General features: G+C 53.2%; 97 protein-coding genes and 1 riboswitch (1 of these 98 cut by a window edge). Of the genes, 54 read left to right on the forward strand and 43 right to left on the reverse strand.

The genetic code is table 11. The features are described 5' to 3' along the window. Both H0248_RS05370 and H0248_RS05375 read left to right on the forward strand, forming a co-directional pair. Positions 1–2,526: type I secretion C-terminal target domain-containing protein (locus tag H0248_RS05370; RefSeq protein ID WP_257981538.1), on the forward strand; the 2,526-nt coding region annotated here is incomplete at its 5' end. Between the two features lie 59 nt (positions 2,527–2,585). After that, a complete protein-coding gene (locus tag H0248_RS05375) occupies positions 2,586–2,930 on the forward strand; it encodes a tryptophan synthase subunit beta (protein ID WP_180785044.1) in 345 nt (114 codons plus the stop codon). Positions 2,931–3,081: 151 nt separating this feature from the next. Here the strand turns inward: H0248_RS05375 and lapD are convergent, their stop codons facing one another. Both lapD and lapG read right to left on the reverse strand, forming a co-directional pair. After that, positions 3,082–5,034, reverse strand: coding sequence for a cyclic di-GMP receptor LapD (gene lapD, locus H0248_RS05380; protein WP_180785045.1), 1,953 nt, complete (start codon positions 5,032–5,034; stop codon positions 3,082–3,084). 9 nt (positions 5,035–5,043) lie between these two features. Then, complete coding sequence (lapG, locus tag H0248_RS05385; protein WP_180785046.1) at positions 5,044–5,733, reverse strand: cysteine protease LapG; 690 nt, start codon at positions 5,731–5,733, stop codon at positions 5,044–5,046. A gap of 346 nt (positions 5,734–6,079) precedes the next feature. Between lapG and murQ the strand changes: the two genes are divergently transcribed. The 3 genes from murQ (at position 6,080) to tadA (ending at position 8,274) form a co-directional block, all read left to right on the forward strand. Further along, positions 6,080–7,006 (forward strand): N-acetylmuramic acid 6-phosphate etherase, encoded by a 927-nt coding sequence (gene murQ / locus H0248_RS05390; RefSeq protein WP_180785047.1) that lies wholly within the window; start codon positions 6,080–6,082, stop codon positions 7,004–7,006. 31 nt (positions 7,007–7,037) lie between these two features. Next, complete coding sequence (yfhb, locus tag H0248_RS05395) at positions 7,038–7,676, forward strand: phosphatidylglycerophosphatase C (RefSeq protein ID WP_180785048.1); 639 nt, start codon at positions 7,038–7,040, stop codon at positions 7,674–7,676. Positions 7,677–7,752: 76 nt separating this feature from the next. Then, positions 7,753–8,274: a tRNA adenosine(34) deaminase TadA gene (gene tadA / locus H0248_RS05400; RefSeq protein ID WP_219608964.1), complete on the forward strand. Its 522-nt coding sequence runs from the start codon at positions 7,753–7,755 to the stop codon at positions 8,272–8,274. 153 nt (positions 8,275–8,427) lie between these two features. Here the strand turns inward: tadA and mltF are convergent, their stop codons facing one another. Continuing rightward, positions 8,428–9,936: a membrane-bound lytic murein transglycosylase MltF gene (gene mltF / locus H0248_RS05405; protein WP_180785050.1), complete on the reverse strand. Its 1,509-nt coding sequence runs from the start codon at positions 9,934–9,936 to the stop codon at positions 8,428–8,430. A 216-nt stretch (positions 9,937–10,152) separates the two neighbouring features. On the opposite strand from mltF, the gene purL reads away from it, so the two are divergent. From purL to glnB, 5 genes are all read left to right on the forward strand, one after another. Beyond that, entirely contained in the window at positions 10,153–14,040 is a 3,888-nt protein-coding gene (gene purL / locus H0248_RS05410) for a phosphoribosylformylglycinamidine synthase (protein WP_180785051.1), read from the forward strand. A 704-nt stretch (positions 14,041–14,744) separates the two neighbouring features. Further along, positions 14,745–16,181 (forward strand): sensor histidine kinase, encoded by a 1,437-nt coding sequence (locus tag H0248_RS05415; protein WP_180785052.1) that lies wholly within the window; start codon positions 14,745–14,747, stop codon positions 16,179–16,181. Between the two features lie 33 nt (positions 16,182–16,214). After that, the gene (gene qseG / locus H0248_RS05420; RefSeq protein WP_180785053.1) at positions 16,215–16,985 is read left to right on the forward strand and encodes a two-component system QseEF-associated lipoprotein QseG; all 771 of its coding nucleotides are present in this window, start codon (positions 16,215–16,217) and stop codon (positions 16,983–16,985) included. Continuing rightward, positions 16,982–18,319: a two-component system response regulator GlrR gene (gene glrR, locus H0248_RS05425; RefSeq protein ID WP_180785054.1), complete on the forward strand. Its 1,338-nt coding sequence runs from the start codon at positions 16,982–16,984 to the stop codon at positions 18,317–18,319. The genes qseG and glrR overlap by 4 nt, the downstream gene beginning before the upstream one ends. 107 nt (positions 18,320–18,426) lie before the next feature. After that, positions 18,427–18,765 carry a nitrogen regulatory protein P-II gene (glnB, locus tag H0248_RS05430; RefSeq protein WP_005970202.1) on the forward strand — a complete coding sequence of 113 codons (339 nt, stop codon included), beginning with the start codon at positions 18,427–18,429 and terminating at the stop codon, positions 18,763–18,765. 178 nt (positions 18,766–18,943) lie between these two features. Here glnB and pemA read toward each other — a convergent pair whose 3' ends face one another. From pemA to hmpA, 3 genes are all read right to left on the reverse strand, one after another. Next, positions 18,944–20,050 (reverse strand): pectinesterase PemA, encoded by a 1,107-nt coding sequence (gene pemA / locus H0248_RS05435; RefSeq protein WP_180785055.1) that lies wholly within the window; start codon positions 20,048–20,050, stop codon positions 18,944–18,946. A 102-nt stretch (positions 20,051–20,152) separates the two neighbouring features. Next, a complete protein-coding gene (paeY, locus tag H0248_RS05440; RefSeq protein WP_180785056.1) occupies positions 20,153–21,811 on the reverse strand; it encodes a pectin acetylesterase PaeY in 1,659 nt (552 codons plus the stop codon). Between the two features lie 369 nt (positions 21,812–22,180). Next, on the reverse strand, positions 22,181–23,371 hold the full coding sequence (gene hmpA, locus H0248_RS05445) for an NO-inducible flavohemoprotein (RefSeq protein WP_180785057.1): 1,191 nt from the start codon (positions 23,369–23,371) through the stop codon (positions 22,181–22,183). A gap of 359 nt (positions 23,372–23,730) precedes the next feature. On the opposite strand from hmpA, the gene glyA reads away from it, so the two are divergent. The 6 genes from glyA (at position 23,731) to H0248_RS05475 (ending at position 31,508) form a co-directional block, all read left to right on the forward strand. After that, positions 23,731–24,984: a serine hydroxymethyltransferase gene (gene glyA, locus H0248_RS05450; protein ID WP_180785058.1), complete on the forward strand. Its 1,254-nt coding sequence runs from the start codon at positions 23,731–23,733 to the stop codon at positions 24,982–24,984. A gap of 227 nt (positions 24,985–25,211) precedes the next feature. Then, positions 25,212–26,372 (forward strand): 3-phenylpropionate MFS transporter, encoded by a 1,161-nt coding sequence (locus H0248_RS05455; RefSeq protein WP_180785059.1) that lies wholly within the window; start codon positions 25,212–25,214, stop codon positions 26,370–26,372. A gap of 43 nt (positions 26,373–26,415) precedes the next feature. Continuing rightward, complete coding sequence (locus H0248_RS05460) at positions 26,416–27,075, forward strand: DUF1007 family protein (protein WP_039316505.1); 660 nt, start codon at positions 26,416–26,418, stop codon at positions 27,073–27,075. Continuing rightward, positions 27,066–28,169 carry a nickel/cobalt transporter gene (locus H0248_RS05465; protein WP_180785060.1) on the forward strand — a complete coding sequence of 368 codons (1,104 nt, stop codon included), beginning with the start codon at positions 27,066–27,068 and terminating at the stop codon, positions 28,167–28,169. The genes H0248_RS05460 and H0248_RS05465 overlap by 10 nt, the downstream gene beginning before the upstream one ends. Before the next feature lie 118 nt (positions 28,170–28,287). Next, on the forward strand, positions 28,288–29,415 hold the full coding sequence (locus H0248_RS05470) for an ABC transporter substrate-binding protein (protein ID WP_110162070.1): 1,128 nt from the start codon (positions 28,288–28,290) through the stop codon (positions 29,413–29,415). A gap of 431 nt (positions 29,416–29,846) precedes the next feature. After that, positions 29,847–31,508 carry a methyl-accepting chemotaxis protein gene (locus tag H0248_RS05475; RefSeq protein ID WP_180785061.1) on the forward strand — a complete coding sequence of 554 codons (1,662 nt, stop codon included), beginning with the start codon at positions 29,847–29,849 and terminating at the stop codon, positions 31,506–31,508. A gap of 129 nt (positions 31,509–31,637) precedes the next feature. Here H0248_RS05475 and H0248_RS05480 read toward each other — a convergent pair whose 3' ends face one another. From H0248_RS05480 to suhB, 4 genes are all read right to left on the reverse strand, one after another. Further along, positions 31,638–32,438: an ABC transporter ATP-binding protein gene (locus H0248_RS05480; RefSeq protein WP_180785062.1), complete on the reverse strand. Its 801-nt coding sequence runs from the start codon at positions 32,436–32,438 to the stop codon at positions 31,638–31,640. Next, positions 32,435–33,517 carry a FecCD family ABC transporter permease gene (locus tag H0248_RS05485; RefSeq protein WP_014916221.1) on the reverse strand — a complete coding sequence of 361 codons (1,083 nt, stop codon included), beginning with the start codon at positions 33,515–33,517 and terminating at the stop codon, positions 32,435–32,437. The genes H0248_RS05480 and H0248_RS05485 overlap by 4 nt, the downstream gene beginning before the upstream one ends. 6 nt (positions 33,518–33,523) lie before the next feature. Continuing rightward, complete coding sequence (locus tag H0248_RS05490; protein ID WP_180785063.1) at positions 33,524–34,642, reverse strand: ABC transporter substrate-binding protein; 1,119 nt, start codon at positions 34,640–34,642, stop codon at positions 33,524–33,526. Positions 34,643–34,814: 172 nt separating this feature from the next. Further along, complete coding sequence (gene suhB / locus H0248_RS05495; RefSeq protein ID WP_014916219.1) at positions 34,815–35,618, reverse strand: inositol-1-monophosphatase; 804 nt, start codon at positions 35,616–35,618, stop codon at positions 34,815–34,817. A gap of 142 nt (positions 35,619–35,760) precedes the next feature. Between suhB and trmJ the strand changes: the two genes are divergently transcribed. The 11 genes from trmJ (at position 35,761) to sseB (ending at position 44,846) form a co-directional block, all read left to right on the forward strand. Further along, positions 35,761–36,486 (forward strand): tRNA (cytosine(32)/uridine(32)-2'-O)-methyltransferase TrmJ, encoded by a 726-nt coding sequence (gene trmJ / locus H0248_RS05500; protein ID WP_180785064.1) that lies wholly within the window; start codon positions 35,761–35,763, stop codon positions 36,484–36,486. A 119-nt stretch (positions 36,487–36,605) separates the two neighbouring features. Beyond that, positions 36,606–37,100: a Fe-S cluster assembly transcriptional regulator IscR gene (gene iscR, locus H0248_RS05505; RefSeq protein WP_010280087.1), complete on the forward strand. Its 495-nt coding sequence runs from the start codon at positions 36,606–36,608 to the stop codon at positions 37,098–37,100. A gap of 267 nt (positions 37,101–37,367) precedes the next feature. Next, positions 37,368–38,582, forward strand: a complete 1,215-nt coding sequence (locus H0248_RS05510) for an IscS subfamily cysteine desulfurase (RefSeq protein WP_039284484.1) — start codon at positions 37,368–37,370, stop codon at positions 38,580–38,582. A gap of 24 nt (positions 38,583–38,606) precedes the next feature. Beyond that, on the forward strand, positions 38,607–38,993 hold the full coding sequence (gene iscU, locus H0248_RS05515) for a Fe-S cluster assembly scaffold IscU (RefSeq protein ID WP_005970177.1): 387 nt from the start codon (positions 38,607–38,609) through the stop codon (positions 38,991–38,993). An 85-nt stretch (positions 38,994–39,078) separates the two neighbouring features. Next, complete coding sequence (gene iscA, locus H0248_RS05520) at positions 39,079–39,402, forward strand: iron-sulfur cluster assembly protein IscA (protein WP_014916217.1); 324 nt, start codon at positions 39,079–39,081, stop codon at positions 39,400–39,402. A gap of 71 nt (positions 39,403–39,473) precedes the next feature. Further along, positions 39,474–39,992, forward strand: a complete 519-nt coding sequence (gene hscB / locus H0248_RS05525) for a co-chaperone HscB (protein ID WP_180785065.1) — start codon at positions 39,474–39,476, stop codon at positions 39,990–39,992. Between the two features lie 75 nt (positions 39,993–40,067). Then, on the forward strand, positions 40,068–41,918 hold the full coding sequence (gene hscA, locus H0248_RS05530) for a Fe-S protein assembly chaperone HscA (protein ID WP_180785066.1): 1,851 nt from the start codon (positions 40,068–40,070) through the stop codon (positions 41,916–41,918). A gap of 1 nt (position 41,919) precedes the next feature. Further along, positions 41,920–42,255, forward strand: a complete 336-nt coding sequence (fdx, locus tag H0248_RS05535) for an ISC system 2Fe-2S type ferredoxin (protein WP_005970171.1) — start codon at positions 41,920–41,922, stop codon at positions 42,253–42,255. A gap of 21 nt (positions 42,256–42,276) precedes the next feature. Next, entirely contained in the window at positions 42,277–42,477 is a 201-nt protein-coding gene (iscX, locus tag H0248_RS05540; protein ID WP_010280073.1) for a Fe-S cluster assembly protein IscX, read from the forward strand. Positions 42,478–42,691: 214 nt separating this feature from the next. Then, positions 42,692–43,999, forward strand: coding sequence for an aminopeptidase PepB (gene pepB / locus H0248_RS05545; RefSeq protein WP_180785067.1), 1,308 nt, complete (start codon positions 42,692–42,694; stop codon positions 43,997–43,999). 52 nt (positions 44,000–44,051) lie between these two features. Next, on the forward strand, positions 44,052–44,846 hold the full coding sequence (sseB, locus tag H0248_RS05550; RefSeq protein ID WP_180785068.1) for an enhanced serine sensitivity protein SseB: 795 nt from the start codon (positions 44,052–44,054) through the stop codon (positions 44,844–44,846). A 36-nt stretch (positions 44,847–44,882) separates the two neighbouring features. On the opposite strand, the gene H0248_RS05555 is transcribed toward sseB, so the two are convergent. The 4 genes from H0248_RS05555 to H0248_RS05570 all read right to left on the reverse strand — a co-directional run bounded on the left by H0248_RS05555 (position 44,883) and on the right by H0248_RS05570 (position 49,640). Beyond that, positions 44,883–45,671 carry a MurR/RpiR family transcriptional regulator gene (locus tag H0248_RS05555; RefSeq protein ID WP_180785069.1) on the reverse strand — a complete coding sequence of 263 codons (789 nt, stop codon included), beginning with the start codon at positions 45,669–45,671 and terminating at the stop codon, positions 44,883–44,885. A gap of 40 nt (positions 45,672–45,711) precedes the next feature. Beyond that, complete coding sequence (gene sseA / locus H0248_RS05560; RefSeq protein ID WP_180785070.1) at positions 45,712–46,581, reverse strand: 3-mercaptopyruvate sulfurtransferase; 870 nt, start codon at positions 46,579–46,581, stop codon at positions 45,712–45,714. Positions 46,582–46,684: 103 nt separating this feature from the next. Further along, entirely contained in the window at positions 46,685–48,046 is a 1,362-nt protein-coding gene (locus tag H0248_RS05565; protein ID WP_180785071.1) for a 6-phospho-alpha-glucosidase, read from the reverse strand. Positions 48,047–48,059: 13 nt separating this feature from the next. Continuing rightward, positions 48,060–49,640: a PTS transporter subunit EIIC gene (locus H0248_RS05570; RefSeq protein WP_180785072.1), complete on the reverse strand. Its 1,581-nt coding sequence runs from the start codon at positions 49,638–49,640 to the stop codon at positions 48,060–48,062. Between the two features lie 358 nt (positions 49,641–49,998). Here H0248_RS05570 and ndk point away from each other — a divergent pair, with 358 nt between their 5' ends. The 11 genes from ndk (at position 49,999) to H0248_RS05625 (ending at position 61,272) form a co-directional block, all read left to right on the forward strand. Beyond that, positions 49,999–50,427 (forward strand): nucleoside-diphosphate kinase, encoded by a 429-nt coding sequence (gene ndk, locus H0248_RS05575; RefSeq protein ID WP_180780784.1) that lies wholly within the window; start codon positions 49,999–50,001, stop codon positions 50,425–50,427. A gap of 241 nt (positions 50,428–50,668) precedes the next feature. After that, positions 50,669–51,925 (forward strand): bifunctional tRNA (adenosine(37)-C2)-methyltransferase TrmG/ribosomal RNA large subunit methyltransferase RlmN, encoded by a 1,257-nt coding sequence (locus H0248_RS05580; protein ID WP_219608966.1) that lies wholly within the window; start codon positions 50,669–50,671, stop codon positions 51,923–51,925. A 230-nt stretch (positions 51,926–52,155) separates the two neighbouring features. Then, positions 52,156–52,911 (forward strand): type IV pilus biogenesis/stability protein PilW, encoded by a 756-nt coding sequence (gene pilW, locus H0248_RS05585; protein WP_180785073.1) that lies wholly within the window; start codon positions 52,156–52,158, stop codon positions 52,909–52,911. Then, positions 52,901–53,881 carry a cytoskeleton protein RodZ gene (rodZ, locus tag H0248_RS05590; protein WP_180785074.1) on the forward strand — a complete coding sequence of 327 codons (981 nt, stop codon included), beginning with the start codon at positions 52,901–52,903 and terminating at the stop codon, positions 53,879–53,881. The genes pilW and rodZ overlap by 11 nt, the downstream gene beginning before the upstream one ends. Positions 53,882–53,921: 40 nt before the next feature. After that, complete coding sequence (gene ispG, locus H0248_RS05595; protein WP_010280052.1) at positions 53,922–55,043, forward strand: flavodoxin-dependent (E)-4-hydroxy-3-methylbut-2-enyl-diphosphate synthase; 1,122 nt, start codon at positions 53,922–53,924, stop codon at positions 55,041–55,043. Positions 55,044–55,180: 137 nt separating this feature from the next. Beyond that, a complete protein-coding gene (hisS, locus tag H0248_RS05600; RefSeq protein ID WP_180785075.1) occupies positions 55,181–56,455 on the forward strand; it encodes a histidine--tRNA ligase in 1,275 nt (424 codons plus the stop codon). 13 nt (positions 56,456–56,468) lie between these two features. After that, positions 56,469–57,089, forward strand: coding sequence for a YfgM family protein (locus tag H0248_RS05605; RefSeq protein WP_180785076.1), 621 nt, complete (start codon positions 56,469–56,471; stop codon positions 57,087–57,089). Positions 57,090–57,099: 10 nt separating this feature from the next. Then, positions 57,100–58,281: an outer membrane protein assembly factor BamB gene (gene bamB, locus H0248_RS05610; protein ID WP_180785077.1), complete on the forward strand. Its 1,182-nt coding sequence runs from the start codon at positions 57,100–57,102 to the stop codon at positions 58,279–58,281. A 146-nt stretch (positions 58,282–58,427) separates the two neighbouring features. Further along, complete coding sequence (der, locus tag H0248_RS05615) at positions 58,428–59,915, forward strand: ribosome biogenesis GTPase Der (protein ID WP_180785078.1); 1,488 nt, start codon at positions 58,428–58,430, stop codon at positions 59,913–59,915. Positions 59,916–60,043: 128 nt separating this feature from the next. Further along, complete coding sequence (locus tag H0248_RS05620) at positions 60,044–61,003, forward strand: AEC family transporter (protein ID WP_180785079.1); 960 nt, start codon at positions 60,044–60,046, stop codon at positions 61,001–61,003. 44 nt (positions 61,004–61,047) lie between these two features. Then, on the forward strand, positions 61,048–61,272 hold the full coding sequence (locus H0248_RS05625) for a zinc ribbon domain-containing protein (protein WP_180785080.1): 225 nt from the start codon (positions 61,048–61,050) through the stop codon (positions 61,270–61,272). Positions 61,273–61,295: 23 nt separating this feature from the next. Here H0248_RS05625 and H0248_RS05630 read toward each other — a convergent pair whose 3' ends face one another. The 3 genes from H0248_RS05630 to xseA all read right to left on the reverse strand — a co-directional run bounded on the left by H0248_RS05630 (position 61,296) and on the right by xseA (position 64,304). Next, positions 61,296–61,640: a protealysin inhibitor emfourin gene (locus tag H0248_RS05630; protein ID WP_180785081.1), complete on the reverse strand. Its 345-nt coding sequence runs from the start codon at positions 61,638–61,640 to the stop codon at positions 61,296–61,298. After that, entirely contained in the window at positions 61,637–62,680 is a 1,044-nt protein-coding gene (locus H0248_RS05635) for a M4 family metallopeptidase (RefSeq protein WP_180785082.1), read from the reverse strand. Before H0248_RS05635 ends, H0248_RS05630 begins: the two co-directional genes overlap by 4 nt. 229 nt (positions 62,681–62,909) lie before the next feature. Next, positions 62,910–64,304: an exodeoxyribonuclease VII large subunit gene (xseA, locus tag H0248_RS05640; RefSeq protein WP_180785083.1), complete on the reverse strand. Its 1,395-nt coding sequence runs from the start codon at positions 64,302–64,304 to the stop codon at positions 62,910–62,912. A gap of 171 nt (positions 64,305–64,475) precedes the next feature. Here xseA and guaB point away from each other — a divergent pair, with 171 nt between their 5' ends. The 3 genes from guaB (at position 64,476) to H0248_RS05655 (ending at position 69,186) form a co-directional block, all read left to right on the forward strand. After that, positions 64,476–65,942, forward strand: a complete 1,467-nt coding sequence (gene guaB / locus H0248_RS05645; protein WP_180785084.1) for an IMP dehydrogenase — start codon at positions 64,476–64,478, stop codon at positions 65,940–65,942. A 118-nt stretch (positions 65,943–66,060) separates the two neighbouring features. Continuing rightward, positions 66,061–67,638, forward strand: a complete 1,578-nt coding sequence (gene guaA / locus H0248_RS05650; protein ID WP_014916196.1) for a glutamine-hydrolyzing GMP synthase — start codon at positions 66,061–66,063, stop codon at positions 67,636–67,638. Between the two features lie 471 nt (positions 67,639–68,109). Continuing rightward, positions 68,110–69,186 (forward strand): RES family NAD+ phosphorylase, encoded by a 1,077-nt coding sequence (locus H0248_RS05655; protein ID WP_180785085.1) that lies wholly within the window; start codon positions 68,110–68,112, stop codon positions 69,184–69,186. Here H0248_RS05655 and H0248_RS22060 read toward each other — a convergent pair. After that, complete coding sequence (locus tag H0248_RS22060; RefSeq protein ID WP_240345969.1) at positions 69,153–69,431, reverse strand: helix-turn-helix domain-containing transcriptional regulator; 279 nt, start codon at positions 69,429–69,431, stop codon at positions 69,153–69,155. The genes H0248_RS05655 and H0248_RS22060 overlap by 34 nt on opposite strands. Positions 69,432–69,541: 110 nt before the next feature. Here H0248_RS22060 and H0248_RS05660 point away from each other — a divergent pair, with 110 nt between their 5' ends. From H0248_RS05660 to H0248_RS05670, 3 genes are all read left to right on the forward strand, one after another. Beyond that, complete coding sequence (locus H0248_RS05660) at positions 69,542–69,811, forward strand: type II toxin-antitoxin system TacA family antitoxin (protein ID WP_180785086.1); 270 nt, start codon at positions 69,542–69,544, stop codon at positions 69,809–69,811. 3 nt (positions 69,812–69,814) lie between these two features. Next, on the forward strand, positions 69,815–70,198 hold the full coding sequence (locus H0248_RS05665; RefSeq protein WP_205558064.1) for a hypothetical protein: 384 nt from the start codon (positions 69,815–69,817) through the stop codon (positions 70,196–70,198). A gap of 347 nt (positions 70,199–70,545) precedes the next feature. After that, the gene (locus H0248_RS05670; RefSeq protein WP_180785087.1) at positions 70,546–70,761 is read left to right on the forward strand and encodes a helix-turn-helix domain-containing protein; all 216 of its coding nucleotides are present in this window, start codon (positions 70,546–70,548) and stop codon (positions 70,759–70,761) included. Positions 70,762–70,852: 91 nt separating this feature from the next. Here H0248_RS05670 and H0248_RS05675 read toward each other — a convergent pair whose 3' ends face one another. Further along, a complete protein-coding gene (locus tag H0248_RS05675) occupies positions 70,853–71,986 on the reverse strand; it encodes a linear amide C-N hydrolase (protein ID WP_180785088.1) in 1,134 nt (377 codons plus the stop codon). 522 nt (positions 71,987–72,508) lie between these two features. Between H0248_RS05675 and H0248_RS05680 the strand changes: the two genes are divergently transcribed. After that, positions 72,509–73,282: a DUF3750 domain-containing protein gene (locus tag H0248_RS05680; RefSeq protein ID WP_180785089.1), complete on the forward strand. Its 774-nt coding sequence runs from the start codon at positions 72,509–72,511 to the stop codon at positions 73,280–73,282. A gap of 16 nt (positions 73,283–73,298) precedes the next feature. On the opposite strand, the gene H0248_RS05685 is transcribed toward H0248_RS05680, so the two are convergent. Further along, positions 73,299–74,201, reverse strand: a complete 903-nt coding sequence (locus H0248_RS05685) for a LysR substrate-binding domain-containing protein (RefSeq protein WP_180785090.1) — start codon at positions 74,199–74,201, stop codon at positions 73,299–73,301. Positions 74,202–74,428: 227 nt separating this feature from the next. Here H0248_RS05685 and H0248_RS05690 point away from each other — a divergent pair, with 227 nt between their 5' ends. Next, positions 74,429–75,196, forward strand: a complete 768-nt coding sequence (locus H0248_RS05690) for a sulfite exporter TauE/SafE family protein (protein WP_180785091.1) — start codon at positions 74,429–74,431, stop codon at positions 75,194–75,196. Positions 75,197–75,409: 213 nt separating this feature from the next. Then, positions 75,410–76,228 carry a hypothetical protein gene (locus H0248_RS05695; RefSeq protein WP_110162096.1) on the forward strand — a complete coding sequence of 273 codons (819 nt, stop codon included), beginning with the start codon at positions 75,410–75,412 and terminating at the stop codon, positions 76,226–76,228. A 183-nt stretch (positions 76,229–76,411) separates the two neighbouring features. On the opposite strand, the gene H0248_RS05700 is transcribed toward H0248_RS05695, so the two are convergent. Both H0248_RS05700 and ahr read right to left on the reverse strand, forming a co-directional pair. Beyond that, a complete protein-coding gene (locus H0248_RS05700; protein ID WP_180785092.1) occupies positions 76,412–77,341 on the reverse strand; it encodes a GGDEF domain-containing protein in 930 nt (309 codons plus the stop codon). A gap of 143 nt (positions 77,342–77,484) precedes the next feature. Next, on the reverse strand, positions 77,485–78,504 hold the full coding sequence (gene ahr, locus H0248_RS05705) for an NADPH-dependent aldehyde reductase Ahr (protein WP_180785093.1): 1,020 nt from the start codon (positions 78,502–78,504) through the stop codon (positions 77,485–77,487). A gap of 159 nt (positions 78,505–78,663) precedes the next feature. Continuing rightward, a riboswitch (TPP riboswitch) is annotated at positions 78,664–78,760 on the forward strand. A 37-nt stretch (positions 78,761–78,797) separates the two neighbouring features. Here ahr and thiM point away from each other — a divergent pair. The 3 genes from thiM to psiE all read left to right on the forward strand — a co-directional run bounded on the left by thiM (position 78,798) and on the right by psiE (position 81,008). Continuing rightward, positions 78,798–79,592: a hydroxyethylthiazole kinase gene (gene thiM, locus H0248_RS05710; protein WP_180785094.1), complete on the forward strand. Its 795-nt coding sequence runs from the start codon at positions 78,798–78,800 to the stop codon at positions 79,590–79,592. Further along, positions 79,589–80,392 (forward strand): bifunctional hydroxymethylpyrimidine kinase/phosphomethylpyrimidine kinase, encoded by an 804-nt coding sequence (gene thiD, locus H0248_RS05715; RefSeq protein ID WP_180785095.1) that lies wholly within the window; start codon positions 79,589–79,591, stop codon positions 80,390–80,392. Before thiM ends, thiD begins: the two co-directional genes overlap by 4 nt. A 208-nt stretch (positions 80,393–80,600) precedes the next feature. Beyond that, complete coding sequence (psiE, locus tag H0248_RS05720) at positions 80,601–81,008, forward strand: phosphate-starvation-inducible protein PsiE (RefSeq protein ID WP_010279946.1); 408 nt, start codon at positions 80,601–80,603, stop codon at positions 81,006–81,008. Between the two features lie 28 nt (positions 81,009–81,036). Here the strand turns inward: psiE and yegS are convergent, their stop codons facing one another. The 11 genes from yegS to H0248_RS05775 form a co-directional block, all read right to left on the reverse strand. Continuing rightward, the gene (gene yegS, locus H0248_RS05725) at positions 81,037–81,936 is read right to left on the reverse strand and encodes a lipid kinase YegS (RefSeq protein WP_180785096.1); all 900 of its coding nucleotides are present in this window, start codon (positions 81,934–81,936) and stop codon (positions 81,037–81,039) included. Between the two features lie 415 nt (positions 81,937–82,351). Next, a complete protein-coding gene (gene trhP / locus H0248_RS05730; RefSeq protein ID WP_180785097.1) occupies positions 82,352–83,713 on the reverse strand; it encodes a prephenate-dependent tRNA uridine(34) hydroxylase TrhP in 1,362 nt (453 codons plus the stop codon). 195 nt (positions 83,714–83,908) lie between these two features. Further along, a complete protein-coding gene (locus tag H0248_RS05735; RefSeq protein WP_180785098.1) occupies positions 83,909–84,868 on the reverse strand; it encodes a glutathione S-transferase family protein in 960 nt (319 codons plus the stop codon). A 170-nt stretch (positions 84,869–85,038) separates the two neighbouring features. Beyond that, on the reverse strand, positions 85,039–85,590 hold the full coding sequence (locus tag H0248_RS05740; protein WP_180785099.1) for a GNAT family N-acetyltransferase: 552 nt from the start codon (positions 85,588–85,590) through the stop codon (positions 85,039–85,041). Positions 85,591–85,635: 45 nt separating this feature from the next. Then, positions 85,636–86,364, reverse strand: coding sequence for a two-component system response regulator BaeR (baeR, locus tag H0248_RS05745; protein WP_180785100.1), 729 nt, complete (start codon positions 86,362–86,364; stop codon positions 85,636–85,638). Positions 86,365–86,389: 25 nt separating this feature from the next. Next, entirely contained in the window at positions 86,390–87,757 is a 1,368-nt protein-coding gene (baeS, locus tag H0248_RS05750) for a two-component system sensor histidine kinase BaeS (protein ID WP_180785101.1), read from the reverse strand. Between the two features lie 7 nt (positions 87,758–87,764). After that, a complete protein-coding gene (locus tag H0248_RS05755; RefSeq protein ID WP_180785102.1) occupies positions 87,765–89,165 on the reverse strand; it encodes an MFS transporter in 1,401 nt (466 codons plus the stop codon). 689 nt (positions 89,166–89,854) lie between these two features. Then, positions 89,855–92,935 (reverse strand): multidrug efflux RND transporter permease subunit MdtC, encoded by a 3,081-nt coding sequence (gene mdtC, locus H0248_RS05760; RefSeq protein ID WP_180785103.1) that lies wholly within the window; start codon positions 92,933–92,935, stop codon positions 89,855–89,857. Beyond that, complete coding sequence (locus H0248_RS05765; protein ID WP_180785104.1) at positions 92,932–96,054, reverse strand: MdtB/MuxB family multidrug efflux RND transporter permease subunit; 3,123 nt, start codon at positions 96,052–96,054, stop codon at positions 92,932–92,934. The genes mdtC and H0248_RS05765 overlap by 4 nt, the downstream gene beginning before the upstream one ends. Continuing rightward, positions 96,054–97,292 carry an MdtA/MuxA family multidrug efflux RND transporter periplasmic adaptor subunit gene (locus H0248_RS05770; protein WP_180785105.1) on the reverse strand — a complete coding sequence of 413 codons (1,239 nt, stop codon included), beginning with the start codon at positions 97,290–97,292 and terminating at the stop codon, positions 96,054–96,056. The genes H0248_RS05765 and H0248_RS05770 overlap by 1 nt, the downstream gene beginning before the upstream one ends. A gap of 244 nt (positions 97,293–97,536) precedes the next feature. Next, positions 97,537–98,727: a NupC/NupG family nucleoside CNT transporter gene (locus tag H0248_RS05775; RefSeq protein WP_275898502.1), complete on the reverse strand. Its 1,191-nt coding sequence runs from the start codon at positions 98,725–98,727 to the stop codon at positions 97,537–97,539. 124 nt (positions 98,728–98,851) lie between these two features. Between H0248_RS05775 and H0248_RS05780 the strand changes: the two genes are divergently transcribed. Next, positions 98,852–99,004: a hypothetical protein gene (locus H0248_RS05780; RefSeq protein ID WP_180785107.1), complete on the forward strand. Its 153-nt coding sequence runs from the start codon at positions 98,852–98,854 to the stop codon at positions 99,002–99,004. 379 nt (positions 99,005–99,383) lie between these two features. On the opposite strand, the gene H0248_RS05785 is transcribed toward H0248_RS05780, so the two are convergent. From H0248_RS05785 to H0248_RS05810, 6 genes are all read right to left on the reverse strand, one after another. Further along, on the reverse strand, positions 99,384–99,725 hold the full coding sequence (locus H0248_RS05785; protein ID WP_010301002.1) for a glucose PTS transporter subunit EIIB: 342 nt from the start codon (positions 99,723–99,725) through the stop codon (positions 99,384–99,386). Positions 99,726–99,876: 151 nt separating this feature from the next. After that, a complete protein-coding gene (locus H0248_RS05790) occupies positions 99,877–101,937 on the reverse strand; it encodes a beta-galactosidase (RefSeq protein ID WP_180785108.1) in 2,061 nt (686 codons plus the stop codon). 40 nt (positions 101,938–101,977) lie between these two features. Beyond that, positions 101,978–103,192, reverse strand: coding sequence for a glycoside hydrolase family 53 protein (locus H0248_RS05795; protein WP_180785191.1), 1,215 nt, complete (start codon positions 103,190–103,192; stop codon positions 101,978–101,980). Between the two features lie 40 nt (positions 103,193–103,232). Next, positions 103,233–104,081: a sugar ABC transporter permease gene (locus tag H0248_RS05800; protein ID WP_180785109.1), complete on the reverse strand. Its 849-nt coding sequence runs from the start codon at positions 104,079–104,081 to the stop codon at positions 103,233–103,235. A 12-nt stretch (positions 104,082–104,093) separates the two neighbouring features. Beyond that, a complete protein-coding gene (locus H0248_RS05805; protein WP_180785110.1) occupies positions 104,094–105,410 on the reverse strand; it encodes a carbohydrate ABC transporter permease in 1,317 nt (438 codons plus the stop codon). An 88-nt stretch (positions 105,411–105,498) separates the two neighbouring features. Further along, positions 105,499–106,731 carry an extracellular solute-binding protein gene (locus tag H0248_RS05810; protein ID WP_180785192.1) on the reverse strand — a complete coding sequence of 411 codons (1,233 nt, stop codon included), beginning with the start codon at positions 106,729–106,731 and terminating at the stop codon, positions 105,499–105,501. A gap of 492 nt (positions 106,732–107,223) precedes the next feature. Here H0248_RS05810 and H0248_RS05815 point away from each other — a divergent pair, with 492 nt between their 5' ends. Beyond that, positions 107,224–108,306 (forward strand): ABC transporter ATP-binding protein, encoded by a 1,083-nt coding sequence (locus H0248_RS05815; protein ID WP_180785111.1) that lies wholly within the window; start codon positions 107,224–107,226, stop codon positions 108,304–108,306. A 95-nt stretch (positions 108,307–108,401) separates the two neighbouring features. Here the strand turns inward: H0248_RS05815 and H0248_RS05820 are convergent, their stop codons facing one another. From H0248_RS05820 to galR, 3 genes are all read right to left on the reverse strand, one after another. After that, complete coding sequence (locus tag H0248_RS05820) at positions 108,402–108,647, reverse strand: hypothetical protein (RefSeq protein WP_180785112.1); 246 nt, start codon at positions 108,645–108,647, stop codon at positions 108,402–108,404. 172 nt (positions 108,648–108,819) lie between these two features. Further along, positions 108,820–110,142 (reverse strand): maltoporin, encoded by a 1,323-nt coding sequence (locus H0248_RS05825; protein WP_180785113.1) that lies wholly within the window; start codon positions 110,140–110,142, stop codon positions 108,820–108,822. Between the two features lie 485 nt (positions 110,143–110,627). Then, positions 110,628–111,638 carry an HTH-type transcriptional regulator GalR gene (gene galR, locus H0248_RS05830; RefSeq protein ID WP_039274381.1) on the reverse strand — a complete coding sequence of 337 codons (1,011 nt, stop codon included), beginning with the start codon at positions 111,636–111,638 and terminating at the stop codon, positions 110,628–110,630. A gap of 464 nt (positions 111,639–112,102) precedes the next feature. On the opposite strand from galR, the gene galT reads away from it, so the two are divergent. After that, entirely contained in the window at positions 112,103–113,143 is a 1,041-nt protein-coding gene (galT, locus tag H0248_RS05835; RefSeq protein WP_180785114.1) for a galactose-1-phosphate uridylyltransferase, read from the forward strand. A 9-nt stretch (positions 113,144–113,152) separates the two neighbouring features. After that, entirely contained in the window at positions 113,153–114,316 is a 1,164-nt protein-coding gene (gene galK / locus H0248_RS05840) for a galactokinase (RefSeq protein ID WP_180785115.1), read from the forward strand. Between the two features lie 78 nt (positions 114,317–114,394). Here galK and mgtE read toward each other — a convergent pair whose 3' ends face one another. Further along, positions 114,395–115,343, reverse strand: the 3' portion of a protein-coding gene (mgtE, locus tag H0248_RS05845) for a magnesium transporter (RefSeq protein ID WP_180785116.1). The gene runs 530 nt beyond the window's last position; the window shows 949 of its 1,479 coding nt (coding positions 531–1,479); its start codon lies beyond the right edge, outside the window; its stop codon occupies positions 114,395–114,397.

The raw sequence follows: 115,343 nt of genomic DNA on the forward strand, positions 1-115,343 counted from the left end.
GGTCAGACGATTGCGGTCACCGGTAAAGTCGGTAATGAAGTCAACGCGGGCGATGCGGTTACCGTTACCGTCGGCACGGAGACCTACCAGACGACGGTGAATGCCGATGGCAAAACCTGGAACGTGAATGTTCCCGGTTCTGTGCTGGCAGCGAATAGTGATGTGAGTGCCAGCGTGACCACGCGTGATGCGGCGGGGAACGCCACCACGGCGAATACCCATCATGCATACAGCGTGGATACGACCGCACCAGAAATTGATATTACGAATTTCGCGGGTAACGATGGCTACGTTAGCCAAAGTGAGTCGAAAAACACTCTGGTCAGCGGCACGAGTAACGAGAAGAGGGTCGATCTGGTCTTTACCGATGTGAATGGTAAGTCGGTTACGCTGCATGATGTGCCCGTGACGAACGGAAAATGGCAGACGAATGTCGATCTGAGTACGTTAGCGGAAGGCAAGATTACCGCAGGAGCGACGGCAACCGATGCGGCAGGTAATCAGGCGCATGATAACAGTCAGGTTATCATGGATATTACGCCGCCAGCCGCACACAACAACACGGTGTCTGGTACGGAAGACACGCCGCTGCACATTGGCTGGAGCGATCTAGGCGTATCGAGCGATACCACAAGCATCGTGATTTCGTCTCTGCCGCCTGCTGCCGCTGGCACGCTCTATTTTAATGATAACGGGAGTTGGAAAGCGGTCACGGTTGGGCAAACCTTTACCGCTGGCAACACCGATCTGCGCTTTACGCCAGTGGGTAATGTCTCTGGTGCGTCGCTGGGTGATATTGGTTATCGGCCTGTTGATGTCGCGGGTAACACCGGCGATAAAGCTGTGCTGCATATTGGCATAACACCGGTAGCCGATGCGCCAGTCGTGAGCCTGAACACCACCGCTGGTACCACAACGCCGACCTCTTCGGAAATCATCAAGGTGAATGGAGGAAGTGGGAAGTCCGGTGGGTTTGATGTGCAAGATGGGAAAATTGTTAAGATCGGCAGTGGCGTGCGCGTTTGGTTGACTGAGGGTGACACTGCGCCTACTGCTGCTAACCCTTCGGAACAAGTTAAGTATTACGGCAAAGATAACAACAATGGTAATCCTGGGGGATCGACAAGCTATGCTGACATTTTCGTAGTTCATTCAAAAAGTGGATGGTTTTATAGGCAGGCTGACTGGAGTGAAGCACAAAAACAGTATAACCAGCTTGATTCTGTCCACGGGAATAGTCAGTCACAGTCGAGTAACCCAGGTAAAGATTATATCTTTGTCCAAAAAGAAGAAGGCTTTACCTATAAGGCTGAAAACTCAACGAATAATAGAAATAATAACTTCAACACAATGGATGGTGTGAAAGTTACTTATTCTGATGGAAAGGGGCATTCAGGGTCTTTAATCAAGCAGGTCAGTAACCAGCTTGAAGGGGTGATCTACAGCGATGGTTCGACGTATACCGCCGGAAATAGTGCGACGGTGGACAAAGTACCTGGTCAGGTGGGAAAACAAACCTATGTTCTCGATGTTTCGGCAGCATTGACCGATCGTGACGGTAGTGAAACGTTGTCAGGGATTCGGTTGACGGGGATTCCAACGGGCACGGTGCTGACTGACCAGATTAATAACGTGAAGTATACCGTGGGTGCTGATGGTACCTACCTGATTCAAAATGCGCACAATGCCCAAACGCTGGCTGGGAAGATTACGCTTGAGGTGCCAGGCGATGCCGGTAAATTGAATGTTGTTGCACAGGCGACATCGACAGAAATGGGCAACCACGATACGGCAACGGGTTATTCGGCGGAAGTCGCTGAGCAATATGGATTGAGTGTCGGTGCGGCAGGTAACGATACGATATCCGGCACATATAATGATGATGTGCTGTTTGGCGATGTCGTGTCGTTCCCTAATATCGACGGCAACGGAATCACCGCCTTGCAGAACTACATCGGCAAGCAGTTAGGTATGCAAACCGGCGTGCCGACAGCCAAAGATATGCATAGCTATATTGCCACGCACAGCGCGGAATTTGATTTGTCATCGGCGAAAGATGGTAATGACATACTCAATGGCGGCGACGGAGATGATATTCTCTTCGGCCAGGGAGGAAATGACACCCTCTATGGCGGAGCGGGGAATGACCTGCTTTACGGCGGCAGCGGAGACGACATCTTGATTGGCGGTGCGGGGGGCGATACGCTCATCGGCGGAGCGGGTGCGGATACCTTTAAGTGGCAGGCTGGCGATATCGGCAACGATGTGATCAAAGACTTCAATGCCAAAGAAGGTGACCGGATTGATTTAAGCGATCTGGTTGGCGAACTGGAGGAAGGCACCGACATCAGCCGCTATATTCGCATCACCGATAATCATGGTTCACCGACGATTGAAGTGAGCACTGCGGGGAACTTTACGGCGGATAAAGGCGGAACGGTTGCAGTGTCGATTACGTTGGAACACTATAACGGTGCATTGCCGTCGCTTGAAAGTCTGGTCAGCAAGCCAGAACCGTCTAGCTGACGAAAAGGGGGAGCCTGCACAGCTCCCTTTTTTATCAAAAACTTAAAAGGTCTCCGAACATGTTTTATATCCAGCGCGACAGTGATGGCCACCTGATTAAGGTAGAAAAGAGCCCTTTTCCTGAAATGAACGGCGAACTGTCCGATGATTCGCGTGAGGTGCAGGCCTGGTTCCGCAGTCATCAGGCCGCGATGTCCAGTCTCCAGCAACTGCGGCAAAGCGATCTGGAAATGGTGCGTGTGCTGGAGGATTTAATTCAGGTTTTGATTCAGAAAGGCGTGGTCAGCATTACCGATTTCCCTCAGGCGGCACAGCTGAAGTTGATCAACCGTGCGCAGGCGCGTGAAGCCTTGAATGGCGGGTTGAACAAGCTGATTGGCGACGATGAAGAGACCATGTTTTAAAGACTCACTGTTTTAAAAACATAACACTTTAAAGACATAATGCTTTGAAGAAGAAATCATCCCTTAACGTCCCGTTCAGCCGTTTCCGGCTTCTCACTATCGTACTGAGAAGCCGGGGTCGTTAAACGCCGTTAGCCAAAATGATGTGGTATCAGATTCTCACCGCTGGCACCGGTTCACCCAGCACCCGTCCCATCGCGCCCTGTAATCCCATCTCCTGAAGCACTTTCAGCTCACCTGCGGTTTCAACACGTTCGGCGATAAGCGGCAGGGCAATACTGTTGGTGGCGCGATACAGCGCTTCGATAAACATTTGTTTATCGTCTTCCTGATCGATGTTGCGGATGTAGCTGCCATCGACTTTCAGGTAAGCCAGACCCCATTGCGACAGGTTGCCGATCATATTAAAGCGCCCGCCAAAATGCTGTAGCCCTAGCGCACAGCCATGTTCATTCAGTAGCTTGATTAAAGCTTCCAACTGTGCACTGTCTGGCAATTGGTTCTCATCCAGCTCCAGAATCAGTCGTCTGGCGACGTCAGGCTGATGCTTTAATGGAGCAAGCAGATCGGCGAGCAGATGAAGATTCAGAACCGTGGTGCCGGACAGGCTCAGTGCCAGATTGCCGTCGTGCTGGCGAAGATAGTCCAGCACTTCGCGCAGCATGGTCTGATCCAGACGGGTATCCCAACCAAATCGTTGGATCCACGGCAGGAAGCGACCTGCGGCGATACTGTTCCCTTGCTCATCCTGAATGCGCGCCAGAACCTTATGATGCAGCACCTGGCTGGGATCGTCACAGGAGACGACCGGTTGCAGGAAAAGCTGCAAGCGTTCCTGTTCCAAAATGGGATCGAGCAGGTTAAACCATCTATGGCGATCGGTTTCGACCTGTTCGGCACTGGCGGACGGTATGTCGTGAGGCGCGGTGCTATCGGTATTGCTTTCGGCTCGCGTGAGCACCTGATCGCCCTGAATAAACAGGGATTGCGCGGTGTCTCCGGGGCGGAAAGGCACCATGCCGAATTGGGCGACAGGGGAGACATCGGTTTCGCCTGTCAGATACAACGTTTCGATGTTGCGCGTCAGCTCGCCAATCAGCGCATAGGCTTCTTTATCGACCAACCCCGGGCAAAACAGCGCAAATTCCCCGCCTCGGATACGGGCCAGAAGACTTTCTGCATGGGTATGTTGCTTTTGCATGTTACGCAGAATATGCCCGACGGAAGCTAATAGCGCATCGGTGCGCTGGCCGCCCAGCCGCTGATTCATCCCCGCCAGATCCTGAACGCGAATCATAATAAGGAAGCCGGGGGCGGTTTCTTCGTCGGCTAGCTTGTCGTTGAACTGCATGTCAAACGCGCGACGGTTATGCAATCCGGTTTGAGGATCCTGATAGGCGTCCTGACGTAAGCGTTCGCTCCGTTCCGCTTCCTCTTCAAACAGCGTTTTGAGCTTGCTGACCATCAGGTTCATCGCCTGTGCAACACGGCGAAACTCGGGCGTATTGGGCAAATCCGGCTGGCTAAGGAATTCACGACGGGTAATGGCCAGCGACTGATCGACAATATAATCAAGCGGACGCAGCTGGCGGCGCAGGAACAGCGCGCCGAGGAGTACGCCCAGCGTGCCGCAGCCAAGCAGCCACAGGAAGGTGGCCGTGCTGCTGCGCCACAAACGGGTGACTGCGAACATCGGATGGCTGACGACTTCGACTTTTGCCGCCTGTTCCCAGCCGCGCATCACGATGGCTTCGCCCGCACCGGGTTGCAGGTTCACTAACTGAACAAACCAGCGCGGTACGTCAGGGATATCCGGCGAGGCGGTGCGTTCCAGCGTGACGCTGCCGGTTTTTAAATCCCGCACGCGGATACTGGAAAAGTAGCCGCTGTCGAAAATCGAGCTGACCATCAGTTCCACCATTGCCGAGTCATCGATATTCGGCGTCAGGGAAAGCCCCAATGCGGTAGCGGCATCCTGCGCGTGAGAGTGAAGCTGGTTATTGTACTGTTCACGCGAATTTTCCAGGCTGACGAAAAAGCTCCCACTGAAAATGATTAGCACAAACAGGCAGATGGCTATCAGTAATTGTTTGTATAGAGACATAGCCTACCCTTACTCCTCAATTGAAAACCCTTCGGCACGCATTTTAGTTAATACATCCTGCCAGCGTGAAAGTCGTTTACTGTCACCGACGCGTTTGTTGCTGCCGCTGGCGCCGGGCAGCCAGAGGCCTCCGCCATTAAAGGCATACACCGGAACTAAATCAGTGCGCTCTGTCGCGGGTTGGATCTTGTCGGTCAGATTGTCCAGCACCAGCGGAATCGAGGTTGGCGTGGGATAATAGGTGACCACCATATGCGCTTTATTCAGACGCAGGGCTTTAACATAGGTAATACGTAATTTGTCCGCCGGGACGCCTAAATGACGCAGCGTAAAATACTTGGCGAGCGCATAGTCTTCGCAGTCTCCTGCACCTTTGCGCAACGCTTCAATCGGCGTAGCCCAGTAATCTTCCTGATTCCAGACGACAATATCATCGCGAAACAGCATACGGTCATTGAAAAATTGGTTCACGCTACTCAGCAGAGCCTTTTCCTCTTTGTTGAGGGAAGTAGCCAAGAGCGTCTGCCATTCATCTATTCGGCGGCGAGCGTCGGGCGTTGCCGGGCCATAAAGCTGCTCGGTTCGCTGATTAATGGTAATAAAATCCCAGTCCGCGCGCAGGGAACCCGCCAGCAGAAACAGCAGACAGCTAATCAAGAAAAGCGTGTAACTGGAGAGTCTGAACCCGAGGAGTCGCACTGAGGTTTCTCTGTTTACCTTGCGAGATGAATGTGGAGGGGTAATTCGATGCAGAATAGCGTACTTTCACAGCTCTCAAAAGCATATATACCCCAAATAATTCGAGTTTCAGGAAGGCGGCAAGAGAAGGAATCCCGATGNNAGGTAAGTGATTCGGGTGACTGACAAATTTGCCAGAGGCAGATTTGAACGCTGCTTGCAGCGACCCCAACGGGGCGAGGTCCACGTGAGTGGGCCGAGTAGCGCAGCCAACGCACATGCAACTTGAAGTATGACGGGTATAGTGGTGAAAATGGTTGTTTGTCATAGGCGTGCAAAACGCTGATATAAGGCATGAGGTAGCAGAATGCGTTCAGATGTGATGGATGGAGAGAACCTTAATTTAGGGACGCTGGTTTCCGAAACTCGGAATCCGGCGACGATGGCGCTGGATCAGCTCTCTACGCTGGAGATGATGCACGCGTTTAATCAGGAAGATCGGAAAGTGCCCGAAGCCATTGCGCAGGTTTTACCTGCGATTGCCGAGACTGTCGATCTGGCAACGGCCTCGTTTCAGGAGGGCGGGCGGCTAATCTATCTGGGCGCGGGGACCAGCGGCCGTTTGGGCGTACTGGATGCCTCCGAGTGTCCGCCGACGTTTGGCGTGCCACACGGGCTAGTTATCGGCTTGATCGCTGGCGGGCCGGGCGCGTTGCTTAAGGCGGTTGAAGGGGCGGAAGACGACCCTGCACTCGGTGAGGCGGATTTAAAAGCGCTGGATGTCACCGCGGCGGATATGGTTGTCGGCCTTGCGGCATCAGGCCGGACGCCGTATGTGATTGGCGCATTGCGCTATGCGCGTGACGTTGGCTGCCGGACGGCGGCGATCTCCTGTAATCCGCATTCACCCATCGCACTGGAAGCACAGGTGGCGATTTCTCCGGTAGTTGGCCCGGAAGCGTTAACGGGGTCGACGCGCTTGAAGTCGGGAACGGCGCAAAAACTCGTCCTGAATATGATTTCTACCGGCGTAATGGTTAAGCTGGGAAAGGTGTACCAGAATTTGATGGTCGATGTGAAGGCAACCAACGTGAAGCTGTTGGACCGGGCTTGCCGCATTGTGGTTGAAGCGACGGGTGCCGAGCGGGAAAAGGCGCGGCAGGCGTTGGTGCAGGCGGATAATGAGGTTAAGCCTGCAATTCTGATGCTTCTGGCTAATATTGACGTGGCAGCGGCGCGTGAGCGCCTGAAAAAACACAACGGTTATCTGCGTGAGGCGCTGATTGGTGGATAAAATTATCTTGGTGTAAGTCGGGAGAAATGTTTTGAGTGATAAGCGAGAGCAACGCATTGTTTTTTTTGATCTGGATGGCACGTTGCATCAGCAGGACATGTTTGGCAGCTTTTTGCGCTTTTTACTTCGTCGGCTGCCGTTAAATCTCGTTCTGGTTATCCCGCTATTACCTCTTATCGGGCTGGGGCTACTGATTCGCGGTCGCGCGGCCCGGTTGCCGATGAGCTGGCTGCTGTGGGCGATTACGTTTGGGCGTGATGAAGACGAGCTGGTTCAACTGGAAAAGCAGTTTGTCGGTGCGTTTCGTCATGATGTCATTCCATTTCCGCAGGTTCAGCAGCGGCTGAAAACCTATCTTGAAGACAGTGATGCACAGGTCTGGCTGGTGACGGGATCGCCGCAGCGGCTGGTGGAACAGGTCTATCATGATTCGCCTTTTCTGCCCGGCGTTCGCCTGATGGGAAGCCAGATTACGCGCCGCTACGGCGGCTGGGTATTAACGCTGCGTTGTCTCGGACATGAAAAAGTGGCACAGATGGAGCAGCGTCTCGGCGCGCCGCTCAAGCTCTACAGCGGTTACAGCGACAGCAAACAGGACAACCCGCTGCTCTATTTTTGCGAACACCGCTGGCGAGTCACCCCCGAAGGTAGCCTGCAACAGCTGGAATGATTTTTTCATCCTTTCATCTGATTTTTCATCTCTTCATCTAGGTATAATGCGCCGCCAAAATATGAATGTTCGGGAGATGAGCGTGGTTAACCTGCGTAACGATGAATACTGGATGCGCCATGCATTAATGCTGGCTCAGCGCGCTCAGGATGAAGGCGAAGTGCCGGTTGGTGCGGTGCTGGTGCTGGATAACGAGGCCATCGGCGAAGGGTGGAACCGGCCGATTGGACATCACGATCCTACCGCGCACGCTGAGATTATGGCGTTACGGCAGGGAGGGCAAGTGTTGCAGAATTACCGCCTGCTAGAGACAACGCTGTACGTCACGCTGGAGCCGTGCATCATGTGTGCGGGTGCGATGATACACAGCCGTATTGGCCGTCTGGTTTATGGCGCGTCAGATGAGAAAACGGGAGCGGCGGGGTCGCTGGTGGATATTCTGCGTCATCCCGGAATGAATCATCAGATCGTGATTGAGTCCGGCATTCTGGCTGATGAATGTTCCGCAACGCTCAGCACGTTCTTTCGTCTGCGTCGTGAACAGCATAAAGCCCGTCGGGCGGCAGAAAAAAACGAGAAAAACGCCGCGCAGGAATAGCGTAACGCCGATCTTTTAGAATCGAGATACACCGAGCTACCACGTGGTGAGGTGTCCCTGCGGGAACCTCATCCCCGTGTTTCTTCTAAAATGAGGCTGACGTGACCAGCCCGAGCGCAGGAGTTGCAGCGTTTTTTCTTTCTCTATGTAGGCTTATTCCGGCACCTTGCTGAGAGGCACGGCCGGATAGCCTTGGGCGATCTGGGTCTGCTGTTGCGCTTTAGCTTCTTTCTCGATCAGGTAACCTTCCAGACTCACCATATAACGTCGAATGTTTTCCACGTAGTTATAGGCTTCGTGCCCGCGCGCGTAGCCGTAGGTGGTTTGCGTGTAATAGCGCTTCTGACTCAGCATCGGCAGGCGCATTTTCACATCGACCCAGCTGTCGGGGTTACCTTTCTGTTTTTCGGTCAATTTACGCGCATCAAGCAGATGAGCGTATCCCATGTTGTAAGACGCCAGAGCAAACCAGATTTTTTCATCTTCCGGGATGGTGTCCGGCATTTTCTGCATCATGTGCGACATATATTGTGCACCGCCGCGAATACTTTGCTCAGGGTCGACGCGATCGGTGACGTTCAGGCTTTCTGCCGTGTTGCGCGTGAGCATCATCAGCCCGCGCACGCCGGTAGGGGAGGTCGCCAGCGGGTTCCAGTGTGACTCCTGATAGGAGATGGCGGCCAGCAGCTTCCAGTCGATATCGGTGGCGTATTTTTCAAACAGCGGTCGCAGATCCGGCAGCGTTTCATCAATCGCGCTCAGGAACGTGGTGGTATCGACATAGTCAAATTCGCCAACATGGCCGAGATACTTCTCCTCCAGACGCGCGAGCGTACCGTCTTCCACAATCTGGCTGAAGAAATCCAGCAGTGCGGCGGACAGGCTGTCATCGTGTGAACGGCGCATGTACCAGGTAACCGGCTCTTCGTCGCTGAGATCGAAGGCGACGGCAAGCTGCGGATGAATTCGCTGCATCAGGCCGATGGTGACCGAATCACCCAGCGTATAGTCCAGTTTGCCGTCGGCAACCTGCTTCAATAATTCCTGTGTGCTCTGATCGGAGGCCGATACCCAGCTTAGCTGCGGGTATTTCTCCGCTTTTAGATCGCGTAGGGTAGCGGCATGGGCGGAACCGGATGTGACGACGAGGCGGCCTTGCAGTTTATCCAGCGTTTTTGGACGGGGTGAGCCGAGGCGGTACACCATCTGTTGTGAAATTGAATAGTAGGTTGGGCCGGTGCGGAAACGTTCCAGACGCTCGTGGTTGTAGATCAGCCCAGCAGCCAACAGGTCGGCATCGTCACCGTCTAAATCGTCGAACAGCTCGTCAAGATTCTTGCGTGACGAGACCACCAGCTTGACGCCGAGGTAATCGGCGAACCGTTTTGCCAGTTCATAGTCTAGACCTGTAGGGGATCCGTTGCTCGTTGCATAGGTCAGTGGTGAGTTGACCGTGCTGATACGTAACTCACCGCGTGAGAGGATCTGCCTGAGCTGTACATCCTGACTACTGCGCCAGGGAATACTAGGCCATAGCGCTAACGCCAGCAGTAACGTGATAATCCCGATGAAAAAATAATTTAATTTTAACGGCTTCAAATAGTTATCTCTCGGCGGCCGTATGGCCAGGCTGTCTGTAACGGCAGTTTTTTTATACGTCATTTCCCAGAGTGGGGGCATTTTGCTTAACAAACCGCCAGTGTGCAACTTTTATTGATTTGGTCACCGATTAATCATTCGTCGGACGCGAAGTGAAATTATCGCCACGCAAACGGTTTCGTCCGAGGGAAGGATTCTCTATAATATGCGTGTTTCCCCCCTGTTGTGCCCCATGGCTGTATCGCAGCCAGTGCATCGAAGACGAGAGAACTTTAGATTATGGAAATACTGCGTGGTTCACCTGCTTTATCGGCTTTTCGTATTAATAAATTGCTGGCCCGCTGCAAAGAGCACGTTTTGCCGGTCAGCGATATCTATGCTGAATACGTACATTTCGCCGATGTCAGCGCCCCGTTGAACAACGATGAACAGGCCAAACTGACACGTTTGCTGAAGTATGGTCCTTCTCTCGCGGAGCACGAGCCGCAAGGCCATCTGTTACTGGTCACGCCGCGTCCCGGCACCATTTCACCGTGGTCTTCCAAAGCAACGGATATCGCCCATAACTGTGGGTTAAGCAAAGTACTGCGTCTGGAACGTGGTCTGGCTTTCTATATTCATGCGCCTACGCTGAGCGATGAACAGTGGCAGCAACTGGGGGCACTGCTGCATGACCGAATGATGGAAAGCGTATTTAGCGACCTGAAACAGGCCGAAGCGTTGTTCTCTCATCATCAACCAGCCCCTTTCAAGCGCATCGAAATTCTGCTGCAAGGACGTCAGGCACTGGAAGAGGCGAACGTCCGTCTGGGACTGGCATTGGCAGAAGATGAAATTGACTATCTGCTGGAAGCCTTCACCAAACTGGGCCGCAATCCTAACGATATCGAACTGTATATGTTCGCCCAGGCGAACTCTGAACACTGCCGCCACAAGATTTTCAACGCTGATTGGGTGATCGACGGCGTTACTCAGCCGAAGTCACTGTTCAAAATGATCAAAAACACCTTTGAACACACGCCCGATCACGTTCTCTCTGCCTATAAAGATAACGCCGCCGTCATGGAAGGTTCCGCCGTCGGCCGTTTCTACACCGATCCGAACGGGCAATACACTTACCATCAGGAAGACGCCCATATCCTGATGAAGGTTGAAACGCATAACCATCCAACCGCCATTTCACCGTGGCCGGGCGCAGCAACGGGATCCGGTGGTGAAATCCGTGACGAAGGCGCGACAGGCCGTGGCTCCAAGCCGAAAGCGGGTCTGGTGGGCTTCTCTGTATCGAACCTGCGCATTCCTGGCTTTGTTCAGCCGTGGGAAGAAGAAGAGTTCGGCAAGCCAGATCGTATTGTCAGCGCGTTGGATATCATGACCGAAGGCCCATTGGGCGGTGCGGCATTCAATAACGAATTCGGCCGTCCTGCACTGACGGGCTATTTCCGTACGTATGAAGAGCGTGTTGATAGCCACAATGGCACAGAGCTGCGCGGCTACCATAAACCGATCATGCTGGCGGGCGGCATTGGTAACATCCGCGCCGATCACGTCAAAAAAGGCGAAATTAGCGTCGGTGCCAAACTGATTGTACTGGGCGGACCGTCCATGAATATCGGTCTGGGCGGTGGTGCAGCCTCCTCTATGGCATCGGGTCAGTCTGATGCGGATCTGGATTTTGCTTCTGTACAGCGCGATAACCCAGAAATGGAGCGCCGCTGTCAGGAAGTGATCGATCGCTGCTGGCAATTGGGTGAAGCCAACCCGATTCTGTTCATCCACGATGTCGGCGCGGGCGGTCTGTCTAACGCGATGCCGGAACTGGTGAGCGACGGTGGTCGCGGTGGTCGCTTTGAACTGCGCGATATTCTGAACGACGAGCCGGGCATGAGCCCGCTGGAAGTCTGGTGTAACGAATCGCAGGAGCGCTATGTTCTGGCCGTTGCGCCAGAACAGCTGGCACAGTTTGATGAAATTTGTCGTCGCGAACGCGCACCTTATGCGGTGATTGGTGAGGCGACGGAAGAATTGCATCTGACGATGAACGATCGTCACTTCAACAACCAGCCTATCGATCTACCACTGGATGTGCTGCTGGGCAAAACGCCGAAGATGCTGCGTGACGTTGAACGCAAGCAGGTAGAAGGCACGCCGCTACAGCGTGATGAAATCTATTTGGCAGAAGCGGTCGAGCGCGTACTGCACTTACCTGTTGTCGCGGAAAAAACCTTCCTGATCACCATCGGTGACCGCTCTGTTACCGGTATGGTAGCCCGCGATCAGATGGTCGGTCCGTGGCAGGTGCCGGTGGCTGACTGTGCGGTGACCACCGCCAGCCTTGATAGCTATTACGGCGAGGCCATGTCTATCGGTGAACGTGCGCCAGTCGCGCTGCGTAACTTCGCCGCCTCCGCGCGTTTGGCGGTGGGTGAGGCGCTGACGAACATTGCGGCTACGCATATCGGCCCGCTGACTCGCGTGAAGTTGTCTGCGAACTGGATGGCAGCAGCAGGGCATCCGGGCGAAGATGCCGGACTGTACGAGGCGGTGAAAGCCGTGGGTGAGGAACTGTGTCCAGCGCTGGGTCTGACGATTCCGGTGGGTAAAGACTCCATGTCGATGAAAACCCGCTGGCAGGAAGAGGGCGAAGATCGTGCGGTCACCTCGCCGATGTCGCTAGTGATCTCTGCGTTTGCCCGCGTGGAAGACGTGCGTAACACGGTAACGCCACAGCTGCGTATCGGACAGGATAATGCGCTGCTGCTCATCGATTTGGGTGCAGGCAATAAAGCGCTGGGTGCGACGGCGCTGGCGCAGGTTTATCGCCAACTGGGTCGTAAGACAGCAGATGTGCATAGCCCTGAGCAGTTGGCTGGCTTCTTTAATGCCATGCAGCAACTGGTCGCGGATAAAGCGCTTCTGGCCTACCACGACCGTTCAGACGGCGGCCTGCTGGTTACGCTGGTAGAGATGGCGTTTGCTGGCCATTGCGGCGTGACTGTCGATATCGCGTCTCAGGGTGAGGATACGCTGGCGACGCTGTTTAACGAAGAGCTTGGCGCAGTAATCCAGATCCCTGCGGCACGTCGTGCGGAAGTGGAAGCGGTTCTGGCACTGCATGGTCTGGCAGATTGTGTGCATTATCTCGGTCATGCTGAAGAAGGCACCCGCTTCACCATCAATCAGGGTGCAGAAGCGATCTATCAGGAAAGCCGTTCAACGCTGCGTCGCTGGTGGGCTGAAACCAGCTGGCAGATGCAGCGCCTGCGTGATAACCCGCAGTGTGCCGATCAGGAACACATCGCCAGACAGGATGATAACGATCCCGGCCTTAACGTGTCGCTGACCTTCAATCCGCAGGAAGATATCGCCGCGCCTTACATTGCTAAGAATGTCCGGCCTAAAGTGGCAGTCCTGCGTGAGCAGGGTGTGAACTCTCATGTAGAAATGGCGGCGGCGTTCCACCGTGCGGGCTTTGATGCCATCGACATCCATATGAGTGACCTGCTGGCGAATCGCCGCAACTTGCAGGATTTCCAGGCGCTGGTTGCGTGTGGCGGCTTCTCTTATGGTGACGTGCTGGGCGCGGGTGAAGGCTGGGCTAAATCCATTCTGTTCAACTCTCGCGTACGCGATGAATTCGCTGAATTCTTCCTGCGTCCACATACGCTGGCGCTAGGCGTATGTAACGGTTGCCAGATGATGTCCAACCTGCGTGAGCTGATTCCGGGCGCCGATCTCTGGCCGCGTTTTGTCCGCAATAAATCCGATCGCTTTGAAGCGCGCTTCAGCCTGGTCGAAGTGGAGAAAAGCCCGTCGCTGTTCATGAATGACATGGCTGGATCGCGCATGCCGATTGCCGTTTCACACGGAGAAGGTCAGGTTGAAGTTCGCGACGATGCCCATCTGGCGGCGATTGAAGAACACGGTCTGGTAGCGCTGCGTTATATCAACCACTATGGTCAGGTCACTGAGAACTATCCGGCTAACCCGAATGGCTCGCCAAACGGTATTACGGCAGTCACCAGCACCAGCGGTCGGGCAACGGTCATGATGCCGCACCCTGAGCGCGTGTTCCGTACTGTCAGTAACTCCTGGCACCCGGAAGAATGGGGCGAGGATGGCCCGTGGATGCGTATGTTCCGCAATGCGCGTAGACAGCTGGGCTAAGTTTAGGTCAGTCAGAGAAAGGGGCTTCGGCCCCTTTTTTACGTCTGTTTTCTCAGCTTGTCGTTTTTTTGCGACGGACAGGCTTTTTACTGTCTCTAATTGGTGACATTTAACTGTTTGATTTATATGAGTGGTGTGATGGCATCATAAAGCTGTCTGTTTTTAGCGACATAAATCGTCTCTTTTGCGCGTATTTTCGTTATTTGTATTCTGGGTTATGTATTTCTCGACGATGTTTTAAATTAAATTGATTAATAATCAGTGGTTTATTTTTTATATTAAAGTTTGGCATGATAAGTGCTTAATAAATGGAGTTGCTCATTCAACTGGTTATGATTGCGTTGCTAACTGGCAAACATTTTCGCTCATAACATCTGGAATGATGCCAAAAGAAAGGGTGCCTATCGTCCACCAGACCGATAATCGGGCGTGAAAACGAACGTTATCAAGCATCGGGCGACACGTTGAGTGAGGCACCGCCTATTTAGTTACGCGGCCAGAGGGAGCGATTCTTCTGGCCGCGTGACGTTTTAACCCCGCCACCTCTCCCCAGAGAATCCCCCTGATTGTTTTTACGGCGTTACTTTTGCCGTCCTTACCGTGGTATTCATGCCACATTGCGAAGCGTTGCGCATGTCGTAAGGGAAAACGTTGAACTTTTATAAGACTCAGTTAGCATCAGAGCGGATTCGATAGGTAACGAGATGATTTCTTTGAAACGATGGCGTTTGTTCCCGCGTTCCCTGCGGCAATTAGTAATTATGGCGTTCTTGCTGGTTTTGCTGCCGCTGTTGGTGCTGGCCTATCAGGCTTATCAAAGCCTGAACATGCTGAGCGAACAGGCTGCGGATATTAACCGAACAACGCTGACGGATGCTCGGCGCAGCGAGGCAATGACCAGCGTCGCGCTGGCGATGGAGCGTAGCTACCGGCAATACTGCGTATTGGACGATCAGACGCTGGCGACGCTCTATCAGAACCAGCGTAAACAGTATTTGCAAATGCTGGATTCTCACGCGCAGGTTCTGCCCGATCCCCGCTATTACCAGACACTACGTCAACTCCTTACTCAGCTCGGCGAAATACGCTGCCATAACAGCGGCCCGGAACAAACGGCATCTAGCCTACTGGAAGGGTTCTCCCGCGCGAATGGACAGATGGTGCAGGTCACGCGTGATGTCGTTTTCTCCCGTGGGCAGCAGCTTCAGCAGGCTATTTCCGAACGTGGTCAGTTCTTTGGCTGGCAGGCGCTGCTCTTATTTCTGGTCAGTGTGCTGCTGGTAGCTCTCTTTACTCGGATGATTATCGGCCCCGTTAATGGTGTCGAGCGAATGATTAACCGCCTAGGGGAAGGGCGCTCGCTGGGCAACACCAGCACCTTTAAAGGGCCGCGTGAAATTCGGACGCTGGCGCAGCGCATTATCTGGTTGAGCGAGCGTCTGTCCTGGCTCGAATCACAGCGACATGAGTTTTTACGCCATATCTCCCACGAATTGAAAACACCGCTGGCTAGCCTGCGGGAAGGCACTGAATTGCTGGCCGATGAGGTGGTTGGTCCGCTGACTACCGATCAGAAAGAGGTGGTTGCTATTCTTGATAGCAGCAGTCGCCACCTGCTACAGCTGATCGATCAACTGCTGGACTACAATCGCAAGCTGGCGGATACGCCGACCGAACTGGAACGGGTGGAAATCGAAGAAATCGTCGATATTGTCGTGGCCTCTCATAGCTTGCCTGCCCGCGCCAAACTGATTCATACCGATGTGACGCTGGCCGTTGAGCACTGTTGGGCAGAGACGACGCTATTGATGCGAGTGATCGATAATCTCTATTCCAATGCGGTGCACTACGGTAAGGAATCCGGTAACATTTGGATTTATAGCCGTCAGATTGGCAATCGCGTTCAGATTGATGTCGCCAACACTGGTACGCCTATTCCCGATGCAGAACGGAGCATGATTTTTGAGCCCTTTTATCAGGGCAGCCATCAGCGCCGTGGTGCAGTAAAAGGAAGCGGGCTGGGGTTGAGCATCGCGCGTGATTGCATTCGTCGTATGCGTGGTGAGCTTAGCCTGATTACCGTGGATTATGCTGATGTGTGTTTCCGCATCGAGCTGCCGTTATTGTCTGATAACGAATAGCCCGATAACGAATAATCCGAGAATGAATAGAGAATGAATGTAGGATTTATGAAGGGATGGCTGGCGAGTAGACGATTTTCCCGTCTGTTGAAAGTGGTGATCATGTCGTCACCGCTCGTTTTGTCTGCGTGTAACAGCCATGTGAGCGGCGGCACGGCGTTGCTAGAGGCAGAGGTGATACCGCCGAAAGAGCAGGTTGCCGATTTCCGTATCGCGCAATGCGAGCATCTGTGGCAGATAGACGATCGTGAATCCATGAACAACGCACTTTACTGGTTGCGGGCGATGGACTGTGCTGGGCGTCTAACACAATTCCAAGCTCGTGAGGAAGCTGAGCACGTTGCGGGTGATAGCTGGGATAGCGTATTTAAGCAGGGCATTCTGCTGGATAATGCTGGTATTACTCAGGTCGAGCGGCGTCAGGTGTTGGAACAGATCAATTTATATCGTCTGGCTTTCCCAGCGGCGCTGCGCCCGCTGATGCAAACCTGGCGTGACAGACAAACGTTGTTCCTAGCGCTATCGGATGAGCGTCTGCGCTATAAGCGCTTGCAGGAATCCAGCGACAAGCAGCTAGACGTCCTACGTGTACAGCAAAATCACTTGCAATATCAGTTAGAAACCACCACGCAGAAACTAGAAAATCTGACAGACATTGAGCGTCAACTGTCGTCTCGTAAACAGCTGTCGGGGGAAATGCCGGATAACGACGGCGATCGTCGTGGTAGTTCCGGTGCGAATAGTGGTAGTACAAATAAAGACGCTTCGCGCAATTCGTCAACGAAGGAGTCAACAAGACAATGACAGCCCGAAAAACGGCGAATTTGTTGCTCGTAGATGATGACCCCAGCCTGCTGAAACTGTTGGGCATGCGACTGACCAGCGAAGGATTTAGCGTGATGACAGCGGAGAGCGGCCAAGAGGCGCTGCGGCTGTTAACGCGCGAGACGTTCGATCTGGTGATCAGCGATCTTCGTATGGATGAAATGGATGGCATGGCGCTGTTTGCCGAAATTCAGCGCTATCAGCCGGGGATGCCGGTGATCATTTTAACCGCTCACGGTTCCATTCCCGATGCGGTTGCGGCTACGCAGCAGGGGGTGTTCAGCTTCCTGACGAAGCCCGTTGACCGTGATGCGCTCTATAAAGCGATAGACGAAGCGTTAGCATTGTCTGCCCCAGCGGGGGATGAAAGCTGGCGTGAAACTATCGTGACGCGCAGCCCGATTATGCTGCGTCTGCTGGAGCAGGCCAGAATGGTCGCGCAGTCGGACGTCAGTGTGCTGATTAATGGTCAGAGCGGCACCGGGAAAGAGGTGCTGGCTCAGGCGATTCATGCGGCGAGCCCGCGTGCGAAGAAAGCCTTCATTGCCATTAACTGTGGTGCGCTGCCGGAGCCATTGCTGGAATCGGAGCTGTTTGGCCATGCGAAAGGGGCTTTTACCGGCGCAGTCAGCAGCCGTGAAGGGCTTTTTCAGGCGGCGGAAGGCGGCACGCTGTTTTTAGATGAAATCGGCGATATGCCGCTGTCCTTACAGGTTAAGCTGCTGCGCGTTCTGCAGGAGCGAAAAGTCCGTCCGCTGGGTAGTAACCGCGATTTGGACATTGACGTGCGGATTATTTCCGCCACTCATCGTGATTTGCCGAAGGCGATGGAGAAGAACGAATTTCGTGAGGATCTCTATTATCGGCTCAACGTGGTGAATATGAAGCTGCCCGCGCTGCATGAACGTGCTGAAGATATCCCGATGCTGGCAAACCATCTGCTGCGTGAATCTGCTAATCGCCACAAGCCTTTTGTGCGCACCTTCTCAACCGATGCGATGAAGCGCTTGATGACGGCAAGCTGGCCGGGTAACGTGCGTCAACTGGTGAATGTCATCGAACAGTGTGTCGCGCTGACCACCGCACCAGTGATCAGCGATGCGCTGGTTGAACAAGCGCTGGAAGGTGAAAATACCGCCCTGCCAACGTTTGTTGAAGCGCGTCATCAGTTTGAGCTTAACTATTTGCGGAAACTATTACAGATCGCAAAAGGTAACGTGACGCAGGCCGCGCGAATGGCCGGGCGTAACCGAACGGAATTTTATAAACTGTTGGGCCGCCATGAGCTGGATGCCAACGATTTTAAAGACTAGCGCTGAGAAAGCCGTGCGGGTGTAGATTGTCCGCCTGAGTTCTGACATGCTGTCCACTTGCTGATGCTCGGCTTTGGCCGCAACATAGATAACACAAAGGTTCCTCCATGAAGAAAATTGATGCGATTATTAAGCCGTTCAAACTGGACGATGTGCGTGAAGCGTTAGCTGAAGTGGGCATCACAGGGATGACGGTAACAGAAGTTAAAGGCTTTGGTCGTCAGAAAGGCCACACCGAACTGTATCGTGGTGCAGAATACATGGTCGATTTTCTGCCAAAAGTAAAAATCGAAATTGTCGTGTCAGATGACATCGTCGATACCTGTGTGGAAACCATCACGCAGACTGCGCAAACGGGTAAAATTGGCGACGGTAAAATCTTCGTCTTTGATGTGGCCCGCGTTGTCCGTATTCGTACCGGTGAAGAAGACGAAGAAGCGATTTAATCGTTTCGTCAATACCACGTATACTCTAAATAATTCGAGTTTCAGGAAGGCGGCAAGTGAGGGAGTCCCGATGAGCTTACTCAAGTAAGTGATTCGGGTGAGCTAACGAAGCCAACGCACATGCAACTTGAAGTATGACGAGTATAGAAGCCAGCCTATCAGGCTGGCTTCTCCACATTTACTTCCCTTTAGGCGCGGTAGGCACCCAACCCGCCAATACCTTGTCTGCAGTGTATTCTGCTGCTTCTGCCTCGCTCAACTGACGGCGCTGATCGTTTTTCTCTGCTCCTTTACCGCTGGATTTATACTCGAAAAAGCGTGAGTCCTGCGGATGGAACCAGATTTTCTCGCCTTGTTTATCTTTGCCTGACATTTTGTCCCAGCCATAGATGTGGTCATCCATGCTGGTGTTCAGGAAGACGGTCTGACCGATCGCGTTTGGGTCAGCATAGCGGCCATCCTCAAAGGTGGTTGTGGGGTGCCACGGGCGACCCAATCCATAGCTTTTCGCTGGGACGTCTTTCTCTTTGGTCACTCGGCTATTGATAATGACCAAACCATATTTTTGCTTAATATCGGTGCTGGGGGCGGTGAGGTAACCAATCGGTTGATCTTTCACGTCGGTACGGTTACGCGCGACGATGTCGCAATCGTCAAACAGTGCAGTACCGTTGCCAAAGATGAAATCAACGGTGCCGCTGATATGGCATTGCGAGAAGAAACTGCGTCCCCCTTTTACATATAACGTGTCCTGATAGCCCGTCAGACTGACATCATGGAACCACGCGCGATCGCTATTTTCAGCAACCAGCAGTGCAACGGCCTGCGAGTCTTTTAGTTTAGTTGGATCGTCGCTGGCTTTAGCCTGATTGACCGGATAATCAAAACCATTGTTGATGGTCAGTGAACGAGCGCTGAAATCGGGCGCATCGACTTTCACCGTGTTACTGCCATAGGTTCCCCACTTGCTGCCATCGGGTTTGAGCATCCCAGCGGCGGTGGTTGCGGTGATCACAGTGCCATCACGGCTTTCACCCTGTAGGTGAATGTTGGGGCGCGTAATGGTCAGACGCTCGTGGTACACGCCATTTTTCACATAGATAACAAACGGCGAGCTGTCTGCCGGAGCGCTGGCGATGGCTTCAGCGATGGTTTTGTAGGTGTTGGTGCCTGTTGCATTCGCAGAAACCAGCGCATTGTAGTCGGCAGCCTGTGCTAGCGACCAGGGCGAGGAAATTAACATGGCTAAGGTCAGCGTTTTGCAGAGGTGTGAGGCGTTGATCATGTCCAGAGTCCTGTAATCGGTAAGGGAAAGAGGAAGGTTTATAACGCGCGGCTAAATAACGCCGCGCGCGGTTCTGTCTTATCGTTTTTTCCTGACTGATAACTACTTGTGCTTGCTGGTTGTTTTTTCTGCCAGCGACGCTAAAGCGGGTTCTTGCCGAATAGCGTCAGCAACAATCCCTGCCACGGCGATAGCGCCTTTTTTCTGAAAATGGGTGGTATCCGGCTTGCTCAGGCTACCCGCCTGATCGCGATAGTAAGGGTATTGCTTAGGATCGATCACCAGCCAGTATTGTTTCCAATGGTCGCTGTTGCCCTGGTTTGCCAACGCAATAGTGGCAGACTCAACGTCCAGCAAAATGACCTTGTTATCCGCAGCCGTATTCTTGATGGTCTGGCTGTAATCGCCGACGAAAGCATAGCCATTTTCCGCGTTTTGCTTGGTGAAATGACTGTGTACCGCTGGTGTGCCGTTTTTCCCGTCAGCCGTTTTTACTCGGGTAGTCGGGGTCAACAGAACCGGTGTGAGTTTGTGCTGACGGGCGAAAGTGATGTAGCGCTCCAGCGATGTCTGGAATGACATATCGGCTTTGCCCTGTGGGGCCTGCTTTTCCCCTGCCGCATCGTTCGGGTAAGTACAGAGGTTAGCGACATCCGCCGGGCCACGTACCGCTTTTGCACTGTTGCAGTTTTGATCGTTGTGCCCCATTTGAATAAACAGGAAATCACCCTCTTTCATTAGCGGCTGCATCTGGCGGAACCAGCCTTCGTAGAAATAGTCGCGTGAGCTACGGCCTGCACGTGCGCCATTGACGACTTTCACACTGCTATTTTTACTGAACTGCTGTTCAAAAACCTGACCCCATCCCATACGCGGGAAGCGCATTTTTTCATAGGTTGCCGCGGTTGAGTCGCCGACGATGAAAATGCGGGTTTGTGCTTTCTGGATCGCGTCCAGACTCTGGCGGGCAGAACGGTAATCCAGCGGTTCATAATCGCCTTGATTATTCAGGCCGACGATGGGATGGAACGCGCTGTCGGTCAGTACCGTATGGCCAGAATAGCCCGTGTCGTTGTGATAATTGCGGGTATGGTTAATGACGTTGACGATTTTGGTGACCGCATCCTGCTGGGCTGCGGGGTAAGTCAGAGGATCGAAACGCTTGGGCGCGCTGACGCCTACCTGTTTTAACGCGTCATTAAAGCCTGCATGAAAATCGGCGTAGGCTTTTTTCCATGCTGCGGCGTCCAGTTTCGGTGATGCCGTGTCGTCCGTTAGCTGCTGTGGACCAATGTAGCCTGCTGCCACCGCAATATCTGAGGTAATGCGGTCAGTCAGCGGGTTGATATTGGCGATATTCTCTTTACCGTCATGCAATGATGGGGCGACAGCAGACAGACAGATTGCACGGGAAATATTATTCAGCAAGCAGTTATTGCCGCCGGATTCGATGGCTAACAGGCGTAACGGTGGTGTGAGGCCAGAGACATCAAGGTGATATTTTCCTTGCTCATCGGTCTGTGTCTGCCGCTTCTGACCTTGCTGGTCTCTGATAATGATGGTGGCAGGCAGATGAATATCCCGTACGGTAACATTACCGGATAAGCCGGTTTTTTCACCTAGTGTTGAATCCGACAGTAAGTTAACGTTGTCCGGTGCGGTGGTCTGGTGTGCCGCGGCGGGCGTTTTAGCGTGTACCAGTGTGAAAGGGGCGGAAAGTATCAGAGCTAAAGCTACACTTTCTGAAAAACGTTTTGCCATGGTCAGACATATCCCTTGTTGGTTAGTCGAAAACGGTTAATGAACCCAGACGTTATCAAAGGAAGGTCGCTGTTTTTTTATCGCTCTTATCACGGCCTTTAGCGAGAATGTCGGGCTTTTATTGTGCACCCAAGCCGATTCGAGGGCGATGCCTAAGCGAGGTTCCTTTGATGAAATAACTATTCATTAAAAATGAAATATTATTTTAATAAGTATTTATTTTTTGTGACCCACCTCTTTTTTGGCGGAGCACTGCCGTATTGGCATAGAGATTTGTGATCAATAAGGTGTTTTACAGACGGTGGTTTTCTGAACGATGAAAAAAGGCCGCAAAAGCGGCCTTTGGGTTTGATCCGTCACCAATGAGGGTTAGACGACTTTATGTGGACCAAAACATTCGTAATGCAGTTGCTCAGCGGGAACGCCCATAGCCAGTAACTGCTGTGCGATAAACTGCATGAAAACCACAGGGCCGCACAGGTAATAGTGCATATCTGGCGTGGTTAATTCATCTTTTAACGAGGCCAACTGCATCAGCCCGCGGTGATGATAATCTTCTCCCAAGCGATCGGCCTGCTGCGGTTCCCGATACCAGATGTGATGCTGGAACTGCGGCAGAGACTGTCCTGTTTGTTTGATTTCATCCGCAAACGCATGTGCTGTGCCGCTTTCTGCTGCGTGCAGCCATAGCACCTTCGCCTGATGACTCTGCTGCTTGAGTGTATGCAACATGCCCAACATCGGGGTTTGCCCCACGCCGCCAGAAATCAGGGCAACCGGCGTAGCAACTGGGATATCAAGGAAGAAATCGCCGTGCGGCGCCGCCAGATGAATGATATCGCCTTCACGCGCGGTATCATGCAGATAGCCGGAAACGGTGCCTTGAGCTTCACGTTTCACCGCAATCCGGTAGGATTTTCCATTTGGCGCGTGAGTCAGAGAGTATTGGCGAATCTCCTGATTGGCAAAACTGTCATGCTTGATGTAAACCGCCAGATACTGGCCCGGTTGAAAATCAGCAATAGGCTGGCCGTCGGTGGGTTCCAACGTGAAACTGGTAATCACCGAGCTTTGGGGCTGCTTGTTCACAATACAGAAAGGCCGCACGCCGCTCCAGCCGCCGTTTTGCGCTTCGGTACTGCGGTAGATATCGCCTTCGCGCTGAATGAAGACATTCGCCAGCACGCCATAGGCTTTACCCCAGGCATCCAATACTTCTTGCCCTGGGCTAAACAGTTCATCCAGCGTCGCCAATAAATGATTACCGACGATCTGATACTGATCGGCCTGAATGTTAAAGCTGGCGTGCTTCTGGGCGATACGCTCAACCGCGGGCAGCAGCGCGGCCAGGTTTTCAATATTCGTCGCATAAGCACAGATGGCATTGAACAACGCTTCACGCTGATCGCCATTGCGCTGGTTGCTCATGTTAAAAATATCTTTGAGCTCAGGGTTATGCGTAAACATGCGATCGTAAAAATGCGCGGTCAGTTTCGGGCCCGTTTCCGCCAGCAGAGGAATGGTTGATTTAACGATGGCGATAGTTTGGTTATCCAGCATGGTGACTCCTTTTTATTGGCATGATTTGTAAGTTGTATTTTATATGCATCTTATTGGGTTTATCCGCCGCTGTAAATTACCTTTTTGGTGGTAGGGGTTTTTAGGCGGAGCCAAAGGGAATAACATGAAGAAATAGCAGGTTGAGAATGAAGAAAAATCCGTTTACCACCGCGCAGCAGATAGTTGCTGAAGCCTTGCGCTGCCTGTAGCTAATCGTTTGCGTAAAAACCTCTGTCAAGACCTATCTTCATTAGGGAAAAACGGTTTACACTATAGGCCATTCCCCAAAAGGGTAGCCCAATTCCCAAATGGGTCATTAATTCCCAGTTTATTTATGTTAGCTGAGTCAGGAGATCCGGATGTTAAAGCGTGAAATGAACATTGCCGATTATGATGCCGACCTGTGGCAAGCAATGGAGCAAGAAGTGGTGCGTCAGGAAGAGCACATTGAACTGATTGCGTCAGAAAACTACACCAGCCCACGCGTTATGCAGGCTCAAGGGTCTCAGCTGACGAACAAGTATGCTGAAGGTTATCCGGGCAAGCGTTACTACGGCGGCTGTGAGTATGTGGACATCGTTGAGCAACTGGCCATCGATCGTGCGAAAGCGCTGTTCGGTGCAGATTATGCCAACGTGCAGCCACACTCCGGCTCTCAGGCTAACTTTGCCGTTTACACCGCGCTGCTGCAGCCGGGCGACACCATTCTGGGTATGAACCTGGCGCACGGTGGTCACCTGACGCACGGTTCTCCGGTTAACCTGTCAGGTAAACTGTATAATGTTATTCCTTACGGCATCGACGAAAGCGGCAAGATCGACTACGACGAAATGGCTGAACTGGCGCGTACGCACAAGCCAAAAATGATCGTCGGTGGTTTCTCTGCTTACTCTGGCGTCGTTGATTGGGCGAAGATGCGCGAAATCGCTGACAGCATCGGTGCTTACCTGTTTGTTGATATGGCGCACGTTGCTGGTCTGATTGCTGCTGATGTTTATCCTAACCCGGTTCCTCATGCTCACATCGTGACCACCACCACGCACAAAACGCTGGCTGGCCCACGCGGTGGCCTGATTCTGGCGAAAGGCGGCGACGAAGAGCTGTACAAAAAACTGAACTCTGCGGTATTCCCTGGCGGTCAGGGCGGCCCGTTGATGCACGTTATCGCCGGTAAAGCGGTTGCGCTGAAAGAAGCGATGGAGCCTGAATTCAAGGTTTATCAGCAGCAAGTCGCGAAAAACGCTAAAGCAATGGTTGAAGTCTTCCTGTCACGTGGTTTCAACGTAGTGTCTGGTGGAACCAGCAACCACCTGTTCCTGCTGGATCTGGTGAGCAAAAACCTGACTGGTAAAGAAGCTGATGCTGCGCTGGGCCGTGCCAACATCACCGTGAACAAAAACAGCGTGCCTAACGATCCGAAGAGCCCGTTTGTGACTTCCGGTATCCGTATCGGTACCCCAGCGGCAACCCGTCGCGGCTTTAAAGAAGCGGAAGTGCGTGAACTGGCTGGCTGGATCTGTGATGTGTTGGACAACATCAACGACGAAGCGACCATTGAACGCGTGAAACAGAACGTTCTTGAGATCTGCGCCCGCTTCCCGGTTTACGCATAATTCGGCATTTTCTCTGACATCACTGTCGGAACGCTTCCTCAACGCCAGCCTGAGTGCTGGCGTTTTTTATGGCGGCCATCCCTGGCCGCCACCCTACGTGCCGTCGCAAGCGACGGTGAATAACGCGTTGCACCGCTGTGTGCACTCTGACACAGTAACCGGCAAAAAAGAGTAGCGAGAAAAAAAGTGCCGAAGCTAGGGGAGTTCGTCATCGAAAGGGAGGAATCATGGTTTTGCAATCGACGCGCTGGTTGGCACTGAGCTATTTCACCTACTTTTTTTGCTATGGCGTTTTCCTGCCGTTTTGGGGCGGGTGGCTGAAAGGCGAGGGGCTGTCCGCTGAGTCGATCGGCATGCTGCTGGGCGCGGGGCTGGTGGCGCGCTTTGTCGGCAGTTTGGTCATCACGCCCAGCGTGAAAGATCCGTCCAAATTGATTACGGTGTTACGTGGGCTGGCGTTGCTGTCACTGGCGCTGGCTGTGGGTTTCTGGCTGGGGAATGCCTGGCTGTGGCTGATGGTCGTGATGATCGGGTTTAACCTGTTTTTTGCGCCGCTGGTACCGCTGACGGATGCACTAGCTGCGACGTGGCAGCGACAGGTCGTGATGGATTACGGCAAGGTGCGGGTCTGGGGTTCGATCGCGTTTGTTATCGCTTCTGCCGCAACGGGGGAACTGGTCGCAATCTGGGGACACCTCGCGATTCTGGCAATCCTCAGCGCCGGGCTGGCTGTCATGCTGTTAGGTATGCTGCTTCGCCCCAGCGTGATGCCGCAAGCCGCAACATCAACAGCGCAGTCGGTTAGCGTCACGCCGTGGAAACGATTGCTGACCGAACCCGCGGTATGGCGTTTCCTGCTTTGTGTGTCGCTGCTGCAAGGTGCACACGCGGCGTACTATGGTTTCAGCGTCATTTATTGGCAGGATTCGGGCTATTCCGCCTCGATTATTGGCTATCTCTGGTCGTTAGGCGTGGTTGCGGAGATTGTTATCTTTATCTTCAGCCAACGCCTGTTTCGACGCTGGAGTGCCAGACAGCTTTTGCTGCTCTCTGCCGTATGCGGCGTGGTGCGCTGGGGCTTGATGGGCGCGACGGTGGCTCTGCCGTGGCTGGTTGTGATACAGATATTGCATTGTGGCACCTTCACCGTCTGCCATCTGGCTGCCATGCGTTTTATCGCTGCACGTACCGGTGGTGACATTCTGCGGTTACAGGCGGTGTATTCTGCGCTGGCGATGGGCGGAAGTATTGCGGTGATGACGATGGTGTCCGGTTTCCTGTTTGAACATTTGCAGGGCGGCACGTTCTGGGTGATGGCGCTGTTGGCGGTTCCGGCCCTGTTTATTCGGCCTTCTGTCCGTCACCATACGGTGGTCGAAAAGGCTTAAGTCATGGCGCGTATTGTCAAGATAACGTAGTGTGGTAAAAATAATGTTACATTATAACGCTTTGAAACGGTGGTGCGGACAGATAACGTTGCTGATGACAGGTCTGGCGTTCGGCCAGCCCGTTTTCGCTCACCCACACAGTTTTATTGATATGCAGACGACAGTTGAGAGCCAGAACGACAACATCACCGGTTTACGTATGCTGTGGACGATGGATCCCATCACGTCTGCCGACCTGTTGTATGACGCCGGGAAGGCGAAGAAGGACTCTGAAGTCTGGAAAAAGCTGGCGGCGGAAGTCATGGCGAATGTGTTAGGACAGCATTATTTCACCGATATTTATCGTGATGGTCAGCCCGTGAAATATGCGCCGATGCCAACCGAATATCACCTTTCTCGCAAAGGCAATCAGGCAGTGCTGGAGTTTGTGTTGCCGCTGGCGCATCCACAGCCGCTGGCGGGCAAGCCTTTGCTGATTTCTACTTACGATCCTACCTACTTTGTCGATATGTCCTACCAGAACGATAAGGCCGTTACGCTGGCGCCTGCGCTGGCTTCACGTTGTAAAACCTCGCTCGTCACGCCGGAACCTAACGCTGAACTGCAATCCTATGCGCTGTCGCTGGATAAGAACGATGCGCCGGATGAAGACATGGAGCTGGGGAAACAGTTTGCACAGCGGGTGACGTTGCAATGTCAGTGAACCTCGGCTCACTGTCGCGTCAGCGCTCGTTGTTGAGCCGACTGCGCGATCTGTGGCCATTGTGGCTGTTCTTGGCGCTGCTGGCCTCGGCGCTGCATTACATCGTGGGATACTGGCCGCAAATCGTGCTGCAAAGCGCGATCTGGCAGAAATCGCTGCATCAGCAGATGTCGCACCTGTTGCAGATGGTGGAACAGCAGCCGCATCAGGCGGGGCTGAGTCTGATGATGTTCAGTCTGGTCTATGGCGTGCTTCATGCCGTCGGGCCTGGGCACGGTAAAGTCGTCATTATGACCTATCTGGCGACACACCCGTCGAAGCTGAAAAGCAGCCTGAAGTTGACGCTTGCCGCCTCGCTGGTTCAGGGGCTGATGGCGGTGGCACTGGTGACCGTGGTATTAGGGATCTTGCAGCTGTCTAGTCGAACGTTGCATAACAGCAGTTTCTGGATGGAAAAGGGGAGCTTCGTGCTGGTGGCGGGGCTGGGACTGCTGCTCTGTTTCCGTGCGTTGAAACAGCTGTATATCGCCGTCGTGCGGCAGCCTAAACCGGCGATGATTTTGCGTGTAACGCCTTTGCACGTAACGCCTTCTCATTTAACCCCGCTTAACGTACCAACCGATAGACGTATGGCGCTTCGTCCGACGCCTGCGCTTTCCTCTTCTTCTCATCAGCACGATGCCGACTGCGGCTGCGGACACCGTCATCTCCCCAGCAATGAGGAACTTGAGCGCGATAGCAGTTGGCGCACACGTCTGATGATTGTGCTGGCGATGGGCATGCGCCCGTGTTCAGGCGCTATTCTGGTGCTGCTTTTCTCTAAAGTGATCGGCGTGTATTGGTGGGGCGTTGCCTCTGCGCTGGTAATGGCTGCCGGAACGGCGATTACCATCTCGGCGCTGGCCGTGTTGGTTTTTTACTGCCGTCGCGTGGTTGAGCGCTTAGGTGCAAACCGTGCCTCGCCCGTGTGGCGGCGTGCGACGTTTTCTCTTCTGGCGTTTGCTGGTGGGCTGATTTTGGTTGGCTCCGGCGTCCTGTTTTACCTCAGTGCACAGCCCGCAATGATGGGCGGTATTCGGCCATTCTCCGGCTAATTTTACCTTTTATTAACGCCGCGCTAAAAACCCATTGCTTCCGATAATCACGGCAGGATATCATTTCAATAATGATAACTATTATCATTTATAACCATAATCTCAGAAGGGAATAATAATGAAGAAATGGCTGTTCTCAGTCGTTGTGCTGTTGGGGTTGAGTGCGAGCATTGTCGCCAGCGCTAACCCGATTGTCATTGAAGACGTTAGTGGCAGGAAGGTAGAAATCAAATCCGAAGTGAAGCGGATTATCCTCGGGGAAGGTCGACAGATTTATCTGCTGGCTGCGTTTGATACCGAGGCACCGTTCCAGCGCGTGGTTGGCTGGCGTGACGATCTGCCAAAAGCGGATTACGACGGCTATATGGCTTATGAAAAGCAATACCCGGAAATCAAAAAGCTGCCGACCTTTGGCGGAGCGAAAGACGGTACCTTCAACGTTGAGCAGGCATTGACGCTGAAACCGGATTTGGTGCTGATGAATCTGGAATCAAAAGCGGCGACGGATGAAGGCAAATTGATCGAGAAACTCAATTCGTTGGGGATTCCAGTGGTGTTTATCGACTTCCGTGAGAAGCCGTTTGAGAACGCTGAGAAAAGCATTCACATCATGGGTCAGTTGGTTGGCAAACCACAGCGTGCGGAAGAGATTATTAAATTCCGTCGTGAGCAAATTGAGTTGGTCACCGATCGGTTGAAAAACTATCAGGGCCCACGTCCGAAGGTGATGATCGACCGCGCGGGCGGCTATGATGAAGAGTGCTGCATGTCATTCGGTGATGAGAACTTTGGCCGTATGGTTGAAGCCGCTGGCGGTGACAACATTGCCAAAAACATCATCCCTGGGACGTTTGGTTCGTTGAACCCAGAGCAGATTATCAGTTCCCGACCGGATGTGGTGGTGGTGACCGGCGCTAACTGGAAAAACTATAACACGGCGAATGGCTGGGTTGGCGTTGGACCAGGTGCCGATCAGAAAGAAGCGCTGCAACGTTTGCAAAAACTGATGGAACGTTCAGCCTTCAAAACATTGCCCGTCGCGACCGATGGCAATGCACATGCCATCTGGCATCAGTTCTATGACAGCCCGTATCAGTTTGTGGCGATTCAGGTATTAGCAAAATGGATGCACCCGGAACTGTTCAAGGACATCGATCCTGATGCAACCTTCCGTACCTTCCATGAGAAGTTCCTGCCGCTGCCGTATCAGCCAGGTTACTGGGTTACGCTGCCAGCGAAGAAATAACGTTGTCAGATAATAAAAAAGCACTGAATCTCATTGTTCAGTGCTTTTTTGTACTTATTTTCATCGTCCTACAAGTAGCCTGTACATTGGTTGTGTTATTTAGAGGATTAAACCACTCTCCACTCATCGTGAGCTTGATTTTTTCGCATTCAAAGCAAACACGTTTCCCCTTCTATTTATCGGATGATGATTTTTTTTAGATTTATTAGCTATTAATATTTATTTTTAATAGCTAATAATTATTAATGCAGGTTTATTAAATGGCATTTGCGACCAATACTATAAAGCTGCTTGCTTCTCTGGCGATAATGGATGTGGTGACGATATCTCAGACTCTGGTCCGATATGGCGTGTAGGAATAAACATTCCGTTTTTTACGCATATTTGAATCAGAAAAAATACGCGGTATAAAATTTAAAAAAGGAGTGGCTATGAATATCACACAACGCTTGCTACTGATATTCTCATTAATGTCCTTAGCGCTGATCTCGTTGGTCATCGTTACATTGTCATTATTATCAGGCTTTCAATCTCGCGCTGAATATGTACAGGAAAATACGATCCCGAGTTTCAAATACATAAGCCAACTAGTCGAAAAAAGTAACTCATTGGTGCTTTTTTTGTATCGTCACCAAACCGTCTCTGAAAATGACAAACTCAATTCAATTGAGCAGGATATAACGAAAACTACTGAAGAAGTAAAAGCGCTTAATGATTATTACCTGAAAAATCTTTCATCGAATGAAGAAGATACTCAGGTGTCAAATCAGGCTGCGGATATAATTGGAAAACTGCAGTCTTCACTTCCTGCTTTTTTTGCTGCATCGCGCTTAAACCAAAAAGAAGACTCTCTTAAGCTTTTGCAGGGAGTTGGGGGGCCGGGAGAAGCGGTTCGCAATTTAATCGCAACTTATCGCGAACAGTTTAACCTTAATGTCCGAATCGGGGATGAGTTGCGTAAGCAGAATGTGGCAGCTTACGAGAAGTCATGGTTCGGTCTATTATCGAGTTCGTTATTGATTGTGTTATTGATCGGCTTTTTCGCGGTAAGAACTATTCTGGGCATTAGAAAAAGCTTGAATGATATAAGCCAAACGATGGAAAACGTTAGCAATAGTCTTAACCTGACGGTTCAGGCTGACGATCGACGCAAAGATGAAATAGGAAATACCGCCCGTGCCTTTAATAGCCTTATACAGCGGGTATCTTCGGCGTTGGCATCAGTGAGTGCGTCATCGCAGTCGGTAAGCAGTGCGGCGACGCAGATTGCGGCAGGTAATGAAGATTTGTCATCCCGCACGGAAGAACAGGCCGCTTCGCTGGAGCAAACGGCTGCGAGTATGACGGAACTTGCGGAAACGGTGCGCCAGAATGCGGAGAACACACAACAGGCGAGTCTGCTGGCGGGGAACGCTAGCCGGATTTCCATCAATAGCGCGGATTCCGTCAGCACCATGCTGAATACGATGGAACATATTCGTACCAGTTCGGGCAAGATCACCGACATTATTGCGCTTATCGAAGGCATCGCGTTTCAGACTAATATCCTCGCCCTGAATGCGGCGGTGGAAGCCGCGCGTGCTGGTGAACAGGGGCGTGGTTTTGCGGTGGTTGCGGGAGAAGTACGTACGCTGGCACAGCGATCATCCACGGCGGCGCGTGAAATCAAAGATTTAATTGATGCCTCAAATTCGCTGGTATCGGAGGGTGTAGATCAAGCGAGCGATGTAGGAAAAAATATGTCGGCGATGAAAGACGCCATCCAGCAGGTGACCGACTTGGTGAATGAAATTGCGGCGGCAACGGAAGAGCAAAGTAAGGGGATTAACCTAGTACATCAGGCCGTTAACCAGATGGATGATGTGACTCAGCAAAATGCTGCATTGGTGGAAGAGGCGTCTGCGGCGTCACAGTCGTTGCAGGAACAGGCAAGTACACTGAGCCAACTGGTGGGGCAGTTCATTGTAGGGCAGGCGGCTACTCAGGCACTGGCTTCTGTGCCTGTATCCGCCCCCTCTCAGCTCGCTGTACCACGCCTTTCTCCCGCAAAGAAAAAGGTAGCCCAGAATGATACGGATTGGCAGCGTTTTTAACCCCGTACACTGCGTGCAGTATAAATGATAAGTACGGCGTTTTGGCGTGATGAGAAAACCATCTTATAAATAAGATGAGAATAAGGAAGACGGTGAGGGAACTCACCGTCTATTCGTGCAGAGAAAAGCTTAGATGGTCGGTTCGCTGACCAGACCGTCGATAATCACCTGCGGCACCCCTTGCGAACAGCGCTCGATGCGCCCGCGTACGCCATAGACTGCTGACAGGCTTTCCGAGCTAATCACCTCGGCCGGTGCGCCATTGGCAATCAAATTACCGTTTTGCAGCATCAATACGTGGTCGCCGTGGCGTAGCGCGATATTGATGTCATGCACTACCACAACGGTAATAATGTTGCGCTTACGCGTTTCCTTGCGTACCAAATCCATTACGTGGAACTGATAGTTCAGATCCAGCGCGCTGAGCGGTTCGTCCAGCAGGAGCAGCGAGGGTTGACGGATCAGCGACTGCGCTAACCCCACCAGCTGTTTCTGTCCGCCAGAGAGCTGATCAAGATAGCTCAACGCCAGATGTTCAATGCCCAACTGACGCAGCAGGGTCATGACTTCATCCTGCTTTTCGGCGTTGTGCATACCGCCGGACGCGCGCTGTGCGACGATAATCGATTCCAGTACGTGCAGGTGAACGCCTGCAGGTAGGGACTGCGGCAGATAAACGACTTTTTCCGCCCGCTGAGCGAATGGCAACGTCATCAGGTTGGTGTCATCCAACCACAGTTCACCTTCGGACGCGTTCAGGCCTGCCATTGCACGCAACAGCGTTGATTTACCGCTGCCGTTAGGGCCGAGCAGCACGGTAATTTTTCCGCGCGGCAGCTGTGGTACGGACAGATCGCGAATCACCTGACGCTTGGGGTAACCCGCGCGAAAGTGGGAAAGGCGTAATCCAGAAGCGGTTTGCTGGTTCATACGTTTCCTCTGTGGCGCAGGATAATACTCAGGAAGAAGGGAACGCCAACCAGTGAGGTGACGATCCCGACTGGGATAATGACGCCGGGGATGAGATTTTTCGAAGCAACGGACGCCATCGACAACACCAGCGCACCCGTTAACGCACTGGCAGGCAGATAGAAGCGGTGATCCTCACCGAAAATCATGCGTGCGATATGCGGAGCAACCAGACCGATAAAGCCGATGGGGCCAACGAATGCTACGGAAATGGCGGATAAAATACTGATGCGCAACAGCGTCGCTAAACGCAGGCGGCGGACGTTAATGCCAAAACTCACGGCGCGATCTTCACCCAACCGTAGCGCGGTCAGTTTCCATGAGCTCATCAGTGAAATTGGCATCACGATGACGAGCACCAGCAGCAAAATTCCCAGTTTTTCCCACGAGGCACGGGCCAGGCTGCCCATTGTCCAGAACACCAGACCTTGCAGCGTGTCTTCGTTGGCGATGAACTGGAGCATGGAAACCAGCGCGTTGAAGGTGAACACCAGCGCGATACCGAACAGCACGACGCCGGAGGTAGCGACCTGCGTCCAGCGCGTAATCCCATCAAGCAGCAACGCTGCCAGCAGCGCAAAGATAAAGGCGTTTGCGGAGATAAACCACTGAGCCGGAATACCGGGGATGCCAATACCGAGGACGATAGCCAGCGCAGCACCGAACGCAGCGGCGGAAGACACGCCGAGCGTAAACGGGCTGGCCAACGGGTTGTTCAGGATCGTCTGCATTTCTGCACCCGCCAGGCCAAGCGCTAGCCCGACGATAATGGCCATCAGCGCGTAAGGCAGACGAATATCCCAGACGATCACTCGTGTACCCGCATCGGCGCTGGCCGGATCGGTCAGCGTCTGCCAAAGTACATCAAGCGTCAGCCCTGAAGGCCCCATCGTGAAATCCAGCAACAACGAGCCGATGATGATCAACAGCAGTATCGCCATCACACCCACACGGCGTCGAATGATGCCGCGATAGTTGTCCATAATGGTGTTGGCATCCGCCGCAGTATTGCGGATACCCGGTTCAGTGGTTGTACTCATGAAAAATTACTCACCTTGTTTCCAGGCAAAGATAAAGTCACTGTCAGGCAGCGAGGTAAAATGCTGAATGATATGACGATACGTATCGTCAGGATTCAGGCTGGTAAAGGCCTGAGGATAAATATCCTTGGCCAGATATTCCATACCGACAATGTTGTAGGGATGGTTGTAAAAATGGTGGTAAACACCGTAAACCTGTTTCGCCTGAACCGCTGGAATCTGACTGATACCCGTGCGATTTAGCAGCGTAGCGGCCTGATTGCGAACGTCTTCTACGCTGGCGCCATAGCCTAACGGCAGGACCTGACTGTTGCCACGCTTAGAGCCCGTCATGATGTAGGCATCGGGCTTCATGCTGATAATTTTTTCCAGCGAGACGAAGCCTGATGCACCCGGCAGCAAATCCGACCCTATATTTTTCGCGCCGACCGCTTCGACCAATCCGCCCCAACCGCTATTGCTGTGTGTGAAGCAGCAGGAGTCCGAGTTACCGGCAATCGGTTCAACAAAGACGCTAGGTTTCGGGGTGATTGCAGCGGTTTTCTGCTGAATAGCATCGAAGTGTTGACGATAGAAATCGGTATACGCTTTGGCATTGGCTTCTCGGTTCAGCACTTTACCCAACAGGTCGATGCTGGGGGCGGTATCTTTAGCCGGATTCACTTCATAATCGACAAACAGTACCGGAATATTCAGCGCGCTGAGCTTGTCGATCACACCGCTTTCTTTCAGCGCTGCCTTGGCACGCAACTGGGCAATCATCAAATCCGGCTGTTTTGACAGCACGCTTTCCAGATCGACGTTACCTTTGTCACTGAAACCCATATCCAGAATGCCAACGGACTGAGGCCATTTCCCTTTCAGCATATCCCAGGTTGCGGTGTCCTGTTTTTTCGCCAGATTGTTCCAGGCGACCAGACGCTGAAAGGGATTATCGCGGTCAAGCAATGCCATCGTCATAATATCGCGCCCATCTTGCAGGATGATGCGCTGTGGCTCTTGTTTAATGGTGACACTTCTTCCGTCGAAATCGGTGACGGTAAGAGGGTACTGGGTGGCGTAGCTGAAAAGCGGGGTGGTGAGGAGTGCGGTCAGAAAGAGTGATCTTACTGATTTTCTTAACATGGTAGCGATCCTAATTCACAATTTATCAAGATGATGAAGTTATCAGTGTAATGAGTTTGATAATTATTATCGTATAATGATAAACAATGCGTATACAGGATTCATATGTAAAGAAAAATAACAACTCCGGCCCAATTTCTTTTTTATGGAGGTGAGCCGGAGTGGGGCAGAATTAGCGTTTCAGTGCGTCGCTCAGTTCTTCACGGATGGTGCCCAGAATGGATTTCACCACTCGCGGGTTACCTGCAACCAGATTGCCGGATGCCAGATAGTTATGGCCGCCAACGAAATCGGTCACGATCCCGCCAGCTTCACGTACCAGCAGCTCGCCACCGGCAAAATCCCATGGCTTCAGGCCGATTTCAAAGAAACCGTCAACGCGACCCGCGGCCACATAGGCCAGATCCAGTGCAGCAGAACCCGTACGGCGGAAATCCGCACAGTGGGTGAACAGTGCGCCGATGGCATTGATGTAGCTTTTGCTGTGTTGTTTTAATTTGAAGGGGAAGCCTGTTGCCAGTACGGTACCTTCCAGATCGCGAGCAGTGCTGCTGCGCAGGCGGTAACCGTTCAGCTGTGCACCTTGACCACGAGTCGCGGTAAACAGTTCATTACGCATAGGATCGTAAACAACGGCAACTTCGGTACGGCCTTTAATGCGGACCGCGATAGAAACAGCGAAGTGAGGTAAACGTTTGATGAAGTTGGTGGTGCCATCCAGAGGATCGATAACCCATTGTACTGCCGGATCTTCGCCAACCAGCTCGCCACACTCTTCACCAATAATAGTGTGCTGTGGGTAAGACTTACGGATGACTTCAACGATCAGACGTTCTGCATCCCGATCGACGTTGGTCACAAAATCGTTGCTGCCTTTCTGGCTGGCTTCGACGGCGTCTGGCGTTTCATAGTTCTTGGCAATTAAATTACCGGCTTTACGCGCAGCGCGTATAGCGATGTTGAGCATCGGATGCATGGTATCGGTCCACTGGAATGTTAAAGAACGGAAAGCGGCGCGGAGTATAGCAGGAGAAAAGTAAAATAGCTAAGTTTGTGTTAAGGTATGCCGGTTTCCTTTTCGCACGACTTCCTTCTATCTATCGCATAACAGAGTTCATATGTTAGACAATATTCGCATTGTTCTGGTTGAAACGTCGCACACTGGCAATATGGGATCAGTGGCTAGGGCGATGAAAACCATGGGGTTAAGCAAACTGTATTTGGTCAACCCATTGGTGAAGCCTGATTCGCAGGCCATTGCGTTGGCGGCAGGCGCCAGTGATGTTATCGGCAATGCCACTATTGTGGATTCGTTCGATCAGGCGCTCGAAGGCTGTGGTTTGGTCGTTGGCACCAGCGCACGTTCCCGAACCTTGCCTTGGCCGATGTTGGAACCACGCGAGTGCGGCGTTCGCAGCGCGCAGGAAGCAGAGCACGCGCCGGTAGCGCTGGTGTTTGGGCGTGAGCGTGTGGGGCTGACGAATGAAGAGCTTCAGAAATGCCATTATCACGTAGCGATACCCGCGAACCCAGAATACAGCTCGCTCAATCTGGCGATGGCGGTGCAGATCATTGCTTATGAAGTGCGCATCGCGCATTTGGATCGCTTACAGGCCGGACAGCCGCAACATGAAGAATCGCCGTACCCGCTGGTCGACGATCTGGAGCGGTTTTATCAGCATCTTGAACAGACACTGCTGCAAACCGGGTTTATCCGACCAGCGCATCAGGGGCAGGTCATGAACAAGCTGCGCCGCTTGTTTACCCGCGCCAGGCCTGAAAGCCAGGAGCTTAACATCCTGCGTGGAATACTGAGTTCGGTACAGAAAACACACGACGACTAATACTTGAGTGTTTTACTTGGTTAAATAGTTGACTAAAACACTCAGGAATGTCAGACTCGCGGTATGTTCTGCCAATACATGTTTTCATAATACATGTTTTATCTACAGGTACCACTATCATGAGACTGACATCCAAAGGCCGTTACGCCGTTACCGCCATGCTCGATGTGGCTCTGCACTCCCAGGAAGGACCCGTTCCATTGGCGGATATTTCTGAACGCCAGGGTATTTCACTGTCTTACCTGGAGCAGCTGTTTTCGCGTCTGCGTAAGAACGGACTGGTTGCCAGCGTTCGTGGCCCGGGCGGCGGTTACCTGCTGGGTAAAAACGCGAATGAAATTGCTGTTGGTATGGTCATTTCGGCCGTTGATGAATCTGTTGATGCAACGCGTTGCCAAGGCCGCGAAGGTTGCCAGGGTGGCGATCGCTGCCTGACGCACACGCTGTGGCGCGATCTGAGTGACCGTATTACCGACTTCCTGAATAACATCACGCTGGATGAGCTGGTGAATAATAAGGAAGTGCTGGATGTGGCGGATCGTCAGGATGCTGATACGCGCCGCACTGCCAACGGACGTATCCAGGAAACGATCAACGTTAACCTGCGCGCCTGATACACCTTCAACGTGACGAGCAACCCTTACTCGTCACGTTTTGCCTTTCTGATAGCCGCATAATCCTGACCACATTGCCTAATGTGGTGTTGGCGTTAGTCCGACTGTCACGGCGTGTTCTGACGATAATGTGTTCTGACGATAAATTGTTCCACGATAACATCGCCAGATTTTTTGCATTGGCCCGAGAGGTTGCGGGTATAAACAGCCTGTCAATAAAACAAAACGCATTGTACGTTTTGAAGTGATGTACGGAGTTTATGAGCAATGAAGTTACCTATCTATCTTGACTACTCAGCCACCACGCCGGTTGACCCGCGCGTCGCTGAGAAAATGATGCAGTGTTTGACGTTGGACGGTACGTTCGGTAACCCGGCTTCCCGTTCCCACCGTTTTGGCTGGCAAGCGGAAGAGGCGGTTGATATCGCCCGTAACCAAATTGCTGAACTGGTCGGTGCCGACCCACGTGAGATCGTCTTCACGTCAGGCGCGACCGAAGCCGATAACCTCGCGATTAAAGGTGTTGCCAACTTCTATCAGAAGAAGGGCAAGCACATCATCACCAGTAAGACCGAGCACAAAGCCGTGCTGGATACCTGTCGTCAGCTTGAACGCGAAGGCTTCGAGGTCACTTATCTGGCCCCGCAGCGCAACGGCATTATCGATCTGGCTGAACTCGAAGCGGCAATGCGTGAGGACACCATTCTGGTTTCCATCATGCACGTCAATAATGAAATCGGCGTTGTGCAGGATATTGCCGCTATCGGTGACATGTGCCGCAGCCGCGGTATCGTGTTCCATGTTGATGCCACACAGAGCGTAGGCAAACTGCCTATCGATCTGAACCAGTTAAAAGTGGATCTGATGTCTTTCTCCGGCCATAAAATCTATGGGCCGAAAGGGATCGGGGCACTGTATGTTCGTCGTAAACCCCGTATTCGTCTCGAAGCGCAGATGCACGGCGGCGGCCATGAGCGCGGCATGCGTTCTGGCACCTTGCCTGTGCACCAGATTGTCGGCATGGGTGAAGCCTACCGCATCGCGAAAGAAGAGATGACCGCAGAAATGGATCGCCTGCGTGCGCTGCGCGACCGTCTGTGGAACGGTATTAATGATATTGAAGAAGTCTACCTGAATGGGGATATCGAGCAGGGCGTGCCCAATATCCTGAACGTCAGCTTCAACTATGTTGAAGGTGAATCGCTGATTATGGCGCTCAAGGATCTGGCGGTATCGTCCGGTTCTGCCTGTACGTCGGCCAGTCTGGAGCCCTCCTACGTGTTACGTGCGCTGGGCATGAATGATGAGCTGGCACATAGCTCGATCCGTTTCTCGCTGGGGCGTTTTACCACCGAAGAAGAGATCGACTACACCATCGAGCTGGTACGTAAATCCATCGGTCGTCTGCGCGATCTTTCTCCGCTGTGGGAAATGTTCAAGCAGGGCGTGGATATCAGCAGCATCGAGTGGGCGCATCATTAATTCACCAGTTTGGGGACGACTATCATGGCTTACAGCGAAAAAGTAATTGATCACTATGAAAATCCACGCAACGTGGGGTCATTTGACAACGCCGATCCTTCTATCGGCAGCGGCATGGTCGGCGCGCCAGCGTGCGGCGATGTGATGAAGTTGCAGATAAAAGTCAACAATGAAGGTATCATCGAAGATGCCCGCTTCAAGACGTACGGTTGTGGTTCTGCCATTGCCTCCAGCTCGCTGGTCACAGAGTGGGTAAAAGGCAAATCGCTGAATGAAGCTGAAGCGATTAAGAACACGCAGATTGCCGAAGAGCTTGAGCTACCGCCGGTGAAGATTCACTGCTCCATTCTGGCGGAAGACGCTATCAAGGCAGCGATTGCGGATTACAAAAGTAAACGCGACGCGCAGTAATCTCTGCGGCTGAACTCGACGGGAACAGGCACCGTTTCTCTCGGTGCCTGTTCCCGTCGAGGTGGCGAACGATCGAGGTAACAGTATGTCGATTTCTCTGAGCGAAAGTGCGGCACAACGCGTGAACGCTTTCATCGCAAACCGGGGTAAAGGCCTTGGGCTGCGTCTTGGCGTACGCACATCCGGCTGTTCCGGTATGGCGTATGTGCTGGAGTTTGTTGATGATTTGAACGACGGTGACACGGTCTTTGAAGACAAAGGCGTAAAGGTCATCGTGGACGGCAAAAGTCTGGTCTATCTTGACGGAACCGAGTTGGATTTCGTCAAAGAAGGGCTGAACGAAGGCTTTAAGTTCAATAATCCGAACATTTCCGGCGAATGTGGTTGCGGCGAAAGTTTCAACGTCTGACCTCTCTTGGGTAGTAAGCGTGCGATCGGTTAATGGCAGGCGTTGCTACCCAGAACTCCCAGAGTACCACTATGGATTACTTTACGTTATTCGGGCTGCCGATTCGCTATGATGTGGATGGCGGCCTGCTTGCATCCCGTTTTCAGGAGTTGCAACGGCAGTTCCATCCTGACCGTTATGCTGCCAGCCCAGAGCGTGAGCGCATGCTGGCGGTGCAGCAAGCGGCGACGATCAATAACGCCTATCAGGCGCTCAAGCATCCGCTAAGGCGCGCGGAGTACATGCTGTCGCTGCATGGTTTTGATGTAAACAACGAACAGCACACGATGAAGGACACCGTATTCCTGATGGAACAGCTGGAACTGCGCGAAGAATTGGACGCGATCTCGCAGCGATCGGATGCCGATGAGGCGCTGACGGCCTTCGCCGCGCGATTGCAGGCAACGATCGTTAAGCGCCGTTCGCATATGCGTGATGAACTCGATAATGAGACGTGGACAGACGCCGCAGATACCGTGCGCAAGCTACGCTTTTTAGACAAGCTCCAGCAACAGGTTGAAGAACTCGAAGAACAATTGCTGGACAGATAACTGGTTAATCCGGCGGGTAACCCGATGGTGATTGCCATATCGGGTTTTTCGCCAGCCAATTGATGGAAGCTCAATATGGCCTTATTACAAATTAGTGAGCCTGGCCTTAGCGCCGCACCGCACCAGCGTCGTCTGGCTGTCGGTATTGATTTAGGCACCACCCATTCTCTTGTTGCCACCGTACGCAGCGGTGAAGCTCAGACACTAGCAGATAGTGACGGGCGTGACCTGCTGCCATCGGTTGTCCACTATCGTCACGATGGCCACAGCGTTGGCTGGGATGCGCGCGACAATGCTGCCCACGATCCGGAAAATACCGTCAGCTCAGTCAAACGCCTGATGGGGCGATCTCTGGACGACATTCAGCAACGCTACCCGCATTTACCGTATCACTTTCATGCCAGCGAGAACGGCCTGCCGCTGATTCAGACCTCGGCTGGCAACCTCAATCCCGTACAGGTGTCGGCGGACATTCTGTCCGCGCTGGCCGCGCGCGCGGAAGCGGCGTTAGGTGGCGTGCCGGATGGCGTGGTGATTACCGTTCCTGCGTACTTCGATGATGCACAGCGTCAGGGCACCAAAGACGCAGCGCGTCTTGCCGGGCTGCACGTCTTGCGTCTGCTCAATGAACCGACCGCCGCCGCGATTGCCTACGGGCTGGATTCCGGTAAAGAGGGCGTGATCGCTATTTACGATCTGGGCGGCGGCACCTTTGATATTTCCATTCTGCGTCTGAGCCGCGGCGTCTTTGAAGTGCTGGCGACAGGCGGTGATTCTGCGCTGGGCGGTGATGATTTCGATCATCTGCTGGCGGAGTGGTTGCGTGAGCAGGCAGGCATTCACGATCGTGACGATCGTCAGTTAGATCATGCTTTTCGCCACGCGGCGGTGAAGGCTAAAGTTGCACTCAGCAGCGCCGAGTCGGTGCGTGTGGATGTTGCTGGCTGGCAGGGTGAGATCACCCGTGAGCAGTTTGGTTCGCTGATTGCTGCGCTGGTGAAACGTACGCTGCTGTCCTGCCGTCGCACGCTGAAAGACGCGGGACTGACGCCAGAAGACGTGCTGGAAGTGGTGATGGTGGGTGGATCGACGCGCGTTCCACTGGTGCGCGAACGAGTCGGAATGTTTTTTGGTCGTACACCGCTGACGTCGATCGATCCAGACAAGGTTGTCGCTATCGGCGCCGCGATCCAGGCGGATATTCTGGTGGGTAACAAGCCAGACAGTGAAATGCTGCTGCTGGACGTGATCCCCTTGTCGCTGGGGCTGGAGACGATGGGCGGGCTGGTGGAAAAAATCATTCCGCGTAATACCACGATCCCGGTTGCCCGCGCACAGGAGTTCACCACCTTCAAAGATGGCCAGAGCGGCATGATGATCCACGTCTTGCAGGGAGAGCGCGAAATGGTGGCGGATTGCCGCTCGCTTGCGCGCTTCTCACTGCGCGGTCTACCGCCGCTGCCTGCCGGTGGGGCACACATTCGCGTGACCTTTCAGGTTGATGCGGATGGCCTGCTGAGCGTCACGGCGATGGAGAAATCGACGGGCGTCGAGGCTTCCATTCAGGTGAAACCGTCATACGGTTTGAGCGATACGGAAATCGCCATGATGATCACCGATTCGATGCTGAATGCGAAGGAAGATGTCGGGGCGCGTCGTCTGGCAGAGCAAAAAGTGGAAGCGGCACGCGTGCTGGAAAGCTTGCAAAGCGCGCTGGTGGCTGACGCCGAGTTATTGAGCAATGACGAAAAAGGCATCATTGTCGCGGTATCCGAACATCTGCATACGATGATGCAGGGAAGCGATCCTGTGGCGATTGAAGCCGCGATTAAAACAGTCGATCAACAAACCCAGGAATTCGCCGCCCGTCGCATGGATGCCTCTATCCGTCGCGCGCTGGCAGGCCATTCTGTGGATGAGGTATAACATGCCTAAAATAGTCTTTTTACCGCATCAGGATCTGTGTCCTGAAGGGGCGGTTTTGGAAGCGGAACGCGGTGAAAGCATTTTGGAAGTCGCCCTGCGTAACGGTATTGACGTTGAGCACGCCTGCGAGAAATCCTGTGCCTGCACCACCTGCCACTGCATCGTGCGCGAAGGCTTCGACTCGCTGGCAGAAAGTACAGAAGAAGAAGACGACATGCTGGATAAGGCCTGGGGGCTTGAGCCGGAAAGTCGTCTGGGCTGTCAGGCGCGTATTGCCGGGGACGATCTGGTCGTCGAGATCCCGCGCTATACGATCAACCACGCGCGCGAGCATTGATCTGAATAAGGAGAAACCGCGATGGGATTAAAATGGACAGACAGCCGGGCTATTGGCGAAGCGCTTTACGATCAGTTTCCCGATCTCGATCCGAAAACCGTCCGTTTCACGGATATGCATCAGTGGATCTGCGAGCTGGATGAGTTTGACGATAGGCCTGATGCCTCCAATGAAAAAATTCTGGAAGCGATCCTGCTGGTCTGGTTAGATGAAGCTGAATAGCACAATGACGGGGCTGCCTTGGGTGGCCCGTTTCATTCTTGTGCCAAAATTCGTAACATTTGCATGTCATGATGCACCGTTTATTTATCTGCAAACCGAGTATTTATAAGCGAGAGCGTTTATAAACACGTATTGAGAAGCAGAACGTCTGTAAATATGAACATCACCTGCAAACATGAAACGTGGCAGGAATACCTATTATCGGAGAAGCACTATGACGAACAATACCATGCTGATTTCACTCTCCACTCAATCTGCTGACGCGCGCTGGGGAGAAAAAGCGACGCTGAGTGTGAATGAGCAGGGTTTTACCATTCATGTCGGGGCGTCCCTGAATGGCAAAGCTGCACAGGCGGTGATCCAACGTGCTGCCCGCAAAATTGATGGGCAGGGAATTAAGCACGTTCAGTTAGCCGGTGAAGGCTGGGATCTGGCAAACAGCTGGGCATTCTGGCAGGGATATCGCGGGCCGAAAGGGCAAAGAACGGTTGAATGGGCGGAACTGAACGACGCTGACAAGAAAGAGCTGAACGATCGTCTGAAGATTGTGGACTGGGTACGTGACACCATCAACCTGCCTGCTGAAGATCTGGGACCAGAGCAACTGGCGACCCGCGCAGTCGATCTGCTGTGTGACGTTGCCTGTGACGCTATCAGCTATCGCATCACCAAAGGTGAAGATCTGCGTGAGCAGAATTATGCTGGCCTGCACACGGTGGGGCGCGGTTCTGAGCGTCAACCAGTGCTGCTGGCGCTGGACTATAACCCGACGGGTAACGCGGATGCGCCAGTATTCGCCTGTCTGGTAGGTAAAGGGATTACGTTTGATACCGGTGGCTACAGCCTGAAACCCAGCAGTTCCATGGATTCCATGAAATCGGACATGGGTGGTGCAGCCACGCTGACGGGCGCGCTCGCGCTAGCAGCGGCGCGCGGTTTGCAACAGCGCGTGAAGCTGTACCTGTGCTGTGCGGACAACATGGTGAGCGGTAATGCATTCCGACTGGGTGACATCATTCGCTACCGCAATGGTAAAACGGTTGAGGTCATGAACACCGACGCAGAAGGGCGTCTGGTGCTGGCGGATGGCCTGATCGATGCCTCCGAGCAGAATCCGCAGTGGATTATTGACTGTGCAACGCTGACGGGTGCGGCAAAAATGGCGCTGGGTAACGATTATCACGCGCTGTTCAGCTTCGATGATGAGCTGGTGGCGGCATTGCAGGAAAGCGCGACAGAAGAAAACGAGCCGTTCTGGCGTCTGCCGCTGGAAGAATTCCACCGCAGCCATCTGCCGTCCAGCTTTGCGGATCTGAACAACATTGCCAGTGGTGCACACACTGCCGGTGCCAGCACGGCAGCGGCTTTCCTGTCGCACTTTGTGAAAAATTACCAGCAAGGCTGGCTGCACATTGACTGTTCCGCGACGTACCGTAAAGGCGCAGTAGATCAGTGGGCGACGGGCGCAACGGGACTCGGCGTACGCACGCTGGCGAATCTCCTGCTGAGCAACGCCAAGTAGTCGGTTCAGGTCTTAAAGCGTCAGTTTTTAACGTAATCATGTTGAGGAAAGTATGGAGTTTTCGCCACGTAATAAACTGGAAGAAGTGCTGATTCTGGCCGCAACGGAGCCAGCGCATCGTCCTGAATTTTTCAGTGAACTGATGGAAGCCACGGTGTTTGTGCTGGGCAGTACCGATGACGGGGATGAATCCGGTGAGGTGGTATTGCATGCGGGCAGTAATGTGAACATTCAGCACTGGGAAAAAGACGATGGTTCATCCGCCATTCCTTTCTTCTCTTCTCTGGAAGCATTGCAGAGCGTGATTGAGGAAGAAGCCGCTTTTCTGGCCCTGCCGACGCGTTCGCTGTTTGAAATGACGCAGGGCGTCACGCTGTTCCTCAACCCTAAGCTGCCGTATGGCAAAGAGTTTTTGCCACAGGAAATTGAACATATTCTGTCTGGAGAAGGTAACGGCTTTGTTCAGCAACGCGTTGTTGAAGAAGAGATGCAGGTCGTACTGAGCCAGCCAGCCGAGATGCCAGCGCAGATGATTGATTCCCTGACGCAGCTGTTTACCAAACATCGTCATGTAAAACGGGCGTTTTTGGCGCAGATTCAGGAACCGGGCGAAGAGCAGCCGCACCTGCTGATTGGGATTGATGCCGATCAGGACGAGGAAGCCATCATCCGTGAAGCGGGTAGTGTTGCCAGCGATACTTTACCGGACGAGCGTCCTGTCGACCTGTGTCTGGTGAAGGACGGCGAATCGGGTATCAGTCATTATATGATTAAGCACACCACGCCGTTCTACGAGCGTAAGTGGGGGAGTTTCCTGAGGGAGTTTAAGGGAAGCGGCAACGCCTGATAACGGGTGTATAAATTTGATGAAGGCAACGGCGGATTACGGTTTTTCCGCTGTTGCCTGCAATAGCAGTAGATCGATCAACATCACCAGATTCGATTCAAATGAGCTAATCTCGCCGGCCTCCGCCGCATAGTGAACCGCATCATCGTAGAGCCGGAAGTGCAAATCAGCCAACTCGCCTAATGAATTCAACGACGCACGGGTAAACGCGATCACCTTCATGTCAATGTTTTTGGCGATACGCGCCTTATCCAACACCTGCTCGGTTTCCCCACTGCGGGAGATAGCGATAAACACCTGATACTTCGGCGCATTATTGAGAAAAATGCCTCGGCTGTCTCCTAATCCGGAAGAGAAGGCATCTTTCCCCAGCACCTGTAGTTTCTTCGCCAAATATTCAGCAAACAGATGGGAAAACCCCGCGCCGTACAGGAAAAAGTGGCTTTCCTGCCGCAGGATAGCGCTGAAAGTGGCTCTATCCTGATGGCTAATGTAGGCAAACGTGCGCTGATAATTGTCGACAAAATGCTGGAAAGCATCAGGAAGCGAAGCGTCATTGGGTGTAACGACAGGCGAGGGAGCCAGACGCGGATGCTCCGTGAGCAGCGTTTTGCAGTGATAAATGAATTCACTGTAGCCGCTAAAACCGATTTTCTGGCACAGCCGCATGATAGTCGCCGTGGAAACATAGGTCTTCTGCGCCAGCTCCCGCACCGTGATTTTGCCTATCAGCGATGAATGATCGACGATAAAAGCCAGCACGCGGTATTCCGCGCGCGTCAGCACCTGACCGTGCTGCATTAAGGACGCCAGCCGATTATCCACCTGCTACCTCTGATTGACGGCAATAAAACACCGAACGGAACTAATCACGCTCAATTGGGACATCATCGCGGCTCCCCCAATCGCTCCACGATCCGTCGTACAGCGTCACATTCGGGACATTTAACTGCGTCAGCGCCAGCACCACGACAGAGGCCGTTACGCCGGAGCCGCAGCTGGCGACGATGGGACGAGTAAAATCGACCCCGTGTTTATGCAGAATGGTCGCCAGCTCGGCATTAGGTTTCAGCGCACCGTTACTGACCAAATCAGTCCACGGCACGTTCAGGCTACCGGGAATACGGCCGCGATGCAGGCCAGGGCGGGGTTCGTCCACTTCGGCGTTAAAACGGGGAGCGGGGCGGGCATCGACAATCTGTTCTGATTTATCCCAACTGATGGAAAGCACGTCATCGCGTGAGCGAATGGCATTTTCATCCAGCGTGGCGTGGAATGTGGTCGGCTTAGGTGTTACATCACCCTGTTCCAATGGCAAATTCTGTGCTTTCCAGCCCGCCAGACCGCCGCTCAGGATTGAGATGGATGTCGCGCCGAACGTGTGCAGCATCCACCACGCACGTGGTGCGGAGAAGAGATTGCCTTCATCGTAAATCACCAGATGCTGCTGGTTATCGATGCCCAACTCGCCCATCGCGCGTGCGAAGTCTTCGCGAGTCGGCATCATATGTGGCAGATCGGTGCTGTGATCGGACAGCGTTTCAATATCAAAAAAAACCGCGCTAGGCAGATGACCGGCGCGGTATTCAGCGTGAATATCACGGGTGCTGTTGCCCGGCGGTAGCATCCGGGCGTCGATGATCGTGATGCTGCTGTCATTCAGGTGGCTGGCAAGCCAGTCTGCGGAGACAAACCGCTCATGAGAAACGGGCAAATCAGAAGACGATGCTGACATAGATCCTCCACGTTGGGGCCGACGAATTCGACCCCGAATCTATCATTGATGTGCAATGATAGATTCATTGTCAGCGATTTTCCCTCATCCGACAAGTCGCAGATTATTGGGCGATACCGTCTCTATATGCTTGTTTTAATTGCGGCCAGTAATCCTGATTGGCTTCAATCATCTCGTCCAGAATGGCTTTGGCGTGCTGCATTGTCGGCACGGTTCGGTTCAGAGTAAATGCCTGCAAGGCCTTCTCGTAGCTGCCTTCCAGCGTGGCTTCCACCAGCAACTGTTCAGACGCCAACTGCTGTTCCAGTAAGGCGCGATGAAACTGCGGAACATTCCCCATCCGCACCGGTTCTGGACCTTGCGCGGTAATATAAGCGGGTACTTCCACCATCGCATCGTAAGGCAGATTGGCGATGGCGCCTTTATTCTCGACGATCACCAGATGACGCTGGCGCAGATCGAACGCCAGTGAACAGGCGACATCAACGATGAAGGAGCCGTGCACACCAACGTGGAACGCGTCCGACAGAATCCCCGTTTCCTTGTAGCTGGCGGCGGCCGCAAACAGCTTCTTCTCACGCCCGTCCATCACTTCATTGGCGCGCGTATAGTCAGGATCCTGATGCTCCACCATCTGATTCGGCATCAGGTAGTACTGCAAATACGGATTCGGCACGAACTCTGGGAAATGATCCATGACGGGTTTGATGTTGCGCCAGGTTTTCACCCACGACGGATCGGCGTGCTGCGGATCGGTATCGGCGGCATCGGCGGTCAACAAGCCGTAGCGGGCAATGTGTTCGCGCAGCTCTGGCATACGATCGACACCGTCGACCAGCACGCGGGTAAACCAGCCAAAGTGATTCAGCCCAAAATAGTCCACCGTGATGTCGTGACGATCGACGCCCAGCACGGCAGCGATGTTACGCATCGCGGCAACCGGCATGTCACAGATATTCAGCACGCGGGCGTTAGGACGCAGGCGGCGCACGCCTTCGGCAACAATCGCGGCCGGGTTGGAGTAATTGACGATCCATGCCTCTTTATGCGCATAGCGCTCAACCAGATCGATCAGCTCAGCCATCGGCAGAATGGTACGCAGGCCGTAGGCCAGTCCGCCGGGGCCACAGGTTTCCTGCCCGACGACACCGTGACGTAGTGGGATTTTCTCGTCCTGTTCGCGCATCTTGTACTGGCCGACGCGCATCTGGGCAAAGACAAAGTGGGTGCCGCTAAACGCGGTCTCCACGTCGGTTGTGACGGTAAAGACGATGCTGTCACTGTGGTCGCGAATCACTTTTTCCACCACCGGCGCGATGATGTCCTGTCGCGGGCCGTCGATGTCATACAAACGAATCTCTGCCAGCGGGAAATCCGCGAGACGTACCATCAGACTCTTTACGATGCCTGGGGTATAGGTGCTGCCGCCGCCGGCAATGGTCAGAATGAATGGGGGTTTCGTCATGGTCAGTCTCCTGTTAAAGCGCGTTTTCAACTGCTTCGCGTATCGTTTTGACGTGAAGTCCGTAAACCACCTGTACGTTGTTACCCTGTCGGATAACGGCTTTCGCACCGGTGTTCTTAAGCTGTTGTTCGTCTACCAAAGCTGGGTCGATGAGGGTGACCCGCAGGCGGGTGTAGCAGTTGTCCACCACCTCGATATTGGGTTTGCCACCCAGCCCGGCGATGATGGTGGCACCCACAAGCTGGGCATCGCCTTTCACTGGCTCCTGCGTTTTTGCCGGATTCTCGGCCTTGGCCTGATATTCGGTTTTGGAATACAGCCGCGTCTCTTCCTCATCGGTTTCACGCCCAGGGGTTGGCATGTCGAAATACAGAATCAGGAAGCGGAAGACGAAGAAGTAAACTACCGACATCGTCAGCCCGACCGCGATGTACATCGGCCAGTTGGATTTCTCGATGCCCAGCGGCAGGTTATAAAGCAGGAAGTCGATGACGCCGTTGGCACCAATCGCATGCACGCCCATGATGGAGAACAGCATCATTCCTATGCCGGTCAGTACGGCGTGGACGGCAAACAGCATCGGCGCGACGAACAGGAACGAGAACTCCAGCGGCTCGGTGACGCCCAGTAAGAAAGAGGTAAACGCGGCCGGAATCAGAATAGCTTTGGCGGCCAGCCGTTTTTCTGGCTTCGCTGTCACGTACATCGCCAGCGCAGCGGCCGTCAGACCAAACATTTTACTGATGCCGCGTGCATCCCAGACCACGGTGGAACTTAGCTGTTTGACGTCCTGACAGGCCATTTCAGCAAAATAGATGTTACGTGCGCCCTGATACAGCTTGCCGCACACTTCTGCGGTTCCGCCCAGTTCGGTGTACAGGAACGGGGTATAGACCAGATGATGCAGCCCGGTGGGGATCAGCACGCGTTCCAGAAAGCCATAAATCGCGATGCCAACAGGGCCCGCACCTTTGATAGCGAAGGCCAACCAGGTGATGCCGTGCTGAGCAAACGGCCACAGGGCGCTCATCGCAAAGCCCAGTGCAATCGCCAGCGGAATAACCAGAATGGCGACGAAGCAGTGGCCGGAATAGATCGCCATCACGCCGTTAAACTGTTTACTGGAATAGCGGTTATACAGATAACCTGCGAATCCGCCGATCAGGATACCAGCGAAAACGCCCATTTCTAGCACCTGAACGCCCAGCACCATGCCTTGCCCAGTAGGGCGCATTTCTGCGGCTGGTACGAGCTTGCCCTGTAATTGCAGCGTGATGTTCATGGCATTAATGAAGATGATAAACATCACCAGACCAATTAGCGCAGCGTAGCCCTTATCGCGTTTCGCCAGTCCGATCGGGATCCCGACGGCGAACACCAGCGCCAAATTAGCCAGAATCGCTACGGCAGATTTGGAAATCAGTTGACCAAAATCCTGAATCAAAGGATGGTTAAGTAAAGGGACATAGCCCGCTAGATTGCCGTTACCGAACACATTCCCAAATGCGATGAATAACCCGACAATCGGGAGTATCAGCACCGGCCCATATAGGGACTTGCCGAAATTTTGCAATGCATTGACCGCTCTTTTCATTATCAGCCCTCTTACTGGCCATTATGGTGGGTACAGCAGCAGGCTAGCAGTGAATGACAAAGAAATTCCAGTTATCTTATTGTTTTAAAAACAAATAACCTATAACGTTACAAGTAACCTTCAGAATTGTGATCGCCGATGATTTGTTACATTCAGTACGGGGGCGGTGGGAAACGAAAACGTACGATGCGTAATCGTTAATGAAGGGAAAATGAGAGGTAATATTTTTTTAATAAAATGTTATTTCCTTGGTAGGCAACAACGGTCTCTGCACCTATAATTTGCGCCACTTTCACTGGCTGGGTATACAATTCTTATAATCCGGCTGTAATCTGACAGTTTAGTTAATGAGGTCAATATGACGATAGAACGTACCTTCTCCATCGTAAAACCTAATGCGGTTGCCAAGAATGCTATTGGCTCGATTTACGCACGCTTTGAAAGCGCGGGTTTTACTATTGTTGCGGCTAAAATGCTGCGTCTGAGCCGTGAGCAAGCGGAAGGTTTCTACGCTGAGCATAAAGGTAAGCCGTTCTTTGATGGCCTGGTCGAATTCATGATGTCTGGCCCGATCATGGTGCAGGTGCTGGAAAGTGAAAACGCTGTCCAACGTAACCGTGACATCATGGGTGCTACTAACCCAGCAAACGCACTGGCGGGAACGCTGCGTGCTGATTACGCGGACAGCTTCACGGCGAATGCGGTACACGGTTCTGACTCTATCGAATCTGCTCAGCGTGAAATCGCTTATTTCTTCAGCGATGATGAGATCTGCGCGCGCGCGTAATCTTACGCGTGATAAACAGGTTAGCGCGTGTGATGTTGCTTCTTTTTCGCTGCGTGAGTGCGCCGTGTCGAAGCAATGACACAGAAAAAAAGCGGTGATGGTAGCTTACCTGTTTTAAACTTTGTACAATGCTGCGCCCCGGATGAGCCTGCACTTATCCGGGGCGTTTCTTTGGTCATCACCATCGAATTCAACCTTCTTTTTAGCGCCATAACGTGTAATAACGAGGCCAGGATTGACAATGTCTAAGCAAATCGCGTCTGAAACTGTCGTGTCTGAAACGACGGCATCTCACACTACCGCATCTAACACTACCGTATCCGAGCAAACCGTGTCCGAATTCTCTCCGGCGTCTGCTGATGCCTCTCAATCCGTCAAAGCCAGTGCGGAAAAAATTAACCTGTTGGATCTTAACCGCCAGCAAATGCGTGACCTCTTCATGTCGATGGGAGAGAAACCGTTCCGCGCCGATCAGGTCATGAAGTGGATTTATCACTACTGCTGTGATGACTTCAACCAGATGACGGATATTAACAAAGTCTTCCGCAGCAAATTGCAGGAGATCGCTGAAATTCGCGCTCCTGAAGTGGTGGATGAACAGCGCTCTTCCGATGGCACCATCAAGTGGGCGATTCTGGTGGGCGGTCAGCGGGTTGAAACGGTTTATATTCCAGAAGAAGATCGCGCTACGCTGTGTGTATCGTCTCAGGTAGGTTGTGCGCTGGAATGCAAATTCTGTTCAACGGCGCAGCAGGGCTTTAACCGTAACCTGCGCGTATCGGAAATCATCGGTCAGGTGTGGCGTGCGGCGAAGATTATCGGTGCGTTTAAAGTTACCGGCCAGCGCCCCATCACCAACGTCGTGATGATGGGGATGGGCGAACCGTTGCTGAACCTGACTAACGTGGTGCCAGCGATGGAAATCATGCTGGATGACTTTGGCTTTGGTTTGTCCAAGCGCCGTGTGACGCTGTCCACGTCAGGCGTGGTGCCTGCGTTGGATAAACTGGGCGATATGATTGATGTTGCGCTGGCGATTTCTCTGCATGCGCCGACCGACGACATCCGCAACGACATCATGCCGATCAACAAAAAGTACAACATCGAGACGTTTCTGAGCGCAGTACGCCGCTATCTGGAGAAATCCAATGCGAATCAGGGACGTGTTACCGTTGAGTATGTGATGCTGGATCATATCAATGACGGCACCGAACACGCGCATCAACTGGCTGAATGCCTGAAAGATACGCCGTGCAAGATCAACCTGATTCCGTGGAACCCGTTCCCGGGCGCGCCGTATGGCCGCAGTTCAAACAGCCGCGTTGACCGTTTCTCCAAGGTACTGATGGAGTATGGCTTCACGACGATCGTACGTAAAACCCGTGGGGATGATATTGATGCCGCCTGCGGTCAGTTGGCGGGTGAAGTCGTAGACAGAACCAAACGTACGCTGAAGAAGAAAATGGCCGGTGAACCTATCGCGGTGAAAGCAGTCTGATAACAAATGCGCGCGGGTTAACGTGAAGCGCTAACCCGATGTCGTCCGCTGAGGTAATTTGCAGGGTAAAAGTGAGCAAATTGCGAGGCGCGCCGCGTTGTTGTCAGGTCCGACTGCCACGCTGTTCATATTCAGGTAACCTCGCTGGTCAGGATGTCTGACAAAGACGACAAGGCGAGGGAGCAGGGATGGCAAAGCCACTATCACAGAGACTTTCTTTATGGCAGAGAATGTCTTTATCACAGGGAACGTATTGGCTGAGTGGCCTGTTCGCGGTGCTGTTGCTGGTGGGGTGTGTGAAATCGCCTCAGGAAACGGCAAATCCAGCGGTTGCCCAAACCCGCTTGCAGTTAGGGTTGACCTACCTGGCGCACAATAATCTGGATGCGGCTCGGCAGAATCTTGAGAAGGCGGTTGCGATTGCTCCGCAGGATTATCGAACACAATTGGGGATGGCGCTTTACGAGCAGCGGATAGGTGAAAATCGTCTGGCTGAACAGCGTTATCAACATGTGTTAAACATGGCGCCGGAAAATGGCAGCGTCATGAATAATTACGGTGCGTTTCTGTGTAGTTTAGGGCAGTATGTAGCGGCTCAGCGACAGTTTAGTGCGGCTGCACAACTTCCTGATTACAGTCAGGTTGCTGATGCGTTGGAAAATGCGGGATACTGCTTTTTCAATGCCGGACAGGCTGAAGATGCGCGCAATTTATTAAGTCGGGCGCTGAAGTATGACCCGACGAAAGGCAGTGCCTTGCTGGCGGAAGCAAACAAACAGTTTGCTGCTGGGAAAAATGAGCAAGCGCGGCTGCTGCTTGATGTTTATCAGCATAGTCTTCCGGCCAGTGCCGAAAGCTTATGGTTACAGATTCGTTTCGCCGCGTTAGCGGGCCATGATGGCGATAAAGAACGTTATGGCAACGTGCTGGCGCGAAGTTTTCCACAATCTAAACAGTACCAGCATTTCTTAGCTAATGAATACTGAAGCCACCCAAGATACAACAGAAGCAAAACTACCCGGCGAACGTCTGCGTGAGGCGCGTGAACGCCTTGGGCTAACTCAGCAAGCGATTGCTGAGCGTTTGTGCCTTAAAATCACCACCGTTCGCGATATTGAAGACGGCACGACGCCTGCCGATTTAGCGCCGACCTTTCTGCGCGGCTATATCCGTTCTTATGCCAAGCTGGTTCATTTACCCGAAGATGAACTGCTTCCCTCTGTGAATAAACAGGCCATACCTAAAACGATCTCAGTTTCGCCGATGCAGAGTTTTTCGCTGAAAAAAAGCCGCAAAAAGCGTGATGGCTGGTTGATGACAATCACCTGGCTGGTCGTGCTGGTTGTTTTGGGGCTAACGGGCGCATGGTGGTGGCAAAACCATCAGGCTCAGCAGGCGGAAATCAACAGCATGGTCGATCACGCCAGTGCGATGCAGGTACAAACGGAAGGGCAGTCCGTTCCGCTAATGGACAACAGCGCACCGCAAGAAACGGCGACGCCGGATTCTGCTACGGCACTAGCTTCTACACCCGTTGACCTTTCAGCCACTGGATTGGCGGCACCGTCAACGCCTTCTTCTGCCTCTATACCGTCTCCTGCACCTTCCAGCCAGTCACCTTCACACGCGAACGCTGCACAGCCTGCGGGCGATGTTCTGTTAGGTGCCGGAGCTGCGGGTACGGTAGCGGAAACCAATTCAGCCCCTGCTGCTCATGCATTAGTGCTGACGTTCACGGCCGATTGCTGGCTGGAAGTCACCGATGCCAGCGGTAAGAAACTGTTCAGCGGCATACAGCGTAATGGTGGCACACTGAATCTGGATGGTCAGTCACCTTACAAACTTAAAATTGGCGCACCTGCGGCGGTACAGATTCAATTTCAAGGCAAACCGGTTGATTTAAGCCGCTTTGTGCGCAGCAATCAGGTTGCACGCTTGACGCTGACCGCAGAATAACGTGTTGTTCAGGTAAGACTGCAATGTTGGAGATGAAGTAATGCATAACGCTGCACCCATAACCCGTCGAAAATCAACACGAATTTACGTCGGCAAGGTGCCTGTTGGTGATGGTGCGCCGATTGCAGTGCAATCCATGACCAACACCCGAACCACTGACGTTGAAGCAACCGTCAACCAAATCAGAGCGCTGGAACGCGTTGGCGTCGATATCGTCCGCGTTTCCGTACCAACCATGGACGCGGCTGAAGCTTTTAAGCTTATCAAACAGCAGGTGAATGTCCCGCTCGTCGCCGACATCCACTTTGACTACCGTATCGCGCTGAAAGTTGCGGAGTACGGCGTCGACTGTCTGCGTATCAATCCCGGTAATATTGGTAACGAAGAGCGTATTCGCTCGGTTGTCGACTGCGCACGTTACAACAATATCCCGATCCGCATTGGTGTTAATGGCGGTTCGCTGGAAAAAGATTTGCAGGAAAAATACGGTGAGCCAACGCCTGAAGCGCTGCTGGAATCAGCGATGCGCCATGTCGATATTCTCGATCGCCTGAACTTCGATCAGTTTAAAGTCAGCGTTAAAGCTTCGGATGTCTTCCTGGCCGTGCAATCCTATCGTCTGCTGGCGGCACGTATCGATCAGCCGCTGCACCTCGGTATCACCGAGGCGGGTGGCGCACGTAGCGGCGCGGTGAAATCGGCTATCGGCCTCGGGTTGTTATTGTCTGAAGGCATTGGCGACACGCTGCGTATCTCGCTGGCGGCCGATCCGGTTGAAGAAGTGAAAGTCGGCTTCGATATCCTGAAGTCACTGCGCATTCGTTCACGTGGAATCAACTTTATTGCTTGCCCGACTTGTTCCCGCCAGGAATTTGACGTGATCGGTACGGTGAACGCGCTGGAACAACGACTGGAAGACCTCATCACGCCGATGGATGTCTCGATTATTGGCTGTGTGGTCAATGGTCCGGGCGAAGCGCTGGTGTCCACCATTGGCGTTACGGGTGGACACAACAAGAGCGGCTTCTATGAAGACGGCGTGCGGCAGAGAGAGCGCTTCGATAACGAACAGATGATCGATCAGTTAGAAGCCAAGATCCGCGCGAAAGCCTCCATGATGGACGAAAATCAGCGTATTACCGTCAATCTGGTAGATAAGTAACTCTGACGGCGTGACGGTCTACCGTCACCCGCCTAATTAACGATTCCTGAACCCGATGGGGATGCCCCGCATTGAAGATGCGACGAGAATCCCCCTATAATCGGGTTTATTTTTTGAAAAACGCATAGAGAACTGACGTGGCAAAAAATATTCAAGCCATCCGTGGCATGAACGATTACCTGCCAGCCGAAACGGCATTGTGGCAGCGTATTGAAAACAGCTTGAAACAGGTGCTCAGTGGCTACGGCTATAGTGAAATCCGCACACCGATTGTTGAGCAGACTTCGCTGTTTAAACGCGCTATTGGTGAAGTGACCGATGTCGTCGAAAAAGAGATGTATACCTTTGACGATCGCAATGGTGAGAGTTTGACGCTGCGCCCTGAAAATACCGCATCTTGTGTTCGCGCCGGTATTGAGCACGGTATTCTCTATAATCAGGAACAGCGGCTGTGGTATGTCGGCCCGATGTTCCGCTACGAGCGTCCGCAGAAAGGACGCTATCGTCAGTTCCATCAGTTGGGCTGTGAAGTGTTTGGTCTGCAAGGGCCGGATATTGATGCCGAACTGATCCTGATGACGGCCCGCTGGTGGCGTGTGCTGGGCATCGCCGATCATGTGAAGCTGGAACTGAACTCGATCGGTTCATTAGACGCACGTGCGCGCTATCGCGAAGCGCTGGTGGCGTTCCTCGAACAGCATAAAGATCGGTTGGATGAAGACTGCTTACGCCGTATGTACACCAACCCGCTGCGCGTTCTGGATACAAAAAATCCGCAAATTCAGGTGCTGCTGAATGATGCGCCAGTGTTGACGGACTACCTGGATGATGAATCGCGTGCACACTTTGAGGCGCTGGGTGAACTTTTAACGCAGTCCGGCATCCCATATACCGTTAATCCGCGTCTGGTTCGTGGTTTGGATTACTATAACCGCACCGTATTTGAGTGGGTGACAACCAGTCTGGGCGCGCAGGGCACGGTCTGTGCCGGTGGGCGTTATGATGGTATGGTGGAACAACTGGGTGGACGCCCGACGCCAGCGGTCGGTTTTGCTATGGGCCTAGAGCGTTTGGTATTGCTAGTGCAGTCAGTGAACCCAGATTTCAGCGCGCCGCCGACCGTGGATGTTTATCTGGTCTCTTCCGGTGTGGGAACGCAGGTTGCGGCAATGCAACTGGCGGAGAAATTACGTGACGCGTTGCCGCAGTTGAAACTGATGACCAACTACGGTGGTGGCAACTTTAAGAAGCAATTCGCCCGTGCTGATAAATGGGGCGCACGCGTCGCATTAGTATTAGGCGAAAATGAAGTGGCGGCTGGTCAGGTTGTGGTTAAAAACCTGAGCAATGGCGAGCAGGATACATTGGCACAGGCCGACGTCGCATCGCGGCTGGCAACGTTACTGGATTGAGGAGAGAGACACCGTGGAAGTCTATACCACAGAGAATGAACAGGTTGATGCACTACGTCGCTTCCTCGCGGAGAACGGAAAGGCGTTAGTTGTCGGTGTTGTGCTAGGCGTCGGCGCACTGGTTGGCTGGCGTTTCTGGCAAAGCCACCAAAATGACAGCGTAATGGCGGCATCTTCATCTTATCAGCAGGTGACGGAGCAATTGGTCGAAGGCAAAGCCGACGCGATTACGGCAACCGAGAAATTTACGGCTGAGAATAAGAATACTTATGGCGCGTTGGCTTCTCTGGAACTGGCTCGTCATTACGTTGATCAGAAAGATTTTGCTAAAGCAGCGCAGCAACTGGTACAGGCGCAGTCGCAGACTAAAGATGCAGACCTGCTGGCCGTGGTGAATCTGCGTCTGGCGCGGGTTCAACTGCAGGAAAACAAAGCGGATGACGCGCTGAAAACGTTGGATGCCATTAAGCTGGAAGGCTGGGCATCACAGGCTGCGGAAGTGCGTGGTGATATTCTGGTGAGCAAAGGGGATAATCAGGCTGCGCGTGATGCCTACAACAAAGGGTTGTCTTCCAATCCATCGCAGGCACAGCAAGCGTTACTGCGTATGAAACTGAATAACCTGTCCAGCTAAGAGGAATTCCATGCAATTGCGTAAAACACTTTTGGTAGGACTGGTTTCTGTTGCCCTGCTGAGCGGATGCTCGCTGTTTAACAGCGAAGAAGATGTTGTCACTATGTCTCCACTGCCGCAGGTGGAAAACCAGTTCACGCCAACTAAGGTGTGGAACAGCTCGGTTGGGAGCGGGATTGGTGAGTTTTATTCCAATCTTCACCCCGCATGGCAGGATAATCGCGTTTTTGCGGCCGATCGTCGTGGCACTGTGAAAGCGATGGATCTGAGTGACGGCAAAGAGATTTGGCGCGCGGATCTGTCAGAGAAGACTAATTTCTTCTCCCGTAATAACCCGGCGCTGCTGTCCGGCGGCGTAACGGTTTCTGGTAACCATGTCTATGTCGGCAGCGAAAGGGCGCAGATCTATGCGCTGAATGCGGAAGAGGGTACGCCAGTATGGCAGACCAAAGTGGCTGGCGAAGCGCTGTCTCGCCCTGTCGTCAGCGATGGCGTGGTGCTGATTCACACCAGCAACGGTATGCTGCAGGCATTGAATGAAGCCGATGGCGCAATTAAGTGGAGCGTCAATCTGGATATGCCGACGCTGTCTCTGCGCGGTGAATCTGCCCCGACAACCGCATTTGGTGCGGCGATTGTAGGTGGTGATAACGGCCGTGTGAACGCCGTGATGATCAATCAGGGTCAGCTCATTTGGCAACAGCGTATTTCACAGCCGAGTGGTGCAACTGAAATCGATCGTCTGAACGATGTCGACACCACGCCAGTGGTCGCGGGCGAAGTGGTTTATGCGCTGGGTTACAATGGCAACATGACCGCGCTGGATCTGCGTTCTGGTCAGGTTCTGTGGAAGCGTGAACTGGGTTCAGTGCATGATTTCATCATTGATGGTGACCGCATCTATCTGGTCGATCAGGACGATCGCGTTGTTGCATTGAATACCAACGGCGGCGTGAGCCTGTGGCGTCAAAGCGATCTGCTGCACCGTAACTTAACGGCTCCGGTACTGTATAATGGTTATCTGGTTGTCGGCGATACCGAAGGGTATCTGCACTGGCTGAATACGGCAGATGGCCGCTTCGTGGCGCAGCAAAAAGTGGATAGCTCGGGCTTCCTGAGCAAGCCTGTGGTTGCCAGCGATAAGCTGCTGATTCAGGCGAAAAACGGTGATGTCTACGCGTTCACTCGCTAAGTAAGTAACCCGTATCAATTTGGAGCACAGCGTTTTGGGTGTGCTCGTATAACGGCTCCTGACATTATCAGGGGCCGTTTCGTCTTTTTATCGTCAGCGAGTATTTCGCTGTAACGTATTGAAATATAAGTAATGAGGTTGTAACAATGATACCTGTCGTCGCGCTGGTCGGGCGCCCGAATGTGGGGAAATCCACGCTATTTAACCGCTTAACGCGCACTCGTGATGCATTAGTGGCGGATTTCCCTGGGCTGACTCGTGACCGCAAGTATGGTCGTGCAGAAGTGGAAGGGCATGAATTTATTATCGTCGATACTGGTGGTATCGATGGCACCGAAGACGGCGTGGAAACACGCATGGCGGGCCAATCGCTGGTCGCGATTGAAGAAGCGGATATTGTGCTGTTCATGGTGGATGCTCGCGCGGGGTTGATGCCTGCGGATGAAGGCATTGCCAAGCATTTGCGCAGCCGTAAAAAAACCACGGTGCTGGTCGCCAATAAGACCGATGGTCTTGACCCAGATACGGTCACGGCGGATTTCTACTCGCTCGGTATGGGTGAAGTTTACGCGATCGCGGCGTCTCATGGCCGTGGCGTGACGTCACTGCTGGAAACGGTTTTGCTGCCGTTCGTCCAGGATGAAATAGAAGAGCCGGTTGAGTTAAGTGAAGAAGAAGAGAACGCGGCTTACTGGGCGGCGTTAGAAGCGGAAGATAAGGCCAGCTCAGAAGAAGCAGAAGACGATTTCAATCCTGAAGATTTGCCGATCAAACTGGCGATTGTCGGGCGTCCGAATGTGGGCAAATCCACGCTGACTAACCGTATTCTAGGTGAAGAGCGCGTGGTGGTGTATGACATGCCGGGTACGACGCGTGACAGTATCTACATCCCGATGGTGCGTGACGAACGTGAATACGTTCTGATTGATACTGCGGGGGTACGTAAACGCGGTAAAGTGACCGAAACGGTAGAAAAATTCTCCGTGATCAAGACGTTGCAGGCGATTGAAGATGCCAACGTAGTCCTGCTGGTTATTGATGCACGCGAAGGTATTTCCGATCAGGATCTCTCACTATTGGGCTTTATCCTCAATAGTGGGCGCTCACTGGTGATCGTGGTGAACAAGTGGGATGGCCTGTCGCAGGAAGTACGTGAGCAGGTGAAAGAGACACTGGATCTGCGTCTCGGTTTTATCGATTTCGCCCGTATTCACTTTATTTCTGCGCTACACGGTAGCGGCGTGGGTAACCTGTTTGAGTCGGTAACCGAAGCCTATTCTTGCGCGACTCGTCGCGTCAGCACGGCCATGTTGACCCGTATCATGCAAATGGCATCAGACGATCACCAGCCGCCGCTGGTGCGCGGTCGCCGCGTGAAGCTGAAATATGCGCACGCCGGTGGTTATAACCCGCCGATCGTGGTGATCCACGGGAATCAGGTGAAAGACCTGCCAGATTCCTACAAGCGTTACCTGATGAACTACTATCGTCGTTCGCTGGAAGTGATGGGTACGCCGATTCGTATTCAGTTTAAAGAAGGGGAAAACCCCTTTGCGGACAAGCGCAACACGCTGACACCAAACCAGCTACGCAAGCGTAAGCGTTTGATGTCGCATCTTAAAAAAAGTAAGTGATTTATTGACGGGGCGAATAGCGATATTCGCCCCGTTTTGTTAGAGACGAAACGCGCCGTCATTAACAAAGCGAACCATTTTTAATAAAACGACTATTTTAACAAAACAAATACTCATCAAGGAAAGTCATGTCCTGGGAAACCTGGAGTTTTGCGTTCAACGTCACGATGCCCAATTTATTGATGTTGTTTATGGGTATCGCATTGCGCAAACTCAATCTGCTAAATGATGCGTTTTGTGATACGGCAATGCGGGTGGTGTTCAACGTTTCTCTTCCCTGCCTCTTGTTTTTTAGTGTTGCCAGTAATCAACAGTCTTTTGTAAGTCAGTGGCCGCTGGTGGTTTATGGCACAGTCGGAACATTGGCAACATTTCTGCTTCTAGAACTTGCGGCGACGAGGCTAGTTAAGGATCCGAAGGAACGTGGTATTTTCGTACAAGGTGGGTTCCGGTCGAATACTGGCGTGATGGGGCTGGCTTTTGCCATGAGTGCCTATGGCGATGAAGGCATTGCTATCGGCTCGTTGTATTTGATGGTGACGGTCATTATGTTTAACGCGCTGTCTGTCATTACGCTGACGCGCAGCTTGCAGCGTCAATCGCCCGAACAGAAGATTCCGGTAAGCCAACTGCTGCGGGGTATTGTAACTAACCCGTTGATTATTGGCCTACTTCTGGGGGCTGCCTATGGGCAAAGCCAACTGCCGATGCCGAGCGTGATTAAACAAACGGGCGGTTTTATTTCCTCCATGGCGCTGCCGCTGGCGTTACTCTGTGCTGGTGCGAGTCTGGAGTGGCGTAGTATGTTCCGTTCGTCCAATGTTGCCATGCTTTCTTCTGTGGCGAAGGTCTTCGTTGTGCCTGGGTTACTCACGCTGGGCGGATGGCTTGTTGGCTTTCGCGGTGTTGAACTGGGAATCATTTTTCTGTTTTCTTCAACGCCAACCGCAGCAGGTAGCTATGCGATGACGCGGGCGATGGGTGGAAACGCGACGCTTGCGGCTAATATCATTGGGCTGACAACGGTAGGGGCCTTCTTTATGATTGCGCTGGGGCTCTACTTTTTACGTTCACTGGGCGTGATTTAACGTCTGACCATCACGCGTTATTGGTAGCAACATGGAGGAAAAAGATGGATGCGCTTTGTCCTGGCTGTCACCACGTGATGCTGTGGCAGCCTGATGGTTCGTTTTTATGTGAGGACTGCCAATTACATTATCTGCGTGAGGCTGCGTGCCCTGAATGTAAGCACTCGCTTCAGGAACTGAAAGCTTGCGGCGCGGTGGATTACTTCTGCCAACAGCACGGGATGATATCCAAACGGCAAGTCGTGTTCAGCTACGCGCCTGCCGATTAAATCCATTATTACTTAATCAATAGTTACTCCTGTACGCCGTTGCGCCACAGCTCGGTCAGCTCCGGTGGCGCGCGGTCTTCGGGGATAAGCAGAATGACATCGGTATATGGGTTCTGCTGCGGTTGGCAGTAGCTGATGTGGATGCGGTAATAAAACTGGTCGCCGCGCCCAGGGCCATCGGGTTCGCCGGGTTCGCGAGCCTGAGGCGCGGCATTACGGATCGCGTTACAAATCCGCTCCCGTTCGGATGGCGGTACGCTGGCGAGCGCGAAGCGTCGCGGCCCCGCCAGCTTGGGGATAAAGGCGAATCCCCCCTCACGCGCTAGCTCAATGATGGCGTCGTTGTTGAGCTCCGGTAGCGTTTTCATAAGAACTCCTGCCGTACCTCCACACCCACCGTTTCCCACGACTGCATGACGATATCGGCAACGGTGTGGTTAAAACGTTGAGCGGCATGTTGAATGGTGTGGCGCGCGAAAATTTCGAAATCCGTATTTTGCGGCAGCGTTTTATCACACAGCGTGTCGTACCAGATGCGACCCGCTTTTTCCCATGAATGGCCACCCAGTGCAATGGCTGTTAGATAGAATGCCCGATTAGGGATGCCTGAATTCAGGTGCACGCCGCCGTTGTCTTCACGCGTGTTTACATACTCATTCATGTGATAGGGCTGGGGGTCGATACCGAGCAGTTCATCGTCATACGCGGTGCCCGGATGAGACATTGACCGCAGCCCCATGCCGTGAATACCATTGGCCAGAAGCTCGTCACCGATAAGCCAATCTGCCTGCTCAGCGGTTTGCCCCCAATGATACTGCTTGACCATGGAGCCAAAAACATCGGATAGCGATTCATTGAGTGCACCGGACTGGCGGAAATAGATCAGTCCCGCTTCATTTTCGGTGATGCCGTGCGTGAGTTCATGCGCGACCACATCAAGCGCAATCGTGAAGCGATTAAAGATTTTGCCGTCGCCGTCTCCGAACACCATCTGCTGCCCATTCCAGAAAGCATTCTGGTAATCCTGACCGTAATGGACGGTGCCAGCCAGCGGCAGCCCTTCGGCATCCAGCGAGTTACGTTGGAAAATTTTCCAGAAGAAATCGTAAGTGACGCCCAGATAGTGATAGGCCTCATCGACGGCGATATCACCGTTGCTGGGTTGGCCTTCAGCGCGCACCATCTTGCCGGGCAACTGCTGTTGCTGTTCGGCATCATGAATGTTGCGATTTACCTGCCCTGCGGCTAATTTCTCATGAGGTTCCGGGCGTGGATTATGGCTGACCATTAATGACTGAACATGCATCAGTGTTTGTTGCGCACAGTGGCGCTGCTCGTCTGTGCCGTTTGCAATAATGCGATGCAAAATATAAGGGGGAATCACGCTACAAATCGGTCTGGACTTCATACCTCATCTCCTTGAAAACGCTCATCAGGGGTAACACAGACGATCAACAAAGCTCACGGTCTTTTTATCCCATCCGCATCACCGTGCAGAGGCTGATAACCCGTGCGGTAAAAACGGTGAATATAAATTAGTGAGCAGGGAATGAGTATAGTTCAGATGCCGGAGGTAAGAATGAGGATCGCCGTTTTTTTAGGACAAATCCTCATTCACGTATTTCATGCCTAACGCGTTATTTTGGCGTCGAGGATGAGGGGTTTCGCCGCTTTTTCGCGGAATTCTGATTCGGAGCCAGTGTCGTGACCTGACTTTCTACCCAGCCGTCCTGCAAACGGGTTTTCAGCGTTTCGCCGGGGGAAATTTGCGCGACGTTTTTCAGCACTTTACCATCCGGGGCGGTGGTGACGTTATAGCCACGCGCCAGCGTCGCCAGTGGGCTAACGCCTTCCAGTCGCGAACAGGCGATGCCTAGCTTTTGCTTGTTCTGATTCAACTGGCGTTCTACTGCGCTTTGCATCTGATAGCTCAATTGCTGTAAACGCTGCTGCGCACGATGAATGCGGGTTTGCGGCTGCTGTTGCATCAGACGCTGTTGTAAGCGTTCACTCCGGCGCGAGGTCTGCCGAAGCTGCTGTTGCATGGCATCATCCAACCGCTGACGCAGTTTAACCAACTGTGCCTGCTGACGCGCCAGTCGCAGTTGCGGATGCTGCTGCTGTAAACGGTGGTGCAGACGGATAAAGTCCCGATTGCGCTGGGCAAGGTAATAATCCATCGCCATTTCCAGACGCTGGCGCTGGGACTGTATCTGGCGCAATAGCTCCAGTTGGTTACGACTCACTAACTCGGCAGCAGCCGACGGCGTGGGGGCGCGCAGGTCGCCGACGAAATCGGCGATGGTGACATCGGTTTCATGGCCGACGGCGCTGACGATAGGAATGCGGCTGGCGAAGATAGCGCGGGCGACCCGTTCGTCATTAAAGCTCCACAGATCTTCCAGTGAACCCCCACCGCGCCCGACGATTAATACGTCACACTCATCCCGCTGGTTAGCCAGTTCGATGGCGCGAACAATCTGTAGCGGCGCTTCCGCGCCTTGCACCGACGTGGGATACACGATCACCGGCAGCGATGGATCGCGGCGCTGCAACACCTGTAAAATATCGTGCAGGGCGGCACCGCTGGCTGACGTAATCACGCCGACCTGTTTGGCGGGAGAGGGCAGAACCTGCTTAAACTGCTGGTCGAACAGCCCTTCGGCAGCGAGGCGCTGTTTGAGCTGTTCAAACTGCTGCTGTAGCAGGCCATCGCCAGCGGGCTGCATGCTTTCCGCCAGTAGCTGATAGTCGCCGCGAGGTTCATATAGCGTGATGCTCGCCCGAATCAGCACTTGCTGACCGTTTTGCGGGCGGAACGTCACTCTGCGGTTGCTGGTGCGGAACATCGCACAGCGCACCTGCGCACGTTCGTCCTTCAGCGTGAAATACCAGTGGCCGGATGAGGGCTGAGAGAGGTTGGAGATTTCGCCGGAGAGCCAAATCTGGCCCATTTCCATTTCCAACAGTTGTCTAACCGTCTGATTCAGGCGGCTAACGGTAAAAATTGCAGAGGAGGGAAATTGAGACATTGTGAGCCAGATCAAATTTTAAAACAGTCACTTAATTGATCGATACTACCTACCTGAAAAAGGTAATCAAGCATTTTAGTAAAATAATGCTGGAGGCAACCGATTACGCTCTGTATAATGCCACGGCAATATTTTATCTATTCTTACATCCACCTTGGTGAGATATTGCCCATGCTACGTATCGCTAAAGAAGCACTGACGTTTGACGACGTCCTCCTGGTTCCCGCTCATTCTACTGTCCTGCCTAACACTGCGGATCTGTCCACGCAGTTGACGAAAAACATTCGCCTAAATATTCCTATGCTGTCCGCAGCGATGGATACCGTTACCGAATCCGGTCTGGCCATTGCGCTGGCGCAGGAAGGCGGTCTGGGCTTTATTCACAAAAATATGTCCATTGAGCGTCAGGCTGAAGAAGTTAGCCGCGTGAAAAAACACGAAAGCGGCGTGGTGGTTGATCCACAAACCGTGACGCCAGAAACGACGCTGCGTGAAATGAAAGAACTGACCGAGCGCAACGGCTTCGCGGGCTACCCTGTCGTGGCAAAAGACAACGAACTGGTCGGTATCATCACCGGTCGTGACGTGCGTTTTGTTACCGATTTGGAAAAACCGGTTAGCGCGTTCATGACGCCAAAAGAGCGTCTGGTCACCGTCAAAGAAGGCGAAGCGCGTGAGGTCGTGCTGCAAAAAATGCACGAAAAACGCGTCGAAAAAGCGCTGGTGATTGACGACCAATTCCACCTGATCGGCATGATCACGGTAAAAGACTTCCAGAAAGCAGAACGTAAACCGAATGCGTGTAAAGACGCACACGGTCGTCTGCGCGTAGGCGCAGCGGTTGGCGCAGGTGCGGGTAACGAAGAGCGTGTTGATGCGCTGGTTGCCGCAGGCGTTGACGTCCTGCTGATCGACTCCTCACATGGCCATTCCGAAGGCGTATTGCAGCGTATTCGTGAAACACGTGCTAAATACCCGAACCTCGAAATCATCGGCGGTAACGTCGCGACGGGTGCAGGCGCGAAAGCGCTGGTTGAAGCGGGCGTTAGCGCGGTCAAAGTAGGTATCGGCCCTGGCTCTATCTGTACGACCCGTATCGTGACGGGCGTGGGCGTACCGCAAATTACGGCGATCTCCGATGCGGTTGAAGCGCTGGAAGGCACGGGCATTCCGGTCATCGCCGATGGTGGTATCCGCTTCTCCGGCGACATCGCTAAAGCCATCGCAGCAGGCGCAGCCTGTGTCATGGTCGGCTCCATGCTGGCGGGTACGGAAGAATCCCCAGGTGAAATCGAACTGTATCAAGGTCGTTCATTCAAATCTTATCGCGGTATGGGTTCACTGGGCGCAATGTCCAAAGGTTCATCAGACCGTTACTTCCAGACCGATAACGCTGCCGACAAACTGGTGCCGGAAGGTATCGAAGGCCGCGTAGCCTATAAAGGCCGCCTGAAAGAGATCGTTCACCAGCAGATGGGCGGCTTGCGCTCTTGCATGGGGCTGACCGGTTGCGCGACTATCGATGCACTGCGCACGCAGGCTGAGTTTGTGCGCATCAGCGGCGCGGGCATTCAGGAAAGCCACGTTCATGACGTTACCATTACTAAAGAGTCACCGAACTACCGTATGGGTTCATAAGGTGATTTAACGCAATAAACCCTGTACTATTTCGCGCCGCTCTGCCTTTGCATAAGGCCGAGCGGTTAGCTGGGTTTACTTTTCGCTTTTGTCTTTTGCTTTTTGGAACATGCTCCTCATGACTCAAAACATTCATCAACACCGCATTCTTATTCTGGATTTCGGCTCGCAGTACACGCAGCTGGTTGCTCGTCGCGTGCGTGAACTGGGCGTTTACTGTGAACTGTGGGCATGGGATGTCACGGAAGCACAGATTCGCGGGTTTAATCCGAACGGGATCATCCTGTCCGGCGGCCCGGAAAGCACCACCGAGTTTGGCAGCCCGCGTGCGCCAGAATACGTTTTCAATGCTGGCGTACCGGTATTGGGCGTGTGCTATGGCATGCAGACGATGGCGATGCAGTTGGGTGGCCACGTTGAAGGTTCCAACGAGCGTGAGTTTGGTTATGCGCAGGTAGAAGTGAAGACGGATAGCGCGCTGGTGCGTGATATTCAGGATGCGTTGAGCGCCTCAGGCGCACCGCTGCTGGATGTCTGGATGAGCCACGGCGACAAAGTGACGGCCATCCCTGAAGGGTTTGAGACCGTTGCCAGCACCGATACCTGTCCGTTTGCCATCATGGCGAACGAAGAGAAGCGTTTTTACGGCGTGCAGTTCCACCCGGAAGTGACGCACACCCGTCAGGGCCAGCGCATGCTGGAGCGTTTCGTTCTTGATATCTGCCAGTGTGAAGCACTGTGGACGCCAGCCAAGATCATCGACGATGCGGTGAACCGTATTCGTGAGCAGGTAGGCAACGATCACGTGATTCTGGGTCTGTCTGGCGGCGTGGATTCTTCCGTTACCGCGATGCTGTTGCACCGTGCGATTGGCGATCGTCTGACCTGCGTGTTTGTCGATAACGGCCTGCTGCGCCTGAACGAAGCCGATCAGGTGCTGGAAATGTTCGGCGATCATTTCGGTCTGAACATTGTTCACGTTGCAGCGGAAGATCGCTTCCTGAGCGAGCTGGCGGGTGAAGATGAGCCGGAAGCCAAGCGTAAAATCATCGGTCGCGTGTTCGTTGAAGTGTTCGATGAAGAAGCCAGCAAGCAAACTGACGTGAAATGGCTGGCGCAAGGCACCATCTACCCAGACGTCATCGAATCTGCGGCTTCTGCGACCGGCAAAGCGCACGTGATCAAGTCACACCACAACGTGGGTGGCTTGCCGAAAGAGATGAAGCTGGGTCTGGTTGAGCCGCTGAAAGAGCTGTTTAAAGACGAAGTGCGTAAGATCGGTCTGGAACTGGGTCTGCCGTACAACATGCTGTACCGCCATCCGTTCCCGGGCCCAGGTCTGGGCGTGCGCGTACTGGGTGAAGTGAAGAAAGAATACTGTGACCTGCTGCGTCGTGCGGATGCGATCTTCATCGAAGAGCTGCACAAAGCCGATTTGTACAACAAAGTCAGTCAGGCCTTCACCGTCTTCCTGCCGGTTCGTTCCGTGGGCGTGATGGGCGATGGCCGTAAATACGATTGGGTTGTCGCGCTGCGCGCGGTAGAAACCATCGACTTTATGACCGCGCACTGGGCACACCTGCCATATGATTTCTTGGGCCGCGTCTCCAACCGCATCATCAACGAAGTCGACGGCATTTCCCGCGTCGTTTATGACGTGTCGGGTAAGCCACCGGCGACGATTGAGTGGGAATAAGCCTGGGTCCGGCATTGCTCGGCACGATCTAGCAAAAAATTCCCTAGAGCCCGCGTAATTGCGGGCTTTTGGTTTTTTGGGGCTGGCAAATTCAGGCGGCGTTTTGAATCGCCAAGAACTCCATTTTTACGGCATACTTGGTAATTGTTGCTTGAGGTAATGCGAGTTTGTTGGATGGCTTACCGGAAGTCGAACCATCAGGGAACCCTATAGCGGACTAGGCATGTTGCTCGACGGCTCAGTTATCGGATAGTTGTCAATGTTCATACCTGTCAGCCTAAATAGTTATTAAGCGCGAGTTGCCTATCTCGATAAATTCTGAAAGCGCTAGAGGGCCTTGCTCGGAAGGCTGCTGATGGTCGATTGGAACCGCTCCCGACATGTAACTTACAGCCACAAACGGTTATCTTGCGTCTAGGTTATTCAAGCTTATTTGATCATTAAGTCTGGCAAAAAATGTAGGGAGCCTCTATGTCTGAGATAACCGAGCCAGCCAATCAGGTTTTGCTCTGCTCAAATTGCTTCGCAGATGAAGGACTGCGGATCGACGCTGCAAAGCATGGCTTTGAACAAGAAGGAGAATGTCCAAATTGCCAAAGCCCGGATGGGAAAAAGCTGACCCGAGACCAGATTAAAGGTCTGGCGTGGCGTTTTTTCGTAAGCGGAACCACCGTACGTTGTGACTACGGCGCAGCACCAGTGATTCAGTTTAACGAGCACTATTACGGCCAGAGTGACATCGCTCCGTCAATGTGGCTTAAGAATGACGTAAAGCTTATTGAGGAGGCCGCTAAAATTGGATTTTTCCATTATGGCCCTCGATTGTGGATGGTCGGCGAAGTCGAGCCGCTAAAAGGGCTTCAGGAGCCGACGACACGTCCGCAGATCATTAAACGTATCCTGAAGGAATATCCCGAATCAACGCTCAGCCAAGGCAACAAATTCTACCGTCTTCGCGTTAACCCTGAACGACCAACGGAGTCCTCCGAGTATGACAGCCCACCTGTAGAGCTGGCAGGTAGAGGTCGTTTGGATTCTCCTGGTTTCTCTGTGATGTACGGATCGCAAGACCTCGATGTTTGTATTCATGAATGCAGGGCATCTACGGAGGATGAACTTTATGTCGCAACCTTAAAGAATCAGCAGGATCTGCGGATATTGGACTTGACTCATTCTTTGGAAGAAACAGAGACCGAGTTTGAAAGCCTGGATATGGCAATCCATATGCTGTTTCTTGCCCGGTCTCACTCATATGAAATTACCCGCGACATCGCTCTTGCTGCTAAAGAGGCTGGTTTTGACGGAATAAGCTATCCGTCTTTTTTTAGCCTTATTCGCACTGGCAGCCATCCTTTCGAGACGGCCTATGGCCTGTCGCTTCGTCGTTTCCATCCGGAGAGGGATCAATATGTGGAGGCAACTACCATTCGCAATCTCGCCCTATTTGGTAGGCCGGTGGAAAGAAGCTTGGTCAGTGTTGAGTGCATCAATCGTCTGATCCTCACCCAAGTTGGCTATCGTGGGCATTTTGGGCCAGTTGAGTATTGAGATTTTTTGGATGAGGGGAATAAAGGGCTGGGGATAAGCCTAACGCCTGCTGCTCTGGTGATCTCTGCCAGTGTCGTCAGCGTTGGATTACCATTTTCAGACAGCGTTCTGTATAGCTGTTGGCGAGACAGTCCCGATTTTTTGGCTATTTCGCCGACTCCGCCACGCGCTTCAACGACACGGCGTAATGCTGTCAGGAATGCTGCGATGCCACAAGATGGTCTCCTTATAAGTCCTAAATCCATTGGATTGGTGTTTCGGGATTAGACAGATGTAAGTGGTGACAAATTATCCAACCACAAACGGTGGTGTAATCTTTTTTGTACGGTAAAGTTACGTACAAAAGGGGGGCACTATGACTACTACTGCTCGTTTAGATCTTCGGTTGAATGCTCACGATAAAGAACGCATCACTAAGGCTGCCGCATTACGTGGTATAGCTGTTTCTGCATTTGTGCGTGATGCGGTGTTGCGTGAAGCGGATGCCGCCATTGCTGCAGATACCGCTGTTACGCTTTCTGAGCAAGAATCTCGCCGCTTTTTGGCTGCGTTGAATCAGCCGTTTTTGCCTAATGATCGTTTGCATAAAGCGATGGAAGAAGCCGCCAATTTGATGAAACGCTAACCTATGGCTCTGATATTTTCATTGCTGGACGGTCGCCGCCATGACCGTTCAAGTTTTTCTTGTGGTGTTTTGGCTCTTGATGATTATCTACAAAAGCGAGCCTCGCAACATCAGCGTGATGGAATCGCTACGACGCATATTCTGCTCGATGAGTCGCAGCCTACCTGTATTCTGGGCTACTGCTCATTGTCCGCAGCACACTTATATTTGCATGAGCTCAGTGAAAATGACCGTAAGCGATTGCCTGGATATCCGGTGCCTGCTATGCGTATGGGGCGTTTGGCGGTATCGACTGCTGGGCAAAAGAAAGGTTACGGACAACTTTTGCTTGGACATACTGTGAATATGGCGTTATCTGTGCGTAATACGATGGTGTGCGAGTGCTGATTGTTGATGCGAAAGATGCACGGGCTGCTGCGTTTTATGAGGAATACGGTTTCCGACAAACAGCTAGCGAAGCGTTGACGTTGTATCTACCGATATCGAACAGCTAGGTAAGCGCAATTATACCCATGTTGTGTGAAGTGACTCATACTGCTTTACTTCCTTATATATGTAAATCTGCCTGCGGGAGCTTCGCCCCACGCTTCCCCTAAAACGCGATAGCGCTTTAAGCGAGTCATAAGCTAACGCCTTAAATATGTGACTCATCGTCCGTGGCCTTACTCATCATAAAACGCAATCCTATCCACTCGGAAATCAAAAAGGTTTTTTGATAGGTGGAGGGAAATGGAATGAATCACACTGACTGGCACCCGGCGGATATCATCGCGGGGTTACGGAAGAAAGGGACGAGACTGGCGGCGGTTTCCAGAGCGGCGGGGCTGGCGTCATCCACGCTGGCGAATGCGCTCACCAGACACTGGCCGAAAGGCGAACGACTCATTGCCGAAGCGATGGGGAAAAGGCCGGAAGAGATTTGGCCGTCGCGTTATTCAGGTGTGAAATGAGGGTAGGGAGCATAAACGAGAAAGCGCCATAGTTTACTGGCGCTTTAACATCATCGTGGAATAAAAATAATATCGTAAATAATCTTATTATTTATAGCCCAGCGAATTTAAATGGCGTAGCGGATTTAAAGTGCTCAGAAGCCTGACCAGAATAAATGGTGCTTTGGTTTGGCCCTAAATCTAACTTGCTTGCGTTATTTCCACGCGGTGAAAAGTCGATTTTTTTCAAATCAACCCAAAAGATATTAGGCGACACGGCAGACTCAAAAAAGTATTGTAGCGACTTATGGTCTACAACGGTGCGCCAGCGCGTTGAGGCGATATTCGGCATATCTGGCAAGGAATAGCCATAGGGAACCGATGCATTACGTATAATACTGAATGCGGCGGCTAAGTCCGCTTTATCTTTCTCTAGTTTTGTTCTCTCTTTGCCATCTGGACTTGGTTTATTTGGATCAACATTTTTCACATAGAATGAGGCACGAACAAAGCGGTCTGCCGCGCGGTTCGTTCCTGGCAGCATCACATTGCCACCTATCTGATCCCAATAGGCATTCAGCGTCAATTGCTGATCGAAAGTCGGAGAGTTGGTCATCACCTGATAGTCCTTATTATGGTGAATGACCTGCTTGCCATCGATATATTCAATAATTGCGCTGTCACCGGATGAATCGGACAAGGAAAGATGAAGCGTCGCCATTCTCTCTTGCCCCTCTACCTGTTTGGTTACCAGAGTAAATTTTTCCTCTTGCAGCGACTTGACGGCTTCATCGACGGTAGCAAAATTATCCAACACGTATTGCGCCCAACCAGCGACGCTTAAGCCTGGTTTTTGTGCTGTCGGTGCGGTTTTAGGATATTCAGATTCCGCCAGCCAGAGTACGTTAGCCGCCAACCCTTTTTCATTCACGCCATCGGTTGTGGAGGCCATATTTGCATTACTGTCGAAAGCAGAGGCAATGACACTACCGTATTTTGATGTCCACTCTAATGATGGATACTGCCCAGCAGCGCCAGAGCGTTCTAATCCTCGTGGAAAAATCCAGAGATTGGTTTCGGTATCAAATGCCCAGTCCATCGAACGGGCGGTAATGGGGTAATCAGGGTTCTGTACGTCCTTATAAACGAATCGTGTACAGGCGAGTGAAACCGCTGAGCCTAGCATTAATGCTGCTAATGACAGCGCGCATACCGTAGACTTAAGGTGCTTATTATTTCTTATCATTTAATTTCTCCATTTTATTCTCAGAGGGGTAGTTCACTAATATTACCGCTGATTATTTTCTCTAAATAATTCGAGTTGCGTGAAGGCGGCAACCGCATGAATCCCCAGCAGATTACTCAGGTAAGTGACTGGGGTGAATAAGGACAGCCAGCGCACAAGCAGTTTGAAGTATGACGAGTATAGTCAGTGATTTATTTATGTGAGGTTGTGGCTATAAAAATAACAATGCATGCTGATTAGTTTGTTTATTATTCAATGGGAATGTATTTTTTGATGGTCCGTTTATTTTATGTTGATTTTCAATCAAGCTCACGCTGCAACGAACGTTGAGTGAAAACGCCCTGAGGCGTTTGTCGTCGTACCCACACAACGTAAAAATAGGTCAACATTTCACCCAGTGCTTTAACCTTACCGCCAACTGGCAGTAAACTGGCCGCATGATTTTTTGACCGATTTTCACTGTGGGGCTCGCCCGCAGGCGTATCGATTCTGTTCCACCTTTTTCAGTGAGCTATCTGGCCTATGACGTACCTCAAATTCTTGGGGATTGGGTTTATTTGTGTGCTGTTGTTGTCTTTTTGGCAAAGCTGGGCGCAGTCAACGCGTAATGGCGAAACGTTTAATGGGCAAAGCTGGTGGTCTGCCAAACGTGATTCTTCCGGCTTAGCGCCGAACCCTGTGCAATTTAGCCAGACTGCCATCGTGCAGGTTTATGCTGCGCCGACTTATGGCTGGCGCGGGCTGGTGGCGGTACATCCGTGGATCATTTTCAAGAACGCGGGGGAAACGCAATATCGCCGCTATGAAGTCGTGAGCTGGGGGAGCGATAACGTCGTCCGTCTTAACCGTTCGGTGGCGGATGCGTATTGGTATGGCGCGAAACCGAAGCTGCTGGTGGAGCACCGTGGCGACAAGGCCGAAGCCATGATCCCGCAGATTGAGGCTGCGATAAAAAGCTATCCGTGGCCGAATACCTACCACGCCTGGCCGGGGCCGAACAGCAATACGTTTTTGGCGCACATTGGTCGCGAAGTGCCCGTGCTCAAGCTGGATATGCCCGCTAATGCTATTGGCAAAGATTACCGTCCGATCACGCGGCCGGTTGGGCTGTCGCCGTCTGGAAGCGGTGTGCAGATTTCGCTGCTAGGCGTGTTGGGTATCACGATGGGTCTTGAAGAGGGGATCGAGGCCAACATTCTGGGGCTGAACATGGGCGTGGATATGAACCCGCCCGCGCTACGTTTACCCTTTGTTGGTCGTCTCGGCTATGAAAAAATGGGCAGCGAAGAGGGCTGAGGGTAGCGCTTCACCTTTACACGCCGCATTGCCGCAGGTGTGTCAGCAGATTGGCGACTTCGGGTTGCAATGTCGCGCCGGATTTCACGCCCAGCCAGAGCTGACGTGAAGCCCATTCGTCGGTGAGGCTGATGGCGCGTAATCCGGTGCCGAGCACGCCTGGGCGAATCGCGCCCTCCGGCAGGACGCTGATCCCCAGCCCCGCTTCGATCATGCGACAAATGCCGTCAAAGCTGCTGACCTGCACCCGCAGGCGCAGCACTCTCCCCAGTTCATCCGAGGCATCTTTCAGCTGTTTCAGCAACGAACTGCCGTTATTGAGGCCGACATAGTCGTAACCCAGTGTCTCGTTAAAGCTGACTTCTGGCCGCGCGGAAAGCGCGTGCTGGGGCGGCACGAGTACGACAAGCTTATCCTGACGATAAGGAATCTTCTCTACTCCCTGTGAGCCGACATTGTCAGCGAAGATGCCGATATCGGCTTCTCCCATCGCCAGCGCCGTTACTACGGTCTTACTGAGCTTTTCCTCCAGGTTAATACGAACGAGCGGTCGGGCCAGAAGGAATGACGCCAAATCCTGTGGAAGAAACTGAATAATCGCCGAAGTATTTGCCCACATGTGTACGTGGCCGCGCACGCCAACGGCGTAGTCGTTCATTTCACTCGCCATGCGCTCCACGTTGCTTAACACATTGCGCGCGTGATTCACCAATTCCTTGCCTGCCGGGGTTAACGTCAGGCCGCGCGGCATTCGGATGAATAACGCGCAGTCCACGGTACGCTCCAGTTCGGCGATACGTTTGCTCAGGGCAGAAAGCGTAATGTGGAACTTTTCTGCCGCTTTGGTCAGGCTGCCGGTCTGGGCAACTTGTAAAAAGATGCGGAGCGACTGGAGGTCAAAGTGCGTCGGGTTAATCATGGTTTATCGAGCTTCCTCGGTGGTCTGAAAAACACGTCAGTTACCGGTGTGTTGATGCAGAGCAGCGTGTTGTCACTTTTCTTATGGCACGCTTACTCTATCACAGCAGGCGGTTTTCCTATCAGGAAAGGGTCATTGAGTATTCAGGGATTATCAAAAGGCCGCGTTGCTCCTAGGATGGTGTTGTCCTCTCTCTATTTTTGCCCGATGGGTTATCTGGTTGCGTTATGTTTAGCTTAATGATGTTCAGCGATATTTTGTTGTGTTTGCTTTTGGGCGTCGGACTGGGGTTTTGCGGAGGAATGCTAGGGATTGGTGGTGGGCTTATCGCGATTCCGATTCTGGGCGTGCTTTTCGGGATGGATCAGCATATGGCGCAGGGAACCGCGCTGGTGATGATTACACCTAACGTACTGATTGGTTTTCTACGCTATCGCCAGCGCAACCGCATCGATACGCGGGTGGCGTTGACCATGTGTGCGTTTGCTACGGGGTCTGCCTACCTTGCTGCCCACATCGCTTCATCGATTGATGTTCACAACCTTCAGCGTGCCTTTGCCACTTTCCTGCTGGTGCTGGCGGCGTACTACATGTGGCAGTGGTATAACAAAAAACGCAGTCAAACGTCGGAGATTGTACTGTCGAGCAAATACCTGCCGCTGCTTGGCGTGGCGAGCGGGTTTATGTCGGGCATTTTTACCGTCGGTGGCGGGCTGGTCGTTGTGCCCGTTCTGGTTACGTTTTTCGCCTTTGCGCAAACGCAGGCGCAGGGCATGGCGCTGATACTCGTGGTGCCGGGAGCGTTGGCGGCGCTGTTATCTTATTCGCAAGCGGGTAACGTTGACTGGAGTATAGGTTTACCACTGGCGTTGGGAGGAATTGTCAGCGTGTCCTGGGGGGTTGCGGTTGCCCATAAATTACCGGTTGCCTACCTGCGAGCCGCGTTTTGCCTGATGCTGATCGGCGTGGGAGTGACTATGCTGGTGCTGAAATAACGCGGTGAACACGCTGGTTCACTGTTAACACATACTTATTTCTTTAAATAGACAGGTATTCAGCTTAAAGTTTTCAGCGCTTTCTCCGTTGATAAGTAGGAAGTGATGCGGTTAGCGTGAATGATTTCTCAGCGTCCTGACCGCAGTTGGAACGGCCCGAATGAATCAGGGTCGGCATCCTCTCTGAAGCCCAATCTGAATAAGGCGTGATGTATGAGTCTCGTGAGCTATCTAGGAAAGCAAACTCTCGGTGTACTGGCGGGTTATAAGCAGGATGGCGTGGTCATCCATATTTGCGGCGTCTATCCTAATGCGGATAACAGTCTGCGCGTTTTTTTCCCACACGGTCATGAGTTTACCGTTGGCGATCTGGCAACGATTCACCTTGATAACCGCTCCGGGGTTGATGAATTTGATGCCAATATTCAGGTCTATCGTACCTCTTACAAAGGTCGTGTGATAGCAAGCGAAGGCGATTGGGTCGTGCTGGAACCGCGAGAGTGCCAGCTTCTGCACGGTTTCACGCCTGTGTTGGACATCCGTGAACCGGGCTATCAGTTTCCACAAGACAACCGTCCGTCAAAACCGGTGCCTTTGACGCCGATGGTCGATTTCCCACTGACGGAAAAGCAGGATTTCTCCAATAAGGTCGGCGTACTCATTACCATGGCCGCCGAACAGCCGCATACTACGGTGCTGGCGTTTCTGTCGTCCGTGGATAACGATATCTTCCTGATTACGTTCCCTGAGACCTTTAAATCTCAGTTGCTCAAACGTAATCCGCACTGCTTTTTTGCGATGGATGAGCGCAGCCATTATACCTTCGAGCGGGCGATTGAATGGAACTACACCATTATTGAAGGGGAAGCGTTTATTATCGCGCGTGATAATCCGCTGTATGAAAAAGTGCGTCATGAATTCGTCACTAAAAACCCGTGGGAAATTGCCTTCTTCACCCGTCCTGACGTCGAGGTTTACCATATTAAAAGTAAACAACTCGTGTGCCCCGGTAATACCCAGGCGCTTAGCTAAGCTATAAAGAAATAAACGGGATAACGTTATCCCGTTTATATACAAAGCATAGCTTACAGCGACAGAACAATTACCATGCGGCCTGTTATGTTTTCGTTTTTTATTTCAGTGAAAATGGCGTTGATGTTTTTTAGCGGACGGCGCGTCCGTGCGGCCGTGTTGATAGGTATGGCGGGAGGCGATCTACGACGTTTTTTCCTTCGGATCCAGAGCCCATTCCGCTTTACCTTTACCGGTATTTTTAGCCTGGTAAAGCGCGATGTCTACGCGTTTCATAAAGTGTTCGGTGGGTTCCTGCGGCTGTTTTTTACCGGCTCCAATGCTGACAGAAAGGTGGTGCATATTCTTGATAATGATAATGATTTTGTTCGCATTTTTTAGTACTTCTCTTGCCAGTTTCTCTGCCCGATCCTGTGTTCCGGCATACAGAATAATCGCGAACTCTTCGCCTCCGATTCGGGTTGCCACCACCTCACTGTTATCGAAGCGGGAAAGGATATGGCCGAATTTACTTAATACTTCGTCGCCTTTTATGTGTCCATATTTATCGTTGATGACTTTAAAATTATCGATGTCGATAATAAATAAATAGGGTGATTTCGCTTCGAGTTTTTTTAATTCATTAATAAAGAATCGGCGATTAGGGAGTTGTGTTAGTTCATCGCTGAATGACTGTATTTTGGCTTCGACGTACTTATCGTTGATTTTATATATCAGATTGTAGACACCAAACCCGACGCCAAACATACCAATAATTCTCAGCAGATCCTCAACATAATATCCAACCAGCTTGGGCTGATAAATAAACTCATCCATAAGGTCAAACGTGGCTGAACATATCCAGACATGTAGCCCGAGGCGAATGGATAAGGCTGAGGTATGGTTAAGTGAGATTTTACCGGTGCAGGACAAGATAAAAAGAAGAAAAACCAGCGCAACCGAGTCGGTATAAGAACCCGGATTATTATGCAGTTGCTCCTGAAAGTCGCGGTGTTTGAAGAATACGAGGTTGAATATAATGACCAACGTAGACAACAACAGGGCGAGCCTGACAGACGAGGAGGCTTTTTTATTTTTATCAATAAAGTCGTGGTCATACTCTTTAAAAGGCATTGCGGATCTCCTCTTGCATCACCTTTCAATCCTACCATGAAACTCATTTAATACATTCAGCATCGTGGTATCGAGCGGTATAACTCATAGAATGACGTGATGTGCAAAAAGCAGACGCCCGATCGCTCAGGCGTCTTTACCGATTAAAAATCAGCTTTCAGTACAACACGGTAGCGAGCTTTGCCGTCACGTACGTGCTGGATAGCATCGTTGATTTTCGACATCGGGAACAGCTCCGTCTGTGGCTTCACGTTGGCGCGTGCGGCGAGCTTCATCAGAGAACGCAGCTCATGCGGTGAACCGGTAGAAGAGCCGGAAACGCTGCGGTCACCCGCAATAAGCGTGAAGGCTGGAACGCTGAACGGCTTCATTACCGCGCCGACGGTATGGAATTTCCCGTTATAGGCGAGCGCGTTGAAGTAGGGCTGCCATTCCAGATCGACGCTCACGGTGTTGATGATGAGATCGAACTGGCCTGCCAGTGCGGTCAGCGCCTGCGGATCGCGGCTGTTGACGACTTTATCGGCACCCATCGCCAGCACTTCTTGCTCTTTGGCTGGGTTTGAGCTGAATGCCGTGACTTCACAGCCCATCGCGTGCAGAAGTTTAATCGCGATATGTCCCAGGCCGCCGATACCGATCACGCCGACGCGGCTGGTTGCGGTGACATGATGCATTAACAGCGGCTTGAACACGGTGATGCCGCCGCACAGCAACGGACCCGCAGATTCGATATCAATGGAATCAGGAAGCGGGATCGCCCACTGCCAGTTCGCACGAATCTTATCGGCAAAACCGCCTTTATTCAGAATTGTCGGCACGCTGCCTTGCTGGCAGTTGGTTTGGCTACCGCTGATACAGGCATCGCAGTGCCCACAGCTGCGTGCCGTCCAGCCAATACCGACGCGCTGACCCACCTTTAATCCTTTGCTTTTTGCCGCGTCACCTAGCGCGTGTACGCGGCCAATCACTTCATGCCCGGCAACCAGCGGATAGCTCGACATGCCCCATTCGTTATCGATCATCGAGAGATCGGAGTGGCATACGCCGCAGTAATCAACCGTGACTTCTACGTCTTCCGCTTGCAGTTCACCCGCATCAAACTCATACAACTCCAGCGCTGCGCCTGCTTCCGGTGCGGCATAACTCTTTATCATCGTCATCACAATCTCCTCAGTATGGGTTTGATTAACTAGTCTAAAGGGTTATGACGTTTTTCTCTATGTCACAACGTGCCTGTGGTTTTTCATTTTGTATTAGGTGGGGAAGGGAGCTGGCAGCGCTTGCTTTACGTTACTCACTTACTTATGCTCCCAAACGTAGTACATGACTCGGGGTGCCCTTCTTTGTGAAGGCTGAGAAATACCCGTACCACCTGATCTGGATAATGCCAGCGTAGGGAAGTCACGGTATGCCCCACCGGTTGCCGCCTTCTTCCACGCCGGTTGGGAGACTTATGAACACGCGACCCACCGACTTTTCTGCCGCTCAGGCAGCAACATCACTCACTCAATTCCGTTCTGCCTCGCCGCTGGTGCACTGTTTGACCAACGATGTGGTGCAATCTTTTACTGCTAATGTGCTGCTGGCGTTGAATGCATCACCTGCGATGGTGGTCGATCCTGAAGAAGCCGCGCAGTTCAGCGCAGTAGCGGATGCGCTGCTGATTAATGTCGGAACGCTGGAGCGCTCGCGTGCTGAGGCGATGCGGGCGGCGGTAAACAGCGCCCACCAGGCGAATACACCGTGGGTACTCGACCCGGTTGCCGTAGGCGGTTTGACCTTTCGTACTGAATTCTGTCGTGAACTGCTGGCAGGGAAACCTGCGGCGATTCGCGGCAATGCGTCTGAAATTATGGCGTTGGCGGGATTAACGGCACAAGGGCGTGGCGTGGATAGCGCCGATGATTCGCTGGCGGCTCTCCCTGCTGCACGCGAGCTGGCACGGCGGGTGGGGACAATTGTTGCGGTGACCGGCGTGGTGGATTATGTCACGGACGGTGAGCGAGACATCGCGGTATCCGGCGGCGATAGCATGATGACGCGCGTGGTCGGTACGGGCTGTGCGCTATCGGCGGTCGTCGCGGGTTTTTGTGCTCTGGAGGGTGACCGATTATCCCATGTGGCGGCGGCGTGCTATGTCATGGCGTTAGCAGGGCAGCAGGCGGCCTCGATGGCGCAGGGGACGGGGAGTTTTATCCCTCATTTCCTCGATAGACTTTATACCCTGCGCGCGGAGGATCTGGCATGAAGCGTATCAATGCGTTGACGATTGCAGGCACCGATCCGAGCGGTGGTGCGGGTATTCAGGCGGATTTAAAAGCGTTTTCTGCGCTGGGCGCTTACGGCACCTCGGTCATTACCGCGCTGGTGGCGCAAAATACGCGCGGCGTGCAGTCCGTCTACCGGATTGAACCGGATTTTGTCGCAGCACAGCTGGATTCCGTGTTGAGCGATGTGCGTATCGACAGCGCCAAGATTGGGATGCTGGCGCAGACCGATATTGTTGAAACCGTTGCCGAGCGCCTGCGTCGTTACGCGGTGCCTTTTGTGGTGCTGGACACCGTGATGCTGGCGAAAAGTGGCGATCCGCTACTTGCGCCGGAGGCGGTGGAATCGATCCGTCGTGAACTGCTGCCGTTGGTGTCCCTGATTACGCCCAATCTGCCGGAAGCCGCCGCGCTGCTGAATACGTCACCCGCCGCTAACGAACGGGAAATGCGTGAACAGGGGGAAGCGCTGCTGGCGATGGGCTGCCAGGCAGTACTGATGAAAGGCGGTCACCTCAGCGAAGCGGAAAGTCCGGATTGGCTGTTCAGTCGACAGGCTGAACCGCAGCGCTTTAGCTCTCCGCGCGTGAATACACGCCATACGCACGGCACTGGCTGCACGCTGTCTGCTGCGCTGGCCGCGCTGCGACCACGTCATGCTAGCTGGGGGGAAACGGTCAAGGCAGCGAAGGACTATTTACAGCAGGCGCTACAGCAGGCCGACACGCTGGAGGTTGGGCACGGCATCGGCCCTGTTCATCACTTCCATCGCTGGTGGTAAATATGATATGCCCTCAATCCTTCGCACTGCCGGCTTCCTGCCGTTTGACGTATGGCGGGTATAAGTAAATTGACTTGTACTTTGTGTGACACATTTGCCAGTAATTTCAAAGTAAATTAAGCGTCTTCGGCATAGACAGTGCGTGAACCTCCGGTTACTTTGCTGTGAAATCTTGGCGTTAATGTGAAATAGGGTGTGGGGATAACATATGGCAGGTTCTGCTCGCAGTGCGATGGCTGCCAAGGCGCTTCAGACGATACTCAATATCGGCCTGCTAGTGCTGGCGATCATTTTAGTGATTTTTTTAGTCAAGGAAACGTTCCATCTGGCGAAAGTGCTGTTGATCTCCAACGAGAAAGATTCCTCCTATCAACTGATAGAAGGCATTGTGATCTATTTCCTGTATTTTGAGTTTATCGCGCTGATCGTGAAGTATTTCCAGTCCGGCTATCACTTCCCGCTGCGCTACTTTATCTACATCGGCATTACGGCGATCATTCGCCTGATTATTGTCGATCACAAAAGCCCGTCGGATACGCTGGTCTATTCCGCGGCGATCCTGCTGCTGGTGGTAACGCTGTACCTGGCAAACAGTAATCGCCTTAAGCGGGAATAGTAGAAACAGGAATAGTCGAAACGCGCTGCTATTCCAGCAGCGAGCATTGCGGTGGCAGCCGGCAGTGAATCGCTGCTGGAAGCACCTCGATATGGAAGCGTTTGGCGCTGAGCGGCTCGCCGTCCAGATTAAACGTCATATCATCCGGGGTGGTGATCTCCAGCCACGGCAGGGTAGCGGAAATCATGTTCTGGTTTTCGCTGCCGGTGAACCAGGCTTGCAGCATATTCGGCAGCAGCTCGGTTGCCGACAGCACGCTCAGTTCCAGTAGCCCATCGTTGATCAGCGCCTCTGGGCAAAGCTGCTGTCCGCCGCCCGCCTGACGGCCATTCCCCACCGCGATAACCAGCGTATCGCCTGACCAGTGAAAATCTGGCCCACGAATCTCACAGCGTTCGGCTTGCAGCATGTCCATGCGAAAGAGCGCGTGCAGCACGTAAGACGCACTCCCCAGCGCCGCCTTCATCTTGGCCGGTGTTTCGGTGGTAATGCGCGTGGCAAAGCCGCCCGTCGCCATGTTGATGAAATAGTGTTCATCGTTCACCTTGGCGACATCGATGGCGGTAGCGCGGCCTTTGATCGCCAGCGTCAGCGCATTGTGCGTCTCCATCGGAATCTGGCAACTGGTGGCAAAATCGTTGGCGGTACCCAGTGGCACGATTCCCAGACACGGTCGCACCGCTTCCGGTTGCACCGCTAAGGCGGCGGCGACTTCATTGACGGTACCGTCGCCACCGGCGGCGATCACGTTATCCGCGTTGAGCTGAATCGCCTCTTCGACATAGCGTTTGGCATCGCCGTATTCCCAGGTCACGCGCACATCTAGCGTATAGCCGTCCTTGCGTAGCTCATCAATGGCTTCGCGAAGTTCTTCATTACCCGCACTTTTTCCATTTAAAATCAGCAGTGTGATTGGATTTTTTTCCATGATCTATTTCTCCTAAGCAGGATAGTGGAGTTAATAATAGTCACTAAATCGGCAGGTAGAAATCAGAAGAGTCGATGAATGTTTACGGCGAGAAAAGGAGGATGCGGAAGAAAAAGAAAAGCCAGCTCAAGGGAGATTGAGCTGGCCAAGGAGGTGGTTCCTAGTAGTATCACTACGCTTATTTTTCGTTCTATGTTTTCTCAGCGACGCAATACTAACCACAAGACCGGCTAATTGATGTGATCTGTTTCTAATATTCGTTAAAAAACCCTGAGCTTTGTAACGGTACCCTTGGGTGTTTGATGCACTTATTCGTAGCAGGTAAGGTGTGGTGATAGGGGAGCATACCGTAAAGGAAAGAGGGGGCTGACGAACGGGGGAGCCGGATGGCTGGGCATCCGGCGATATTACCGGTTTATTCCACGTTCGGGTTGCGCGTGGTGGTGCCCGGCAGATTGCGCAACAGTAGCGCATAATCCAGCGAGACATCATCCGGCACGGGCAGATAGACGATATGGCCGTTACCCGGTGCGACATCGGTCGGCTGCCCTTTGGCATTCTGCATCGTGTCGAGGGTGAATTGAATATTGCCGTTCGGCGTCATCATCTCCACGCTGTCGCCGCAGGAAAATTTGTTCTTCACATTGACTTCTGCCAGCCCATCGCGGCGCACGCCGGTGAATTCACCAACAAACTGCTGACGGTCGGAAACGGAATAGCCGTAGTCGTAGTTCTGGTAATCTTCATGCACGTGGCGACGCAGGAAGCCTTCGGTATAGCCACGGTGTGCCAGACCTTCCAGCGTTTCCAGCAGCGTTGAATCGAACGGTTTACCGGCTACTGCGTCGTCAATGGCGCGACGATAAACCTGTGCGGTACGAGCGCAATAATAGAATGACTTGGTGCGGCCTTCGATTTTCAGCGAATGAACCTGCATTTGCGTCAGGCGTTCAACGTGCTGAATGGCACGCAGATCGCGGGAGTTCATGATGTAGGTGCCGTGCTCATCTTCAAAGGCGCTCATGTACTCGCCGGGACGCATGTTTTCTTCCAGCATAAAGACTTTGTCGGTCGGTTCGCCGATGCCCAGCACGGGTTCAACGTTTTTCACCGCGATAGGCTCGTGCTGATGGACGATATTCCCGACCTCGTCCTCTTTGCCTTCCTGAACCTTATATTCCCAGCGGCAGGCGTTGGTGCAGGTGCCCTGATTCGGATCACGTTTGTTGATGTAGCCGGACAGCAGGCAGCGACCGGAATACGCCATGCACAGCGCGCCGTGAACGAAAATCTCCAGTTCCATATCCGGGACGTTCTGGCGGATTTCTGCAATCTCTTCCAGCGACAGTTCGCGGGACAGAATCACACGCGTTAGCCCCATTTGCTGCCAGAATTTCACCGTCGCCCAGTTGACCGCGTTGGCCTGAACGGAAAGGTGAATATCCATCTGTGGGAAGTTTTCCCGCACCAGCATGATCAGGCCCGGATCGGACATGATCAGCGCATCGGGCCCCATTTCGATCACGGGTTGCAGGTCACGCAGGAAGGTTTTCAGTTTGGCATTGTGCGGTGCGATGTTAACGACGACGTAGAATTTCTTGCCCAGTTCATGCGCTTCGTTAATGGCTTGTGCCAGCGTCTGATGGTTGAATTCGTTATTGCGCACGCGCAGGCTGTAGCGGGGTTGACCGGCATAAATCGCGTCCGCGCCATAGGCAAAGGCGTAGCGCATATTTTTCAGCGTACCGGCCGGAGAAAGCAGTTCCGGTTTAAACATGGTATCTCTCGATTCTGATCACAAGTCAGGCTGCTCCACGGCGGGGGCAGTAAAGGCGGAGGATTCTAGCGCTAATAGGGGGAAATTACAGTAGACGACACACGAAATGTGGGGCCCTTGTTTGATGTAAATCAATTTTTTGACCTAAATAAAAGAATGGCCTGCCATTAATAGAGCAGGCCGGATAAAGCAGGATTAACGCGTCGCGATACGGGATTTTCCGAACGTTTCGCGGTTGTGGAGCTGATATAAATCGACCTGTGGGCCAACCGGCACAATCTGCGTCGGGTTCAGCCAGGCAATACCGTAATAGCCTGCTTTGATGTGGTCGATATTGACCGTCTCCGCGACGCCCGGCCACTGGTACAGTTCGCGCAGGTAGTTCGACAGGTTCGGGTAGTCGGCAATGCGCTTCAGGTTACATTTGAACGCGCCGTGGTAGGCCACGTCAAAACGTACCAGCGTGACAAACAGGCGCCAGTCGGCCTCGGTCAGCGTGTCGCCCAGCATATAGCGATGGCTGCCAAGATGCTCGTCCAGTTCGTCCAGTGTGGTGAAGAGCGTGGTGACGGCATCGTTATAGTGTTCCTGCGTTTTGGCGAACCCAGTTTTATACACGCCGTTGTTGACGTTGTGGTACACGGTTTCGTTCCAGCGGTCGATCTCGCTGCGCCGTTCTGACGGGTAGAAATCGAGCCGATTGCCGGTCAGATCGTTAAATTCGCTGTTCAGCATGCGGATAATGTCCGCCGATTCGTTATTTACGATGCGGCCTTCCATCCGATCCCACAGCACAGGCACTGACACCTTTCCGGTATAGTCGGGCACGCTGGCGGTGTAGAGCTGGTGCAGGTAGTGAATCTCACCCACGTGCTCGCCGGCATCCTGTGGCGTGGCAAATTCCCAGCCGTTATCCGCGATGCGCGGGTTGGCAACGGAGAGCGAAATGATATTCTCCAGCCCTTTCAGCTTGCGGAAAATCAGCGTGCGCGATGCCCACGGGCAGAGGTAGGAGACAAAAAGCTGATAACGACCGGCTTCTGGCACCAGCTCGGTTTGCCGAAATTTGGTCTCTTCGCGGTGGAACGCCCCGTTTTTGATCTCTTCCGCCGCGACATCGCCATTAACCCATTTGCCATTCACTAAGCCTGACATCGTTTTTCCCCTTATCTGTTCTGTTGCAGGTGACCCAAGTCCCGCACGCCGTGCGGGGTGATACCCGTTATTATTGTAGGCTTAAAAGAGTAACAGCCTTGGGAAAAGAGAAAATGACAAAATTTTCATTAAGTCAGACAGTATTTTTGACCAGACTGAGAAGGGGTTGGCTAACGTTTAGCCGCTAGCAGGCCGTAGAGCGCAGAGTCGGACACCTCGCCGTCGACGATCCAACGCTGTTTCAATAGCCCTTCCTGCGTGAATCCCAGTCGTTCCAGCGAGCGGGCTGACGCCACATTACGGGGATCGATTTCGGCTTCCAGTCGGCTAAGTCCTGCCGTTTCAAAGGCAAAATCCCGCAGCGTAGAGAGCGCTTCCGCCATATAGCCTTTGCCTTGCGCGCTCGCCGCCAGACAGTAGCCGATTTCGGCGCGTTTAGACTCAATCTCAAGGTTGAACAGCACGCAGGTGCCGATCAGCTCGCCGCTTTCTTTAACTTCCAGACCCAGCTTCATATGCTGCCCGGCGCACTGCGCGCTCCAGTATTCGTCAATTGCGTCGTGCGCCTGCTCGATGCGCTGCCAGGGAGGATGGTTCCAAAAGCGCATCACAACCGGATCGGACATAAAGGCGAACAGCGCTGGCGCATCATCACGATAAAGCGGGCGCAGCAGCAGGCGAGGCGTCTCGATTTTGGTGGTTTCGGAAAATAGCGCAGTCATTATCGTGAAAGCCTCTTTTTCGTGTGCATCATAAGGCGCTGGGCGTTACACCTCATTACAAGGCGCGGCTTCCCAGCGATAGCCGATGCCGTATACCGTGCGGATAAATGAGGTCTCTTCGTCCAACTGTTCCAGCTTGCGACGCAGATTTTTGATGTGGCTATCAATGGTGCGGTCGGTCACGACGCGGTAATCGTCGTAGAGCTTATCCAGCAGCGCCTCGCGGGAAAACACCTTACCCGGCTCGGCGGAGAGTGTCTTGAGCAGGCGAAACTCTGCTGGCGTGAGATCGAGATTCTGCCCCAGATAGCTGGCCTGAAAGCCGCTTTTATCGATCAAGAGAGCGGTTTCGGTTTTCTCGACGGCTTTCAGCCCGTCATTCTGCCAGCCGCAGCGGCGCAACAGCGTTCTGACGCGCACGACCACTTCGCGCGGGCTGAAGGGCTTACAAATATAGTCATCGGCCCCAATTTCCAGCCCCAGCAGGCGATCGATCTCTTCGCTGCGGGCGGTGACCATGATAATCGGTACGTTGGAAAACTGGCGGATGGTGCGGCAGAGCGTCAGGCCGTCGCAGCCCGGCAGCATTAAATCCAGCAAAATGAGGGAAGGGGAATGCTGCCGCACCCACTCGACGACATCATTGCCGTTGGGCAGCCAGTGCGTGGCATAGTCCGCTGCCTGAAGGTAATCCACCAGCAGTTGCCCCAATTTGGGCTCATCTTCGACGATCAGAATCGGTGATGCCATAGTGAAATCGGGTGCGGTTGTCATAGTTCTGCTTATTTAGGTGTGAATCTTAATCAGGTTCGTGCAAGGGAAGCTCAATGGTAATCATCACGCCCCCTAATGGCGAATGTTCAGCATACAGCCGTCCGCTATGTGCCTCAACGATATTATTGCAGATCGCCAGCCCCAGTCCTGCGCCGCCGCTGGCGCGGTTACGCGAACTTTCCGCACGGTAAAAACGTTCGAAAATCATCGTGAGCTGCTCGTCGGTCACGCCGGGGGCGCTGTCCTGCCAGATAATCGCCCAGCGTTTATGCTGCTGAATAACCGCAATGGTCAACTGCCCCTGCTCATCAGTGTAGCGCAGGCTGTTTTCCAGCAAATTGTTAAACAGCTGACTTAGCCGGTCTGGATCGCCAAAGACGCTCGCCTGCGCGGGTAAATCGGTGGTGAGCGTAATCTGCTTTTTCTGGAAACGTTCATGAAACGTGGCGATAGCAATATGCAGAATTTGCACCACGTCTACAGGCGCTTTGCGGTAGGCCAGCGCCCCACGATCGGACAGGGTGAGCTGATGCAGGTCGTCCACCAGTTTGGTGAGCGTCGTGACCTCAGACTGGAGCGAGTGCAGAGAATGCGAGTCGGGCTTGCGCACGCCATCCTGCAAGGCTTCCAGCTCGCCACGCAGCACCGCCAGCGGCGTGCGCAATTCGTGGGAGACATCGGCCATAAACGCGCGGCGGGACTGTTCGTTTTTTTCCAGCGTGTTGGCAAGCTGATTGAAATCCTGTCCCAGCCTGCCCAGTTCATCGTGCGAGCTGGCGGTTACACGGGTGCTGAAATCGCCCGAGGCCAAACTGTGCATGCCGCTGACCAGCCGCTTGACGGGCGCCAGCAGGCCACGCGCGGTCAGCCAGGTGGCGATGGCGGCGAGCAGCGTCGAGAGCGCGACAATCAGCCAACTGGTGCGCTGCTGCTGCCTGTCGAAGCTGATGTCAGCGTTGCGGGTCAGGCGCTCGACGGGCGAAGCAACAACCCAGCCGACCGTCTGGTTTTGTACCTGAATCGGCTGCCAGGTGCCTTCATTCGGGATGGGTGCCGGAGAGCCGAACAGCTTGCGTTTGCCGGTATCCAGCACCCAGAGGCGTACCCGCAGCCCCTGCATGCTGTTGTCGGTGTCGTTATTCTGGTCCAGCGAGTGCAACATCTTGAATACCAGACGCTCATCGTTGCGCAGGAATGACCAGTCGCCGTGTAACTGATATTGCTCCGCCAGCGCATCACGTAGCTGCATGACCCGCTGCTCGTTGCCGCGTTTAATGTAGTCGATAAAGCCGCGCTCGAAGCTGGCGCGCACGCCCCAGTGCATAGTAATCAGCACCAGCATGCAGGTGGCGAAAATTGCGAGGAACAGTTTGGCGGTGATTCCGAATTTCATGACGACCTCACGATTTACGCGGCAGCGTTGACTGCTTGACGCTGTCCGTCGGAACGCGGTTAAAAATCAACACGGGCAGGGCGATGATGACGATCATACTGAGATAGGTATAAATAAACACCCTATGCGTTTCTCCGCTTCCCGCCGCCATGTGTGGCTGGGAAAACATGCCCAGCAGAATGCCTGCGATACTGACGCCGAGGCTGGTGGACAGCTGCATGGTCATTGACAGCAGGCTATTCCCGCCGCTGGCGAGCGTATCCGGCAGATCCTTCAGGGTTAGCGTGTTCATGGTGGAGAAGCGAACGGCGTTCACCGTGCCGAGGAAGAACAGCACAATCGGGATCATCCAGATCCATTTCATCAGCGCGACCAGAGCGAACAGCGCCGTGACCAGCGCCAGCAGCAGCGTGGAGATAATCAGCACGCGGCGGTAGCCGAGTCGGTTAACGATCTGCACCACGATCCGCTTCATTCCCATGCTGCCTAGTACCATCGGCACCATCATCAGCCCCGCATGGAACGGAGAAAAGCCCATTCCTAACTGTAAAAACAACGGCGTCATAAACGGCAACATACCGCTGCCGATACGCGCCAATAGCCCACCGCTCAGGCCGATAGAGAAGGTTTGCGTGTCGAATAGATGCAGATTAAACAGTGCCCGCTTGTTGTGACGGGCGTGCAGCCAATAGCTTAGCAACGCGATCAGCCCGACGGCGATTAACGCAAAAATGGCAAGCGGCGGCATGCCCAGACTGCGGTTGCCGTCCAGCGCCAATGTCAGCGTGGCCATACCGACAGCAAGCCAGAGGAAGCCGCTGATGTCAAAGCGCTGCGTCTGCATGGTGTAATTGGGCATCAGGAACCAGGTGGCCAGCGCACCGACAATGCCAACGGGTAGATTGATGAGGAAGATCCAGTGCCAACTGGTGTATTCCACCAGAAAACCGCCGAGTGCCGGTCCCATTAACGGACCGATTTGGCCGGGCAGCGTTACGAAGGTCATCGCTGCCATATACTGATCGCGCGGGACAATTTTCATCACCGTCAGCCGGCCGACCGGCACCATCATCGCACCGCCGATCCCCTGAATAACGCGCGAGGCCAGCAGCTCATTCAGCGTTTCCGACTGGGCGCACAGCAGCGACCCCAGCGTAAACAGCAGAATCGCGGTGAAAAAGATATTCTTCACGCCGATGCGATCGGCCAGCCAGCCGCTGGCGGGCAGCATCACCGCCACGGTCAGCACATAGGAAACAATCACCGAATGCATATGCAGCGGGCTTTCATTCAGACTCGCGGCCATCGAAGGCAGCGCGGTATTCACGATGGTGGTATCCAGCGTCTGCATAAAGAAGCCAAAGGCAACAATCCAGAGCTGCCAGTGGACAGAGGCGGAATTCATCATGTTTCAGATTCCCCCTGATTAAGTGATAAATGGACAACTGGTGAATACATATGCCGACACCCGATTGTGTAACTTGTTCTTTTGGCGAGGTTTCGTGCGCTTAACATTTGTTTTTCTCTGCATGTTTTCCGTATGCGCACGACACAGGGGCGCTCAGTCGCCGCCGCCCTGTGAACCCAGGCTGTTTGGCGGGAAATGATGCCGCTTCGCGATTCCTTCGTCGTCAATGCTCTCTTATTCGGACCGCCGCTGACACGTTCCCGACGCGGCAGCGGCTTTCGCGGCGTCCTGCCGCTCATCCGAGAGAGCATCTTCTCCTCAGCATCATTTACGCCAAGGCTGGAGTACGTTGCGAGCTATATATTCCTTTTCTGTCATTTCGTGTGCTTAACATTTTTTCCTGGCGTAAAAAATTGTACTGAGGCGTAAGCTGGCTCACGGGTGAGTGGCATGGACGCCACGAAAGACAGTGCCGCGCCTGGAGCGCGTCACTGGCGGCCCGTAAAGAGACTGCTTGCGGCGAAGGCACCGCGTAGCGGTACAATTTAGCGCCACAAGCCAGGGTTCCAAGGGCGACGGCAATTGAGCCGCCCTTGGTCGGGCGCGTTCGGGGCGCTACTAGAAAAACAGCGAACGTTAAGCGCACGAAACTTCTCCTAAATTAGCATTTTACTGGTACTCATGTTCCGTCACGACAGTGACAAATCCCTCTCCGGTGCTTTGCGCCGAATATTCCTCAGCTTGTCGAAAAACAGATACACCACCGGGGTGGTATACAGCGTGAGGATTTGGCTCATCACCAGCCCGCCGACAATCGTGATACCGAGCGGTTGCCGTAGCTCCGCACCGTCGCCGCTGGTCAGCACCAGCGGCAGTGCGCCAAACAGCGCGGCTAACGTGGTCATCATAATCGGGCGGAAACGCAGCAGGCAGGCCTGAAAAATGGCGTCCTGCGCGCTCAACCCACCGCTGCGCTGTGCCACCAGCGCGAAATCCACCATCATGATCGCGTTCTTCTTCACGATCCCGATCAGCAGCATGATGCCAATCAGCGCCACCAGACTAAACGGCGCGCCAAACCACTCTAGCGCCAGCAGCGCCCCCACGCCCGCCGAGGGCAGGGTGGACAGAATCGTCAGCGGATGTACGTAGCTTTCATACAGCACGCCGAGCACGATATACACGGTGATAATCGCCGCCAGAATCAGCAACAGCTGGGAAGACTGCGACTGCTGGAAAGCCTGCGCCGTACCGGAGAACTGGCCGCGTACCGCTGACGGCACGCCCAGCGACGTCATGGTTCTTTCTATCGCTGCCGTCGCGCTGGAAAGATCGGTGCCCTCTGGCAGGTTAAAAGAGATCGTCGAGGCGGCAGACAGTCCCTGATGGTTCACTGACAGCGGTGCATTGATCGGCTTCCAACTGGCGAAATAAGAGAGCGGGATAGGCTTACCTTCGTTATTGATCACGAACATCTTGTTCAGTGAACTGACGTCCTGCGTGTAGGCGTCGTCCACTTCCATCACCACCTTGTATTGGTTTAACGGCTGGTAAATGGTCGAAATCTGGCGCTGTCCGAAGGCGTTATTGAGCAGTGCGTTAGCGGCAGAAACGCTGATACCGAGCTGCGCCATCGCATCGCGATCGTAGGTTAGCGCCATTTCCGCACCTTTATCCTGCTGATCGGAGTTCACGTCGGCCAGCTCAGGCAGTTTGCTGAAAGCGGTGCGAATCTTGGGTTCCCAGATGCGCAGCTCGCTTAGATCGTCAGACAGCAGCGTGTACTGGTATCCCGCGCTCGATTCCCGCCCGCCGATACGAATATCCTGCACCGGCATTAAAAACAGGTTGGCACCGGGTTCTTTTGCCAGCTTGACGCGCAGGCGACTGATCACCTGCTGCGCCGATACATCACGTTCGGACAGCGGCTTCAGTGAGATAAACATCGAGCCGCTGTTGGTGCGCGATCCGCCGGTAAACCCGTTCACGTTATCCACCGCAGGATCGCTGCTGACAATGGTCATGAAGTTCTGGAGTTTTACCGTCATGGCCTGAAAAGAAATGCTCTGGTCGGCCTGAATGAAGCCCATCAATCGGCCCGTATCCTGCTCTGGGAAGAAGGTCTTGGGAATGCTGATGTACAGCCAGACGTTGAGCGCGATGGTGCCCAGCAGGAGCAGCAACACCCAGCGCGCATGGTTGAGCACCCATTTCAGCGAGCGCCCGTAGCCTTGCTGCATGGCGAGCAATACACGATTAAAGCCACGGGTGCGCGGCTGGCTAAGCTTGGGAACGGCACGTAGCAGGCGGGCGCATAGCATCGGCGTGAGCGTGAGCGAGATCAGCAGCGAAATCATGATCGCCGCTGACAGCGTGACGGCGAATTCACGGAATAGCCGCCCCGGCAAGCCGTCCATCAGCAGCAGTGGGATGAACACCGCCACCAGCGATAGACTCATGGATAAGACGGTGAATCCGACTTCTCTCACACCCTGAAGCGACGCCTGTAGCGGCTTCATGCCGGCCTCAATGTGGCGGGAAATATTTTCCAGTACCACGATAGCGTCATCTACTACGAAGCCGGTGGCGATGGTGAGTGCCATCAGCGACAGGTTGTTCAGGCTGAAACCACACAAATACATGGCGGCGAAGGTGCCGATCAGCGATACGGGGACAGCCAGTGCCGGAATCGCCGTTGCTCGTCCCGAACGCAGGAACAGGAAGACGACCAGAATAACCAGTGCGACGGCGATAATCAGCGACTGTTCCACTTCCGCCAACGATGCACGAATCGTGGGAGAACGATCCTGTGCGACATCTAACTGAATTTCGGCGGGCAGGCTGGCACGCAGTTCCGGCATCTCGGCTCGGATATTGTCTACCGTGGTAATAATGTTGGCATCCGGCGCGCGGCGAATCATCACCAGAATCGCCGGTTTTGAGTTCGCCATCCCTGCGTTACGGGCGTTCTGCACCGAATCTTCTACCGTGGCGACGTCACTCAGGCGGACGGCAGCGCCGTTGTTATAATGGATAATCAGCGGCGCATAGGCATCGGCGGTTTTGAGTTCATCGTTGGTTTGTATCTGCCAGCTTTTCTGACTGTTTTCCACATTCCCCAGCGGCTGACGCACGTTTGCCTGCGCGATGGCCTGCCGTACCTCATCAAGCGAAATGCCCTGATTAAACAGCGCCACCGGATTCAGCGCGACGCGCACGGCGGGGAGCGAGCTCCCGCCGATGGAGACATCGCCGACGCCTTCCATCTGAGAAATTTTCTGCGACAGCTGGGTAGACGCAAAGTCGTACAGCTGCCCCTGACTGTAGGTATCCGAAGTCAGCGTCAGAATCATGACGGGGGCGTCGGACGGATTGACTTTACGGTAGGTCGGACGGCTGGACATACCGGATGGCAGCAGATTCTGTGCGGCGTTAATGGCTGCCTGCACATCACGCGCTGCGCCGTTGATATCGCGATCGAGGTTAAACACCAGAATGACGCGCGTGCTGCCGAGCGAGCTGGTGGAGGTCATTTCGTTAACGCCTGCGATTCTGCCGAGTGCGCGTTCCAGCGGGGTAGCGACGGCAGAGGCCATGGTTTCCGGCGAAGCACCGAGCAGCGAGGCGCTGACCGAGATCACCGGGAAATCCACCTGCGGCAGCGGAGACACCGGCAACAAGCGGAAGCCTAATATGCCACAGAGCGCGATAGCCAGCGTCAGCAGCAGGGTGGCGACGGGGCGGTGGATGAACAGGGCGAAGAACTTCACTCGGTTTCTTCCTCCTGACGCGCTAAACGGCGGAAACGCGTCGCCAGACGATCAAACAGCAGGTAGATCACCGGTGTGGTAAACAGCGTCAGGATTTGGCTCATGATCAGGCCGCCGACCATACAGATCCCCAGCGGCTGGCGCAGTTCCGCGCCGACGCCGGTACTCAGCATCAGCGGCAGTGCACTCAGCAGCGCCGCCATGGTGGTCATCAGAATCGGCCGGAAACGCAGCAGGCAGGCCTGATAAATCGCGTCATACGGTTCCATGCCCTGTTCTCGCTCCGCCGCCAGCGCGAAGTCGATCATCATGATGGCGTTTTTCTTCACGATCCCAATGAGCAAGATGATCCCGATAATGGCGATAACATCCAGTTCATTCCCCGCCATCATTAGCGCCAGCAGTGCGCCGACGCCCGCCGTTGGCAGCGTAGACAAGATGGTGATCGGATGAATAAAGCTTTCGTACAGCACGCCAAGCACAATGTACATCGCGACAATCGCCGCCACGATCAGCCAGACGGTGCTGCTCAGCGCTGACTGGAACGCCAGCGTACTGCCCTGAAAGCGAGTGGTGATATCCGCTGGCAGGTTCATCTGCTGCTCGGCCTGCGTGATGGCATCAACCGCTTCGCCCAGCGCATAGCCTTTAGCGACGTTGAAGGAGATTGTCGTCGACGGGAACTGGTCGATATGGTTGATTGCCAACGGCCCCTGACGCTCTTCAACGGTGGCAATGCTGCTGAGCGGAATGGTCCCGCCGTCGCTGCTGATGAGGCGCACGTCGTTCAGCGCGTCCAGACCGGTATTGTTGGTCGTATCGTGCTCCAGCACCACGCGATACTGGCTGGCCTGCGTATAGATGGTGGAAACCAGTCGCTGACCAAAGGCGTTGTACAACGCGCTGTCGACCTGCGACATCGTGATGCCCAGACGGCTGGCGCTGTCGCGGTTTACGTTGACGTAGGCGACCGCTGCGCCGTCTTGCCAGTCGCTGCTGACATCTTCTAACTGCGGCAGCTTTTTCAGCTCGGTCATCAGCTTGGGCACCCACTGGCTCAGTTCGTCCAGTGACATCGCCTGCAAGGTAAACTGGTACTGCGTGCGGCTGATTTGGGTGTCGATGGTGAGATCCTGCACCGGTTGCAGATACAGCTGGATGCCGGGAATTTGTGCCGTTTGCTGTTGCAGGCGGCTGATGATCTCTGGAATACGTTCGCTGCGCTCACTGAGCGGTTTCAGGTTGATTTGCAGTCGGCCGCTGTTTAGCGCGGCATTCGTGCCGTCAACGCCGATGAACGAGGACACGCTCTCCACCGCCGGATCTTTCATGATGATGGATGCAATGCGCTGCTGGCGGTCGGCCATATTGCTGAACGAGACCGTCTGTGGCGCCTGCACGGTGCCCTGAATAATGCCGTTATCCTGTATCGGGAAGAAACCTTTCGGGATCCAGATATAGAGCAGAACCGTCAGCAGCAGCGTACCGAGCGCAACGCTAAGCGTCAGCCACGGATGGTTCAGCACCTTGCGCAGCCAAACGCCGTAGGCATCAATCAGGCGAGTGAAGAAACGTTCGCTGGCACGAGTAAAACGGTTCTGTTTACGCAGCGACTGATGGCTCAGCATTCGCGCGCACATCATCGGCGTGAGGGTGAGCGACACGACGGCGGAAATCAGGATAGACACCGCCAGCGTGACGGCAAATTCGCGGAACAGGCGTCCAACGATATCGCCCATAAACAGCAGCGGGATCAGCACGGCGATGAGCGAGAAGGTCAGAGAGATAATGGTGAAGCCGATTTCCCCCGCGCCTTTCAGCGCCGCGTGAAGCGGTTTTTCCCCTTTTTCGATATAGCGGGCGATGTTTTCAATCACCACGATGGCATCATCCACCACGAAACCAGTGGCGATGGTCAGCGCCATGAGCGTCAGGTTATTGATGGAGAAGCCGAGAAAATACATCGCGGCAAAGGTGCCAATCAGCGACAGTGGCACGGCGATGCTGGGGATCAGCGTGGCGACGGCGTTACGCAAGAACAGGTAAATCACCATCACGACCAGCGCGATAGCTAACAGCAGCTCGAACTGGACGTCTTTCACCGAGGCACGAATACTGGTGGTGCGGTCGGTCAGCGTGGTGACCTCGACGGAGTTAGGCAGGCTGGCTTTCAACGCGGGCAGCATCTTACTAATGCTGTCCGTGGTTGTGATGACGTTGGCACCCGGCTGGCGCTGAACGTTGATAATGATCGCCTGCTGCCGATTTGCCCAGGCACCGAGATGAATGTTCTCGGCAGCCTGCTCAATCGTTGCGACATCCTGAAGCCGCACCGGCGCGCCATTCTTCCATGCAACAATCAGCTTGCGGTAATCATCAACGGATTTCATCTGATCGTTGGCGGAGAGCGTGACCGATCGCGTCGGGCCGTCCAGACTCCCCTTGGCGGAATTCACGTTGGCGGCGGTAATCGCGGTGCGGATCGTCTCGCTGGTCAAACCGTATGCTGCCAGCGCTGGCGCGTTCAGCCTTACCCGTACCGCCGGACGTTGCCCACCGGCTAACGACACTAGCCCGACGCCTGCCACCTGCGAGATTTTTTGCGCGATGCGGTTGTCTACCATGTCCTGCACTTGTGTCATCGACATGGCGCTGGAGGTGACGGCCAGCGTCATAATCGGCGGATCCGCCGGATTCACTTTGCTGTAGGTTGGTGGGTAGGGCAGATCGTTAGGCAGCAGGTTACTGGCTGCATTGATGGCGGCCTGCACATCCTGTTCTGCGACATCCAGCGATAGCTCAAGCTGGAATTGCAGCGTGATAACGGACGCGCCGCCTGCGCTCTGCGTCGACATCTGTTTTAGTCCGGACATCTGGCCGAACTGCCGCTCCAGCGGCGCGGTAATCGCCGAGGTCACCACGTCGGGGCTGGCACCAGGATACAAGGTAATAACCTGTATCGTCGGGTAATCGACTTCGGGCAGGGCGGAAACGGGCAGCGCCCGATAGCCGATAATACCGGCCAGCAAAATAGCGATCATCAGCAGCGTCGTGGCAACCGGACGCAGAATAAACAGGCGTGACGGCCCACCGCCGCTGGCTGGAACGGTATCCTGCATCAGGATTTCTCCCCGGCGATGGCAGGCGTTTTCTCCGTGAGCGCTGAGGGCACGACTTCCACTTTCGCGCCTTCGGTCAGGCGGTCGATACCGTCAGTCACGACCTTCACATCGGCGTCCAGCCCCGCAGTCACCACCACCAACTGGCCGTACTGAATGCTGGTGGTAACCTGACGCTTACTCACTTCATTTTTATCATTCAGAATCCAGACGAAGCGGCCTTCATTGCCCATTTGTACGGCGGCTGACGGTGCGACGACGGCGTTTTTCAGCGTGTCGACCTTCATGCGGATATTCACGAACTGGTTCGGGAACAGGGTATCGTCCAGATTGTCAAAACGCGCCTTGAGTTTGATCGTGCCCGTGGTGGCGTCGATCTGGTTGTCCATGCTCAGCAGGATGCCCTGCGCAAGTATCTTCTGATTGGCGCGATCCCAGGCTTCCACCACGGGCGGCTGACCGGACTTCTGCGCACTCAGAATCGTGGAGATTTCCGCTTCCGGTACGGTAAAGACAACATCAATCGGGTAGGTCTGCGTAATCACGACAATGCCATTGGTGTCGCCGCTGGTGATGTAATTCCCGACATCGACCTGCTTTAAGCCGATCCGACCACCGATCGGCGCAGTGATTTTGCTGTAATCCAACTGGAGCTGTGCGCTGGCCACGGCACCTTCATCGGCTTTTAGCGTGCCCTCCGCCTGACGAACGGCGGCGGTCTGCGCATCCAATTCCTGACGGGAGATCAGGTTGGTTTTCACCAACTGCTGATAGCGCGCTAAATCCTGTCGGGCGTTAGCCAGTGCGGCTTGATCTTTTGCCAACTGCCCCTGTGCCTGCGTCAGCTCAACCTGAAAAGGACGGGGGTCGATTTCTGCCAGTAAGTCGCCAGCCTTAACCTGTTGCCCTTCCTGAAAGTGCAGTGCCATCAACTGACCGTTCACCCGACTGCGTAGCGTTACGGTATTGGCTGCCGTCACGGTGCCTAAACCAGACAGATAATAGGGCACGGAAGCAGATTGTGTCAGCGCCGCCTGCACGGGGGCCAGTGTGCGCATGGCGGCACGGCGTCCACCGCTATTGCTGCTGTTGCTTGCCGAATGTGACGTACGGGCGGCGTGCTGCTCACCCGCACCAGAGGTGGCAGGCGACGTCTGGGTAAAATGGCGCCAGATCAGCACGGCAATAGCGATAACGGCGGCAAGTACCAGCAGGCCTCGGATACGTTTGGCATTCATAGTGATGGATTACTCTCTCCAGGTTGCGCGGGAAGCACGGCGTAACCGCATACTTCACGCTGCATGTGCGTTGGCTGTCATACCCAGCACGTTAGTAGACCAATGGCCTTATTTTACTAGTTTAAACAAGGGATGCCGGACAAAAATGAAGGAATTATGGAAGATATGTCAGGGTTTGTAGGAAAAAAATCCGGCAGCACAAGGCCGCCGGATAGTGATGAAAATTGTATAACGTGATGAAGGATTACAGCACCAGACCCGCGATAGCAGCGGAAAGGATGCTCACCAGCGTAGAACCGTAAACCAGCTTCAGACCGAAACGGGAAACCACGTTGCCCTGTTGTTCGTTCAGGCCTTTAATCGCGCCGGCAATAATACCGATAGACGAGAAGTTGGCGAAGGACACCAGGAACACAGACAGGATGCCCACGCTACGTGGAGAGAGTTCGCCCGCCACTTTTTGCAGTTCCAACATCGCCACAAATTCGTTGGAAACCAGTTTGGTTGCCATGATGCTACCAACCTGAAGGGCTTCGTGGGACGGAATACCCATGATCCAGGCGAACGGATAGAACACGTAGCCGAGGACGTCTTGGAAGCTGATGCCAAAAATGGCGCTGAAAACGGCGTTGACCGCGGCAATCAGTGCAATGAAGCCGATCAGCATCGCTGCAACGATAACGGCAACTTTGAAACCAGCCAGAATGTATTCGCCCAGCATTTCAAAGAAGCTCTGATTTTCATGCAGATTACCCAACTGCAATTCCGGCTCTTCACCGACTTTGTAGGGGTTAATCAGTGACAGCACGATGAAGGTACTGAACATGTTCAGAATCAGCGCGGCAACCACGAATTTGGCATCCAGCATCGACATGTACGCACCGACGATAGACATCGAAACGGTCGACATAGCGGTCGCTGACATGGTGTACATGCGTTTTTCTGACATCTTGCCCAGAATGTCTTTGTAGGCAATGAAGTTTTCCGACTGGCCGAGAATCAGGGAACTGACTGCGTTAAAGGATTCCAGTTTACCCATGCCGTTCACTTTGGACAGGACTGTACCAATCGCGCGGATGATGATCGGCAGCACTTTAATGTGTTGCAGGATACCGATCAGCGCGGAAATGAAGACGATAGGGCAGAGCACTTTAAAGAAGAAGGAAATCAGGTTCTTCTCACTATTCACCATGTCACCGAATACGAAGTCCGTCCCTTGGCCTGCGAATCCGAGTAATTTGTCGAAAACTGCAGCGAACCCTTTGACGACACCTAACCCAACGTTTGAGTACAGGAAGAAGTACGCGAGCAGAATTTCGATGACGAGTAACTGAATAATGAAACGGATACGAATGCTTTTACGATCGCGGCAGACGAGTAGCGCCAGCGCCGCAACAACAACCAGCGCCAGAATAAATTGCGCGATATGGGACAGGGACATGTGTGCTCCAAATATGAGGCAGGCCTAATTTTCCACGTCATTTTATGTAACGCGTGCATTAAAAATGAGAGGAAGAACGCAAAAAAACAATTATACCTTGGGATTTTATCTAAACTAAATGCTACGTCTCGTTATCTGCGTCTTTCTGTTCATTCATTATTTTGATTCCACACAGAAAGCGGCACTGCCCTACTATTCGTTGGCGAATGCCACACGTCTGGTACTGTCGGCAGAAGATATCGAGTTGCTGGATCGTGCGAGTCGTTACTAAGAAATTGATACCTTCGAAATGGTGATTTTTATGCGGATGTGAAGATGGTTTCGTGCGCGATAATGCCGCCATTTTCATGCTACCTCGTAGCACGCGCCCGACATAGGGGGCTACGCCAGCCCCCTATGAACCCCGGCTTTTTGGCGGGAATTATGCCGCTATGCGGTCCCATCGGTGTTCATGACCGCTAATCGAGCCACCAGTGACGCGTTCCCGACGCGGCACTGGTTTTCGCGACGTCCTGTCGCTCACTCGGCGGTCAAGCCCACCGCTGCATAATTTTTTACGCCGGATAACGGCAAGGTATTCGTACATTCACAACATTATTATTGCGCACGAAACTGCCTCAATAGTGGCATAGAGACCGCGCCTAAAACCGCTACCGCGCTTCTGCACCATCATCCTCAAACCAGGCGGCCAGTTCGCGGCGCAGGTTATCCGACTGGGTGCCGAAGATGGCCTGTACCTGATGGCCGACAATAATCACGCCGATAGCCCCCAGTTTTTGCAGACTGTCGCTGTTGACCAACCGCAGGCTGTGAACTTCGACCCGCAGGCGGGTGATGCAGGCATCCAGACTGACGATATTTTCTTTGCCACCAAAGGCGGTTACCAACTGCTGCAAGTTTTCTTTGTCTAGCGGTGAAGCGATTTCAATTTCGGTAATTTGCTTACCCAACATTGATGCGAACAATTTCCGAAAATTGTGAATCTTGCCCATCGTAGTCACCTCGTCGTTTGTTTATCAGCGTGCGTAGGATAATGCCGTTCACGTAACATTACTGTTAGGCGACACACGGTGATGATGTTCCGTTAGAAACTCTGCACCGTGCTCGCCCGGTATCGTCAGGCTTAATCAATAAGCATGAGCCTTACTGCAATGCGCGGCGTAGGATTCGGCAGCCGTAGCCTGACAGGTCAAGCGCCCCTGAAAGCGTGCTGCCCGTGGTCATTTCTTCGTAGACGGCAGGCAGCGTGATCTGCTGCGGTGTTGCCGTGTAATTCTGTACGAAGATGAACTCACTTTCCCCGTCATCACGACGATGAGCCACAATGCCGTAAGGCAGGTCGGTCGGCAGCGCACGCGGTAGATCCAGCGTCTGTATCAGCGTAGTGAAGAAATCACGCTGGAAGGCGAGATCGTTGCGCGATGCGATGTAATAGGCCTGACCCTTGCCGTAATCATTGACCGTAACGGCCGGACGCCCAGCGTAGAAATCGCTGTCATAAGTCGCCAGCGCCCGCGCGCCTTCGAGATGAATCAGCTCGCACAGGTGGGTGACCTGATATGGGCCGACCAGACGTTGCTCGTTACCGTCCAGACCGCTGATGCTGTTGCTTTCATGATCGTACAACCCGTCGATTTCTTCCGCCCAGATCCCCATGATCGGACGCAGCGGGCCGGGGAAGCCATTTTGGTGGCAGAGATCGGTTTCGTTGACGACGCCAGACCAGTAGGTGGTGACGAAGCGGCCGCCCTGTTTGACGAAGGCATCGACGCGTTCGGCAAAGCCATCACGCACCATGTAGAGCATCGGGGCGATGACGAGCTGATAGGCGCTGAGATCGACATCGGCGTTAATGATGTCCACCGCCACGCCTTGCTCCCAGAACGTACGGTAATGCTCAGTGACGGTTTTTTCGTAGAACAGCCCCGCGTTGCGCGGCCCTTGTGCGTTGTCCATCGCCCAGCGGCTTTCCCAGTCGAAAATGATGGCGACTTTAGCGTCAACCCGACTGCCCGCAACAGGGGAGAGTTTGTTGAGGATGTCACCCAATTCCTGCACTTCACGCCCGACACGGGTGTTGATATGTCCGACATGATCGACGACAGCACCGTGGAATTTCTCAACGGAACCGCGGCTCTTACGCCACTGGAAATACTGCACGGAGTCTGACCCGTGTGCGACAGCCTGAAGTGAAGACAGAATATGCATTCCGGGCTTTTTCAGTTTACTGATTGGCTGCCAGTTGGTCAGGCTCGGCGTTGATTCCATCAGGTAGAAGGGCTTTCCACCTTTTAGCGTGCGCATCAGGTCGTGATACATCGCGGTGTAGGCACCCAACGTGCAGTCATCTTCCGCGTTATGCCACAGTGGGTAGCTGTCCCAGGAAATAAAGTCGATCACCTTCGCCAACTGCCAGTAGTCGTAATCATAGAAGTATTCCATGAAGTTCGTCGTGGTTGGCAGAGACGGATTTTCGGCTTTGAGAGGCGCAATCTCGGCGGCACAGAAATCGCTAACTTGTGAGGTGTTAAAGCGCTTCCAGTCCAGATTCAGGCCGTGAATAGAGACTTCACCGATAGGCGATGGGGGTTCTAACTGCGACCAGTCGGTGTAGGTGTGGCTCCAGAAGGTGCTCCACCACGCTTTATTCAGCGCGTCTATCGTGCCGTAGCGGGCTTTCAGCCAGTTCTGGAAGGTGCTGCGACAGGTATCGCAATGGCACTCGCCGCTGTATTCGTTGGAAATATGCCAGCCGATCACCGCAGGATGGGTCGAGTAACGTTTTGCCAACTGGGTGTTGATTTGCTTCACTTTCTCGCGATAGTTCGGCGAGCTTAGGCAGTGGTTATGGCGACCGCCGTGCAGTGCCCGTACACGGTTGCTGCCCACGCGCAACACGTCTGGGTATTTCTGCGATAGCCAGGCCGGGCGCGCGCCGCTCGGTGTTGCCAGAAAAACGAAGATACCGTTGGCATACAGCGTGTCGAGGATGCTGTCCAGCCAGCCAAATTCGTAGCGACCTTCTTCCGGCTCAAGCCCGGACCAGCTAAAAATGCCCACGGACATGACGTTGCACTGGGTCTGCTTCATCATCTCAATGTCTTTTTCCAGCACCTCTGGATCGTCCAGCCATTGGTCAGGGTTATAGTCTGCGCCGTGCAGCAGAACAGGCACCTTGCTGCTTAATGGGGGGAATTTGAACATCGTTCTCTCCTAAACGGGTTGTCAACGTGTTGAATTCGGCTTACTTAAACGCTTTGATGGAAGGCAGTACGTTGCCTTTGCAATCGAACAGCGCCTGATTTTCCCGCGCGTTGCCTTCCTTCCATTCGTCGTTGTTGTATTTCATGCCCGCTTTCGTAGCCCAGGTTGCGCCGGGAGTGGGCAGCCAGATTGGCTCCCAATAGAAGACGCCTTTGCCACGCTGATTAGGGACGTTGATGACGCTTTGCATCAGATCGTGCAGGTAATTGGCCTGACCCTGAACGGAAGCTGGGTAGCCGCCCGCATCCAGCTCTTTTTGCTGGAAGCTGTTTTCCGCGTTATCGCAGTTTTCCAGCGTGTAGGCATAGGCAGCTTCAACCACGATGATGTCTTTATTGTAGCGTTTGGTGACGTCGTTCATATTGTACTGCAACGCGCTCATAGGGCCGTTCCAATAGGTGTAGAACGAGGCACCAATCACATCAAATGGGACGTTTCGTTTGACAATTTCATCGAACCACCAGATAAAGGTGTCGTTTTTGGTGCCTTCTGCCAGATGCAGCATGATTTTGACGTTATTCGTGCCCTGTACGTCCTTCACGCCCTGGATACCTGCTTTCAGCAGCGCCGCGAGGCGATCGAATTCGCCGCCGCCCTGACCCCAGCTTTTTCCTTCCGGCCACAGCATTCCGCTGTTCAGTTCGTTACCGATCTGCACCATATCCGGCATGACACCCGCTTTCTGGAATTCGCTAATTGCGGCCTTGGTATAGTCATGTACCGCAGTCGTGAGCTGCGCTACGTTGAGGCTAGACCAGGCTTTGGGCTTGTTTTGGTGGGCTGGGTCGGTCCAGAAATCGCTGTAGTGGAAATCCAGCAGCACTTTCATGCCGTTCGCTTTGGCGCGTTTAGCCAGCGCCAGCGTGGTCGCCAGATCGTTGTTACCGCCGCCGTAACCATTGCCCGCCGCATCTTTCGGATCGTTCCAGATGCGCAGACGGATATAGTTAATGCCGTTTTCTTTCAGGATCAGCATGGCGTCTTTCTGCTTGCCGTTCTCGTCATAAAATTTTCCGCCGTGCTTTTCCACCTCGTTCAGCATGGAAATGTCCGCGCCTTTAATGAAGTCGGCAGGGACGTTCGTCAATTTGTTGATCGTCACATTTTCTGCGGCATACAGGGTTTGCGGCAGGGAGACGGTCAGCAGGCCAGTGGCGAGCATGGCGGCCATCAGTACGCGTTTTTTCATTTTCATTTTCATTTTACGTTCCTGGAATTTGTACGATGTGGAGTAATTATCCTTTGGTTCCGCCTGAGGTCAGGCCGGAGACAAAGTACTTTTGCAATGAAAGATACAGAATGGCGACTGGTACCGCGATCAGCACGGCACCCGCGGCGTAGGTGGTGTAGCTGGCGCCCATCTTCTGCGAGACTAGGTTGTATAGCCCGATGGGCAGCGTGTACTGATCCGGCGTGCGCAGGATGGTGCTGGAGAGAATGAAATCACCCAGCGGACCGGTAAACGAGAACAGGGCGATCACCGCGATGATCGGCTTGGACAGCGGCATAATGATCTCGATAAAGATGCGGAAGTTACCCGCACCGTCCATACGCGCGGACTCATCCAGATCTTTCGGAATAGCGTCCAGATAGCCTTTCATCAGATAGGTGTTCATCGGGATCATGCCACCGACGTAAACCAGCACCAGCGCGATATGGCTGTTCACCAGTCCCAGCATCTGCGCCAGTACGAAAATGGCGATCAGGGCAGAGAACTGCGGAATCATCTGCAACAGCAGAAACAGCATCAGCCCGTTCTGGCGGCCGCGAAAGCGGAAGCGAGAGAAGGAATATGCGGTGAAACTGACGCTGATGAGCGTCAGGATCATGGTCAGGAAACTGATTTTCATCGAGTTCCAGTACCATGCGGCGTAGTTAATCTGGCCGTTAAACAGCTCCTCATAGTGAATGAAGGAGAAGTTATCTGGGATGATCGAGGTGTTGAGCAGGCTGCTACCGGGGTTCAGCGACGCGCCTACCGTCCAGATCAACGGATAAATAATGATGACCGCCACGATCGTCAGCAACAGGTAGGTCAGACCGAGTTTGATAAAATTCTGGCGTTTAACGCTGTGTTTTTTCATCTGCGCGCTTTCCTATGCCATGTTGTCTTGTTTGAAGGAATTGGTGGCGCGGAACTGCCACAGCGCGACGCCCACGACAAAAATCGACAGCAGAATGGTGATGCTGGCTGCGATCGCATATTGGGAAGAAGACATGGTCAGCTTATAAATCCAGGACACCAGAATATCTGTCCCGCCCGCGTTGGAGCCGATCACCGCGGGTCCACCGTTGTTGAACAGATAGATGATGTTGAAATTATTAAAGTTGAACGTGTACTGCGTGATGATGATGGGCGCAATGGAGTAGAGCACCAGCGGCAGCGTGATGGTGGTGAGCTTGTACCAACTGCTGGCTCCGTCAATCGTCGCGGCTTCGTACAAATCGTCAGGAATCGCCTGCAATACGCCCGTCGTCATGGCGAACACAAACGGGAAGCCTAACCAGGTTTGCATCAGAATCAGCGCCGTTTTGGTCCAAAACGGATCGGTCATCCACGCTTTAGGTTCAATCCCTAATGCGGCCAGAATACCGTTATTAATCACGCCAAACGTTTCGTTAAACATCCCTGCGAAAACCAGAATAGTGACGAAACCCGGCACCGCCCACGGCAGAATCAGGATGGTGCGGATCAGTGGCTTAAAGCGTAGTCCTTTCTGGTTCACCAAAATCGCCAGCAGAATACCTACGGCGCACTGGAGTGTGGTCGCAATCAGCGTCCAAATCACCGTCCATTGCAGCACGTCAAAGAACGTCGAACGCCAGAGATCGAGCCGGAAGATGTTGATAAAGTTCGTCATCCCCACCCAGTCGACCAGTTTGGCGGGCGGCGTGTGATAGAGGTTGTAATTGGTAAAGGCGATGGAAAAGCCGAAAATAATCGGGAAAACCACGACAAAGACCAGCAGGATGAAGCCGGGCGTGATCATCAGATAAGGGAAGCCTTCGCTCAGCAGCATCTGATATTGCTTCTTTACGCTGTTCAACGGCAGACCTTTATCGCGTCTGGCGCCGCACACGTAAGCATCGCGCAGGCTGAAAGAGTAAACGCCGACGCCAAAAGCGGCGACGATCACGCTGATAATGCCTTTTGCTAGCAGAAAAATAGAGTGATCGCGTGGCAGCTCGGTGCCCAGCGTGATGAGCCCCCAGGCGCCGTTTCGCAGGAAATCATGGAATATGCCGATGAAGCAGGCCATGACGATAAAGAAAAGCGCGCCTTTGACGAACTGGCGATTATAAATCTGTCCGAGTCCGGGGATGAGCGCCAGCAATACAGCTGTTCTGGCGTGGCGACATCCTCTTTCTTGTGGCGTAAGGCCGCTGACGTTGACGGTCACATCTACCTCCATTTTCTTAAAAACATGGGGTTCCCTCACATCCCGAAATCGATTGGGGAGAAATAAGGGAGCCCATGTTGACCCACGGTGGTGTGGGGGATTACTGGTTACTGTGGTTAGCTTCGATCTGCATTTTGATAATCTTCACGGCAGATTCCAGCGCCGCTTTGGTGTCCTGCTTGCCCGTCACGCTCAGTTGCAGCGCGCTGTTTGCTGGCGTCCAGACTTCCTGCATTTCCGGTACGCTCGGCATAGGAACGGCATAGCCAGACTGGATCGCGACAGCACGGGATTTTTCGTCGTTTTTAATCAGCGGGTCGTTAACCAGCGCCGCAATCGGTGGGATCTCACCGGTTAACTGGAAGCGGACTTTGGCGTACTCAGGCTGATTGATGAACTCAATGAATTTCTGCGCCAGCTCTTTGTTTTTGGAGTAGGTGGAAATGCTGTAGCCTTTCACGCCCAGCAGCGAACGTGGATGCTCGCCGTTTGGCAGCAGTGGCAGTGGGGCGACGCCATAGTTTACGCCTGCATTTTTGTACGGCTGGAATGCCCACGGGCCAGTAATGACGGCTGCGGCCTTTTTCTCGGTAAACAGGGAGTCGATGGCGTTCGCGCCAGTTTCACCGACGATACCCGGCGGGAACAGGCCATCGGCATAGAATTTCTTGATGTAGTTGACGGCATCGATGGTGGCTTGTTTATCCAGACCGATGTCTTTTACGTTCGGTGAACCGTTGCTGTTCTGCCCGAAAATGTAGCCACCCATCCCAGCGATGACGCCATAGGCGTAATAAATTTCGTCAAATTTTGCCAGCAGGCCGTAACGGCCTTCTGCACGTTGCTGCTTGGAGAAGGTGAACAGGTCGTCGAATTTTTCCGGCGGCTGTGGCATCAGATCTTTGTTGTACACCAGCACGGTGGTTTCAACGGCTTTCGGCACGCCATACAGCTTACCGTTATAGGTCTGGGCTTCCAGTGCTGGCTTGGTGAAACTCGACAGGAACGTCTGATTCAGCTTCAGTTCGCTAATCAATCCCTGAACCACGGCAGTCCCGACCTGATCGTGTGGCATCACGATCACATCCGGGCCGATTCCTGCAGGGCCATCCAGACGGAGTTTCTCAATCTGCTGTGCGTAGGGCGTTTCCAGCACATTGACTTTGACATTATTCTGTTTTTCAAAGGCTTTGATCGCGTCTGCGATGCCGTCGGATTTCTTGATATCTTCCCATACCAGAAGTTCTTTGTCGGCTGCCAGCGCTGATTTGCTGAGTACACCGGTGATACCCAGTGAAATCATAATGACGGCGGTCAGTGTTTTCATTTTCATCATTAGTCCTCAAAGCCCTGGTGGGCCCATCGTGGTAGGAAATCGTCGCGTACTTTCCGCTTTCGCCGTTTTTGCTGTCTCTGTGCGATATGGGTGTAACGTTACATCACACGGCAGTACACCGCAGGGAATGAAGCATCTAACAGTACACGTTGTTTGGCGATCGTTGCTGTATGGTGCTTGACGCTTTATTACGCGTTTTCCATAAATTAGGATAACGGTTACACCAATAGCGATTACATTAAGCAGAGTGCGCCACGTCTGCCAGCGAAACATGTAAAGGCTGTGATCTCATGCACAAAAGTAACCCCCTGTTTGTGCAAACGGTTACACCATGCTGTTATATTGCAATTATGACCAGCGTGCAGGTAAACCTGGCCGGATGCTAATGCGTCTGGAAGGGCTACCGAGCCATTTTGAGTAGACGGTCACTGGGCCGTTGTGACTCAGCGCTTATATCCTGAAAAGCAAAATTATCAAGAGGTTACCGTTATGGCGTCGATCCAGTTGGATAGAGTGAGTAAGCATTTTGGCAAAACGATTACGCTTCACGATGTGAATCTGACGATTGCCGATGGAGAGTTCGCCGTTTTTGTTGGGCCGTCTGGCTGTGGTAAGTCGACGTTGCTGAGAATGATTGCCGGGCTGGAAGATGTCACAGGCGGTGAAATCATGATTGATGAGGCAGTGGTGAATGATGTTGCCCCTGCTCACCGTGGTGTGGCGATGGTGTTCCAGTCTTATGCGTTGTATCCGCACATGACCGTCGCTGAGAATATGGGTTACGGCCTGCGCGTGAATGGTGTTCCGAAAGACCAGATTAAGCACCAGATCGAGATGGTGGCGAAGACGCTGCAACTGTCTCACCTGCTGGAGCGCAAACCAAAAGAGCTATCCGGTGGTCAGCGCCAGCGTGTGGCGATAGGGCGCGCCATCGTGCGTAACCCGAAAGTGTTCCTGTTTGACGAACCGCTGTCTAATCTGGATGCGGAACTGCGCGTGGATATGCGGTTGCACATTGCCAAACTGCATCAGGAATTGAAAACGACGATGATCTACGTGACGCATGATCAGGTCGAAGCCATGACGCTGGCCGATAAAATCGTGGTTATGAATTACGGCAAGGTCGAGCAGGTAGGATCGCCGATGGAACTTTATTATCACCCGGTTAATCAGTTTGTTGCGGGCTTTATCGGCTCGCCAAAAATGAATTTCCTGCCTGCGCAGGTCATCGATTGGACGCCGGATAGCCTGACGGTGAATATTGCCGATCAGCTACAGCTTGAGCTGCCGATCCGCACCGGTGAACTGAGCGTTGGCAGCACGGTCACGCTGGGGCTGCGGCCGGAACACGTGTCGCCGGAAGGTGAGGGGATTCGTCTGTCATTTGGCTGCGAGGTCGTTGAGCGCTTAGGTAACAGCACCTACCTGTTCGGCCAATGCTGCGGCATTGATAACTTCAAGCTGCTGCTGGCAGGCGACAGCGCCTTCAAGCCGTATGAACACATTGAGGTTTTCTTCTCGCCCACTAACTGTCTGGTGTTTAACGCCGATGGCTTGCGTATCAGTGGCTAATTAAGCGACGGCATCGCTGAATCTCAATAGCCCAAATTCCTACTAAACATAAACAGCGCCCTTAGCGGGCGCTAATTCTGATATTTATAAATCCTCTATTGCGAAATATGTCGCTGCTCTGTGTGTTCCAGGCGTAAAAAATTGCGCTGAGGTGGGCGTGGCCGCCGGATGAGCGGCATGGACGCCGCGAAAGTCTGCGCCGCGTAAGGAACGCGTCGCAGGCGGTCCGAATAGCGGATACGAACGCCGAAGGTATCGCGTAGCGACGCAATTAGCGCTGAAAAGCCAGTGGTCAAGGCGCTGCGGCGATTGAGCGCGCCTTGTCGGGCGTGTGATGACATTACAGATTTTCTCGGTAGTTAACACGCACGAAACTTTCGTACTACCGCACATGATGCAGTGAAAATTTGATAGCGTGTGTTACTCGCAATAGAAAAAGGCTCTCCGCAGAAAGCCTTTTGGGAAATACCCGACGGGAATGATGAGCCCGTCGAGCTGAGGGTTAGTGCGGTATTACCACCAGGCTTCTGCCTGAATACCGAAGTTCATTGTATTGTCTTTTCTGTTGCTGTTGAATGACTTATTTTCACCATCATTCAGATAGGAAACATAAAAACGCAATTCAGGGCGTGCCAGCATCGGAATATCTGCAGAAAATGCATGTGCAATAGTATATTTTTGACCACTTGATTTGTTTTTATTACCGTCTAATTCTGTTTCAGTTGAGCGGAATGTACCTATTTCTAAATAGGTTTTTTGATTTTTTGTCCAAGAATACTGACCACGTGCGACAGCCGAAATTAGATCTTTATCTTTGTTATTAATAGAAATTTTCTCTGCTTTACCATAAGTCAATACATGACTGATAAGGATCTGTTCGGTTAGAGGTATATCACCTGTTTGGATAGCACGGTAGCCTGTTGCATCGGTATTATAATGCCAGACGTCGTACCACCCGCCTCCTTGAGATATCATATTTTGGGCAAGCCCTTTATCTGCATATTGTAATACTAACTTTTGGTTAGCTTTCCAGTTTGAAAAATAATGGCTAAGCTCAGCTGTTGCCATGACACCATTTTTAGCATCATAGAGTTTGTTTTCTGCGGACAGTATTTCTTTCTGTGCATCCGTTGGATTCGGCATAGCGTAAGTTAATCCGAATTCTGTCCATGCGCCATTCCAAGGTTTCCAACCAGCATAGCGTGCATCGAGATAGTTAATATTCAGATCTTCAACTTGGTTTTTCCACGTTGTGATTTTATTATTCCAAGGGTCTCTACCAACTTCAATTTCGTTCCACTTATTTGTTGCCATGCTTTCGCCATCACCACGGATCCAGGCAAAAGAGAAGGCGCCTTCACCTGCTTTGATATTTTCAATACCCGCCCCAGAACCTGAAATATTATAATATTTCGTGTCGATAATGTGGATATCTCGGCGCTGGTAATAGCGCTTACCGGCCCAAACAACAGCATCTGGCATGTTTGGCACAAAGCCTTTTGCCTGCAGGTTCAACTGGCGCAAACCAAACTCGGCATCGTCATTTTTTGTCGTTTCATTATCGTTCGAACCGTCCGATAGCAGAGAAATCATGCTATCGAAGTAAAACGTTTTCCCATTTTCGTTATACAGCTGCTGTCCTAACTGGATTTCGCCGTAGGTGTCATCCTCATTGCCTAGTCTTCCTACCAGATTTTTATTTGCAGTTTGCTGTTTTCCATCGGTTGAAACTCCCACGCCAGAACGGAAGTATCCTGAAAAATCAACAGAATAAGAAGGGGGTGCTAGCATTGCTAAACTCAGCGCAATGGATGTTGTCAGCAGTTTTCTTTTCATAATATACCTTTCGCTTATTCGGGTAAGGATGTGGATGTTCCAAATAACATGACGTGAACGGAGGTAAAGCGCTTCCACTCATGGCGAAGGATTATGGGGGAATAAAATGAAGTATGACATGATTGTTCTCACAAAATACAAAAGAGTTACACCAATATTTACACTAATGTAACGATGTTACATAGAGCGTTTTGATTATTTATCAGTACTATCGTGGTGTTATTTGCTACGTGAAGGTGTGTAACTGGTTACACGTTTTGTCTGTGCGGCTAAAATGCAGCATAAAAATTTTTTATGTCAGAATCGGAAACGTTACATCAAAGGCGTGATGCGATGCCGAGTAGGAAACATGTCAGAAAAATAGTGAAAGAGTGTCTGCGGAAGAGAAGTACAGAACAGGATGTGTGAGTGCAGAAACGCAATGATGTCGTGCTTGCCTGATGCGAAAGAGCAACGCATCGGGCAAGCTGAATGATAAAAGGCGGTTATTTCTTACGGGCTGGGGGACTGACAGAATGGCGGCGTACCAGCGTCGGGCTAAACATGTTCGTGGTTTCACTGAGCTGTTTACCGTGGGATAACGCGATGGCTAATTCTGCTGCCTGAATGGCCATGGCGGAAACCGGATAGTGCACAGTCGTCAGGCGAGGACGAAGATAGCGGGCAATCAATACGTCATCAAACCCGACCACCGACATGTCCTGCGGTACGCTGATGCTGTTATCGCTTAGGACAGAAAGGGCACCTGCGGCCATGGAATCGTTGTAACACACCACCGCCGTCATGTTGCCACCCCGACTCAGCAATTCCATCATGGCGGATTCACCACCCACTTCGTCCGGTGAGGCGCGGGCAATGAGGCGTTCATCCCGCGCGATGCCGTGCTCTTGCAGTGCATCCACATAGCCTTGCAGGCGGTCGGCGGAGTCAGAAATTTGGTGATTAGAACAGAGAAAGCCGATCCGCTGATGCCCTTCCTGAATTAAATGGCGTGTTGCCAGCCAGGAGCCATAGCGATCGTCGAGCGCAACGCAGCGGTTTTCATAACCGGGTAACGTGCGGTTGATGAGCACCATGTCAGGAATGTGGCTCATTAGCGCTGCCAGTTCCTCATCTGAAAGCATTTTTGCATGCACGATCAACCCCGCACAGCGGTGGCGAATTAGCTGTTCAATGGCTTTCTTTTCCTGCTCAGCATTGTGATAGCCGTTACCAATAAGCAAAAAGTTGCCGGTTGCCTGGGCAATTTGTTCGACAGATTTCACCATCGTTCCGAAAAAGGGATCGGACACATCCGCGACAACCAGCCCCATGGTCTCCGCACTTTGGTGTGCGAGCGCTCTGGCATTGGCGTTCGGATGATATTGCAGTTCCGCCATGGCCTTGTGTACGGCTTCCCTGGAGGCGGTACTGGCTTTGGGCGAGTTATTAATCACGCGCGAAACCGTAGCGACTGATACACCTGATAGACGAGCAACATCCTTTATTGTGGCCATTGGCATTCCTGAGCGGTCAAATGCGTGGTGAGGCGGACCGTAACCTAACGCACAAGTTAAAAGAAAAAATCGATTACTTATATTTATAAATGTACAGGTTTTTGGGGGATGTTACCTAGCCGACCCCCTTTCCTTTTTGATCCAGACCGTACTTATGTGATCGCTATCAACAATCATCGGTCATTTCTCTCTTCCAAAATCCCATGCCGAGGTTTAAATTTAGGGTAACCGATTACACTTATATGGTAGTTAAACGATAGCTGACTATCGTTATTCAGCATTACTACAGCCATTTCATCCATGCCATATAGTGAAACTGATTACATTAAGGGATCTTTCTGGCTGAGTTTACAGACTGACCTGATGCCTCTCCGAGATCTCTGACGGGCTGTTAGCGCCATACAATGGGTTGCCGATGGTGCCGCCGTTGTACCGAGTTTGTGTTTTGTATTGAGGAATAGCTTATGCAGTTTGAGCCAACTGAACATCCGCATCGCCGTTTTAACCCGCTGAAAGGCGAATGGATTCTGGTTTCTCCGCATCGTGCCAAACGCCCCTGGCAAGGGCAGCAGGATGAACCCGATCGCGCTACGCCACCGCCTTACGATCCGACCTGCTATTTGTGTGCGGGCAATAAACGCATTACTGGCGATATCAACCCGCACTATCAGGGCACCTTTGTTTTTACGAATGACTTTTCGGCTCTAATGGAGGACACGCCGGATGCACCATCGGGCGACGACGAGCTTTTCCGCGTGCAGCAAGCCCGTGGCGTCAGTCGTGTCATCTGTTTTTCTCCCGATCACAGTAAAAGTCTGCCACAGCTTTCGCTGCCAGCGCTGAAAGCAGTGATCGATACGTGGAGCGATCAGACTGAGGAACTGGGCAAGCGGTATCCGTGGGTTCAGGTTTTTGAGAATAAAGGGACGATGATGGGGTGCTCCAATCCCCATCCGCACGGGCAGGTTTGGGCTAACGATTTTCTGCCGAACGAAGTACAGCGTGAGGATGAGCAGCAACGTGACTATTTCTCCCGCCACGGTTCGGCGCTATTGCTGGACTACGTTCGCCGCGAGCAGGCTGACGGATCGCGCATTGTGGTGGAAACGGAGCACTGGCTAGCGGTTGTCCCTTATTGGGCGGCGTGGCCGTTTGAAACGCTGGTTCTGCCCAAGTTCGCGGTGCAGCGGTTACCGCAGCTCAATGACGTTCAGCGTGACGATCTGGCACTGATCCTGAAAAAGCTGACCAGCCGTTATGACAACCTGTTCCAGTGTTCCTTTCCTTATTCGATGGGGTGGCATGGTGCGCCGTTTAAGGGCGATGACATCGCACACTGGCAACTGCATGCCCATTTTTATCCCCCGTTATTACGTTCCGCCAGCGTGCGCAAATTTATGGTCGGCTATGAAATGCTGGCTGAGACACAGCGTGATCTGACGGCAGAGCAGGCCGCTGAACGTTTACGCAGCGTGAGTGATATCCATTTTCGTGAGCAAATTTGAGGTCATTTTATGAGCCGTATTGATTCTCTACGTCAGTTAACCGAGTCTGTTTTTGTCCGATTATTTGGCTATGCGCCGCACGCGGCTATTCAGGCTCCCGGTCGGGTCAACCTGATTGGCGAGCACACCGACTATAACGATGGCTTTGTCTTGCCTTGTGCTATCGATTACCAGACGGTGGTCAGCGCAGCGGTACGTCAGGATGGCATCGTGCGGGTGGTCGCGGTGGATTTTGACAACCAGCAGGATGAATTCGATCTCGCCAAAGCGATCGTGCCTCACCCAGACTACACTTGGGCGAACTATATCCGTGGAACGGTGAAGTTTTTGCAGGCGCGTGGCTTGCCGCTCACCGGCATGGATATGGTGGTCTCCGGTAATGTGCCTTCTGGCGCAGGGCTAAGTTCTTCGGCCTCGCTGGAAGTGGCGATCGGGCAGACGTTCAAAGAGCTGAATAATCTGGATATCAGCCAGTTGGATGTGGCATTGAACGGCCAGCAGGCGGAAAACGATTTTGTCGGCTGTAGCTGCGGCATTATGGATCAGTTTATTTCTGCTCAAGGGCGTGTTGGTCAGGCGTTGTTGATCGACTGCCGCTCTCTGGAAGGGCGCGCTGTGCGTATGCTCGATGGTGTTGACGTCCTGATCGTGAATTCTAACGTGCGCCGTGGGCTAGTCGACAGCGAATACAATACGCGACGCCAGCAGTGTGAAGCGGCGGCGCGTCACTTTAACGTCAAGGCGCTGCGTGATGTTTCACTGGCACAGTTTGAAGCGGGAATCGCGGGGCTGGATCCGGTAGCGGTACGTCGTGCGCGACACGTTATTACCGAGAACCGCCGTACACTGGAAGCGGCTGATGCACTGGCGCGTCAGGATGCGCACCGTTTGTTTACGCTGATGGCAGAGTCGCATGTCTCCATGCGTGACGATTTTGAAATTACCGTGCCGCCGATCGATGTGCTGGTGGATCTGATTCAAGAATATGTCGGTGAGCAGGGCGGTGTGCGTATGACCGGTGGCGGTTTCGGTGGCTGTATTGTCGCCCTTATCCCCTCAGCGCTGACGGATGAAGTCAAACAGGTGATCGAACGGGAATATCCGGCGCGCACCGGCCTTCAGCCGTCCATCTATCTGTGTCAGGCATCCGGCGGCGCGGGTCGCGTGAGTTAAATTCGGGCTGGGAAAGCGAGCGAAAAGGGCTTTGATTAAAGCCCTTTTTACATTTCATGTGTTTTACATTGCCTATGTTTAAGGCAGCAGGAACAGCGTTGCCAGCCCGAGGAAGATAAAGAAGCCGCCAGTATCGGTAATGGCTGTAATCATTACGCTGGAGCCGATGGCCGGATCGCGGCCGAGTTTCATCATGATCAGTGGGATAGCGACGCCCATCAGTGCGGCGAGCAACAAGTTCAGCAGAATCGCCAACATCATCACGCCCCCCATCGCGGCGCTGCCATAGAGCAGGAAGGTCACCACGCCCATAATCGTGCCCCATATCACCCCGTTGACCAGCGCAACGCCTAATTCTTTAAGCAGCAGGTACGATTTTTTGCCGTGTTCAAGCTGATGCAACGCCAGTGCACGCACGATCATGGTGATCGTCTGGTTACCCGTATTCCCGCCAATTCCGGCGACAATCGGCATGAGCGTCGCCAGCGCTACCAAATGGGATAGCGTGTGCTCAAACAGGCCGATAACCCGCGAAGCGATGAGCGCCGTACAAAGATTGATGGCCAGCCATGCCCAGCGATTGCGAAACGATTTATACACGGGCGCGTAGACGTCTTCAGAAGGCGTTAACCCCCCTGAACGCCGCAGGCTGCTGTCGCTTTCTCGGTTCACGACGTCGAGGATATCCTCAATCGTCAGGCGTCCCATGAGTTTCCCTTTGCTATCGACCACGGCGCTGGAAATTAAGTCGTAACGCTCAAAAGCCCCTGCGGCTTCTTCGACTTTATCTTCAGGCTGGAATCTCAACGGCTGATCGTCCATGACGTCATTAACCAGAGCCTGAGGTGAGTGGAGCAGAATGCTGGCTAGCGACAGTTCGCCGATCAGCGTATTTTTGCGATCGGTGACGAACAGCTTGTCGGTGGAGTTGGGGATAGTTTTACGGTAGCGCAGATAGCGCTGTACGGTCGCGAGTGTGACATCGGCGCGCACGGTGATGAGTTTGAAATCCATCATGTGGCCGAGG

It is taken from the genome of Pectobacterium brasiliense, assembly GCF_013449685.1.
Taxonomy (GTDB): Bacteria; Pseudomonadota; Gammaproteobacteria; order Enterobacterales; family Enterobacteriaceae; genus Pectobacterium; species Pectobacterium brasiliense_A.

Coding starts and splice junctions, on each gene's coding strand:
- H0248_RS05375 (WP_180785044.1), top strand. CDS start 2,586: ATGTTTTATATCCAGCGCGACAGTGATGGCCACCTGATTAAGGTAGAA.
- lapD (WP_180785045.1), bottom strand. CDS start 5,034: ATGTCTCTATACAAACAATTACTGATAGCCATCTGCCTGTTTGTGCTA.
- murQ (WP_180785047.1), top strand. CDS start 6,080: ATGCGTTCAGATGTGATGGATGGAGAGAACCTTAATTTAGGGACGCTG.
- tadA (WP_219608964.1), top strand. CDS start 7,753: ATGAGCGTGGTTAACCTGCGTAACGATGAATACTGGATGCGCCATGCA.
- mltF (WP_180785050.1), bottom strand. CDS start 9,936: ATGACGTATAAAAAAACTGCCGTTACAGACAGCCTGGCCATACGGCCG.
- purL (WP_180785051.1), top strand. CDS start 10,153: ATGGAAATACTGCGTGGTTCACCTGCTTTATCGGCTTTTCGTATTAAT.
- H0248_RS05415 (WP_180785052.1), top strand. CDS start 14,745: ATGATTTCTTTGAAACGATGGCGTTTGTTCCCGCGTTCCCTGCGGCAA.
- qseG (WP_180785053.1), top strand. CDS start 16,215: ATGAATGTAGGATTTATGAAGGGATGGCTGGCGAGTAGACGATTTTCC.
- glrR (WP_180785054.1), top strand. CDS start 16,982: ATGACAGCCCGAAAAACGGCGAATTTGTTGCTCGTAGATGATGACCCC.
- glnB (WP_005970202.1), top strand. CDS start 18,427: ATGAAGAAAATTGATGCGATTATTAAGCCGTTCAAACTGGACGATGTG.
- pemA (WP_180785055.1), bottom strand. CDS start 20,050: ATGATCAACGCCTCACACCTCTGCAAAACGCTGACCTTAGCCATGTTA.
- paeY (WP_180785056.1), bottom strand. CDS start 21,811: ATGGCAAAACGTTTTTCAGAAAGTGTAGCTTTAGCTCTGATACTTTCC.
- hmpA (WP_180785057.1), bottom strand. CDS start 23,371: ATGCTGGATAACCAAACTATCGCCATCGTTAAATCAACCATTCCTCTG.
- glyA (WP_180785058.1), top strand. CDS start 23,731: ATGTTAAAGCGTGAAATGAACATTGCCGATTATGATGCCGACCTGTGG.
- H0248_RS05455 (WP_180785059.1), top strand. CDS start 25,212: ATGGTTTTGCAATCGACGCGCTGGTTGGCACTGAGCTATTTCACCTAC.
- H0248_RS05460 (WP_039316505.1), top strand. CDS start 26,416: ATGTTACATTATAACGCTTTGAAACGGTGGTGCGGACAGATAACGTTG.
- H0248_RS05465 (WP_180785060.1), top strand. CDS start 27,066: ATGTCAGTGAACCTCGGCTCACTGTCGCGTCAGCGCTCGTTGTTGAGC.
- H0248_RS05470 (WP_110162070.1), top strand. CDS start 28,288: ATGAAGAAATGGCTGTTCTCAGTCGTTGTGCTGTTGGGGTTGAGTGCG.
- H0248_RS05475 (WP_180785061.1), top strand. CDS start 29,847: ATGAATATCACACAACGCTTGCTACTGATATTCTCATTAATGTCCTTA.
- H0248_RS05480 (WP_180785062.1), bottom strand. CDS start 32,438: ATGAACCAGCAAACCGCTTCTGGATTACGCCTTTCCCACTTTCGCGCG.
- H0248_RS05485 (WP_014916221.1), bottom strand. CDS start 33,517: ATGAGTACAACCACTGAACCGGGTATCCGCAATACTGCGGCGGATGCC.
- H0248_RS05490 (WP_180785063.1), bottom strand. CDS start 34,642: ATGTTAAGAAAATCAGTAAGATCACTCTTTCTGACCGCACTCCTCACC.
- suhB (WP_014916219.1), bottom strand. CDS start 35,618: ATGCATCCGATGCTCAACATCGCTATACGCGCTGCGCGTAAAGCCGGT.
- trmJ (WP_180785064.1), top strand. CDS start 35,761: ATGTTAGACAATATTCGCATTGTTCTGGTTGAAACGTCGCACACTGGC.
- iscR (WP_010280087.1), top strand. CDS start 36,606: ATGAGACTGACATCCAAAGGCCGTTACGCCGTTACCGCCATGCTCGAT.
- H0248_RS05510 (WP_039284484.1), top strand. CDS start 37,368: ATGAAGTTACCTATCTATCTTGACTACTCAGCCACCACGCCGGTTGAC.
- iscU (WP_005970177.1), top strand. CDS start 38,607: ATGGCTTACAGCGAAAAAGTAATTGATCACTATGAAAATCCACGCAAC.
- iscA (WP_014916217.1), top strand. CDS start 39,079: ATGTCGATTTCTCTGAGCGAAAGTGCGGCACAACGCGTGAACGCTTTC.
- hscB (WP_180785065.1), top strand. CDS start 39,474: ATGGATTACTTTACGTTATTCGGGCTGCCGATTCGCTATGATGTGGAT.
- hscA (WP_180785066.1), top strand. CDS start 40,068: ATGGCCTTATTACAAATTAGTGAGCCTGGCCTTAGCGCCGCACCGCAC.
- fdx (WP_005970171.1), top strand. CDS start 41,920: ATGCCTAAAATAGTCTTTTTACCGCATCAGGATCTGTGTCCTGAAGGG.
- iscX (WP_010280073.1), top strand. CDS start 42,277: ATGGGATTAAAATGGACAGACAGCCGGGCTATTGGCGAAGCGCTTTAC.
- pepB (WP_180785067.1), top strand. CDS start 42,692: ATGACGAACAATACCATGCTGATTTCACTCTCCACTCAATCTGCTGAC.
- sseB (WP_180785068.1), top strand. CDS start 44,052: ATGGAGTTTTCGCCACGTAATAAACTGGAAGAAGTGCTGATTCTGGCC.
- sseA (WP_180785070.1), bottom strand. CDS start 46,581: ATGTCAGCATCGTCTTCTGATTTGCCCGTTTCTCATGAGCGGTTTGTC.
- H0248_RS05565 (WP_180785071.1), bottom strand. CDS start 48,046: ATGACGAAACCCCCATTCATTCTGACCATTGCCGGCGGCGGCAGCACC.
- H0248_RS05570 (WP_180785072.1), bottom strand. CDS start 49,640: ATGAAAAGAGCGGTCAATGCATTGCAAAATTTCGGCAAGTCCCTATAT.
- ndk (WP_180780784.1), top strand. CDS start 49,999: ATGACGATAGAACGTACCTTCTCCATCGTAAAACCTAATGCGGTTGCC.
- H0248_RS05580 (WP_219608966.1), top strand. CDS start 50,669: ATGTCTAAGCAAATCGCGTCTGAAACTGTCGTGTCTGAAACGACGGCA.
- pilW (WP_180785073.1), top strand. CDS start 52,156: ATGTCTTTATCACAGGGAACGTATTGGCTGAGTGGCCTGTTCGCGGTG.
- rodZ (WP_180785074.1), top strand. CDS start 52,901: ATGAATACTGAAGCCACCCAAGATACAACAGAAGCAAAACTACCCGGC.
- ispG (WP_010280052.1), top strand. CDS start 53,922: ATGCATAACGCTGCACCCATAACCCGTCGAAAATCAACACGAATTTAC.
- bamB (WP_180785077.1), top strand. CDS start 57,100: ATGCAATTGCGTAAAACACTTTTGGTAGGACTGGTTTCTGTTGCCCTG.
- der (WP_180785078.1), top strand. CDS start 58,428: ATGATACCTGTCGTCGCGCTGGTCGGGCGCCCGAATGTGGGGAAATCC.
- H0248_RS05620 (WP_180785079.1), top strand. CDS start 60,044: ATGTCCTGGGAAACCTGGAGTTTTGCGTTCAACGTCACGATGCCCAAT.
- H0248_RS05625 (WP_180785080.1), top strand. CDS start 61,048: ATGGATGCGCTTTGTCCTGGCTGTCACCACGTGATGCTGTGGCAGCCT.
- H0248_RS05630 (WP_180785081.1), bottom strand. CDS start 61,640: ATGAAAACGCTACCGGAGCTCAACAACGACGCCATCATTGAGCTAGCG.
- H0248_RS05635 (WP_180785082.1), bottom strand. CDS start 62,680: ATGAAGTCCAGACCGATTTGTAGCGTGATTCCCCCTTATATTTTGCAT.
- xseA (WP_180785083.1), bottom strand. CDS start 64,304: ATGTCTCAATTTCCCTCCTCTGCAATTTTTACCGTTAGCCGCCTGAAT.
- guaB (WP_180785084.1), top strand. CDS start 64,476: ATGCTACGTATCGCTAAAGAAGCACTGACGTTTGACGACGTCCTCCTG.
- guaA (WP_014916196.1), top strand. CDS start 66,061: ATGACTCAAAACATTCATCAACACCGCATTCTTATTCTGGATTTCGGC.
- H0248_RS05655 (WP_180785085.1), top strand. CDS start 68,110: ATGTCTGAGATAACCGAGCCAGCCAATCAGGTTTTGCTCTGCTCAAAT.
- H0248_RS22060 (WP_240345969.1), bottom strand. CDS start 69,431: ATGGATTTAGGACTTATAAGGAGACCATCTTGTGGCATCGCAGCATTC.
- H0248_RS05660 (WP_180785086.1), top strand. CDS start 69,542: ATGACTACTACTGCTCGTTTAGATCTTCGGTTGAATGCTCACGATAAA.
- H0248_RS05665 (WP_205558064.1), top strand. CDS start 69,815: ATGGCTCTGATATTTTCATTGCTGGACGGTCGCCGCCATGACCGTTCA.
- H0248_RS05670 (WP_180785087.1), top strand. CDS start 70,546: ATGAATCACACTGACTGGCACCCGGCGGATATCATCGCGGGGTTACGG.
- H0248_RS05675 (WP_180785088.1), bottom strand. CDS start 71,986: ATGATAAGAAATAATAAGCACCTTAAGTCTACGGTATGCGCGCTGTCA.
- H0248_RS05680 (WP_180785089.1), top strand. CDS start 72,509: ATGACGTACCTCAAATTCTTGGGGATTGGGTTTATTTGTGTGCTGTTG.
- H0248_RS05685 (WP_180785090.1), bottom strand. CDS start 74,201: ATGATTAACCCGACGCACTTTGACCTCCAGTCGCTCCGCATCTTTTTA.
- H0248_RS05690 (WP_180785091.1), top strand. CDS start 74,429: ATGTTTAGCTTAATGATGTTCAGCGATATTTTGTTGTGTTTGCTTTTG.
- H0248_RS05695 (WP_110162096.1), top strand. CDS start 75,410: ATGAGTCTCGTGAGCTATCTAGGAAAGCAAACTCTCGGTGTACTGGCG.
- H0248_RS05700 (WP_180785092.1), bottom strand. CDS start 77,341: ATGCCTTTTAAAGAGTATGACCACGACTTTATTGATAAAAATAAAAAA.
- ahr (WP_180785093.1), bottom strand. CDS start 78,504: ATGACGATGATAAAGAGTTATGCCGCACCGGAAGCAGGCGCAGCGCTG.
- thiM (WP_180785094.1), top strand. CDS start 78,798: ATGAACACGCGACCCACCGACTTTTCTGCCGCTCAGGCAGCAACATCA.
- thiD (WP_180785095.1), top strand. CDS start 79,589: ATGAAGCGTATCAATGCGTTGACGATTGCAGGCACCGATCCGAGCGGT.
- psiE (WP_010279946.1), top strand. CDS start 80,601: ATGGCAGGTTCTGCTCGCAGTGCGATGGCTGCCAAGGCGCTTCAGACG.
- yegS (WP_180785096.1), bottom strand. CDS start 81,936: ATGGAAAAAAATCCAATCACACTGCTGATTTTAAATGGAAAAAGTGCG.
- trhP (WP_180785097.1), bottom strand. CDS start 83,713: ATGTTTAAACCGGAACTGCTTTCTCCGGCCGGTACGCTGAAAAATATG.
- H0248_RS05735 (WP_180785098.1), bottom strand. CDS start 84,868: ATGTCAGGCTTAGTGAATGGCAAATGGGTTAATGGCGATGTCGCGGCG.
- H0248_RS05740 (WP_180785099.1), bottom strand. CDS start 85,590: ATGACTGCGCTATTTTCCGAAACCACCAAAATCGAGACGCCTCGCCTG.
- baeR (WP_180785100.1), bottom strand. CDS start 86,364: ATGACAACCGCACCCGATTTCACTATGGCATCACCGATTCTGATCGTC.
- baeS (WP_180785101.1), bottom strand. CDS start 87,757: ATGAAATTCGGAATCACCGCCAAACTGTTCCTCGCAATTTTCGCCACC.
- H0248_RS05755 (WP_180785102.1), bottom strand. CDS start 89,165: ATGATGAATTCCGCCTCTGTCCACTGGCAGCTCTGGATTGTTGCCTTT.
- H0248_RS05765 (WP_180785104.1), bottom strand. CDS start 96,054: ATGCAGGATACCGTTCCAGCCAGCGGCGGTGGGCCGTCACGCCTGTTT.
- H0248_RS05770 (WP_180785105.1), bottom strand. CDS start 97,292: ATGAATGCCAAACGTATCCGAGGCCTGCTGGTACTTGCCGCCGTTATC.
- H0248_RS05780 (WP_180785107.1), top strand. CDS start 98,852: ATGCTACGTCTCGTTATCTGCGTCTTTCTGTTCATTCATTATTTTGAT.
- H0248_RS05785 (WP_010301002.1), bottom strand. CDS start 99,725: ATGGGCAAGATTCACAATTTTCGGAAATTGTTCGCATCAATGTTGGGT.
- H0248_RS05790 (WP_180785108.1), bottom strand. CDS start 101,937: ATGTTCAAATTCCCCCCATTAAGCAGCAAGGTGCCTGTTCTGCTGCAC.
- H0248_RS05795 (WP_180785191.1), bottom strand. CDS start 103,192: ATGAAAATGAAAAAACGCGTACTGATGGCCGCCATGCTCGCCACTGGC.
- H0248_RS05800 (WP_180785109.1), bottom strand. CDS start 104,081: ATGAAAAAACACAGCGTTAAACGCCAGAATTTTATCAAACTCGGTCTG.
- H0248_RS05805 (WP_180785110.1), bottom strand. CDS start 105,410: ATGGAGGTAGATGTGACCGTCAACGTCAGCGGCCTTACGCCACAAGAA.
- H0248_RS05810 (WP_180785192.1), bottom strand. CDS start 106,731: ATGAAAATGAAAACACTGACCGCCGTCATTATGATTTCACTGGGTATC.
- H0248_RS05815 (WP_180785111.1), top strand. CDS start 107,224: ATGGCGTCGATCCAGTTGGATAGAGTGAGTAAGCATTTTGGCAAAACG.
- H0248_RS05820 (WP_180785112.1), bottom strand. CDS start 108,647: ATGTCATCACACGCCCGACAAGGCGCGCTCAATCGCCGCAGCGCCTTG.
- H0248_RS05825 (WP_180785113.1), bottom strand. CDS start 110,142: ATGAAAAGAAAACTGCTGACAACATCCATTGCGCTGAGTTTAGCAATG.
- galR (WP_039274381.1), bottom strand. CDS start 111,638: ATGGCCACAATAAAGGATGTTGCTCGTCTATCAGGTGTATCAGTCGCT.
- galT (WP_180785114.1), top strand. CDS start 112,103: ATGCAGTTTGAGCCAACTGAACATCCGCATCGCCGTTTTAACCCGCTG.
- galK (WP_180785115.1), top strand. CDS start 113,153: ATGAGCCGTATTGATTCTCTACGTCAGTTAACCGAGTCTGTTTTTGTC.